Genomic DNA, 114,344 nt, shown 5'->3' with positions numbered 1-114,344 from the left:
GCCGCTGGAGCTGCTGGAGGTTTGAAATGCACACCAGCCCGATCATCGAGGAGTTGCACGCCGTGCGCCGCCGTTACGCCGAGCGGTTTGGGGACGATCTGCATGCGATTTGCGAGGACGCACGGCGCAAGCAGGCCGAGCAAGGCCGACCGGTCGTCCCGCTCGATCCGAAGCGTCTGACGGAACAGGACCTGGAACAGGACCACGAGGCAGCCTGACTCGACAAGCGATACCACCCACGCGAGGCAGCGGCGGTGTTTCGCGACCCACTGGCCCGCATGTTTGTGGACGAGTGGCACTCCGAGGGCGAGGCGCGGGAGATCATTGTCGGGCGCCTGAACAACCAACGGTTGGCGCTTGTCGTATTTCTCGAATCGCCGCCGGATCACATCCGCATCATCAGCGCGCGCTATGCCACCGCCAACGAGCAACGAGACCATGAGCAATTCACTGGCTGACGACCCGCTTCCCGAATACGACCTGGACTACAGCAAGTCCAAACCCAACCGTTTCGCCGCGCAGGCCGAAAACCTGGTGGAACTCGACCCACAAGTTGCGACCTGGCTGCGGGGGCGGGCGACGGTCAAAGGCGTCGAACTCGGCCATCTCGTCAACGAGTTGCTGCGGCGGGACATCGATCTGATTGAGGCGGTCGAGTAACCGCGATGGGGTGGCTTCTGGTGCCGAGGGTCCCCCAAGGCACTGAGGTTCCGGTGAGCTTCGTCCCACGCGAAGGCAGAGGTCACCAACCTGCACCGGCCTGCCGCAGCCAGATCAAACAGCAGCAGCGCCGGGCTGGCGTCCCGGTAGGCCGCGCTGAACAGGAAGTTTGCGTCCGGAAACAGGCGCACCCATCAGTCGTCCCGCCGGAGCACCGCACGGGACCTGCCCGTGAATCTCATCGGGGACTGCGTTCTCACGCTCGAATTCCGCAAGACGCTGTTCGGAGTAGATTTCGATCGGATAGACATCTGCCGGTTGCAGGACGATGGCAGCGTCGGGGGTCGTGTCGACCAGCAGCGGGGCATCGCCGGTCAGGCCGACCGAGCCGCCGGCCCGTGAACCCCCGCGCTGCCGGCAGCTCCCGCATTCACGGTACCATTGCCGGGCAATGCCAGCCTCCGACCCAGCGCCGAGCCCCACGCCATGCCGTTAGCCGCCCGCGACCTGCGCCATGCGCCGGCGTCGCCGTTCGACGGCGTGCTCGGGCGGCTCGCGGCGCTCGGGCTCGCGGCGCGGGCGCTGCTCGACTGCCTGGGGCTGTACCTGGACATCCTGCTCGGCCGCGACCGGCTGGACCTGCCGGCGCTGGCGGCGGCGCTGCGCCAGGCGGGGCTGTCGATCCTGCCGGCGGTGACGCTGGTGACGGCGGCGCTCGGCGTCATCCTCGGGCGCCAGGCCGCCTCGGTGCTGGAGGACTTCAACTTTCCGGGCGCGCTGCTCTTCACCATCACCTATGCGGTGGTGATGGAGCTGGTGCCGCTCTTGGTGGGCGTGATGGTGGCGGGGCGCGGCGGCGTCGCGCTGGCGGTGCGCCACGCGACGCTGGTGGCGACGGGCGAGATGGACGGGCTCTTGGTCAGCGGCATCAACCCGTTTCGCTTCATCACGGGCCCGGCACTGCTCGCACTGCTGGCGATGTCCTTTGCGTTTCTGGTCTGGGGCAGCCTGGTGACGGTCGGCAGCGCCTTCCTGTGGCTCTTTTTCTTCTCGGAGGTGCCGCCCTACCAGCTCATCGATGCGGTGCGCAACACCTTGGGGCCGTTCGAGGTGCGCGAGGCGGTGGCCAAGCCGCTGGTGTTCGCGGTGGTGGTCGCGCTGATCGCGACGGTGAACGGCACCGTCGCCGGGCGCGATCCGGACGCCATCGGCGAGGCGGCGACACGCACGATGATCGGCGCGGTGACCAGCATCCTGCTGATCGATCTCCTGTTCGTGCTGTGGCCGGACTGACGCGCCGCGATGCAGCAGGCCGCAAGCCAAGTCGAGCCGGAGGCCGCCGCAGCGCCGGCCCTGGAGCTCGACAACGTCTTCCAGCACGTGGCCGGGCATGCGGTGCTGAACGGCGTGTCGCTGACCGTGCGCCCGGGCGAGGGCCTGCTCCTCATCGGCCAGAACGGCGCCGGCAAGAGCCTGCTGGTCCGCCTGGTGCTCGGGCTGGACCTGCCGTCCGCGGGGCGGGTGCGGCTGTTCGGCCAGGCGCTCGCGGAGCTGCGCGGCCGGCGCGCGCAGGCCCTGCGGGCGCGGGTGGGCGCGGTGCTGCAGCGGGGCTCGCTGCTGGACGGGCTCTCGGTGCTGGAGAACCTGCTGCTGCCGTTGCGCCCGACGCGCATGTCCCGGGCGGACATGGCCCGCGCGGCGCGGCTCGTCATCACGCAGTTGCAGCTCGATGGCATGGAGAACCACCGCCCGCGGGCGCTGTCCGTCGGCCAGCGCCGGCGTGTGGAGCTGGCCCGGGCGCTGATCCATCGCCCGGACCTGCTGATCTGGGACGGGCTCACGGACGGACTCGACCTGCCCGCCGTGCGCGAGATCCTGGGCGTGCTGCGCAGCCAGATCGAGCAGCGCGGGCTGACCGTCATCGGCACGGACAATACGATCCTCAAGGCCGTGCGCGACGAGGAGCGCGTGGTGGTGCTGGATCGGGGTCGGATCCTGTTCGACGGCACCCGCGGCGCGCTGGAGGCCGCGGTGCCTGAGCGGCTGGAGCTGAGGTATCTATTGGAAGGACGCTGGTAAGGGCCGAGGGCCGAGGGCCGAGGGCCGAGGGCCGAGGGCCGAGGAACATCCAAACGCGCCGACATCGCACTCCGCATTTCAAACTTCAAACTTCAAACTTCAAACTTCAAACTTTGGAACGCCTCTACCAACCCCCCGAGATCGGCGCCCCCGGCATCCGCCGCGGCCGTCGCCAGCGCCGCGATCTGGTGCTCGCGGGGCTGTTCGTGCTCGCGATGGCGGCGGTGGTCGTCGGCGTGGTGCTGCTGAACGTGCCGGCACTGTTCGGCGGCTATCCGCTGCGGGCCTACTTTCCGGAGGCGACGGGGCTCGACCGCGGCATCAACGTGGTGCAAGAGGGCTTCGTCGTCGGCCATGTCGGCGGCGTGGAGCCGGTGTTCGCGGCTGATCCGGACCGGGCGCTGTGCCCGGACACCGATGAGCCGCGCTCCGCCGAGCTGCCCTGCTTTCGCGCGAGCCTGCGCCTGCAGGGCAACTGGCCGGTGCCGACAGACAGCCGGGCGCAGTTGGTGCCGGCGGGCTTCCTCGGCGGCAACCAGATCCGCATCCTGCCCGGTCTCGCCGACGATGTGCTCGCCGCCGGCGCGGCCATCGCGACACTGCCGCGCCAGCCGGACCTGGCGACCCAGGCGGCACAGGCGCTGACGCAGCTCCAGCAGGCCGTTGACGGCACCATTCGCCCGGCGCTGGTGCAGTTGCAGGAGCGCATCCAGGGCCTGATCGGCGCGCTCGGCGAGGGCGAGGACGGCGCGCCGGGTACCGGGGCGGCGGTGGGCGAGGGCGTCGCCGAGGTGTTCGGCAACCTGCGCAAGCTCAGCGCCGATATCGAGCAAAGCGTGAATCCGGAGCGGATCGAATCCATTCTGGCCTCCGTGGACGCGCTGACCGCGAACCTGGCGGAGGTCTCCGCGGGCCTCGACACCCGAAGCGACGACGTGGGCGCCGCGATCCGCCGCTACACCGATCTCGGCGCCGATCTGCAGCGTGTCGTCAACCAGGCCGAGCCGCCCATCACCGATACGCTGAACGACGTGCAGTACCTGCTGCAGGAGATCTCGGCGTCGCTCGCACCCATCATCGCGAACATCGAGACCGCCTCGCGCAACCTCGCCGCCCTCACCGGCGACCTGCGCGAGGACCCGAAATCCTTGTTGTTCGAGCAGAAGCAAAAGGCGCCTTCGCCATGGCTGGAACGCTGACCCCCACCGCAATGAGCGGCCGCCCGCAGCGCCTGCGCCCGGCCTGGCCCCTGGCCGCCCTCATCGCCTGTGCGCTGCTCGCCGGCTGCGGCGGCGGCGAGCGCACCCGGGATCTCTTTTTCAGCCTGCAAGCCGACGTGGCACCGACGCCAAGCGCGCAGCCGATTCCGGGCACGCTGCGCGTCACGCCCATCGCCGCGCGCGGTTTCGTCGCCGGCAGCCGCATTGTCTACCGCACCGCGGAGGCGCCGCTGGAGGCGCAGCGTTATGCAGAGCTCCTGTGGGAAGAGGTGCCGGCGCGCGCCATCGCGAACGACTTGGCCACGGCGCTGCGTGCCGCGGGCGTGTTCGAGCACGTCATCACCGCGGGCGACCCGGCCCGCGCGGACTATCTGCTCACCGGCGAGCTGCAGCGCTTCGAGCACCGCCCGACCGACAACCCGCCCGTGGTGCTCGCCGAGCTCTGGCTGACTTTGGTGCGCGGCCGAGGGCGCGAGGTGCTGGTGGCGCGCAGCTACACCGATACGGTGCCCGTTGCCGTCAGCACGGACGGCCGCATGACCCCGCAGGCCATCGCCGATGCCTTCAACCACCTGAGCGGGCGCATCATCGGCCAGGTGATCGCGGACGCACACGGTTTGGGGCGGAAGCTCAGATGACCACTCACACTGCATGCGATGCGGCCAGCGTGCGGCCGCGGGGACCCAGCGTTGGTTGAGCGTTGCGGCGGCGCTGCCCGACCGGACCCGTTTGCGGACCTGCTGCCGACGGCGGCCTGGCGCATGCCCGTAGCCTGGCAGCAGATGGCGGTGCCGGGGCCGCCGCCCGGCTTCGCGCTCACGCACGCGGAGATGAACGCCGCGGCGCCCCTCGCCCGCTTTCACCGCCGCACCATCGCGCTGCTCGACTGCGCCGGCGGCAACGGCGACCGGCTCGCGCTGGTGGACAAGGCCATCCCGCACGCCAAGCTCGACCTGATGCTGAGCGAGGCCTCGGCACGGGACAAGCCTGGCCCCTGCGACGTCGCGCCGGTGACGGGCCGCGTGTTGTGGCGCACGGGCCTGGAGCTCGTGCGTTTCGTCTCGGACCCGGAGGTCATGGCCCGCTTCGGCCTCGCCGGCGGACTCCTGCACCTGGCGCTGAACTGCGACCCGAACACCCGCGACCGCGAGAGCGTGCAGGCGGCCAAGCAGTTTCACCTGCACCTGCTGTACTGGACCGCGGCGGAGCTCGCCCCGCTCGCCGCGGCACGCAGCGGCCCGCGGGCGGCGGACCATGATGTCCGCACCCGCCGGCAGTTGCTGGACCCGCTGACCTTCGCCGGCGCCCGGCTGGTGGCGGCGCTGCTCAAGGATGTCGACCTCGGCGTGGCCGGCGCCGAGCTGCTCGACTGCGATGATGCGGCGGTCGCGGCCGGCACCCGCCCCACCGGCGCCGTGATCCGGCTGCCGGGCTGGCACGTGCTCGGCGACGCCGCCTTCGAGGATCTGATCCGCCGCCTGCACCGGCGCCTGGACGCCGCCGCCGGCGTGCTGCGCGAGGTCTTCACCGGCAGCGCCGCGGTGCCTGCGCCCTGGCAGCGCCTGCCGCTGCGCGCGCGGGCCGACACCATGGCCGCCATTGCCGGGCTCGACCTGCCGGCGCCGGTGCAGGACGCCCTCGGGCGCCTCGCCGCCGCGCTGCGCGACCTGCCGGCGCCGGTGCTCGCGCGGCTGCGCGCCGGCCCGGCGGAGCCGCGCAAGCACCTGATGACGCTGAACGCACCGAGCTACAGCCTGAACCTGCACGCGCCCATCCGGAACACCGCCGCCACGCCCGTTGCCGCCGCGCGCGAGGTGTTTCTGAGCATCCAGCCCAAGCTCTTCTCCGGCACCGGCGGGGCCGGACTCCTTTGGTTGGACGGCGTGCCGAGCGTGCGCATCCGCCGCGGCGTCGGCGCCTTCTCGCACGACGACTGGCGAGCGCGCACCGACTGGCAACGCGCCTTCGCGCTGCACAACGCCGCGGCACTCGAGGCGCTGCTCGGCCCCGGCTGCGAGCAGGTGCGCCGCTTTGCCGACTGCGACCGCGGCTGGGTCTGACGGACGACGGCCGACTTGATGGATCTCTCTGCGCTCGCGCCCTTTTGGATCGTCTTCTCGCTGCTGTCGGCGTTCTTTCACGCCTCGCGCATCGCGGTCACCAAACACCTGTCGTTCAGCTTCTCGGCGCGGGCGCTGACGCTGTACGTGAACCTCGCGAGCCTGGTGGTAACGGCGCCGCTCGTCATCTGGCATCACGACGTCCCGCTGCATGAGCCCGTCTATATCGCCGTGGTGTTGCTCGGCGGCCTGGTCTCCGGCATCGGCGGCTGGGCACTCAACAGCGCCATCGGGCGCAGCGACGTGTCGCTGGTGGGGCCGGTGATGACGCTGACGCCGGCCTTCGTCGTGGTCATCGAATGGTCGGTCATCGGCGATCTGCCGAGCGGGCTCGGCCTCGTCGGGCTGGCGCTACTCGTGGCCGGCGGCTATGTGCTGAGCGTGGAGCGCGAGCAGACGAGCCCCTTCGCGCCGCTCAAGCGGCTGTTCACGGACCCCGGCAGCGTGCTCACGCTGGTGGCGGCGTTCTGCTTCGCGGCGGCCTCCACACTCGGGCGGGTCGGCATTCAGATGAGCGATCCGCTCTCCTTCGCCGTGGTGGTGGCGGTGGTGAACCCGGTGGTGCTGTTCGTCATGTTCAGCGTGCAGGACCACCGCTTCTATCGCGAGGCCTTCCCGCGGCACCTGCGCCGCGAGATCCGGCCGCTGCTGCTGCTCGGCGTGCTGTTTGCGCTGATGCGCATCGCGGACCAGATCGCGCTCAGCCTCGCGCTCGCGTCCTACGTGATGGCCGTGAAGCGTTCCGCCGGCATGTTCTCGGTGCTGCTCGGACACTGGTATTACGGCGAGGGGCACCTCATCGCACGCCTCGCCGGCAGCGCCGTCATGCTCGCGGGGCTGTTCGTGCTGACCCAGTCCTGATCTCGATCGCCGAGCACGCGGGCCGCCGTCTATAGACAGTCCCGCTACCGCAGTGGCCGAGGGAAGCCATCGATCTGCAAGACCGTTTTGGGTCCTGGCGCCACATCGCTAACCAGCGCGCCAAGGCGCAGGCTCCGCAACACGTTATGGCGACAGAGCCGGATCAGCGCCTTGTGGTCTGTGAACATGTGCTTGCACACACGCAGGGCGCCATATTGTTGGATCGCGAGGCCGAAGCCGAACAGGCCTCCGGCAGGAATCCCGCACGGAAGGCGTCGATCCGCCGCTAGGCGGTTGTCACGGGGCTCGACATCGGCTAGTGTCCTGTCTCTAAGGTCTGCTCGGGAAGTGACGGATGTCCGCGGGGTCGGCAGCAAGGGCTGCAATGACGGCAACAGTTCACTAAATACACTTAATTTCGACGTTGCTCACAATCGCCGTTTGCTCCAATGCTTCAGCGGCAGCAATCGGGGAGTAGCTGATTCCGGGCGTACTATTTGCCGAGTTTAGTAAACTGGCGCCGTCGTTCGACGGATCGGCAGTGCGGTTAATGGAGCAAGAGAATGAGCGACGATCGTCCAAAGTTGGCCGAAGCATTAGCGGCATTCAGAGCGGTTTATGAGGACGCAGGGAAAACAGTTTCCGGCGTTGGGACAGTAATCGGCGGAAATGTGAACCACAACATAAACGTCGTCCCGGTTGGCAGAGGGCGTTTCGAGAACGCCTGCGCAATTAGAATGAGTTACGTCCTCAATGAAACCGGCTTCAAGATACCGTACACCAGCAGACAAACAGTTTCTGGCGCGAAGGGAAATTGGTATTTTTTCAGAGTTACGGCTTTGATCTCCTATCTGCAACAAACCTTCGGAGGGCCAGATCACACCTTTTCCGACCCCACTCCTGCAATGCTTTCCTCTCATAAGGGGATTTTAGTTTTCGAAGTCGATACGTGGAACGACGCAACAGGTCACGCGACGCTATGGGATGGAGCAGTCTGTTCAGATCAGTGCTATTTTCCCCTTTCGAAGAAGGCATACCTGTGGAAATTAACAGACTAGGCGTACTGGCCGCCTTTTGCGTCTTCGGCTCAACCATTGCAAGCGCCAACGATTCAAAAGAGCTGGAGTTGTTCAAGAACTTCACCCTATCCGTTTGTGTTGGTTCGGCATACCGCGATCCTGTTGTTCTGCAGGATGCAAACAATGCAGCCAATGCATACATGCAACAAGGAAACCTGGATCTTGATGTCTATGAAAAGACAAGGACATTGGTGGACACCTGGCTGGCCCGGCAGTATCGCAGCAAACATGGTGGTTCGCTTCAGCTCATGAAATGCATTGATTTGGTGAAATCAAATGAGCTTGAGCTCTTGTTCTCGGCGCAGTCGCCGTGCAATAGCCGTGAAGGCTGGCGGAACGAAGAGCATTTTCAGGAGTTCTGTTCTCCCAGAACTTCCACCGATGAAAAGAAAGGCGCTCGCGGCTCGTTAGGCGGGATTCGCACCCGCTAGAACACGCTACCTTACCAGTCCACGCTGTCCCTGGTTTCATCTGGTTTCCTGCAATGAACGACGGACGCCTGGTCGCATACGGAGAGCATCAGATGGTATTGACGCACTGGGGCCTCCTCGGCCCTGAATCCCTGCCAAGCTCGCGGCGCACGCGAACCCTTGGGCTCGGGGCCGCGGTGCGCGCCTTCAACAACCTGGCGGTTCCCGGTCTCGGCGGGATCTGGTACGCCAAACAGCCGATCCTCGCGCTGCTCGGCGTTCGGGTGGGAGAGCTGGCCAGGGCGAAGGGCGGCACGGCAGCCAACATCCAGGTCGCCAATGCCATCGAGGCCCTGGCCTGTCGGCTCGCCTTCCAGCAAAACGGCTGGTCCCAGGATGCACGTCTGCGCGGGCGGCAGAAACTGCGGGAGCGCACCGACTTCAGATTCAGGTCAGCCCGCAGCCCCAGCTTCTATGTCAGCCAGCCGATGCGCACGGCGAGCGTGCAGACCCTGCCAGCCTTGGGCCTGGTCGACGCCACCACCACCCGCTTCAACGGCTTCCGATGCACCGAGGCCGGGCAAGCCCTTCTGGACGCGGCGTTGCGCGGCAGCACTCCCTACAAGCGGTCGCTGGTCGATCACCTGGCATTGTGGGTACTCGGTCAGGACGACCGGGTGAACACCGACGCCCTGGCGCAGGGACTGTCTCCCCTCCGCGCGCTCCCCGCGCCGGCCCGGGAGTTGCTGCGGGACCGTCTCCTGCGCATTGGCCACGGAGAGACCTCAGATGATCGTGACCGGCGCCGGGATGCGCTCGACTGGGTGGAGTCGCGACGCAGCGATCCATCCTCCCCAGCTTCTTGGGAGACCAGACCCGACGCCATTCGCGTTGATGAGCATTGGTTGGATCTGCGTGCCGGCGCCCGGTTCTTTCTCGCCCGGGAGGCTGCTTTGACGGTGCTCGATGCCGTCGAGGCGCGGGTTCCCGAGCAGCGAGGCAGACCGCTGGATGCGAGCCTGCTCGCCGAGGTGGCGGGGCACATGGAGACATTGCGAACGGCGGCGCAGGCATTCCTGGACAACGGGCATCCGAACGCAATGGCCCGGACCTTCTGCCAGGAGTGCGTGACACCCGAGTCCGGGGCGCTGTTGACCAGCCTTATCGCGCGCGACGGGCGCGTGCTGCGTCTGCTGGGTGGGCTGGTGTGCCCGGGGCCGGCCTTCGTCGGCGTTGACGAGGCCGGGCAGGACGGCGCAGCGGAGACGGACGAAGTCGATACCCCCGTCGAGGGCGAGGCATGGCCCGACGGCGTCTCTCAGCGCATCCCCAATTTGTTTCTGCTGAACCTGGACTTGGACGACGCCCTCGGCGCCTGGCTGGACAGGGAAGATGGGGAGGCCGACCAATGAGCGATAGCTTTCCGTCCCTGGCCCAACACTTCGAGGCCCCCGCGGACTACCGGGCCGGGTTCGCCTGGCTCTGCGGCTACTCCGCCGACGCGGCCTTTCTCGACGACGCGCTGGAGCGCTTCACCAGGCTTACCTCGGCGCAAAGGGCTTACGAAGGGCGCATCTGGCTCGCCTTGATGCTCGACCACCGCCACCCGCCGATCGGCTTCGTGGACGCCCCTGGGGTCGTCCACTTGCCGATTCAGGACCCCGAGATTCGGGGCTTCCGGTTATTGCACGCCAAGGTCGCGCTGCTCGGCTTCCGCCACGACGAGGACCCGGAGCGCTGGTGGCTGCGCCTGATCGTCGCCACGGGCAATTGGACACGCCAGACCCTGGAGCAGAGCCTCGACCTCGCCTGGCGCATCGACCTGGAGAGCACCGACCTGGCCGCCGGCGGCCCGGCAGTGGAACTGGGCTGCGCGGACCTTGCCGCGGCCTGGAACCTGCTGAAATGGACCGGCAGGCACTTCGATCAAAGGCTTCTCGACGCCCAAGGTGACGGTCACCCGGCACGGCTGGCCAGGCGGGAACTGGAGCACTGGCTCGCCCAGTGCGAGAAGACCGCCGGGACGCGGGTGCCTCGCTTCCTCGACAACCGAACGTCATCGCTGTTCGATCGATTGGTCGGGCAGGTCCAGGCCCACGCCGGCGGCGTCCGCCGCAACTATCTGGCCATGGGCTCCGGCTTCTACGAGGCCCCGAGCGCAGACGGCAGCCCACCGGTCGTCCCCACCGCCATCCGCGATGGCCTGAGCAAGGCCGGTCTCCTGACCGCTAGCGCCGAGGTCGACCTGTTCGTCAATCCACTCGGCTGCCAGGGGATCGCCGCGGCCATCGCGCACGTCCGAGAGGCCGGTATCACGGTGCGCCCGGCCCGGGCCCCGGTTGGCCTCTACGGGGAGAATGCCGCGCGGTCACTCCATGCCAAGTTCCTGTTCAGCGCCAACTATCGGGAAGCATCCGAGAACTGTATCAGCCCCTGGGCCTACCTGGGATCGGGAAACCTGACCAACGCCGGCTTCATGCAGCGGGCCAGCCTGGCAGCCGGCAACCTCGAGGCCGGGGTGGTCTTCGCCCCGTCCGCGATGCCCTGGCAGGCCGGGACCAGCGAGCCGAGTCGCCCGGCCGTCGATACCCTGCTGCCGGCGCAATGGACGGACGAGTGCAAGGACGCGGGCGACGCGGCCGCCGGCGAGGGTCCGCCGGAGCGCGATGAAGAATACGTGGCGGGGCCCATCGCCTGGGTGACCTGGCAGGCGTGTGACGAAGGTGGGGTGCTGATCCCCAACGAGCCGGTCGCCGATGGGGGCGACGTCGTGGCACCGGACGGTGAACCTTGTACGCGGAAGGGCGAGGCCTTTCTGTGGTCCGACCCGCGCCCCCGCCAGGTCACGCTGCGCTGGCAGTCGGCGGACGGGGGCACCCGGCAGGGCCAGATCCCGGTCCTTGACGAGCTGGGGAGGGTCTGGGGAACCGCGCTGCCGGCCTTGGGCCTGGAAGGCGCGCGTGCCCAGTTGGCCAGTTTTCCACTCGCCCCGGACGTGGAGGCGGAGGACGAAGACGGATCGCCGCCAGACGACGACAACAACAGCGGCAGGAACGCTCGCGGTGTAGGGGACCAACCACAGGTCGGCACTTATCCCATCCGACAGATGATGGCCCTGATCGAGGACATCGCCGCACGGCAGGCCGTCACCCCCGCCCACGACTGGATCGCCTGGTGCGCACGGTTGGAGCAGACCCTGCAACAGACCGCCGGCGCGCCGGAGATTCAGGCATTCCTGGCCTTGGGCCTCAATCCCTTGAGCCCGTTGCGCGCCAGGCCCTTCCGGCCCAGTTTTGCGGAAACCGCGGACGAAGAGCCCGGGCGACTCTACGAGGCCCTGCTTGACCGGATCGAGCTGGCCTGGGGGGTCAAGGGTCTGGAATCCATTGGGGTGGAAGCATGAACTGGAACAAGGTAGCGACACGTCTTGACGATCTGGCTGCGATGGAGGACGCGGGCCGCGCCCCGGCGCTGTCGGCGACCTGGTGTCTCAACGACGGCCAGAAAGCCAGCCTCAGGGCCATCGCCGAGCGCCTGCCGGGCAACGGGGTGGTGATCGCCGACGAGGTGGGCATGGGCAAGACCCGCATCGCGGTGGCCGTGGCCCGCTCGGTGATCGACTGTGGCGGACGGGTGGCCGTGGTCGTGCCGCCGGGGCTTGGCTACCAGTGGCACGACGAGCTGCGGTGCGGTGGCGTCGAGGCCCCGCCGATCGTGCGCAGCCTCTGGCAATACCTGGCCGCCTGGGAGTCCGACGATCCGCTGGAGCACAGGCCCTGGGCCAGGGAGGCGGTGGTTCTGATTTCTCATGCTTTCACGAACTGGCGCCTGGGAGAGGCCAGTCAGGCTTGGCGCTGGGCCTTGCTGCCAGTGGTTTATGCCCATTGGCGCAGGGCACAGTCCGGTCGGTTCCCGCGTGGCTATTGGGACAATGACAATCAGGACTACCTGGACGATCCCTGGGTCCAACAGGCCGCCGAGAGTATCGTGGCAGCCGCCTGCGGCGACCTGGTTGACGCGGATTTACGGCAACGCCTCGATGAACTGGTCTTGGAGACACCCTGGCCTACCGCGCTGGATGCGGGGCAGTATGCTGCGAACGAGAACCTGCGCCCGTGGCTGGAACGGGCCGTCGGGCTCGGCCTCGGGCTCTTCGATCTGGTCATCATCGACGAGGCCCACAAGAGTCGCGGCGATGACAGCGGCCTGAGCCGACTGCTGGGCCAGGTGGTCCAGACCCGTCCCAGGGCGCGCCGTCTGGCGCTGACCGCCACCCCGGTGGAGTTGGACGCGGGCCAATGGGAGGGCACCCTGGAGCGCATCGGCGCCGGCGGGGATGGCCTGCGCGCGATCGTGGAGGGTTTCGCCGAGGCCGTTCGCCGCGTTCGTCGCAGCCCAACCGACGCCGAGGCCCGGCTGACCTATGCCGCGGCGGCGCGCACCTTCGAGCAGAGGCTCCGCCCCTGTCTGCTGCGTCGCGACAAGCGTGAGGACGCCGATGTCCAGCGATTCCAGCGCCACAGCGGGTTGCCCCTGAACGCCTATCGTGACCTGAGCCTCGAGATCGCCGTGGACCCGGCAGGGTTGAGCGGCCCATGGAAGCAATGCGTCTGCGCCGCGGAGGCCCTGTCCCTGGTGGCCAGCGACCGGGAGGACCCCGGGGCCAAGCGCCTGCGCCTGACGCTCGGCAACGGTCACGGGATTGCCGCGCTGATCGACGAGGTCACCCGGGACGCGGTGCGCGATGCGGAACAGGATCGCCACGACGGGATCGACCCTGCGCCGGAGGCAGAGCAGCACATCGGGGCCGGAGACAAGCGCACGGAGCGCGCCCGGTGGTGGCAGCAGGTCCTGGTGAACGCGGTTGGCGGCAGCGCGGCGCCCCTGTTCGACCACCCCGCGATCCTGGCGGCCGTCGACTCCATCGAGGAGGCCAATCGTCAGGGCGAGAAGGTTCTGGTCTTCGGGCGCTTCACGCGCCCGATGGAGGCCCTGGTAGACCTGCTCAATGCCCGTGAAATGCTGCGCTGTCTCGAACAGGGACGCCTGTGGTCGCAGTCCAAGGTTGCGGACGACGAGTGGCCGGCGGTGCAAGCCGCTCAGCGCCAGTTGGGGGCTGAGCAGGATAGGGACCGCGCCGCCCTTGATGCCCGCCTGGCCGAGCAGTACGCCGAGCTCGAGAGGCTTCGCGAGCGGCTGCGCGGCAACCTGATGGAACAGCTTCATCGGGGACTAAGCGGCCGTCCGGACGAGGACCGTCTGGCGCGATTGTTTGCCGCCTTCCGCCATTCGGAAGAGTCCGCCGGGAACAGCGCGTCGGAGCACGGGACGCTGGCCCAGGTGGTGCGGGCCATGCTGGAGATCCTGCCGGCGTCGCCGGAGCCCCATACCCCCACGCAACTGGCGGAGGCCTTTGGCGACCTCGTGGGCGCGCTGTGCGACCGTAACGAGGGGGACGCCAACGGGGACGAGGAGCTGGACCCGGATGAGGCCTCGGCACTCTGGGTACTCCTGGAGGAACGGCTGGCGGGGGAGTACGGACGCACCCGGGGGCGGTTCGCACGGCTGATGAACGGGGGCACCGCCGCGCACACGCGGCGCATGTTGCAGCTTGCCTTTAACCGCGTGCAAAGCTTTCCCCGGGTTCTGGTCGCCCAGTCCCTGGTCGGGCGCGAAGGGCTCAACCTGCATCAGGCCTGCCGTATCGTCGTGCTGCTGCACCCCGAGTGGAATCCGGGCGTGGTCGAGCAGCAGATCGGTCGGGTCGATCGGGTCGGCAGCCATTGGGCGCTCAGCCTGCGCAAGGCCATCGACGACGGTTGCGAGCCAGGGGCATTGCCGCGGATCGAGGTCCGCCCGGTGATCTTTCGCGGGACCTACGACGAGCAGAACTGGGCCGTGCTGCGCCGGCGTTGGGACGACCTGCGAGCCCAGCTCCACGGTGTGATCATCCCACCCGAGGAGGCGGCGACCTACGCCGGCCTGGGCGATCTGATCGCGCAGATCGAGGCTGCGGCCCCGAGCTTCTCGCCCCCCTAAGGCACCGCGATCTTGATCCGTCGCTCTCGTCAACGGGGTCGCGAGCACGCACGCGAGACCGAAGCAGATCTGGCTCGTTGTCGTTGTCGACGTTGCGGATCATCGATGACGACGACGATTACGATAACCAGCACGACTACGAACCGCGAGCCGCCCGCGTGCAGAAGCTGGTACCCTTCCCGCACGCTTGGTGAATCTTATCGGGCCGCGAGAGCAAGGCCCTGGAGCACTGCCATGGGCCGCGCGTGCCCCTTTCACGTCGAGCTCATCAAGCCATCCCATTACGACGACGACGGCTATGTGATCCAGTGGCTCAAGGCCTGGATACCGTCCAATTCGCTGGCGTCGCTGTACGGCCTGACGCTGGAGGCAGCGGAGCAGCAGGCGCTCGGCGCCGACGTGGACATCCGCGTGCAGGCCTACGACGAGACCAACACCGTCATCCCGGTCAAGCGCATCATCAAGCGCATGCAGAAGGCCGGCGGCGAGGGGCTGGTGTGCCTGGTGGGTGTGCAGTCGAACCAGTTTCCGCGCGCCATGGACATGGCGCGGGTCTTCCGCGCCGCCGGCCTGCAGGTGGCCATCGGCGGCTTCCACGTCAGCGGCTGTCTCGCGATGCTGCCCGCGCTGCCGGCGGACCTGCAAGAGGCGCTGGATCTGGGCATCACGCTCTTCGCCGGCGAGTCCGAAGGCCGCTTCATGGAGCTGCTGCGCGCGGCAAAGGAGCGGCGCATGGAGCCGCTCTACAACTACATGGACGACCTGCCGGACATGGCGGGCCAGCGCATGCCCTACCTGCCGCCCGAGGTGGCGCGGCGCTATGCGCCGATGCCGGGCACCTTCGATGCCGGCCGCGGCTGCCCGTTCCTGTGCAGCTTCTGCACCATCATCAATGTGCAGGGGCGGAAATCCCGCTACCGCAGCCCGGACGATATCGAACAGTTGCTCCGGGCCAACCTCGCTCACGGCATCCGGCACTACTTCATCACCGACGACAACTTCGCGCGCAACCGCAATTGGGAGCCCATTTTCGATCGCATCGCCGCGGTGCGCGAGGAGCTCGGCGTCAAGCTCAACTTCACCATCCAGGTGGACACCATGTGCCACACCCTGCCGGGCTTCGTGGACAAGGCGCGCAAGGCCGGCGTGTCGCGGGTGTTCATCGGGCTGGAGAACGTGAACCCGGACAACCTCAAGGCGGCCAACAAGAAGCAGAACAAGATCGCCAACTATCGCGACATGCTGATCGCCTGGCAGCAGAAGCGCGTGACGACCTATTGCGGCTACATCCTGGGCTTTCCGGGCGACACGCCGGAATCCATTGCCGCCGACATCGAGACCATCAAGCGCGAGTTGCCGCTCGACATCCTGGAGCTGTTCTGTCTGACCCCATTGCCGGGCTCGGCGGACCACAAGGCGCTGGTGGAGCAAGGCGTGCCGCTGGACCCGGACATGAACATCTATGACCTCGAGCACGTCTGCACCGCACACCCGAAGATGAGTAAAGAGCAGTGGCTCGGCGCTTATCGAGCCGCCTGGGACAGCTATTACTCGATGCAGCATCTGGAGACGCTCATGCGCCGGGCAGCGGCGTTCGGCCGCAACCCCAAGCGCGTCATGGAGATCGCGCTGGAGTTCTACGGCTGCCTCAAGTTCGAGCGCGTGCACCCGCTCCAGGGCGGCTTCGTGCGTCGCAAGATCCGCACCCAGCGCCGGCCCGGCTTGCCCATCGAGCACCCGCTGGTCTTCCACCCGCGCCGCGCCCGGGAGATTGCGAGCACCTACTCTCGGCTCTTCGTGTACGCGCTGCGCGTCTGGATGCTCTACAAGCGCATCCGCAAAGAGACGCAGAACGGTGCCGGCCTCGACTACCTGGACGACGCCATCCGCCCGAGCGCGCCCGAGGCGGCCAACGATGCCGAGCCGTTGGACCTCACCGGCGAGGCGGCGACGCCGATGCGCGCGGCGGCCGGGGGCTGACGCCGCCGTCGGCATGCCGAGGCCCGCGCGACCTCAGGGTGTGGGCCGACGGCGGGAGGACGCCCCTGCATCGGTCGGGAGCGGTGGCGTCGGGGGTAGGAGCGGTCGGGGCCCTTTTTCGCGAATACGCGAATGTTGCCGGTGCGGCTACCCGCCGCGCTTCTCCCGCCGCTGGAGCCACACCTCCAGCCCCTGCGCGTTGAGCTCCAGGTCCACGGCGAGTAGGTCCTGCATCTGCGCGTCCGTCAGCGCGCAACCGTGGGCGCGGGCGTCCGCGAGCAGGTGCGCGGTGACGGCCTGCTTGATGCGGTCCTTGCGCGCCGCGGCGGGCGCATCGGCGTGCGCCAGCGCGATGTCGGCGAGGTCTGTGATGCTCTGCCGGAGCTTGTCTGCGTGCGCCGCCGGGTCATCGATGCGGCAATAGTGGGTCAGGAAGGCGGCGCGGGGCGCATAGGCCAGCATGCGGTCCAGGCTCTGCTGCCAGGCGTCGGGGTCGAAGGCGACGGGCGTGGTGGGCGCGAACAGCCAGGGGCCGGCGGCGGTGTCGAAGTCGCGATAAGAAATCCCAAAGGTGTCGCCGGTGAAGAGCCCGCCCGAGCCCGCGTCGAAGATCGAGCCGTGGTGGTTCGCGTGGCCCGGCGTGTCGATGAAGGTGAGCGTGCGGCCGGCGAGGTCGAAGGTCTGGCCGTCCGCCGCCGCGACGACGCGCGACTCCGGCACCGGGGTGAGCGCGCCGAAATCCCGCGCGAAGGCCGCCTCGCCATAGACCGCCGTGGCACCGGCGGTGAGCTTGGCCGGGTCGATGAGATGCGGCGCGCCCTTGGGATGGGCGATCAGCATCGCATTGGCGCAGGCGGCCATCAACGCGCCGGCGCCGCCCGCGTGGTCGAGATGGACATGGGTCGGGATGACATAGTCCACGTGCGCCGGCGTCAGCCCCAGGGTATCGATCACGCCGAGCAGGCCCGGCACGGTGTTGGTGGTGCCGGTGTCGACGAAGGCGAGCCGGTCCTGCGCGCGGATCAGGTAGCAGGCGGCGAGGCCGTCGCGATAAAGGCCGGTCTCGATGCAGTAGACGCCGTCGGCGACGGTATGGAAGTGGGCGGTGGGCATGGGAACTGGAGTGGGCTGTCCGGGGGCTTGTGCCGTGCGCCGCGGGGCGCTCGAAGGCCGAGAGCCTAGCACTGTCCCCTCCTCGGTGCGCCGTCGCGGTGATGCGCCCGACAAGCGAGCGCCACGCCGGCTGGGGTTGCCGACGCGGCGCACACGGACCATGGGGCCGGGCGACGCCGCCCGGCCCGCGCCCGAGCTCAAACCCGGGCGGCAGCCCCGCGCAGCCGCGCCGCCAACAGCGGCAGGCCGGCCACGACGAGGAGCAGCGAGCCCGGCACCGGCACCATCGCGTCCCGCATCACGCCGAACACGGCGCTGTTCTCGATGTAGCGGCCGTCGTTGAAGCCGAGCACCGAGGCCAGATAGGGATCGAAGCCGAGTACGTGGTCATAGAACAGGTCGGAGCCTGCACCCTTGGCGAAGAACAGCGTGTTCTCGTTGGTGTGGGTACCGTAGTGCCATTGCACGCCGGGGAGGTTGCCCTGGCCGTTGTTCTGGATCGCCTGGAAGGGGTAGTCGTCGGAGTCAGGCCCCATCGGCATGGCGTTGCCGTGGTCGGTCAGCACGATCAAGAGCGTCTCCATCCAGTTGCTGTTGTCCTCGACCCAGTCGGTGGCGGCCTTCACCGCGGCATTGAAGTCCATCTGCTCTTCGATGATGCCCGCGGTGTCTCTGCCATGCGCGGCCCAGTCCACGGCGCCGCCCTCGATCATCACGAAAAGGCCGTCCGGGTCCTGCCCCAGGTAGTTGAGCGCCCCGCGGGTCATGGTCTCCAGGGTCGGTACGTTCGGATTGAACGCGACGCGACTCGGGGTGCTGAGGTCCGAACCCTGCACCGCCTCAGTCCGGCCGTACTGCAGGGTGCCGGAGACCTTCGGCACGCCAATGAACGGCTGACCGGTCAGCGCCAGGGTGCCGTCGGCCAGCGCATCGAAGTCGGCCTTGTCCTGAACGAACTGCCAGCCGGCGCTGCCGTCCGTCAACGAATCCCAGACGCTCTTGGCGATGTAGCCGCCGCCGGTGCCGGTCTCGTTGGCGTAGGCGGGCGTCGTGCGGGCGATGCCGTCGCCGTCGTAGAGCGGATTGCCGCCGCCCATGATCAGGTCCAGATCACCGCCGTTGACCATCTGCCGGCTGATCTCGCCGTAATGATTGCGACTGCTGTTCTGCGCACCGAAGGTGGCCGGCGTCGCGTGCGAGAAGGGCACACTGCTGACCGCACCCGTGCTCTTGCCCAGATCCTTCGCGATCTGCGAGATGAACTCCAGCGGCTGGCCGAAGTTGTCGAAGTTGATCGCGTTGTTGTAGGTCTTCTGCCCGGTCGCGAGCGCGGTGCCGGCGGCGGCGGAGTCCGTGTAGTCCTTCTTGAGGTACGTGTAGCCGGCGAAGTGGTCGCCGCCGCCGGTCGGCGTGTCGTCCCAGGCCTGGTACGGGTCGTAGTCCACCTGCGGCGTAGCATTGAAGGTCGGGGAGCTAGAGGTGTTTAGCGGCGTGGTGGTCATGCCGAGCTTGACCGGGAAACTGTCGTAGGGCTGCCTGCCGAGCTCGCCGTACTCGTAGTAGCTCGCCATGTCCCAGGTGCCCCAGGAGGCACCGTCGGTGATCATCAGAATGACGTTCTTGGCCGGACCGGCCTCGGCGGACAGCGCCGCAAAGAGCAGCGCGGACGCACAGGCCGTGGCCCAGCCCCGGTGAAAGGTGGTGGACTGCATGGAAGACTCCAGGAGAGCATGGTTGGAAACAACGGCGCGGCCCGGAGGTTCGGCCGCGAGGCGCCTAGAACGGCGACCGCCGACATTCTGGAATGCGCAGGTTTCGGTCCGATGAATCCCTTATGAATACTGCGTGAATAAACCAACCGAGACGCGAGGATACTGAGCTTCCCCCCGGCGGCTCCCGGCCTCTGTCAACGCAAAGGCTTGGCTTGCGGCGGCGCAGACCGAACGTCGTCGACGTAACACTGGACAAAGGCGTGTCCGAACCCGTTGGACACGTTTTAGGCTGTTTCGCCGACCGGCCCAACCAGCCGACAGCAAGCCCCACATGGCCGACATCAACACCAGGCTCGTCGACATCATCGCGCTCGAATGGCTCGTCGTCGCCGCCGCGCTCCTGGGCTTCGGCAGCGTGCTCGGCGTGCGCGCGCGCCGGCGCCGACGGCGCCCGCCACCGCACGCGCCGGACGCCACCGTCACGCACTGGCACAGCCTCGACACCGACAAGGCGCTGCAACGGCTGGACGCAGGCCCCACTGGGCTGAGCCAAGGGGAGGCCCGCGCCCGCCTCGCCGAGCACGGTCCGAACCGCCTGCCGGAGGCCGAGCAGCGCGGCGCGCTGATGCGCTTCCTGGCGCAGTTCCACAACGTGCTGATCTACGTGCTGCTGGCGGCGGGGCTCGTGACGGCGCTGTTGCAGCATTGGCTCGACGCCGGCGTGATCCTCGGCGTGGTGCTGATCAACGCCGCCATCGGCTTCGTGCAGGAGGGCAAGGCGGAGGACGCGCTGCGCGCCATTCGCGCCATGCTGTCGCCGCAGGCCATGGCATGGCGCGACGGGCGGCTCGTCACCGTGGACGCCGCGGAGCTGGTGCCGGGCGATGTCGTCACGCTGCAGTCCGGCGACAAGGTGCCCGCGGATCTGCGCCTGTTGCGCGGCAAGGGGCTGCAGATCGACGAGGCGCCACTCACCGGCGAGTCCCTGCCCGTGGACAAGGGCGCGGCGGCGCAGGCCGCCGACACGCCGCTCGCGGATCGCCGGTCCATGGCCTACTCCGGCACGCTGGTGACCCATGGCCAGGGCACCGGGCTCGTGGTGGCCACCGGCGCCGACACCGAGATCGGGCGCATCAGCGCGCTGGTCGCCAACGTCGAGCAATTGACGACGCCGCTGCTGCGGCAGATGGCGCAGTTCGGCCGCTGGCTCACGGCCGCGATCCTGCTGCTCGCCGCTGCCGGCTTCGCGTTCGGCATGCTGGTGCGGGGCTACAACGCGAGCGACATGTTCCTCGCCGCCGTCGGCCTCGCCGTGGCCGCCATCCCCGAGGGGCTGCCGGCCATCATGAACAGCGCCGGCATCCGCGTGAAGATGATCACCGGCGACGATGCCGCTTGGGGAGCACGGGGCCAAGCAAAGGGCCGAGGGCCAAGGGCCAAGGCGCCCTCCTCGGCCCTCGGCCCTCGGCCCTCGGCTCCGATCCACCGAGCATGAGCCAGCACGGCGATGAAACCACGCCATATCTTGTCCGTAGACCAAGGCACCACCGGCACCACGGTGCTGGTGTTCGACCACGCGGGCCAGGTGCGGGGCCGCGCCTACTCGGAGTTCACGCAGCACTATCCGCGCCCGGGCTGGGTGGAGCACGATGCCGAGGAGATCCTGCTCGTGTCGCTCAAGGCCATGGCCGACGCGCTGCGCGACGCGGCCGTGCGCCCGGACGACCTCGCCGCCATCGGCATCACCAACCAGCGCGAGACCGTCGTGGTCTGGGAGCGCGCGAGCGGCAAGCCCGTCGGCCGCGCCATCGTCTGGCAGGACCGGCGCACGGCGCGCTATTGCGACGAGCTGCGCGCCGCGGGCCTGGAGGACATGATCCGCGCCAAGACCGGGCTCGTCATCGACCCCTACTTTTCCGCCACCAAGCTGAAATGGCTGTTGGACAACACACCGGGGCTGCGCGAGCGTGCGGCGCGCGGGGAGGTCTGCTTCGGCACCATCGACGCCTGGCTCCTGTTCCGGCTCACCGGCGGCAAGGCGCACGTCACGGACTACTCCAACGCGTCGCGCACCCTGCTCTACGACATCCGCGCGCTGGCCTGGGACCGGGAGCTGCTGCGGCTGTTCGACGTGCCGGCGGCGATGCTGCCCGAGGTGCGGCCGTCGTCCGCCATCTACGGCGAGACCGATCCGCAGCTCTTCTTCGGCACCCGGCCGATCCCGCTGGCCGGCATCGCCGGCGACCAGCAGGCGGCGCTGTTCGGCCAGGCCTGCCACGGCCCGGGCATGGCGAAGAACACCTACGGCACCGGCTCCTTCGTGCTGATGAACACGGGCACGGAGGCCGTCGCGAGCAACGAAAAGCTGCTCACCACCATCGCCTGGGGGCTCGGCGAAGAGCCCGTGCAATACGCGCTGGAGGGGGCGATCTTCGTCACCGGCGCGGCGGTGCAATGGCTGCGCGATGGGCTCGGCATCATCGCTCACGCGGCGGAGACGGGCGAGCTCGCCGGCAGCGTCGCACACAACGAGGGCGTCTACTTCGTGCCCGCGCTGACCGGGCTCGGCGCACCCCACTGGGACCCGTACGCCCGCGGGCTCCTCATCGGCCTCACCCGCGGCACCGGCAAGGGCCACATCGCCAGGGCGGCGCTGGAGAGCATGGCCTACCAGACCCGCGACGTCATCGAGGCGATGCAGCGCGACTCCGGCATCACGCTCGCGGAGCTGCGCTGCGACGGCGGCGCGTCGGTGAACCCGGTGCTGATGCAGTTCCAGGCTGACATCCTGGGCAGCAGCGTGGTGGTGCCGAGCATCGTCGAGACCACGGCCCTCGGCGCCGCCTATCTCGCGGGGCTCGCGGTGGGCTTCTGGGAGGGCACCGCGGAGATCGCGGACAAGTGGGCGCTCGACAACCGCTACCGCGCCCACATGGATGCACCGGAGCGGGAACGGCTGTTCCGCCGCTGGCAGAAGGCCGTGGAGCTGGCGAAGGGCTGGGCGCTGGATGATGATTAGGGTTTAGCCCCTAGCCCCTAGCCCCTAGCCCCTGAAAATGCGTATTCACGTCCTGCAGCACGTCCCCTTCGAGGGTCCGGCCGCCATCGCGGATTGGGCCGAGCGCCGCGGTCATCCGGTCGCCGTGAGTCATCTCTACCTCGGCGATGCACTGCCGGCCACGCCGGACTTCGACCGGCTCGTGGTCATGGGCGGACCCATGAGCGTCGGCGATACCGAGGAGCACCCCTGGCTCGCGGCGGAGCAGGCCTGCATCGCGGCGGCCGTCGCCGCCGGCAAGTCCGTCGTCGGCGTCTGCCTGGGCGCGCAGCTCATCGCCGCCGCCCTGGGTGCCCGGGTGTATCGCAACGCGCAGAAGGAGATCGGCTGGTTTCCGATCGAGCTGACCGCGCCCGCGCAGACGCTCGATATCTGCGACGGCCTGCCGGCCACGCAGACGGTCTTCCACTGGCACGGCGACACCTTCGACCTGCCGACAGGTGCCGTGCACCTTGCCGCAAGCGCGGCCTGCGCGCACCAGGCCTTCCTGCTGGATGGCCGGGTGCTGGGCCTGCAATTCCACCTGGAGTCCACGCCCGCCAGCGTCGCGGCCATCTGCGAGGCCTGTGCCGACGACATCGTGCCGGCCGCTTGGGTGCAGACCGCGGCCGAGATGCGCGCCGCCGCCCCCGCGCTCTACGCCGGCCTCCGCCGCACGCTGGACGTGCTGCTCGACCGCCTGCCCGCCGGGCGCCCCGCGGCATGACCAGGAAGCCTGGAGCTGATGCTTCGCCCCCGAAGCTCGCGCCGCCTGCGCGCCCGACAAGCTTGTCCGCGCATGACACGACGAAACACGCAAAAAGCGCGAAAGGGCCGAAGCCGGTCGACAATCCCTCCCTTTTCGCGTGTTTCGTGTATTTCGAAGTCCAAGCATTCTTTGATTGCTCCCGCTTCGCCTTGCCGGTCAAGCACCGCACCGCTACGCTTTGGAAACACGCGCACCGATAGAGCCAACCCATGCAAGCCTCCGCCCCGCAGGCCCCGCAGCGCCATCCGATCACCGTGCAGGAGTTTTTCCGCATGGGCGAGACCGGCGTGCTCGCCCCGGATGCCCGCATCGAGCTCATCGAAGGAGAGCTGATCGACATGCCGCCCATCGGACCGCCCCACGCCAGCCGGATCGCGCAACTCAATGAACTGTTGGTCGAGGCGACACGCGGCCGTGCCGCTGTGTGGCCGCAAAACCCGATCCTGCTCGGTGATCTCAGCGCCCCGCAGCCCGATATCGCCTTGCTCAAGCGCCGGGATGACTTCTACGCGCACGGGCATCCCCAGCCTGAAGACGTGCTACTGCTGGGGGAAGTCGCCGACTCCAGCCTCGCCTTCGACCGTGACCGCAAGCTCCCCCTCTACGCGCGCTTCGGCATCCCCGAGGTCTGGCTCGTGAACATCCCCGGCCGCACCGTGATCGTCCACCGCAACCCGCGGCCGGAACAGGGCAGCTACGCGACGCAATTTCCGCTGGAGCCACCCGGCCTGATCCGGCCAGTGCTGCTGCCGGACATCGAGCTGGACCTGTCGCCGCTGCTCTGAGCCGAGGCGCACCGACCCCGCCGCGGACAGGGGCGGCACCAGGCACCGTCGAGCACCGATCAGCTTGCCGACGCAACGGCGAGGCGTTAGCCTCCACCGAAACACGCATCCGCCGGACCGAAACCGATGCAAGCTACCGCCCCCCTGCTCCCCCAACGTCACGCGATCACCGTGGAAGAGTTCTTCCGCATGGGCGAGATCGGCGTGTTCGAGCCCGAGGCACGGATCGAGCTGATCGACGGAGAACTGATCGACATGCCCCCCATCGGACCACCCCACGCCAGCCGTACCAAACGCGTCAGCAAGCTCCTCCATCGCGGTGTCGGCGACAGTGCCATTGTTTCCACCCAAGATCCGATTATCCTCGGCGACCTGAACGCCCCGCAGCCGGACATCGCCCTGCTCAAGCCCAGGGACGACTTCTACGAGACCCGGCACCCGCACCCGGACGACATCCTCCTCCTGGTGGAGGTCGCCGACACCAGCCTCGCCCACGACCGCGACCGCAAGCTCCCCCTCTACGCCCGCTTCGCCGTCCCCGAGGTCTGGCTCATCGACATCGCCGGCCGCTCGGTAACCATCCACCGCGATCCGCAACCGCAACAGGGCAGCTACGCAACAAGTTTCCCGCTGAAAGCACCCGGTCTGATCCGGCCGGTGCTGCTGCCGGACGTGGAGCTGGACCTGGCGCCGCTGCTCTAAGACTCACTGCGCGCAGGCCTCATCGCGCCAGCCGGCGACTGTGCTCACCAACGGCGGCAACGACCCGGAGCGACCCTGACCCGATCGGGGCGCCGGGAAATCTGCCGGACAGCATCGAGGACGACGTGCTCGTGACACCGCTCTGCGGTGTCACACATCGCTTGGCGCTCCGCGCCTTGAGGGCGGTCAGCGCGCCGGGCCGCGCGATTCGCGGCGATCCCGAGGTCGACCGGGTGACATTGCCGGAGCGGTGTCGCTGCAAATTCGAGAGCGACCATGCCGGTCTCTACTCCGGCGAGTCAGCCATCCTCGCCGGCAAAGACCTCATCCAGGGTGCGGGCGTCGAGCACACGCTGCCCCCAGGCGACGAGCTGATCGGCATCGGCCTGATCCAGGCGATCGAGGATGGGTTCAGGCAGCGGGCCGAAGCGCTGCTCCAGTAGTCCGCGCACCACCAGGCCGGCACCCGCGACCTTGCCGCGGGCCTCGCCGCGGCGTTCGACAAAGCTCATGTAAGGCATTTTCAAGCCCTCCTCGATCTGGAAGATCGCATCGGTGTAGCGCAGCTCCAGGTCCGCCGGCAGCGCCAGCGCCCAATCGATGAAGCGGTACAGGTCGATGATGCGCTGCTTGGTCAGGCCGCGCTCGTAGAGCTTGCGCGTCAGCGCCAGCTTGCGAGCATAGCGCCCCTGGGCATCGCCGCGCGTCGCCTGCGCCGCAAGGTGGGCGAGCACGACCGTCGCAAAGGGGTTGGTGTCGGCCTCGAGCGCCGCCTCCCGGCCGGCATAGTCCAACAGCTTCACGCTCGGAAAGCTCAAGCCCAGCCGGCTGCCCCAGCGGCCCACCTCGAAACCGCGCGGGCGCCAGCCCGGCGCGGCGTCGGCCAGCACCGCCAGGCTCGCGATGTCGCGCGCATAGCGGTCGAAGAGCCGATAGGCGTAGACGAACATGCGCCGCTCGAAGCCCGCCTCTTGCGAGCCCTGCACCTCGATGTGCACCAGCACCCACTCCTCGCTGCCGTCGATCAGGTAGACCTTCAGCAGCTTGTCGGCGAAGCGCCGCCCCAGCTCCGCGTCCTGCACCACCTGCGCCAGCTCCTTGTCCAGCGTCTCGAAGCCGCGCGACCAGTCGATCTCGGCGGCGGCACCCGGGAAGAAGAAGACCATGAAGTCCGGGAAGTAGCCGTCCAGGATGTCCTTCCAGGGGCTGTCGAAGTCGTCGGGCATGGCGGAGCCTGCGGTTGTTGGCGCTGTTCGACCCTAGGCGGCGAGGAACGCGCGGTCAAGCGTCCAGTACCGCCAAGCCGCGGCGATACGGAGCCAGGTCGGCCGCTTGCCCGGGGCCGACGACGGCGCGCCGCGGCCCTTCGAGCGCGTCATCGAGTTGCGCGGCGCCTCCCACAGCGGCAAGACTTACCTGCTGCAAGCGGCGGCCCTGGCCGCGGCCGACCAGGGCCATGCCCTGGTCCACGCCGTGCTCGACACCGACGCCACCAACCCGGACGGCGTCGCCTTGGGCGCCTACGCCGACAAGCTGCTGACCCAGCTCCGCCAGGATCGCACCCCGCGCCAGCAGCGCCGGGCGCGGCTCTTGGAGTCCCCGCTGGCGGACGCCGTGGTCAACGTCCAGCTCCAGCCCACCGGCTGGGACACCGGGAGGAGGCGCTGGCCGATCTGGAGAAGGCGCTGTCCATCTTTCGCGCGGCCTTGCCGCCAGGCCATCCCCGGATCGCAGAGGCGGAAGCGAACCTGCAAAACGCGCGCGGGGACAGCGGCCCACGGCCGGACGCCGATTCTTGATCGTCACGGCGCCCCCAAAGAGGAACTATGAAACAGGCGAAAAGCGCGAACAGGCCGGAAACCATCGCAGTTGCGTCCGCTTTTCGCGTGTTTCGTGTGTTTCGTAGTCCAAAAATCACTGGCGCTCGGCCAAGTCGTCGCGCAACGCCATGGCCTGCTCGTGGCGCTCGCCGGCGTCCGCATCGACGCTGTAGATCAGGATGTTGGTGTCGATGCTGAAGCGATCCGGCATCGGCATCAGCGCTCGTGGAGCTCGTCGCGGTTGGCGCGCAGGCCACCGAGCGCGTAGCCGCGTTGGATGCGCGCGCGCAGCCGCTCGCGGGCGGCGCGCTGGGCGTCCGACAGCTCGGTGGTTGCGGCGATGGGCGACAGCCGGGCGATGGGCTTGCCGCGGCGGGTGATGACGACTTCGGCGCCGGCTTCGACGCGCTCCAGATAGCGGGAGAGGTGCTGGTTGGCCTCGCGGACGGAAACAACGTCTTGCATGGCTGAGAGTTTGTGAAAAAATCCTTTTCTCGCCGGCATCTCAGAAAATTGCCATTTATAAAGCAGGGACTTACGGAGACGGATTCTTTCGGCTGCCGGTTTTTTCACAGCCTCTGAGCCCTTGCGGGATGTTCTACATGCGCCGAGGCTAGTGCACCGCCGTCGGATCGGCAACGCAGCGGCCCGTATCTGCGATACGTCGCCAGCCTTGAACCTGTCCAGCCGACCGGCGCGGCCGTTCAGAGCCGGATACTATGGACCCGGACAACAGCGACGACACGGACAGAGCACCGGCATGCGAAGCCCCCTCCACCCCGCGGTGACTGCCGCATGAGCACCGAGCCCGCCCGCTGCCCTTGGTGCGGCACCGACCCGCTCTATGTCGCCTACCACGACACGGAGTGGGGCGTGCCGCTGCACGACGAGCGCGCACTGTTCGAGCTGCTGATCCTGGAGGGCGCCCAGGCGGGCCTGAGCTGGCTGACGGTGCTGCGCCGGCGCGAGGGCTATCGGAGCGCCTTCCACGGCTTCGACGCAGAGCGCATCGCGGCCTATGGCGATGCGGACAAGGCCCGGTTGCTCGCCGACCCCGGCATCATCCGCAACCGCGCCAAGGTGGATGCGGCCATCGGCAATGCGCAGGCGCTGCTGCGGCTGTGGGACGCCGGCACGACGCTCGCGGACACGCTCTGGCGCCACGTCGATGGCGTGCCGCGCCGCAACGCCTTTGGTCGCCTGGAGGACGTGCCCGCCGAAACGCCGGCATCGCAGGCCATGAGCCGGGAGCTGAGGCGGCTCGGGTTTAGGTTCGTCGGCCCCACCATCTGTTACGCGCTGATGCAGTCGGCGGGCCTGGTCGATGACCATCTGACCGGCTGCTTTCGGCACGGCGCCGCGGCTGGATAGCACGCGCCGCGACGCAGCGTCGGTCGCGACGCCCGGCCGGGGTTGCGGAACATGGCGCTTCCCCGGCAGCCTAACCCGGCACCGAACGCGACCGCGCAGCGCGGCCGCCGCCGGCGCCTGATTTCGGTTACGCCGATGCCGAAAGCGGCAACAATGACAACGATTTGACAACGACAGCTTTCGCTCGACGCCCCGCCACTGCAACAGCCGACCCATCCCATGCAGCCACGCACCCGACTGATCATCACCTACGCCGCCACCTTCCTCGCCGGTCTGCTGACCGGCGCCACGGTGCTCTCCGACGTGCTCCGCCCCCCGCCCGAGTCGCCGCCCGCGCCCGCACCGACCGCCGCGGTGCCGGCCGAGCCGCCGCTCAACATCGCGAGCGTCGAGACCGCGCCGCCGGCGCCGGCCGAGCCGCCCGCACCCGAGCCGACGCCGGTCGCGCCGCCGCCGGCCACCCCGGCCGTGTCACCGGAGGTCACAGACGAGCTCGCCGAGCGGATCTCAGAGCTGAGCAACGGCTGGGGCCGCATGCAGGCGGAGCTGGCGGAGCTGCGCCACCGCGTCGCACTGGTGGAGCAGCGCGAGCCCGCGGGGGACAGCACAGCGGCAACGGAGCCGCGGCGCCGCGGCCCGGCGACGCCCGCCGAGCAGCGCGACGCCCTGCTCCGCGCCGGCGTGACGCCGGAGCTGGCCGACGACCTGCTGTGGCGGCGCTCACAGGTCGCGCTGGCGCGGCTCGAGCTGCGCGACGAGGCCGCCCGCGAGGGCTGGCTCGGCACCGCGCGCTATCGCGAGGAGATCGGGCGGCTGAACGAGGAGCAGGTGTCCATCGAGGACGAGGTCGGCAGCGACGCCTACGACCGTTACCTGTTCGCCACCGGCCAGCCGAACCGCGTCGCCGTGGACTCGGTGCTGCCCGGCTCCGCCGGCGAGGAGAGCGGGCTCATGACCGGCGACGTCATCGAGCGCTACGGCGATACGCCGGTGCTCGACTTCGAGGACCTGCGCGCCGCCACCAGCACGGGCGTCCGCGGCGAGCTGGTGCCCGTCAGCGTGGTCCGCGCCGGGCAGCGGATGGAGGTCTGGCTGCCCCGCGGCCCCATTGGCATCGGCCTGGACGCGACGCGGCTCGACCCGAACGGCTGAGCCTCTTTGAGACATCCCGAAACCGCCCGCGGACGCCCGGCGAGCCGCCCGCCGGGCGCCACCAATTTCCGGGTTGAATGCTAGGTTTTCGCCTGCACATGACCGGTTAGCAGTTGTCATGGCAGCAGCCACGGCCAAACCACTCGCCCCTTACCCTCAGGTCAACGCCGATGTCGGAGCTCACCGTCGAAGAACGCCAAGCCATGACCCGCCAGGTCATGAGCATGCTGGAAAGCTGGAACCTCTCCGCCGGGGACATGATCCGGCTCCTGCAACTGCCTGACAGCGTGAAGGCGCGCAACATCTCGCGCTTCCGTGAAGAGGAGGCCTTTCCGGCCGACACGACGGTGGACCGGCGGGTCGCCTACCTGCTGCGCATCGAAGAGGCGCTGCATACCTACTTTCCGCGCAATCCCGAGATGCGACACCTCTGGGTCAAGCGCGGCAACAAGCAGTTCGGCCGGCGCGCCCCCGTCGCCGTGATGGTCGAAGACGGCGAGAGCGGGCTGATCTCCGTGCTGTCCCACCTGGACTGCACCTTCGCCTGGGACCTCACCGGCTCCAAGAGCGAGTACAGCATGGCGCAATGACCGCAGCGCGCGGCTGCACGGCTGACTGGGGGGCTCCTGTATCATCCACGGGCCAATACCCCGCGGAGTCCTGCCATGTTTGATGCCATGTCTTCCCGGCCTCGGGGCGTCCTGCCCCCGGCCAGCCTTGTTGTTGCAGGCTGTCTCTGCCTGCTTGTCGCGGGCTGCAGCGCCCCGACCGACAGCACCGTGCTCGACGCCGACCCCGGTCGCGCCGCCTTCGAGCACATCCCGCCACCCATAGGCACCACCGTCGGTGCCGACCCGCTGGCGCTGGCCCAGGCGCTCTACGGCATCAGCGAGCCGGTGGAGGGCAACTACTCCGAGCAGGTCGAGCTGCTGTCGGAAACCGCCACGCAGCAGATCGTGCTGTTCACCCAGATCGGCCTGCCGGACGACTCCGTCCGCAGCCAGCGCCATCGGCTGGAGTTCGAGCCGCAGGGCTCGGACTGGGAGCTGACCTGGGTCGGCCAGCAGGTGCAGTGCTGGCCCGGCCGCGGCCACGAGGACTGGGGCACCGATCCCTGCTCCTGACGGGCCCGGGCACCCGCAGCCCGGGCCTAAGCAGGGCGGCCCCGGTGACACGGCGAAGGTGCGGGCTTAGCATCGGCATGACGGGGCTGCACCACACGCGCCCGCCATGCCGAAGGCGATGCCATGAAGCGCTTCAAGAACATCCTCTACGTGGTCGGCAACGACGCGGACGACGACTGCGCCTTGGCCCGCGCGTTCGATCTCGCGCGCTCGAATCAGGCGCACCTCACCATCGCCGCCGTCGTCGAGCAACTGCCGGCCGAGCTGAGCCTGGAGGGGCTCGACGTCACCGGCGAGGGCCTGCAGCGGGCGCTCGTGGACAAGGCCAAGGCGCGCCTTGATGCGCTGATCGCCGACCGAGCCGAGGACCTCGACGCCGAGCGGCTGGTGCTGACGGGCGAGCTGTTCCTTGCCGTCATCCGCGACGTGCTGGGCCACGGTCGCGATCTGGTCATCAAGTGCGCGGGCGACACCGGCATGCTGGATCGCCTGCTCGGCAGCGACGACATGCATCTGCTGCGCAAGTGTCCCTGCCCGGTCTGGCTCCTGCGGCCGACGCCGCAGCCGCGGTTCCACCGCGTGCTCGCCGCCGTCGACGTCGAGCAGCTCTACCCCGAGGCCGAGCTCGGCACGCGCCGGGAGCTGAGCCTGAGCATCCTTGAGATCGCCGCCTCGCTGGCCGTGGCCGAGTTTGCGGAGCTGCATGTCGTGCACGCTTGGGACAGCGTCGCCGAGTCCGTGATGCGCCTCGGCGCGCTGTCGCTGCCGGACGACCAGATCCAGGCCCACGTCGCCGCGGAGCGCCGCCGCCACGGGAGCGCGCTGGAGGCAGCGCTGCACGCCCTCGGCGATCGCATCGGGCCGGAGGCGCTGAGCTGGCTGAAGCCCGTGCTCCATCTGCCGAAAGGGCCGCCGCACCGGGTCCTGCCGGCGGTGGCCGCGGATGTTGAGGCGGACGTCGTCGTGCTTGGCACCGTGGGTCGCTCCGGTCTCGCGGGGCTGCTCATCGGTAATACCGCGGAGAACGTCCTGCAACGGCTCGACTGCTCCGTGCTGGCGCTGAAGCCGCGCGGATTCGCGAGCCCGGTGGGCCTTTAGTCAAGGGCCAAGGGCCAAGGGCCGAGGAGGGCTCCCTTCACTCTTCACTCTTCACTCTTCACTCTTCACTCTTCACCCTTCACCCTTCACCCTTCACCCTTCACCCTTCACCCTTCACCCTTCACCCTTCACCCTTCACCCTTCACCCTTCACCGTCGGCTGCATCGACGCCCGGATGTTCTCGGCCGCAAAGTCCGCGGCATCGCGGAACGGATAGAGGATGACCGGTGCCCCGGCATGCCAGAGCGCGTTGGCTTGGCCCTCGTCGCGGGCTGCAACGGCGATCTCACCGCGGAAGCCACGCGCGAACAGGGCGTGCAGCACCGCCTGGTTGGCCCCCGCATCCGGTAGGGTGCTGACGACCCAGCGCGCCTGGTCCAACGGCAGCTCATCCAGAAAGTCCGGGTCCTGCCCATCCCCGAAGCGCACCGGCAGCGCATCGGTACCGAGCCGCCGGATCAGGTCCGGGTCGCAATCGACGCCGAGCACCCGCAGCCCGGCGGCATCGAGCCGCTTGGCCAGCCGCAGCCCGTAGCGGCCAAGCCCGAGCACGACGATCTCGGGCGCCGCCAACGAGTTGTCGTCTGGCGAGGCGTTCAGCTCCCGAAACGCCGTGCGCCGCTCGAAGACCCCGAGCACGGGCGCCAGCAGCCGGTAGAGCTGCTGCGAGTACAGGATCATGTACGTGGACAGCGTGATGGTGATGAGCCCCACCAAGGTCGTCAGCCCGAGCGCCGCAACCCCCACGTGCCCGAGGGTGATGCCCATGGCCACGAACACAATGGAGAACTCGCTGATCTGCGCCACCGTGAGCCCGGCCAAGAAGCCGGTGCGCTTGCGATAGCCCATGAAGCCCATGATGGCCATGACGATGAGCGGATTGCCGATGAGCACGAACAGCGACAGGATCACGGCCGCCCAGACCTCCGCACCCAGCGTGGAGAGCTCCAGCTTGGCGCCGAGGTCGATGAAGAAGAACAGCAGCAGAAAGTCCCGGATGCCCGTCAGCCGCGCGCTGATGGCCTCCCGGTAGGCCGTCGAGGCGAGCGAGAAGCCGGCAAGAAAGGCCCCCGCCTCCTGCGAGAAGCCGGCCCACTCGCCGAGCGCGGCGAGCCCGGTGCCCCAGGCGATGGCAAAGATCAGCAGCAGCTCCTGCGAGCGCGCGATCCAGTGCACCAGCCGGGGCAGCACCCAGCGCATGAGCACGAATAGGAGCAGAGCGGCGGCGCCGACGCGCAGCAGCAGCAGGCCGGCCACGTCGAGCGCCGAGGCGCCGGCCTCGCCGCCGAGCGTGCTCATCGCCATCATCGCCAGCACCACGGCGATGTCCTGCACGATCAGGAAGCCCACCGCGATGCGCCCGTGCAGGGCGTCCAGCTCGCGCTTGTCGGACAGCAGCTTGACGATGATGATGGTGCTGGAAAACGTCAGCGCGACGGCGACGTAGAACGCCTCCACCCAGCCCTTGCCCAGCGCGAGGATGAGCAGAAAGCCGAACACGATGGTGAAGGCGAGCTGCCCAAGCCCCGTGGCGAGCGCCACCGGGCCGATGTCGCGCACCCGGGTGAGATCAAGCTTGAGCCCGACCACGAACAGCAGCACCGCGACGCCGATCTGCGCCAGCACATCGATTTGGTCGTGCGCCTGCACCAGCCCGAAGCCGGCCGGACCGACGCCGATGCCGATCACGATGTAGGCGATCAGCACGGGCTGGCGCAGCCCCACCGCGACGACGCCGGCAAAGGCGGCGAGGATCAACAGCAGCGACAGCTCCGCGAAGGGCTCCATGGGGATGCGGGGCTGCGATGCGGGGCTGCGGGGCTGCGCGGGATGCGGCCCGGACGGGCGCTGCGTCCCGTGCGGGGCCGCGGCTCAGCCGTCAGTCGTCGGCGGCCCGCTGGTAGGCGTCCGCGAGCTGCTTCTGGATGTTGGCCGGCACCGGCTGGTAGTGGCTGAGCTCGATGGTGTAGGTGCCCTCGCCGCCGGTGATGGACTTGAGCCTGGACTCGTAGCTCGTGAGCTCCGCGAGCGGCACCTCGCCCTCGATGACGATGCGCCCGTGGCTCTTCGACTCGCTGCCGCTGATGCGCCCGCGCCGCCCGGACAGGTCGCCGGTGAGGTCGCCCATGTGACTGTCCTGCGCGCTGATGCGGATCTTGACAATGGGCTCCAGGACCGCCGGCTTGGCCTTGTCGATGGCTTCGAGGAAGGCCTTCTTGCCCGCGGTGACGAAGGCGATGTCCTTCGAGTCCACGGGGTGGAACTTGCCGTCGTACACCGTGACGCGGACGTCCTGGAGCGGATAGCCCGCCACGGCGCCCTCGCTCAGCGCCATCCGCACGCCCTTCTCGATGGAGGGCAGGAACTGGCCCGGAATCGAGCCGCCGACGGTGGCATCGACAAACTCGAAGCCGCCCTCGTAGGGCAGCGGCTCCACCCGCAGGAAGACCTCGCCGAACTGCCCGGCACCCCCGGTCTGCTTCTTGTGCCGGTGATGCCCCTCGGCGGGGGCGGTGATGGTCTCGCGGTACGGGATGCTCGGCGGATGGGTCTCGATGTCGACGTGGAACTGCTCCGACAGGCGCCGCATCAGCACCTTGAGGTGCAGCTCGCCCATGCCGCGCATCACGGTCTCGTTCGCGGATGCGTTGTGCTCGACGTGGAAACAGGGGTCTTCGGACTCCAGCTTGTGCAGCGCGTCGGTGAGCTTCTGCTCGTCGCCGCGCTTGGCGACGTTGACGGCGAGGCCGAACAGCGGCACCGGGCACTCGATACTGGAGAGATGGAAATGGTCCTCGTCGTGGCTATCGTGCAGCACGGCGTCGAAATGGATGTCGTCGACCCGCGCGACGGCGAGGATGTCGCCGGGCACGCCCTCGTTCACCTCGTTCAGCTCCGAACCGTGCACGCGGAACAGATGATTCACCTTGAATGGCTTGCGGGCATTGCCGATGAAGAGCTGGCTGTTGGTGGTGATGCGCCCCTGATGGATGCGAAAGATGCCGATCTTGCCCCGGAATGGGTCATTGACCACCTTAAACACGTGCCCGATGGCGTGCTTGGTCGGGTCCGGCGCCACGGTCACGGGGGTGACGTTCGCGCCATCGCCCTTCATGAAGGGGGGCGGGTTGCCCTCGGCCGGGTTCGGCATCAGCCGGGTCAGGATCTGCAGCAGCTCCGGGATGCCGGCGCCGGTGGTGGCGGAGCAGAAGCAGATGGGCACCAGGTGCGCCTCGCGCAGGGCCGCCTCGAAGGCGTCGTGCAACTGCTCGGGTTTCAGCGCCTGGCCCTGCTCCAGGTAGACCTCCATCAGCGCCTCATCGACCTCGACGACCTGGTCGATGATCTGGCTATGGGCCTCTTCGATGCTGGAGAAATCCGCGCCCTCGCCTGCCGGGTTGAAGAAGACGTCGATGACGCGCTTGCCGCCATCAGCCGGCAGGTTGATGGGCAGACACTCGGCGCCGAAGGTCTGGCGGATCTGCGCGGTGAGCTCGCCCAAGTCCACGCCGTCCGCGTCGATGCGGTTGACGATGAACATGCGGCACAGGTTGCGCCGGTCGGCCGCCTTCCACATGCGCTGCGTTTGCATCTCGATGCCGTTCTCGGCATTGATGACGATGGCGCAGGTTTCCACGGCGCTCAGCGCCGACAGGGCCCGCCCGAGGAAGTCCGCATAGCCGGGCGCGTCCAGCAGGTTGATATGCTTGCCGTGGGTCGTGAAGCCCGTGATGCCCACGTCAAGCGAGTGCTTGAGCTCCTTCTCCATGTCGTCCCAGTCGCAGACCGCGGTGCCCTTGTCCACGCTGCCGGGCGCCGGAATGGCCCCGGCGGCGGCGAGCACGGCCTCCACGAGCGTGGTCTTGCCGGCGCCGGCTTGGCCGACGAGAGCGACGTTGCGGACGTCCTCCGCGTTGTATTCGGACATGGATTGCCCCTTGATCGTTGAGCGTTTTCGGCAGTGGTGATGCACGATCTCCGCAACTGGAGCGCGCGTGCGCCGAGTATATCGTAACGATCCGGTCACGCACCCCGGCGCCCCCGCGTAATCGGCACAGGCCGTGCATTGCGTTGCTTTGCGTCAAGTCGGCCGCGCCTTCGGGAAGGGCCGAGGGCCGAGGGCCAAGGGAGCGCTCATCGGCCCTCGGCCCTCGGCCCTTGTCCGGATCGGTTCGATTTCGATTTGGATTTCGATTTCGATAGCGACGAGCACGACTCGTCGGTCTGAGGCTCTGCCTCGCTAGTGCTTATCCGCTGAGGAGCTTCCCCGTCGATGTACGACGCCATCACCTGGATCGCCATTGCCTTCGCCGCCGGCCTGATCGCCAAGCAGCAGGGGCTGCCGCCGCTCGTGGGGTATCTCCTGGCCGGCTTCGTGCTGCACGGCCTGGGTGCCGAGGAGGGCCCAGTCATCGAGGCACTGTCGGAGCTCGGCGTCACGCTGCTGCTCTTCACCATCGGGCTCAAGCTGAAACTGAAGAGCCTGGCGGCGCCGCAGGTGTGGGGCGTCGCCTCGCTGCACATGGTCGCGGTGGCGGCGCTGTTCGTGCCGCTGCTGCTTGCCGAGGCCCAGCTCGGCCTGCCCTACCTGGCGGACATCGACCTCGGCGCGGCGCTGGTGCTGGCCTTCGCGCTCAGCTTCTCAAGCACTGTGTTCGCCGTGAAGGTGCTGGAGGAAAAGGGTGAGATGACCTCGCTCTACGGCACCATCGCCATCGGCATCCTGATCATGCAGGACCTGGCGGCGGTGCTGTTCCTGGCCTTCTCGGCGGGCAAGGTGCCGTCGCCCTGGGCGCTGCTGCTGCTCGCGCTCCTGTTCGCGCGGCCGGTGCTGAACTGGCTCTTCGAGCGCGCCGGGCACGGCGAGCTGCTGCTGTTGTTCGGCCTGACGCTGGGCCTTGGCGGGGCGGAGCTGTTCAAGCTCGTGGACGTGAAGGGCGACCTGGGTGCGCTGCTGCTCGGGGTCATGCTGGCCTCGCACCCGAAGTCCGGCGAGCTATCGAAGGCCCTGCTCGGGCTCAAGGACCTGTTCCTGGTGGGCTTCTTCCTCAGCATCGGCCTGACGGCGATGCCGAGCCTGGACATGGCGCCCGTGGTGCTGGTGCTGCTCGTGCTCCTGCTGCTGAAGGGCTTCCTGTACGAGCAACTGCTGCTGGCCTTTCGGCTGCGCGCACGCACGGCGCTGCTCGGTGCGCTGGCGCTGTTCAACTACAGCGAGTTCGGGCTCATCGTCGCGGCCGTGGCCACGCGCAACGGCTGGCTCACGGCGGACTGGCTCGCCATTGCCGCCATCACTGTGGCGCTGTCCTTCGTCATCGCCTCGCCGCTCAATGACCGCTCCCACGTCATCTACGAGCTGTTCAGCAACCGCCTCAGGCGCCAGGAGCGGCGCCGGCGCATCGACGCCGAGCTGGAGATCGACCCCGGCGATGCGGACGTGATGATCGTCGGCATGGGCCGCGTCGGTATCGGCGCCTATGACTTTTTGCAGCGCGACCGGGGGCTCAACCCCGTCGGCATCGACGCCGACCCGGACAACGTGGACCGGCAGCAGCAAGCGGGACGCAACGTCGTGCTCGGGTCGGCCACCGACGCCGACTTCTGGCACCGCCTGCATCTGGACGACGGCCACATCAAGCTGGTGCTGCTCGCGATGCCGCAAGCGGAGGAAAACGTCTTCGCCGCCGAGCATCTGCTAAAGGAGGGCTTCACGGGCAGCATCGGCGCCATCGCGAAGTTCCCGGACGACGAAGCGGCGCTGCGCGCCGTCGGCGTGCATCAGGTCTTCAACCTGTACGCCGAGGCCGGCGCCGGCTTGGCGCAGCACGTGTGTGCCGAGCTCTCGCACGATACACTGCTGCCAGACGAGCCCACCGCCCGGGCGTCCTCGTCCTCGGCATGACGCTGTCGGCGCGTCGGCGGGGTCGGCGGGGTTGACCGACACGGGCCGCGCGGCGGTCGCCCGGGCCGAGATTGCTTGACGGCGCCAGATGCTTGCAGATGAGTCGAGTTTCGACGGGGCGTCGGTTTCGAGAGCGAATGGGCACGACTCGTCGGTCTAAGGCGAAGCCACGACACTGCGTTTGCCAACCAACCACCGCATGAAGCTAGAACCGCAAGTGACAGGAAACATCGGCATAGACTACGCATGCTATATGCTGTCGCGGATGGGCTGGAACGTTATGCCAACAGCACGGAACGCTAGGGGCATTGATATCATTGCCTACAACAAGACACGACTGGCTCTCTCTGGTGACACCGCTGCCGCGGTGTCACCGCCTCCCGGCGCTCCGCGCCCACACGCCGCGATCGCTGTCCCACGGCCGCTGCCGACCTCGTCGCCCCGTCACACCCCGCGGGGCGCAGAGCGCGAAGAGCGCGTGACACCGCAGGAGCGGTGTCACGAGCAGAACCTAGGGTCATCGCGGCCGGTACGATGATCAAGGCCGACATTCCAGAGTTCAAGGAGGCTTGGCACAGGATCGGTGTCGGTCATGGGTCATAATTAGCCAACACACTTCCTGCGCGGGCGGATATTGCCGAAGCTATGCCAAGATTTCAATGGAGCGCCCTGAACAAGCAGCAACTTGGAGCGTTTGCTGAGTACTTTGTATAAATCGAGCTCACGATGTATGGATTTCAGGTTTACGACACAGAATTTGATGACCGCGGAATTGATTTCGTGGCGAGGCATGAGTCAACGCGCGACTGAGGGACGGAACACGCTTTGCCGCGTATTGCCGAAACGCCTCGATGGAGAGATTAATTTGGTCCATCCCGGCCCTGGTTGGCGCGATTCTAGTTGCCGCGATTCTAGTTGGCGCGATTCTAGTTTCCGCGATTCTAGTTGCCTCGATTCTAGTTGCCTCAATTCTAGTTGCCTCAATTCTATGCGCTCTCGCCGCAGTCCGCCCAGCGGCGCGGGCGCTGAGCGACGCACGACGGCAGCGTGACCACCATCGAACGGTTGCCCCGGCGACGGGCGTGGACTACCGTTAGCCGTCCCTTCGCCTAACTTGCCCCCCCCGGCCAAACCTCCCCCGGAGCAGCAACCGCATGACGCACGCATTCGATCCAGAGATGGTCCTGATCGACCTGGACGGCACGCTGGTGGACAGCGTCCCGGACCTCACCCGCAGCGTCGATGCGATGATGGCGGCACTGGACCGCCCGCCGCGCGGCGAGGCGGCGGTGCGCGACTGGGTCGGCAACGGCGTCGAGCGGCTGGTGAAGCGCGCGCTGATCGGCGCGCTCGACGGCGAGCCGGAGCCGGCCGACTACGAGCGCGCCTATCCGATCTTTCTGGCGCTGTATGCGGCGCACAACGGTGAGCGCTCGCGGCTCTATCCGGGCGTGCGCGAGGGGCTCGATGCGCTGGCCGCCCGCGGGCTCAAGCTCGGTTGCGTGACGAACAAGGCCGCGTGCTTCACGGAGCCGCTGCTCGCGGCGCTGGGCGTCGCGGACCGGTTCGGCGTCATCATCAGCGGCGACACGCTGCCGGAGAAGAAGCCGAGTCCGCTGCCGCTGCTGCATGCTGCCGAGCACTTCGGCGTGGCGCCGGCGGCGGCGCTGATGGTCGGCGACTCCATCAGCGACGTGAAGGCGGCGCGCGCCGCGGGCTTTCCGGTGGTCTGCGTCAGCTATGGCTACAACCATGGACAGGACATCCGCGAGGCCGCGCCGGACGCGGTCATCGACGCCCTTGCGGAGCTCGACGGGCTGCTCGTGGCAAACGCGGCTTAACTGCGGGTTTCGCGCAAGTGCGCACGACGCTACGATGGCGCCCGCGCGGGGCAGCGCCGCCCCGCACCAGCGCGGATGAGCTCAGCATGCAGCAGATGACGCACTCCAAGCGAGCGATGCAACCCGGGAAGCGATGGCGGGGCTGACGCTCTCAGCCTGCGTTCGTACCCGCGGATCTGCACCCTTTGGAGTGCCTGTCATGACCCCTGAGAACTTCGCCGCCCTGGTGCGCCAGGGCCACAACCGCATCCCCTTCGTCTGCGAGGTCTTGGCCGACCTCGACACCCCCCTTAGCTGCTATCTGAAGCTCGCCGCCGGGCGCTATTCCTATCTCTTCGAGTCCGTGCAGGGCGGCGAGAAGTGGGGCCGCTATTCCATCATCGGCCTGCCGGCGCGCACGGTGCTCAAGGTGTACGGGCAGCGCGTGGTCATCGAGCGCGACGGTGCCGTCGTGGAGGAGGCCGAAACCGACGACCCGCTCGCCTGGATCGAGCAGTTCCAGGCCCGCTACCGCGTCGCCGAGCACCCGGACATGCCGCGCTTCGCGGGTGGGCTGGTGGGCTATTTCGGCTACGACACGGTGCGCTACATCGAGCCCAAGCTCGCGCACTGCCCGAACCCGGACCAGATGGGCGCGCCGGACATCCTATTGATGCTGTCCGAAGAGGTCGTCGTCTTCGACAACCTGCGCGGGCGCATCTACATGATCGTCCACCTGGACCCGGAGGCCGGCGACAGTACCGCCACGGGCCAGGCGCGCATCGACGCGCTGGTGGCGAAGATGCAGCGCGGTGCGCCACGGGACCCGCTCGCGGGCGGGCGCTCGGTGCGGGAGACGGACTTCGTGTCCGGGTTCAGCCAAGCCGGCTTCGAGGCCGCCGTCCGCCGCATCAAGGACTACATTCTCGCCGGCGACTGCATGCAGGTGGTGCTGTCGCAGCGGCTCAGCATCCCGTTCCAGGCCCGTCCGCTGGACCTGTACCGGGCGCTGCGCGGGCTGAACCCGTCGCCGTACATGTACTTTCTGGACCTGGACGGGTTTCAGATCGTCGGCTCCTCGCCGGAGATCCTGACCCGGCTCGAAGACGGCGTGGTCACGGTGCGCCCCATCGCCGGCACCCGCCGGCGCGGCTACACGGAAGACGAGGACAAGGCGCTGGAGGCGGAGCTGCTCGCGGACCCGAAGGAGCTGGCCGAGCACTTGATGCTCATTGATCTCGGCCGCAACGACTGCGGGCGCGTCGCCAAGACCGGCAGCGTCTCCGTCACGGACCGGATGATCGTGGAGCGCTACTCGCACGTGATGCACATCGTGAGCAACGTCGTCGGCGAGCTCGCACCCGGCATGAGCGCCATCGACGTACTCAAGGCCACCTTCCCGGCCGGCACCGTGTCGGGCGCGCCGAAGATCCGCGCCATGGAGATCATCGACGAGCTGGAGCCCGTCAAGCGCGGCATCTACTCCGGCGCCGTCGGTTATCTGGCCTTCAACGGCAACATGGACACGGCGATTGCGATCCGCACCGCGGTCATCCAGAACGGCACGCTGCACATCCAGGCGGGGGCCGGCGTCGTTGCCGACTCGGTGCCGGAGCTGGAATGGCAGGAGACCATGAACAAGGGCCGCGCCGTGTTCCGCGCCGTGGCCATGGCCGAGGCGGGCATCGAGCGCTATCCCTGCGTTGGCGAGGACTGAAGGCTGGAGGGTCGCCGCGGGGAGTCGCAGTGGTGATGTGCGCTTGGGCGTGACGCGGTTAGGGGCGGGGTTTCGATTTCGATCCCGATTTCGATCCCGATCCCGACGAAGCGGGGGCTGAACGTGAGCGTGGGGGACGGGAGGGGTATCAGTTTGTTCTTGACCGATTCCTGATGCCGTTACAGCCGTCGTGCCTTCAGCTCAGATCGGATGAGCCGTCCACGATCGAAACCGGCGGCGGCTCGGCCGATGACGGACCGGACTCGATCGCGTCGAAGCCGGCGAGGTCCCCGTCGTCGGCCCGCAGCGCATCGAGCGCCCGCGCGTTGGCGAGCGCGATACCGAACTGGGCCGCCAGGTCCGCAATCAGCTCGATGTCCGCGTCGGCGTAGCGCGTCGGCGCGCTTGGGCTGTCAACGTACAGGACCGCATCGGCAGCCGCCGGGCCAAGCGGCACCGCGCACGCCACATGCACGCCGAGGGCGACATCGAGGGGTTCGTGGACTCGGACCTCCGGTCGCCCCTGCGCAATGCTCGCGGCCACGAGCGCCGGATCATGGAACACAGCGCCATCGCCCCCGGCATCGCCGACCCGCGATCGGACCGCCAATACGCGCACTGGCGGCGTCGCCTGGGTTGCACCGGCCGGCCCCTGTTCAAGCACCGCGGCCTGGTCCACGTCCAGGAACTGCATCACCAGATCCAGTGCCTTGCCCATGCGGACCGCCACACCGGAAGGCTCCGCCAGGCGATTTGCCGCCTCCAGCAGGAGCTTGAGCCGCAGCAGGCGCCGATCGCCGGTCCAGCTCGCGGGCTCTCGCAACAGCGACTCCGGCGCGGCGCTGCCGGCTGACATGCTTGCCGCCGGCGCCTTGGACTCGGCGCCATCCAGCGGGGCGGCACGGGCGCGTTCCCGCACCGAGCTGACCGCGGCAACCGACGCGACGGCATCGCCGGCGCTCTCGCGCCGAGCAGCGCTGGAATCCGGATTGTCCTCCGCCTGGAAGCGCAGCCTGACGCTGCTGAAGCGCACTTCGTCGCCGTCCGCGAGCTCAACGAGCTTGACCTTGCGGTCGTTCACGTAACAGTGATTGCTGCTGCCAAGATCCTTCAGCAGGACCCGCTCGGGCGTCACGGCGATCTCGGCGTGGCGGCGCGACACGTCGGCCCGGTTCAGCCACACCTGGTTGTCGCGGTTGCGCCCGACGCTGTTCAGGCCGATGCCGAGCTCGAAGCGTCGCTCATGGGGAGTACCGGGCCTGTAGATCAGCGAGGGCATCCCAGTGCATCCCGGCTCAGGCCAACGCCGCCGCGCCTCGGTCATGCGCCTGCTTGCCCGGGGCGCACCGCGTCACAGCCGCGCCGCCTCGAAGCTGTTGCAGCCCTGCATGCTGCCGCTTTGCAATCCGCGCCGAAACCAGCGCACGCGCTGCTCGCTGCTGCCGTGGGTGAAGCTGTCCGGCACCACGAAGCCGGCGGAACGGCGCTGCATGCGGTCGTCGCCGATCTGCGCCGCCGCGTTCAGGCCCTCTTCGATGTCGCCCTGCTCCAGGATGCTCCGGTCCCGGTCCGCGTGGTGCGCCCAAACCCCGGCGAAACAGTCCGCCTGCAACTCCAGCATCACGGACAGGCGGTTCGACTCTGCGCGGCCAGCGGCGCGCTGGGCGCGGCTGACCTCCGGCGAGATGCCGAGCAGGTTCTGCACATGATGGCCCACCTCGTGCGCGATGACATAGGCCTGAGCGAAGTCGCCCGGGGCCTTGAAACGGTGCTTCAGGTCGTCGTAGAAGGACAAGTCGATGTAGACCTTCTCGTCCCCCGGACAATAGAAGGGGCCGACGGCGGCCTCGGCGAAACCGCAGGCGGATCGCACCTGGCCCGAGAACAGCACCAACCTGGGCTCGCGATAGCGCGCGCCGCCCGCCGCGAACAGCTCGCGCCAGGTGTCCTCGGTGTCGGCGAGCACCACGGAGACGAAGTCCGCGAGCTCATCCTGGCGCGCGGCGGTCAGACCGGCGTAGCCGGCCGGGACCTCGCGGCGCGTGTCCGGCTCCTGCATCGAGCCCGTGAGACCGACCAGCAGCGCCGGGTCGACACCGAAGAGCAGCCCCAGGACGAGCAAGAGCAGCAGGCCGAGCCCGCCACCCGCGGCCGTGCGCCGCCCCACCGGCGACCGCACGCCACCTCCGGCGCCCGCCCGAACGCCGCGCCGGTCTTCGATGTTGTCGCTGCGTCGGCCCGTTCTCCAGCGCATGTCGATGGTCCAAACGATGCGGAGACATTGAACCGGGATCTTAGCATCCGCGTCATTGCGCGCCAGGCTCCGGATCGGCGCAACCCTGCGCAACTGCATGGCCGCTTGGACGCCAACGGCTGACATTGCAGCGGGCGTGACCGGGTATTTGGCGTAGCGGCGCCTGTGCTGCCCAGCGGCGAGCCCATCGGCATCCGTGCCCCGGACATCGGAACATCCGCGCGCACCAGCGCATCCAAGCCTAAGACTGTGAACAGGTTCAGCAACGAGACTCCGCGCCGACGCCCATGCCCCGCCACGGCCGCGACCCGGCGCCCGGCGTGTTGCTCCGACCCAGAAGAGCACCGGTGCATATGGACGTTTTCCTTAGCACTACCCATGCGTTACGCTAAGCCAACGGCTTTCGCCAAGCGCCGGACGAAGCCGCAGAAGCACCATTTGTCGGACAACCACGTAGCGGCGCGCGAAAAGCGTTGCGCGCGGCCAGGCTTTGATTACCATGAATCGAAGTCGGAAATGTCCAGCTCTTGTCGCAGGAACTTTCCGTTCAAAAGCTGCTCGAAAACCCGGTGAGCAATGTTGTCAAAGCCGCTCTGGCTTGTTAGCATAATTTCAGAGCTTTTCACTCAGGTATAGACGCCATGACCGACGCCACCACCACCGACATCGCCAACATCGGCTCGCTGTCAACCGGCACGATCGACGCCTACATCGCGAGCGCGTACCAGATCCCCGTGCTGACCCAGGAAGAGGAGCGCACTCTGGCCCTGCGCCTGCGCGACCACGGCGACATGACCGCGGCCCGCCGTCTGGTGCTGTCGCACCTGCGCTTCGTGATCCGCATCGCCCGCGGCTATCTGGGTTACGGGTTGCCGCTGCCCGACCTCATCCAGGAGGGCACCGTGGGCCTGATGAAGGCCGTGCGCCGCTTCGAGCCCGATGTGGGCGTGCGCCTGGTGTCCTTCGCCGTGCACTGGATTCGCGCCGAAATCCACGAATACATCCTGCGTAACTGGCGCATCGTGAAGGTCGCCACCACCAAGGCCCAGCGCAAGCTGTTCTTCAACCTGCGCAGCGCCAAGAAGCGCCTCGGCTGGTTCACGAAGCAGGAGGTCGAAGACGTCGCCGCGGACTTGGGCGTGAAACCCGAGACCGTGCTCGAAATGGAGTCACGCCTCGCCAGCCATGACATGGCCTTCGACGGCCACGACGACGACGACGACGAGGGCCCGTCCGCCCCGTCCACTTACCTGCCCGACATGCGCATGGAGCCCGCCACACAGCTCGAGCGCGAGGACACCGACGCCCACCAGCGCAAGCGGCTGTTCGCGGCGCTGGAAGGCCTCGATGAGCGCAGCAAGACCATCCTGCGCGAGCGCTGGCTGAGCGAGAAAAAGCAGACCCTGCACGAGCTCGCCCAGCAGTTCGGCGTGTCGGCGGAGCGCATCCGCCAGATCGAAAAGAACGCCATGAACAAGCTCCGGGTTCAGCTCGAGATGTAGCTTTCGACGCAGCTTGATGCGCCGTTTGCACCGGCCCGCCGCAAGGCGGGCTTTTTTTGCGCCGCGCAGCGCCGCGGCCGACCGCAGCCTGTTGCCGCGGGCCGCTTTGCCCGGCGCTCGCGTCTACCGATTTGAGGATGGCAGGCGCACTATCCGCCTCTGGCAGTCGCGAGCCTGCAACCCGAATATGCCATCATCGCCGGCGACGTGAGCCCCGGTGACCGGCTCGTGGTCTCCGACCTGTTCCCGGCCGTCGACGGCAGCGCGCTCCAGGGCGAGCCCGACCCCGACCTGCGCCACGGCCGCTCGCGGCTGCCGCAGGTGCAGCCCCGCCGGCAGCGCGGCCCTGAGCCCGCCCGGACGGCGCCGAGCCGCGGCCGAACGGCCGCCACGCAACCCGAATTGAACGCGACCCTATCGATCCCGAGCACTCAAGGACCCAAGCCTGACGCCATGCAAAGCACACTGAGACCAGCCCTCGTCGGCCTAGCCCTCTGCTCCGCCATCACCTTCGTGCCCGCCGCGGCCCAGGCCGCGATCCCGGCGGCACCGGTGATGACGCTGTACAAGTTCAACGGCCCGCTCACGGTGCCGACCTATCGCATCGGCCCGAACGGTCCCGGTGCCCAGTCCGGCACGCTGACCCAGGGCAGTGTCGTCATCCCCTGCCTCGTGGTCCAGAACGGCCGCGCACTGACGGACGCAAGCGGCACGCCCTTCGTCGGCTTCGAGCTGGTCGTGGATGCCTCCAAGGCGTCCGATCAGTCCGCAACCCGCGCCTTCGAGCGGGCGCTCGCGGAACAGAAGGCGAAGCAGGTCAAGAACCACCACTGCGGCCCGGGCGTGAACCGCGTCGTCAACGTGCGTGATCTCTATGCCCTGGAGAAGTCGCCCTTCTTCGACCCGCCCGGTCGCGGCGATCAGCAGGCCGCGGAGCGCGCGGGCCAGAGCACGCTGGACAAGATCGTGCGCAGCTTCCACAACTCGCCCCAGTGCGCGAGCGTGAACACCCGCATGACGGGCCGGCGCAACCGGCTCGCCTCGGCCTGGGACGACTTCACCGCCCGCAACGGCGGCAAGTGGGACAAGGAGACCCTCGCGCGCGCCAAACACCTCGACTACAGCATGCGCACGGCCATCTACGAGGGCCATCTCGACCGCGGCTGCTCCGCCTACGGCGCCTGCGAGCGCAGCACCGTGGTGCTCTCGGTGCGCAACCGCGCCGTCGGCCAGTGCCTTGGCCGGCAGGGCTGCCGCTTCCCGGGGGACTTCCAGGGCGTGTCGTCGGACGTGTCGCAATACAACATCTGGGATGAGTACCTGACCATGATCTCGGGGCTCACCGCCTGCTACCTGCGCACGGATCTGGCGAACAAGGACTTCTACGATCGCGTCCAGGCCATGTACACGCAGAGCGTCGGAGACGCCGAACGCATTCTGTATGGCGGTGACGGTGCACTGCTGGAGCTGTTCCCGGGCAATTCCCTGTCCGACCTCACGGCGATGCGCCACTACTACCACCCGCCGGCCATGGGCAAGTGCTTCCCGCAGCAGGATCGCATCGAGTACATGTCCGGCGCGGTGGCGACCAACGGCGGCGACCATGCGCTGATCGCGAACGCCCGCATCAAGGTGGGCGAGCGCGTCGGCGGCGGCTATCGCTTCCGCGAATTCCGCTTCGACCAAGAGGACTGGGGCGACGCCATCCGCATCGAGGACAACTATCCGGGCTTCATCGTCGACGGTCGCAAGGTGCGCCTGGGCGGCGGCGGCGGCTGCACGGCCTACGGCGTATCGCCCGGCTGCCGCTTCAACAAGGTGGGCCGCTGGCGCAAGACGCCGAGCTGGCTCAGCGCCGGCAAGCCCATCGCGCTCAACTGCCGCATCCAGGACTTAGGCGAGTCCTGCCGCGGCGGTGGGCGCAGCGTGAGCGTCGCCGTCGGTGGCGCCTGCGATGTCGATATGATGCCCGTCACCGGCGTGCATTGATCGAAGATTCACCGACCTAGATTGCTTGACGGCTCCGAGTGTTTGCAGATGAGTCAAGTTTCACGAGGCAAAAGGGCCGAGGGCCGAGGGCCAAGGGAGCCCTCCTCGGCCCTCGGCCCTTGACCCTTGGTTCAATGCGTCGACGAGCGCGCTGCGCAAGACAACGCTCCGTGCTCTGGTCGGTCTGAGGCTCTGCCTCGCTAGGGCTGCCTCCGCAATTTTGCTGAGCCAGCGCAACGTGCACGGCGCGGCGGCGGGTTAGCCTTGCGTTTCCGCAATCACCACTCGGAAACCTAGGGAATCAGCCACAATGACAGCCATTCCGTTCCGCTGCCCCACCGGCGCAGTCATCGCTTCCGCCCTCTTGCTCGGCGCCGTCGCCGCTCAGGCCGACGACGCCGCGCTTCGCGACAAGGCCAAGGGCGTCGGCCTCGAGCCCGTGCCCTATGGTCTGCAAGCGGTCACCGACAACCCCGTCACGCGCGAGAAGATCGAGCTCGGCAAGATGCTCTTCTTCGATCCGCGCCTGTCGGCGTCCGGGGTCATCTCCTGCAACACCTGTCACAACCTCGGCACCGGCGGCGACGACAACATGCCGACCTCCGTCGGCCACGGCTGGCAGACGGGTCCGCGCAACTCACCAACGGTGCTGAACGCCGTGTTCAACGCCGCCCAGTTCTGGGACGGCCGCGCCGAAGACCTCAAGGCCCAGGCCAAGGGCCCGATACAGGCCGGCGTCGAGATGGCAAACAAGCCCGAGAACGTTGTCATCACGCTGAAGAGCATGCCGGAATACGTGGACCACTTCACCCGCGCCTTCCCGGGCGAAGCTGACCCGGTCACCTTCGACAACATGGCCAAGGCCATCGAGGCCTTCGAGGTCACGCTGGTGACGCCCAACGCGCCCTTCGACCAGTTCCTGGAGGGCGCCGACGGTGCGCTGACGGATGCGCAGAAGGCGGGCCTCAACACCTTCATTGACAAGGGCTGCGCCGCCTGCCACAGCGGCATCAACTTGGGCGGCCAGAACTACTATCCGTTCGGCTTGATTGAGCGCCCCGGCGCCGACATCCTGCCGCCGGACGACAAGGGCCGCTACCAGGTCACCGAAACGGTCTCCGACGAGTACGTGTTCCGCGCCGCACCGCTGCGCAACATCGCCATCACCGCGCCGTACTTCCATTCCGGCAAGGTCTGGGGGCTGGAACAGGCCGTCGCCGTCATGGGCACCGCGCAGCTCGGCGCCAAGCTCACCAATGACGAGGTCACCAGCATCGCGACCTTCCTCGAGACCCTCACGGGCGAGCAACCGAAGGTGGAGTACCCGATCCTGCCGGTGGAGACGGCGGAGACGCCGCGGCCGCAGCTTTAGGGAAGGGGCGAGGGCCAAGGGCGAGGGCCGAGGACAGAGCTCCCCGGCCATCTAGCCCAAGGCGCCGCCGTTAAGCAATAACCAAAGGCCGAGGGCCAAGGGCCGAGGAGGGCTCCCTCGGCCCTCGGCCCTCGGCCCTCGGCCCTTTTGCCTGCAAGCGCCGTGTCGTTGTGAAACTTGACTCATCTGCAAACAGGCGCCGTCAAGCAATCTAGCCCCAGCCGCAGCAGCACCCCGTTTAGCCATGTCCGACACCGCAGCAAGCGCCTGCCGCCGGCGCACCGACAGCACGCCCGTCCCCGCCCGCAAGCGGCCGTCCGCGGCCGACCGCTGGCGCCTTCTCGCTTTGCTGCTGCTCGCCATCCGGGTCAGCGGCGCGTCTGCGACCGAGCCCGCCCGCGTCGATGTCGGCATCACGGCGCCCGCCGACATGGCGAGCATCGCCGACCACGCCCTTGAGGTCCGGCTCTACGCCATCGAGCCGCTGCTCGCGGACGCGCCCGCGAGCCTCGTGGATATCCGCGAGCAGCCCTTCCGCCACGCCACCGGCAGCCCGACCCGGGTCGCCGTCCGCCTCGGCGAGGCGGCACCGCTGGAGCCGCAGTTGCGCTACTACGTCACCGTCTTCGTGCTCCGCGACGGTGCGCGCACGCACATCGGCGAGCGCGACGGCAGGCCCGGTCTGATCCACGTGCTCACCGACGGTCATCCGGCCGCGCTCCAAGCCGTTCTGCGTCCCGTACGCTGAGACCCGCGGCGCAGCAGACCTGCGCGTGGACTGTCGGCTGCCCGCCAGCCCCAATGCTGCCTGTCGTATGTCCGACAATGACCGTCCGTTTACTCGCGCACCGCACGCACTTGTTCCATAAGGATTTATCGACGACGCCAAACACTGGCGCGATGTTTGCTTGCCCGACTCTTCATGAGGTTTGTCAATCGGATCGACCCCGGCCTGCACCAAGCGCCGAGGGCATCCGGCACCCGCCAGCAACCGGAGTCGAGCCATGTGGGACTATTCGGACACCGTCAAAGAGCACTTCTTCAGCCCCCGCAACGCCGGCGCCGTGGCGGATGCAAACGCCGTCGGTGACGTCGGCTCCCTGTCCTGCGGCGATGCCCTGCGGCTCACGCTGAAGGTGGACCCGGCCACCGAGACCATCCTGGAGGCGGGCTTCCAGACCTTCGGCTGCGGCTCGGCCATTGCGTCGAGCTCCGCGCTCACCGAGATCATCAAGGGCATGACCTTGGACGACGCGCTCAAGGTCACCAACCAGGACATCGCCGACTATCTGGACGGCCTGCCGCCCGAAAAGATGCACTGCTCCGTGATGGGCCGCGAGGCGCTGCAGGCCGCCATCGCGAACTACCGCGGCGAGGTCTGGAAGGACGACCACGAGGAAGGCGCCCTGATCTGCAAGTGCTTCGCCGTCGACACCGTGCTCATCGAAGACACCATCCGCGCCAATGCGCTCAGCACGGTCGAGGAGGTCACCAACTACACCAAGGCCGGCGGCGGCTGCTCCGCCTGCCATGAGGGCATCGAGGAGATCCTCACCCGCGTCCTCGCCGAGCAGGGCAAGACCTTCGACCCGACCGCCGCGCCGCCCCCGCCCGCCGGCCAACCGAAGCTCGGCACGCTCGCGCGCATCCGCCGCATCGAGACCGCCATCGAGGCCATCCGCCCGAACCTGCAGCGCGACCACGGCGACGTGGAGCTGGTGGACGTCGACGGCAAAAACGTCTACGTGAACATGACCGGCGCCTGCGCCGGCTGCCAGATGGCGTCCACGACGCTGGAAGGCATCCAGCAGCGCATCGTCGAAGACTTGGGCGAGTTCGTGCGCGTATTGCCTGCGGGGAAGGGCCAAGGGCCGAGGGCCGAGGGCCGAGGCGCCCCAGCCTGAGCGCGACGCCGCGCCGGCGCCCGCCCTGCTTCCGAAGTACGGAGTAGGAAGTACGGAGTAGGAAGTACGGAGTAGGAAGTACGAAGTACGGAGTCCGAAGTACGAAATATCGGCTCCGTACTCCGTACTCCGTACTCCGTACTATCCCCCAGTCCTTGGCCCTCGGCCCTGCCGGCGCCGCAACGCCCCCGACATCGCCGCCCAACAAGCCAAGCAAGAGAGACCAGCCATGAGCTCAGAAGCCAACGCGCCGGCCCCAGGCATCTATCTGGACAACAACGCCACGACGATGGTCGACCCCGTGGTGGTCGAGGCCATGCTGCCCTACTTCACGCAGCAGTTCGGCAATCCGTCGTCGCTGCACCAGTTCGGCGACCGCGTCGGTCGCGCCATCAAGACCGCCCGCCAGCAGGTGCAGGCGCTGCTCGGCGCCGAGCTGGACTCCGAGATCGTCTTCACCTCCTGCGGCACCGAGTCCGACTCCACCGCCATCCTGTCCGCGCTCAAGGCGCAGCCGGAGCGCAAGGAGATCATCACCACCGTCGTCGAGCACCCGGCCATCCTGTCGCTGTGCGAGCACTTGGAAAAGGACGGCTACAAGGTCCATTACCTCAAGGTGGACAAGAAGGGCCGCCTCGATATGCAGCAGTACATGGACCTGCTGTCGGAGAAGGTCGCCATCGTCTCGGTGATGTGGGCGAACAACGAGACCGGCACGCTGTTCCCGGTGGAGGAGATGGCCGAGCTCGCGCGCTCCGCCGGCGTCATGTTCCACACCGACGCAGTGCAGGCCGTCGGCAAGGTGCCCATCGACCTCAAGCACACCGCCATCGACATGCTGTCGCTGTCCGGGCACAAGCTGCATGCGCCGAAGGGCGTCGGCGTGCTCTACCTGCGTCGCGGCACGCGCTTCCGCCCGCTGCTGCGCGGCGGCCACCAAGAGCGCGGCCGGCGCGCCGGCACCGAGAACAGCGCCTCCATCGTCGCGCTGGGCAAGGCCTGCGAGCTGGCGCTGGCGCACATCGATGAAGAAAAGACGCAGGTCCGCATGCTGCGAGACCGGCTGGAGAAGGGCATCCTCGCCACGGTGCCGAGCTGCTTTGTCACCGGCGACCCCACCAACCGGCTGCCGAACACCTGCAACATCGCGTTTGAATACATCGAGGGCGAGGCCATCCTGCTGCTGCTGAACAAGCTCGGCATCGCGGCCTCCAGCGGCTCCGCCTGCACGTCTGGCTCCCTGGAGCCGAGCCACGTCATGCGCGCCATGGACATCCCCTTCACCGCCGCCCACGGCACCACGCGCTTCTCGCTGTCGCGCTACAACACGGCCGAGGAGATCGACCGCGTCATCGCGGCCGTGCCGCCCATCGTCGCCCAGCTCCGCAAGCTCTCGCCCTACTGGGACGCCGCCGCCAATGCGCCGGTCACGGAGCCCGAGCTGGCCTTCCAGCCCGCCTACGCCTGAGCACCCGAGCACCCCCGGGTGCGCCGACTTTAGTCGGCCGCATCCGGCGCGGGCTCAATGCCCGCGCCGGATGTCCCGTGAAGATTCACAAGAGAGCGGTACACTCGTCAACCGGGTCAGCGTAGCGCTACCCGACGTTGGGCGATCGCAGCCGGGAGAAAGATATCTCGCGCAGAGACGCAAAGGCGCAGAGAAGAGAAGAGAAGAGAGATAGAGATTTGAGAAACGCATTCAGAATCCGCGACTAAGGCACATTATGTTGGTTGAATCGACCAATTCTGCGTCTGCCCTTTGCGTCTATGAAATTACCGGTACTCAATCGCTATCGAAATCGAAATCGGGATCGCTATCGGGATCGCTATCGGGATCGCTATCGGGATCGCTATCGGGATCGGCACGACATGACACCGGGCCACGAGAAGCACGCACCTGCCGTCTTTTCGATCGGTTGATCAGAGCATCTATCGCGGTTAGAGGCGCGATTTCGATACCGATTTCGATTTCGATGAAGACGGCAAGGAGCCCTACCCTAGGCGAGACCGCCGACTGTACCGCGTGTTTCTGAAGCGTTCCTAAGCGACATCGCACGAGCCAAGGAGTGCATCCGACACTCCCGACCTCCCGCCACCTGCAATGCACCGACAACGGGCAAAACCTACCCAAACGGTCGGTACATGCACCCCAGGCGCGCAACCAGATCGTCGACCACTGCGATGATGCGCTCGGGCGCTGACCGAAAATACTCGTCGTCACAAGACCTTAACCTGCACGCCAGCGACTGACCCAGCCGCACCGCCGCCCCCTGGCACGCCCTTCGCAATACCGTTAACAAGCCTTCCGGCCAACAGCGGTCCATCCAAGCGGAGACAATGACCATGCGCGAGAGCGACTATGCGAACCTCGACCCCGCCGGCTACGCGGACTGCGTGCGGACTCCGGCGACGACTACGAACCCTACGGCTTCGCCCCGACGGCGCTGCAACTGGCACAGATGACTGGCACGCACCGCAACCCAGCCTTCGACCGCGTCATCGAGGCCCAGATCCTCGCCCAAAGCTGTATCGTGGGGTGCTGAGCATGAGCAGACGCCGCATCCATCAGCATCGTCGCCCCGCCGCCATCGCGTTGCGCGCCGAGCCATCCCACGGCGCCGCCCCGCGCACCGTCGCCCTGCTGGCCCTGCTCACCGCCGCAAGCCTCTGGCTGCTTGCTCTCTGACCCGAGCCCGGTCCGGCTCCCGGCCACGGGAGCCGGCGCGGTCGCCACTCAGCCGGTCACGCAATCGCAATCCACTCGCGACACCGCTCCAGCGGCGTCGCGCCTCGAAGGGCGCTCTGCCCCTAGGGCGATGAGGAATGGGCACGGCGGGAAGTACACCCATTCTGAGCGGCGCCGAGGATCCCACTCCGCAGCGTATTCCGCCCGACGGCTCTGCCACCAGTGCAGGGCGCCGGGCGGCAGAGCCGCGAAGACACGTGCCGAGGCAGAGCCTCGGCACGAGAGACGCCCTCCAGCACCTTCGCGACTTCTACGCCGAGGAGATCGTTGACGGGCATCGGTGTTCTACCTCTCGCGACGCAGGCCGAGACTACGCGTATTGTATTTGCAAAGGGAAGCTACTGCGGAAGCTATACCGGCGACTTCTCCGGAGGCAAACGCTTCGTTTTGGGGTTAGGCCGAGATCAAACCTTCATCTCACGTAACACGGGAAACAGTCGGCAGTTTGACGTTTATGTGACCGGCCCGACGGGAAAGATTCCGGGTCAAAACGTAGCCGCCAACGAGATTCACTATCGCACTACCGCGAGGGGTGATTACGAGATCATGGTTCTCTCGGAGTCGGCGTTTTCTTCGGTGGAATTCTGCGCCTACTAACCCGTATCGCTAGAATGACGTGCGAACCCCAACATCCCCTGGTCTAGCCGGGTGCGGCCTCGAAATGATGTCGAAACCCGTTGCGATGCGGCAAGAAAAGGCTCGCGCAGAAGGAGAACAAGAAGAAACTCGCGCAGAGACGCAGAGACGCAAAGGAAGAAAGAGCATTTCTCGATGTTCCCACTGCGCTGCTCTTCTCATTCTCTTCTTCTCTGCGCCTTTGCGTCTCTGCGCGACATATCTTTTTCTTGTGTCGTCTGCGCGACATAGCACCATCTGATGGACATGATGCGGAGGCCGCACCCGTCTAGCCCGCCGGAGCGTTACACGGTCAGGTACTGCCTCACCAGCTCGTCGGTCAGCTCCGGCATCGGCCCAGAGGCCATGAGCCGGCCGCGGTCGAGGATGACGAAGCGGTCGGCGACACGCCGCGCGAAGGGGAGCTTCTGCTCAACCAAGAGCACGGTGAGGCCGAGATCGTCGATGAGGTGGCGGATGATGTCGCCGATCTCATGGACAATGTTGGGCTGGATGCCCTCGGTGGGCTCGTCGAGGATCAGGAGCTTGGGGTCGAGCACCAGCGCGCGCCCGATGGCGAGCTGCTGCTGCTGGCCGCCGGACAGGTCGCCGCCGCGGCGGCCGAGCATGTCCTTTAGCACCGGGAACAGCGCGAAGATGAAGTCCGGGACTTGATCCTTGCCGTTGTGGCGCTTGCCGGCGCGCCGCGCGGGCAGGCCGATTTCGAGGTTCTCCTGCACCGTGAGCAACGGGAAGATCTGCCGGCCCTGGGGCACGTAGCCGATACCGAGCTCGGCACGGCGCTCCGCCGACAGCCGGGCGATCTCGGCGCCATCGAAGCGCATGTCGCCGCCACGCAGCGGCAACAGCCCCATGATGCATTGCATCAGCGTCGTCTTGCCGACGCCGTTGCGGCCCATGACGCAAGTGCACTGGCCAGCGGGCACCTCGATATCCAGGTCCCAAAGGGTATGGCTTTCGCCATAGAACTGATTGAGTCGGGAGATGGTCAGCACGTTGGCGGAGCTCCATCGAAATCGAAATCGGGATCGGAATCGCAATCGGGATCGCGATCGGTTTGATTCCAAGCTAACCTCGGCATACCCGGAAAGCGCCCCGCAACGCCAAGCGCGTTGCGCTATCCCGGTGCAGCATCCGGCCAGTGATCCCCGAGGATCTCAGCAACCGACCATGGGCAGGTCGCCGGAAAGGCAACGTAATCGAGTGGCGTCTCGGCCACCGCCAGATCTAGACCGTCCGCATAGGCCCGCTCAATGACCTGGGGCAGACCGGCGCGCAGGCTGGGATTCTCATCGAGCAACTGTGCAAGCAAGCGCCGCTGGGCGTTGATGGTCGCGCGCCACGACTTGCGGTTCACGTACTCGGGCTGATAACACCATTTGAGCAGGTGCCCGAGCAGGACGCCCAACCGACTCTGCAAGGCCCGCCGCTCCCGCTTGCCCAAGTCCTCTATCTCCTCGGCGACGTGCTCGATATCGAGCTGGCTGAAGCGTCCGGCCCGAAGCAGCCCGGCCTGTTCCTGTGCCCAAGCGTGAAAATCGGTGTCGTAGTCGGTGCTCATTGGCGTCGGCCCTCGGCGGCAAGGTGCGCCGCAACTCTACTCGCCGAGATAAACCTCCACCACCCGCGGGTCGTTCTGCACCTGCTCCATGCTGCCCTCGGCGAGCACACTGCCCTGGTGCAGCACCGTGACGCGATTCGCGATGGAGCGGACGAAATCCATATCGTGCTCGACGACGACCACCGAGTGCTTGCCCTGCAACGACAACAACAGCTCCGCGGTGCGGTCCATCTCCTGGTGGGTCATGCCCGCAACGGGCTCGTCCACCAGCAGCAGGAGCGGGTCCTGCATCAGCAGCATGCCGATCTCGAGCCATTGCTTCTGGCCATGGGATAGGCTGCCGGCGTCGCGATGAGCATGCTCGCGGAGGCCGATGATGCCGAGCACCTCGTCGATGCGGTCGCGCTGCGGGCCGTTGAGCTTGGCGAACAGTGTCCGAAACACGCGCTTGTCGCCGGCCATGGCCAGCTCCAGGTTCTCGAACACGCTGTGGTGCTCAAACACCGTCGGCTTCTGGAACTTGCGGCCGATGCCGATCTCGGCGATCTCGGGCTCGCTGAGCTTGAGCAGGTCGATCTGCTGGCCGAAAAAGACCGAGCCGGAGTCCGGCCGCGTTTTGCCGGTGATGATGTCCATCATCGTCGTCTTGCCGGCACCGTTGGCGCCGATGACGCAGCGCAGCTCCCCGGCGTCGACATAGAAGTTCAGATTATTGATGGCCTTAAAGCCGTCGAAGCTGACGTTCAGATCCTCAATGTAGAGGATCGGGCCGTGGCTCACGTCGAGCTTCAGGTCCTTTACGTTGACCATGAAGTCGAAGGTTCGATCGCGGCGCATGGACTCCTTGAACTGGAGCCACGCTTGCTGCTGGCCGCTGAAATCGAAGGCGCGACCGCGCTGCAACAGATCGCGCACGCCTTTGTCTCCACCCGCGCTCAAGCTCAATCCTCCTGCTTCCGGCCCTTGGCCTTCACCACAAACGCGAACTGACGGTCGCGGCGAATGGCGTCCCTGAACTGGGGCCAAGACTGACGCCTAAACCTGAAATCAAACGCGCGGTTGCGGCGCAGCAGATCCCGCGCCTCATCATTGCCGTTGCTCATGCTGTCACCCCCTTTACCAGATGGTTGGTCTTCAATCTAGACTCCAATGCGCGGTCCCGGGGCGCGGGCCATGCGGGGCGGCGCTCATGCCGTCACGCCCGCCGCCGCCGCGCCGTTGCGCCGGCGCCGCAACTGCCGGAACAGCCCGGCGATGCCCTGCGGCAGGAACAGCGTCACGAAGACGAAGAGCCCGCCAAGGGCGAACAGCCAAGCCTCCGGGAAGGCACCGCTGAAGTAGCTCTTGCCGTAGTTGACGACGATGGCCCCGATGACCGCGCCATAGAGCGTTGCACGCCCGCCGACGGCGACCCAAATCACCAGCTCAATGCTATTGAGCGGCGAAAACTCGCCCGGGTTGATGATGCCCACCTGCGGCACATAGAGTGCGCCCGCGATGCCGGCCAGCACGGCCGAGAAGGTCCAGATGGCGACCTTCACACGATCGACGCGGTAGCCGATGAAGCGCGTGCGGGCCTCCGCATCGCGGATGGCGACGGCCACCCGACCAAGCCGCGAGCCGACGATCCAGCGGCAGGCCAGGTAGGCGAGCGCCAGCGCCAGCGCTGAGGCCAGAAAGAGCCCGATGCGGGTGGCGTCCGACTGTAGGCTGAAGCCCAGGATGTCCTTGAAGTCCGTGAGCCCATTGTTGCCGCCGAAGCCCATCTCGTTGCGGAAGAAGGCAAGCATCAGCGCATAGGTGAGCGCCTGCGTGATGATGGACAGATAGACGCCGGTAACACGGGAACGGAACGCAAGCCAGCCGAACACGAAGGCCAACACGCCCGGCACCAGCACGACCATCAGCGACGCGTACCAGAATTGGTCGAAGCCCTGCCAGAACCAGGGCAGCTCCGGCCAGTTCAGGAACACCATGAAGTCCGGCAGGATCGGGTCGCCATAGACGCCGCGATCGCCGATCTGGCGCATCAGGTACATGCCCATCGCATAGCCGCCAAGCGCAAAGAAGGCCCCATGGCCAAGGCTCAATATCCCGAGATAGCCCCAGACCAGGTCCACGGCCACCGCGAGCAGCGCATAGGTCAGGTACTTGCCCAGCAGCGTCACGGTGTAGGTGCTGACGTGCAGCGGATTGCCATCGGGCACCGCCAGGTTCAGCACCGGCACGACAATGGCGACGAGCAGCAGCACGCCGAGCATGACCTGCCCGCCGGTATCGCCTCGCAATGGCTTCAAAAGACCCATCTGGCTCGCTTCCTAAAGGTTGTCGATGCGGTGCCGCGTCAGCTCGACAAGGCGCACCAATCGAAACTGCTATCGAAACTGCTATCGAAATTGCTATCGAAATCGCTATCGAAATCGCAAGCAAACGATTCACGACGACACGGCGCTTGCGGGCAAAAGGGCCGAGGGCCAAGGGCCAAGGGAGCCCTCCGCCTCGCTCCCACGCTACAGCGTGGTAGCCAGTCGCCGATCCCGATCCCGACTCATAACACCGCAGAGCGGTGTCACGAGCCCATGACTGTGGGCCGGTCGCCTCTAGCCCCTAGCACCTAACCCCCAGCACCTAGCCCCTGTCTCCAGCCCCTAGCCCCTTATCCATCAGCAGCCCGCCCCCGCTGCGGAAACAACCCGCGCGGTCGGCGCTGGATGAACAGGATGATGAACACCAGCACCAGGATCTTGGCCAGGACGGCGCCGGTCCAGGGTTCCATGAGCTTGTTCGCGACGCCGAGCGTGAGCCCCGCCACCAGCGTGCCCCAGAGGTTGCCGACGCCGCCGAACACGACCACCATGAAGGAGTCGATGATGTAGGCTTGACCCATGTTCGGGCCGACATTGGTGAGCTGCGACAGCGCCACGCCGGCCACGCCCGCAATACCGGCGCCGAGCCCGAAGGTCAGCGCATCCACCCGCGCCGAGCGCACGCCCATGGCCCGCGCCATGGCCCGGTTCTGCGACACCGCGCGCACCTGCAGTCCGAGCGCCGTGCGCTTTAAGATCATCAGCAGCGCGAAGAACACCAAGAGCGCGAACACCAGGATGTAGAGCCGATTGAAGGTCAGCGACAGCGCTGGGTTGATCTGCAGCGAGCCGCTCATCCAGCTCGGGTTCTCGACAATGACGTTCTGCGCCGAGATGGTCGTGCGCACGAGCTGCTGCAGAATCAGACTGATGCCGAAGGTCGCGAGCAGCGTCTCCAGTGGGCGGCCGTACAGAAACCGGATCACGCCCCGCTCGATGGCGACGCCGAACAGCCCGGCCACCAGAAAAGCCGCCGGAATGGCCACGAACAGCGACCAGTCGATGGCGTTCGGCATCGCGAGCTGCACCAGATAGGTGGTATAGGCGCCGATCATAATCAGCTCGCCGTGGGCCATGTTGATGACGCCCATGACGCCGAAGGTAATCGCAAGCCCGATCGCCGCGAGCACCAGCACGGAGCCCAGGCTCAACCCGAAGAACAGCGTCTCGATGCGACGGTTGTTCTGCAGGCGCCGCTCGATGTCGGCGCGGGACGCCCGGGCCGCGGCAAGCACGGCTTCGTCCTGCTCGCTGCCGATCAGCGTATCGAGCGCGTTGCGCGCCTGCGGGTACAGGCTGCCGCCGAGCGCCTCGACGGCCGCCACGCGATCCGCGGCTGCCTCGGCGCGCAGGCCAGCGATGGCGAGCGCGAGCCCGATGGCGTCTTTGACTTCTGCATCGTCTTCCTGCGCAAGCTGGGCTTGAAGCGCGGCCAAGGCGTCCGGGTCCGCGGTGCCGACCATCTCGCGGGCCGCGGACAGGCGCACCGCTGGGTCCGGGCTCGCCAGGGTGAGCGCCGCGATGGCGGTGCGCACCGCCCCGCGCATGCGGTTGTTGATGGTGATCTTGGTGGCGTCGCGGCGGCCGACCTCGCCGAGGGCGTCGCCCGACAGCGCATCGGTGAGCGCGAAGCCGTCGCCCGCGCGCTCGGCGAAGACGATGCGGTCGTCGTCCTTTTTGACGTACAGCTCGCCCGCGAGCAGTGCCTTCAGCAGCTCCGCGGCGCGCGGGTCACCGCTCGCGGCCATGTCCGCCACGGCTTGTTCCTTCACCTTGAAGGAGCGGTCCGCGAGCGCGGCGACGGCGGCATCGAGGCTCGGGCGGGCAGCCGCGGGCTCGGGCGCGGTGTCGGCGACCGGCGGTGCTGCGTCGGCGGCCTCGGGCGCCGCGGCCGGCTCGGCGGCCATCGCGGGCTCGGCAGGCTCGGCGAGCTCAGCATCAGCCGCAGTGTCCGCCTCCGGAACCGTGATGTCCGCCTCCGGCTCGGGGGCGGCTTCGGCCGCTGCGGACACGGGCACCGCCGGCAGCTCGACGGCGACCGGCTCGTCCACGCCCGCGGTCTCCGCGGCGAGCGGGCCGCCGATGACCAGAGCACCGACCGCGAGTGCGAGCGCCGCGAACAGCGACCCGCGGCGGGGCGCGCCACGGCGCGGGGCTTCGAGCTTCAACTGCCGCATCGGGAAATGGGTCCTGGCTTACAGGCGCGACCGGCGCGCGCTGTCAAGAGCGGGGACGGGCCGGCGTCGGCTCGTCGCAGGAAATCTGTCGTACCCATGCGGAGCGCCGCCGCCGGCGGCGCACCACAGGGGCACGGGCTGTCGCGATGTCTACTCCGCGGCGACGGCGCCCAGGCACTCCTTGGTCTTGGTGTTGTAGTTGCCGCAGTTGATCGGGTCGGTCCAGTCACCGACCAGGTCCTTGGAGCCTTCCAGGTAATCGGACCAGGCGTCGCCGGGGACCTCTTCCTCGGTCTGCCAGACGACGGCGAACTGGCCGTCCTCCTGGATCTCGCCGATCAGCACCGGCTTGGTGATGTGATGGTTCGGCAGCATCTTGGCCGTGCCGCCGGTGAGGTTGCCGGTCTCAAGCCCGACGATGGCGTCGATGACCTTGTCCGGGTCCGTGCTGCCGGCCTTCTCGACCGCCTTGACCCACAGGTCGAAGCCAATCTTGTGGGCCTCCATCGGGTCGTTGGTCACGCGCTGGTCGCTCTTGATGAAGTCCTGCCAGGTCTCGATGAAGGTCTCGTTCTCGGGCGCGTCGACGCTCATGAAGTAGTTCCAGGCCGCCAGGTGGCCCACCAGCGGCTTGGTGTCGATACCCGAGAGCTCTTCCTCGCCCACCGAGAAGGCCACCACGGGGATGTCTTCGGCGGAGATGCCCTGGTTGCCAAGCTCCTTGTAGAAGGGCACGTTGGCGTCGCCGTTGATGGTGGACACCACCGCGGTCTTCTTGCCCTCGGAGCCGAACTTCTTGATGTCGGCGACGATGGACTGCCAGTCGGAATGACCGAAGGGCGTGTAGTTGATCATGATGTCCTCTTCGGCAACCCCGTTCTGCTTGAGATAGGCCTCAAGGATCTTGTTCGTCGTGCGCGGATAGACGTAGTCGGTGCCAGCGAGCACCCAGCGCTCGACGCCGAGCTCGTCTTTCAGGTAGTCCACCGCCGGGATGGCCTGCTGATTCGGCGCCGCGCCGGTGTAGAAGACGTTGCGCGAGGACTCCTCGCCCTCGTACTGCACCGGATAGAACAGCAGCCCATTCAGCTCCTCGAACACCGGCAGCACGGACTTGCGCGACACCGAGGTCCAGCAGCCGAACACCGCGGCCACCTTCTCCTTTTCCAGCAGCTCGCGCGCCTTTTCGGCGAACAGCGGCCAGTCCGACGCCGGGTCCACCACCACGGCTTCGAGCTGCTTGCCGAGCAGACCGCCCTTCTCGTTCTGCTGCTCGATCAGCATCAGCATGGTGTCCTTCAGCGTCGTCTCGCTGATGGCCATGGTGCCGGACAGGGAATGCAGCACGCCGACCTTGATGGCGTCCTCGCCGGACGCCGCCGCCTCTTCCTGGGCCGACAGGTGGCCGGCGCCAAGGCCAAGGGCCAGTGCCCCGGACAGGGCGAGTGTCTTCAGCAGAGATGCGACGGGTGCTGTCTTCCGCATAGGTTCGATGCTCCGAGTAGGTTGATCAGGCGTCGGCGGCACGGGCATGCCGCCATCGGCCCAGAAGCCAAGCAAAGACCGAGCCAAGCGGGCAAGCTACTCAAGCGAAAGGGAAGCATCCGACGATAAAGCTCGGAAGCGCCCATACGCCCAGACGCGCGCACCACAATCGCGCATCCGGCGCACCGTCGCGACTTGGCACGACCCGTGATGGTGCATCGCTGGAGACGCGTCCGTTTTCGATCGTCGGTCCTCGCCGGATCCGCCAGCGCCTGCTTCACCAGCACCAAATCGTCGCGGATCATGTTCGGATGCAACCGGCCTCAAGCGTCCCCCATGATTCGATCACTGAGGCTCACGCTCACGCCCTCCCTCAGCAGCGGCGAGATCTCGTCCAGCACCCGCTTCGCGATTCGGACACGCTTGAGCCCCAGCGTCAAGCAGCCCGTCCGTCCGGCGCGCCGCCGGCGCGGGTGCAGGGTTAGACTCGCAGGCTGTTCCCGAAGGCGTCGGAGGCACCATGTCCGCCCGCAAGAAGCTCCCCATCGGCATCCAGACCTTCCGCGAGATCCGCGAGGGCGGCTACTACTACGTGGACAAGACGGGGTTTGCGCTGCGGCTCATCGACGAGGGTACGCACTACTTCCTGTCGCGGCCGCGGCGCTTCGGCAAGTCGCTGTTCCTGGATACGCTGGCGGAGCTGTTCGCCGGGAGCGAGGCACTGTTCGCGGGGCTGGAGGCGCAGGCGCGCTGGGACTGGTCGCGGCGCTATCCGGTGGTTCGGCTCAGTTTCGGCGGCGGCGTGGTGCAGAGTGCAGAGGAGCTGGACGCGAAGATCAGTGATCTGTTGACCGACAACGAGCGCGATCTCGGCAGTGCCGACGAGGCAGCGACGCTGTCCGGGCGTTTTCGGCACCTGCTCCGTCAGGCCCATGAACAATCCGGCGAGCGCGTCGTGGTGCTGGTGGACGAGTACGACAAGCCGATCTTGGACAACATCACGCGCCCGGAGGCCGCCCGCGAGATCCGCGACGGGCTCAGGAACCTCTATTCGGTCATCTAAGGACAGCGATGCGCACATTCGGTTTGCGTTTCTGACCGGCGTGTCCAAGTTCAGCAAGGTGAGCCTTTTCTCCGGGCTCAACAATCTCAAGGACATCACCGTAGACGCGCGCTATTCGGCCATTTGCGGCTATACCGAAGCGGACCTCGACACGGTATTCGCGCCCGAGCTGCCGGGGCTGGACCGCGCGCAGATTCGCGCTTGGTACAACGGCTACAACTGGACCGGCGAGGCGGTCTACAACCCCTTCGACGTGCTGCTCCTGTTCGATGCTCGCCAGTTCCGCCCCTGGTGGTTCGAGACGGCGACGCCGAAGTTTCTGGTGGATCTGCTCATCGAGCGCGAGGTCTTCGTGCCGGACCTGGGCCGCATGCTCACGAGCGACGCGCTGCTCTCATCCTTCGACGTGGACCACATCGCCACCGAGGCACTGCTGTTTCAGGCCGGCTATCTCACCATCGACGCGGTGCGCCAGCTCGGCGCGCTGATCGAGTACCGGCTGCGCTGGCCGAACCTGGAGGTGCAGGCGAGCCTGACCGGGGCGCTGCTGGACCAGATCGCGCCGAGCACGCACCGGCCCGGCAGCCGGGTGAGCCGGCTCTACGAGCTGCTGCTCGCGAATGACTTCGCCGGCCTGGAGCGCTTCTTCACGGCGCTCTACGACGCCATCCCGCCGGATTGGTACCGCAAGAACAAGATCAGCCGCTACGAGGGCCACTCAGCCGGCGTCTTCTACGCCGTATTCGCGGCGCTGGGCCTGGATGTGACCCCGGAGGAAGCGAGCAACGCGGGAAGGCTGGACCTGGCGCTGCGCTTCAACGGCCAGATCTATCTGTTCGAATTCAAGGTGGTGGAGCTGACCCCCGACGGGCGCGCGCTGCAACAGCTCAAGGACAAGGACTATGCCGCGCGCTACCGCGGCGAGGACCGACCCATCCACCTGATCGGCGTCGAATTCAGCCGCGAGCGGCGCACGGTGGTGGGGTTTGAGGTGGAGCAGGTCCCAGCACCGGGTCGCTGACGAGGTGCCGGATCTTGACCCGCAGTGCTCTGGCTATCTCTCCGGTGCCGCGATGTTCTCAAGCCCTGAGCTGAGCTGCTCGCTGCCGTTGGCGCAAACCCGTCCGCCACGGCCGGCGGCGCCGGCCGAACCTGGCAGCGCTGTCCGGTCGCGCGTTCACGCCTTGGCGCGGAGCGCCGACACACGGGTGACACCGCGGGAGCGGTGTCACCAGATACCGATGCTCTTCCCGCTGCGGTCGCTACGGCACGCCTTCGAATCATCGGCGAACGAGCGGAGCCTCTGACGCTCCGCCATGGACAGGTGAGCCTTCTCGGGTAGTGCTGCCTAGCCCGTCAGCTAGGCACGCTCCACCGGAAAGGCCAGCACCGCGTCGATGTGGTCGGCGCCCAAGACGCACACCAGCAGCCGGTCGAGCCCGAGGGCGACGCCGGCGCAGGCGGGCAGGCCGTACGCCAGCGCGGCGAGCAGGTGCTCGTCCGCCGGCAGTGCGTCCTGACCGCGCGCGGCGCGGACGGCGAGGTCCTGCCGGAAGCGGCGGCGCTGCTCGGCGGCGTCCGCCAGCTCGTCGAAGCCGTTGGCGAGCTCCAGGCCCCGCCAATAGAGCTCGAAACGCCGCGCCACCGGCCGCTCGCCGGGCATGACGCGCGCGAGCGCGGCCTGGCTCGGCGGATAGTCGTAGACGAAGGTCAGGCCGGCGCAGCCCAGCTCCGGCTCCAGGCAGCAGCAGAGCAGCAGATCGAGCCAGCCGTCGCGGTCGAGATCCAGCTCCCCGGCGCCGGCGATGCCCCGCGCCTCGGCGACCGCCCGCAGCGCCGCGGGCGAGGTGCGCCAGGGGTCCACGCCGAGGCCGTCGTAGAACAGGTCTCGGTAGCGGATGCGCGCGACTGGTAGCGGGTCGGTCGGGGCGAGCCGGCGCAGCAGCAGCGCCACTTCGTCCATCAGCTCGTCGAGCGAAAAGCCCGGCCGGTACCACTCCAGCATGGTGAACTCGGGGTGGTGGCGACGGCCGCGCTCGTCCAGGCGGAAGACCTTGCAGACCTGGTAGATGGGCCCGCTGCCGGCGGCCAGCAGGCGCTTCATCGGGAATTCCGGCGAAGTCTGGAGATACCGGCGCCGGGGGCCGTCGCCGGTGAGGGCCGCGTCCAGGTGCAGCGGCTCGATGGCCGGGTCCGGATTGGCGGCGGCGGACAGGATCGGCGTCTCCACCTCCAGCACGCCGCGCTCGGCGAAGAAGGCGCGCAGCTCGGCGAGCAGCCGGGCGCGTGCCCGCAGCGCCGGCAGGTCGGCGCAGGGGCGCCAGGGGTCGGTCACCTCAGGCATGCGTGCGGGCGTCGGAGCGGACGTGCGTCAACGCGAGATCGGGATCAGGCTGGATTTCGCGCTCGGGACCGAGCGCGACCGCCGCGTCGACCGCCGCGTCGACCTCGGGGTCTGAGCCCTGACGGCTTGCCCGATTTCGGGGGCCACGCGTTCCCTGGACTACGAGTCGTCCTTGGCGCGGGACAGGTACTGGCCGGTGCGGGTGTCCACGCGGATCAGCTCGCCTTCCTCCAGGAACAGCGGCACGTTGACGACGGCACCGGTTTCGAGCGTGGCGGGCTTGGTGCCGCCGGTGGCGGTGTCGCCGCGGATGCCGGGGTCGGTCTGGGTGACGGTGAGCACGACGAAGTTCGGCGGCTCAACGGACAGTGGCGCGCCGTTGTAAAGCGTCACGCGGCACATGTCCTGCTCCTTCAGCCACTTCGCCGAGTCGCCGACGGCGGCGGGGTCGGCGGTCAGTTGCTCGAAGCTGTCGGTGTCCATGAAGTGCCAGCCGTCGCCGTCGTTGTAGAGATACTGCAGGTCTGTCTCCATCACGTCCGCGGCCTCCACGGAATCGCCGGACCTGAAGGTGCGCTCAACGACCCGCCCGGTCTTCAGGTTACGCACCTTGACCCGGTTGAAGGCCTGCCCTTTGCCGGGCTTGACGAACTCGTTCTCGACGATCGTGTATGGATCGCCGTCCAGCATGATCTTGAGTCCGCCCTTGAATTCGTTGGTCTTGTAGCTCGCCATTCCTCGTGACTCCAGGGGTAAAAAAACAATCGGCGATGATACCGCGGAAGCCCACCCTGCGCGGCCGCGACACGAGCTCGAAACGCCCGGGGGTGGCGGCTCCGCCGGATGAATCCGGCGTAGTTAGGGGAGCCGGATGAATCCGGCGTACCCAGGGGAGCCGGATGAATCCGGCGTACCCAGGGGAGCCGGATGAATCCGGCGTACCCAGGGGAGCCGGATGAATCCGGCGTAGCCAGGGGAGCCGGATGAATCCGGCGTACCCAGGGGGCTAAGCCGACTCGGCGCCGTCGCGGTTCAGCGCCCGGAGCGCCAGCGCGAAGCCGAGCAGCAAGAGCCCGGCCGCGAGCACCGAGCCCGGCGCCGCACCGAGGCGCTCGAACCACTGCGTGAGGAAGTGGATGGCGCCGAAGACGGCGCAGAGGTTGACGAGCCAGCGGCGCCCTGCGCGCCAGGCCCAGAGGCCGGCGCCGAGCAGCACGAGTGCCCAGGCGACGGCGAAGGCGACCGGCGGGATGCCGATGTGCGCGCCGCCGAACGTCATCTCGTCGCCGAACAGCGAGCCGATCCAGAGCGCGAAGTTGACGACAAAGACGCCGGTGCGCGCGGCCGTGAGCGCGAGCCCGGCGAAGTCCGCCGGCAGGCGCCGGCTGACCACGAAGCTGATCAGCGCGAACAGCGCAAACAACAGCGCCGTTGCGAGCGGCGCCTGCACGCCGAGGAAGTAGGTCGCATCGAAGTAGCCGCTTTCGGCCCCGAGCGCCGAGGCCAGCGCCAGCACCGCGAGCACCGTGAGCAGGTGGCTCCGCGCCGCGACGCCGAGCCCGCCGAGCAGCAGCGCGGCGCCGACATAGGCCAGCGCCGACCCGTCCGCCGCGAGCACTAGTCCACCCGCGGCGAGCAGGCCGCCGATGACGGCCCAGAGCCCGGCGAGGAAGTGCCAGCGCGGCCCTGCCGCGAGCCGCAGCACGAGCCCGCCGCCGGCAACGGCGAGCCCGAGCAGCAGCGCCGTCAGCGCCGAGGGCAAGAGCGCGATGGTCGCCAGCGCCACCGCGACGACGCCGAAGCCGGCGATGAGCCCATACCCCAGCGTCGCCGTCTCGCGGGCGGCGAGGCGTTGCAGCCGCGCGTGCTGCCCCGGCGTGATCTCGCCGTCGGCGAGCAGGCGGTCCAGGTCGAGCAGTGCCTTCATCGCGGACTCGCGCCGGGGCGCGCGGCAGCTAGCGCGTCAGACCCGCGCGAGGCGGTAGACGTTCAGGTCCGCCGCAAAGACGAGCGGCGTGCCCGCAACGGACTCCGGGCTGCCGCCGTTCAGCGCCCGCGTGAACACGTCCTTGAGCTCGGCGTTGGCCGCGAGCACCTCGCCCGTGAAGTAGCCGTGGGCGTTGCCGACGCCGCGGGCGTTGGTCACGTCGATATAGAAGGCGTTGCGGGCGATGAGGTTCTTGATGTAGTGGCCGAGCCTCGGCATCTGCTCCTCGCCGGGCTTGCGGCGCGACCACTTGAGTGCGAAGTCGTCCTCGTTGATGAAGATGTAGACGCGGTTGCGCACGTCGAGATCCTGCACCCAAGTCTCGTGGGCGGCGTTGTTGGTGTCCGCGGCCACCAGGCAGACGTTGTCGAACAAGAGCGCCCGCGCCCCGCCGAGCCCGGGCTGCAACGCGTACTTGAGCACGTAGTTGCCCATGCTGTGGCAGACCAGGCTCAGCTTGGTGTCGCAGCAGTCGTTGAAAAGCCGCACGTAGAGGGCCTGGGCGCGCTCTGGGTTGTTCGGATGGCGCGCGCCGGCCTCCTGCTTCAGCCGGTTGCGGGTGCCCTCCGTCAGTTTCTCGTGGAAGAACTGCACCTTCTCGAAGAAGCGGTTCAGCGCGTCCATCGACGCACGCGCATCCTTCTTGTCCCGCAGGTAGGCGCTGGTGCCGGAGATGACGCCGCCGCCGTTCGCGGGCCAACTGAAAACGAGACAGATGACGCCGTGGTCGCGCTCAATCTGCTCCGCCGTCGTCACCACGTCCCGCATGTCGTTGTTGTAGCCGTGCAGGTAGACGGCGAGGTTGCGCCCCTGGGTCTGCGCCTGCTCGTAGAGCTCGCAGGCCACCTTGAGGCTCGCATGCCGGATCTGGGTGGGGTCGATGTCGAGATGCCAGGTGACGCTCAGCGCGCGTGCCTCGGCGATAGGGATCTCGTCCTTTAGCGTCTCCGCGGTCCAATCGTTGCCGTTGCGCTCAACGCGCACGATGCGGAGCTCGTTCGGCCCCTTGCGATTCGGCTGCTTGCCGAAGATGCCAAGCTCGCCCGGCTGGCCCGGCTTGGTTTCGCGCACTTGGCGGTTGGTCACGACGTACATGATTTCGTTTCTCTCCGGACCGTTGCGGACGCCAGGGGATTAGGGCCAAGGGCCGAGGAGGGCGCCCTTGGCCCTCGGCCCTTGGCCCTTCCCTATCGCTATCGCTATCGAAATCGAACCGAGCAACCGATCCCGACGCACCCGACCAGCCGACGCCCCCAAGAATCTAGGGCCGAGGGCCGAGGGCCGAGGAAGGTGCCCTCGGCCCTTGCCTCAGGCCCCTCAGTGACCGTAGCCCAAACTTTCGATGCGCTTGATGCGCCCGTCGTCGATGGTGATGCGCTGCACGAAGCGCTGCGGGCCGAAGTTGTAGGTCCAGATCTCGACGGGCACGCTGTCGTAGGCGGTCACGTAGCGGCCGTAGACGTAATCGTAGACCTGGTAGGGCACCTGTCGCTCGGTGCGCTCAAGCAGCGTCGGCTCGCCGCAGGTAGTGAGCAGCTCGTAGGTGCTGTCGCCCTCGCTCACGACGCCGGCGCCGCAGCGCAGCGCGAGCGCCGGTGCGGCAAGACACAAACCGACGAGCAGGAGCACCGCGCGGGCCATGATCAGCCCGCCCGAGGCCCGGGACCGAGGCGGCGTGGCCGGACGGTTGTGGATGCGGCGCACCGGACCGGGCCTTACTCGTAGCGGACCGCGAGGATCTCAAACTCGCGCTTGCCGCCCGGGGCGTCCACCAGCGCGACATCGCCTTCGCCCTTGGCGATGAGGCCGCGGGCGATGGGCGAGCTGATGCTGATCTTGCCCTGCTTGATGTCGGCCTCGTCGTCGCCGACGATCATGAAGGTGTGCTCCTCGTCCTTGTCGACGTCCAGCACATCCACGGTGACGCCGAAGACGACCTTGCCGGTGCGCGGCAGCGTGCTGACGTCGATGATCTGCGCGTGGGAGAGCTTGCCCTCGATGTCCTTGATGCGCCCTTCGACAAAGCCCTGCTGCTCGCGAGCGGCATGGTATTCGGCGTTTTCCTTCAAATCGCCATGGGCGCGGGCCTCGGCGATGGCCTCGATGATGCGCGGACGCTCGATCCGCTTCAGGTGATCGAGCTCAGCGCGCAATTGCTCAGCGCCTCTGGCGGTCAGAGGTACCTGGGTCATGTGTGAAGTCCTCTTCGGAGCCGGGTCGCGGCAACCGCGCGCCCGGATGATGTCTTGAGGGCTCGGGCGGTCGCCACTGCCCCGGGGCGCCGCTGCGGATCAACGCCTGTGGCGGCGACCCGACGGCGGAGAAACAGACTGGGAGAGCCTAACCCCGTCGCCGGGGCGCCGTAAAGAGACGCGGCGGAATCCGGCGATGCCGGAGGCTGCGCCGAGGACTGTTGTCCGCCTGCACCGGGGAGACGATTGCGGGCGGTGGAGCCGAGGAAGAGCCGACTGAGGTCGGCGAACCCGGGCGAGGAGCCGACTGAGGTCGGCGTACCCGGGCGCGACAAGCGAGCTCAGTAGAGGTCCTGCAGCCGAGTCACCTTCTGTAGATCGCCCTGGCGCACCGCCATACAGGTGGCCTCGGCACCGGCGATGGTGGTGGTGTAGCTCACCTTGTGCTGCAACGCCGCGCGGCGGATCTCGGCGGAATCGGCGATGGCCTGCGCGCCTTCGGTGGTGTTGACGATGAAGCTGATCTCACCGTTCTTGATCATATCCACAATGTGCGGACGGCCTTCCTTCACCTTGTTGACGCCGACGCAGTCCATGCCCGCCTCGCGCACCGCACGCGCCGTGCCGTGGGTACCGTAGAGCGTGAAGCCGAGCTCCACGAGCTGCCGCGCCACCGCCACGCAGCGATCGCGATCCGCGGCACGCACGCTGAGCATGGCCTTGCCGCGCTTGGGCAGCGCCACGCCGGCGCCCTCGACGGCCTTGCCGAAGGCCTCGGCGAAGCTGTCGCCGATGCCCATGACCTCGCCGGTGGACTTCATCTCCGGCCCGAGCACCGTGTCCACGCCCGGGAACTTGACGAACGGGAACACGGCCTCTTTGACGAAATAGCGCGGCGGGCGGACCTCCGCGGTCAGGCCCTGCTCCGCGAGCGTGCGCCCGGCCATGCAGCGCGCGCCGACCTTGGCCAGCGGCACGCCGATGGACTTGGACACGAAGGGCACGGTGCGCGAGGCGCGCGGGTTCACCTCGAGGATGTAGACCGCGTCGTCCTGGATCGCGAACTGCGCGTTCATGAGCCCGCGCACGCCGAGCGCAAGGCCGAGCTGGGTCATCTGCTCGCGCAGCCGCCGCTGCACGTCGTCGGACAGCGTGTAGGGCGGCAGCGAGCAGGCGGAATCGCCGGAGTGCACGCCGGCCTGCTCGATGTGCTCCATGACGCCGCCGATGACCACGCGCTCGCCGTCGCAGACGGCGTCCACGTCCACCTCGATGGCGTTGTCCAGGAAGCGGTCGAGCAGCACCGGCGAGTCGTTGGACACGCTGACGGCGTTGCGGATGTAGCGGGCCAGCTCCAGGTCGTCGTAGACCAGCTCCATGGCGCGCCCGCCGAGCACGTACGAAGGCCGCACCACCAGCGGATAGCCGATGGCGGCGGCCTGTTCGAGTGCCTCGCTCTCGCTGCGGGCGGTGGCATTGGGCGGCTGCTTGAGGCCGAGCTCGTTGACCAGGCGCTGGAAGCGCTCGCGGTCCTCGGCGCGGTCGATGGAGTCCGGCGAGGTGCCGATGATGGGCACGCCGGCGGCTTCTAGATCCCGTGCGAGCTTGAGCGGCGTCTGCCCGCCGTATTGCACGATGACGCCTTGGGGCTGCTCCAGGTGCACGATTTCCAGCACGTCCTCCAGCGTCACGGGCTCGAAGTAGAGCCGGTCGGAGGTGTCGTAGTCGGTGGAGACGGTCTCGGGGTTGCAGTTGACCATGATGGTCTCGAAGCCGTCTTCGCGCAGCGCCAGCGCCGCGTGCACGCAGCAGTAGTCGAATTCGATGCCCTGGCCGATGCGGTTCGGCCCGCCGCCGAGGACCATGATCTTCTTGCGCGCCGACGGCGCCGCCTCGCACTCTTCCTCGTAGGTCGAGTACATGTACGCGGTGCTGGAGGCGAACTCCGCGGCGCAGGTGTCCACGCGCTTGAACACGGGTCGGATGCCGTGTGCATGGCGCAGCCCGCGGAGGTCCGCCTCCTTGCGGCCCACGAGCTTGGCCAGGCGCTTGTCCGAGAAGCCCTTGCGCTTGAGATAGCGGAGCCGCGCGGCGTCGAGGGCGCCGAAACCGGCCGCCTTCACCTGCGTCTCCAGCGCGATGAGCTCTTCCATCTGCGACAGGAACCAGGGATCGATGCCGCAGAGCTCGTGCAGCGTCTCCAGGCTCCAGCCGATGCGCATCGCGTCGGCGACGTAGAAGATACGGTCCGCACCGGGCTGGCGGATCTCGCGACGCAGCAGGTCCTCGGCGTTGGGGTCGTTCGGCGGCAGGATCTTGTTCAGCCCGTCGCGGTCCGTCTCCAGCCCGCGCAGCGCCTTCTGCAAGGACTCCTGGAAGGTGCGCCCGATGGCCATGACCTCGCCGACGGACTTCATCTGCGTGGTGAGGCGCGAATCTGCGGCGGGAAACTTCTCGAACGCGAAGCGCGGCACCTTGGTCACGACATAGTCGATGCTGGGCTCGAAGGACGCGGGCGTGGCACCGCCGGTGATCTCGTTGCGCAGCTCGTCCAGCGTGTAGCCGACGGCGAGCTTCGCCGCGACCTTGGCGATGGGGAAGCCCGTGGCCTTGGACGCGAGCGCGGAGCTGCGCGACACGCGCGGGTTCATCTCGATGATGATCATGCGCCCGTCGGCGGGGTTGATCGCGAACTGCACGTTGGAGCCGCCGGTGTCGACGCCGATCTCGCGCAGCACCGCCAGCGAGGCGTCGCGCATGATCTGGTATTCCTTGTCGGTCAGAGTCTGCGCCGGCGCGACGGTGATGCTGTCGCCGGTGTGCACGCCCATCGGGTCGAAGTTCTCGATGGAGCAGATGATGATGCAGTTGTCCGCGTGGTCGCGGACCACCTCCATCTCGTACTCCTTCCAGCCGAGGGCGGACTCCTCGATGAGCAGCTCGCTGGTGGGCGAAAGATCCAACCCGCGCCGGCAGATCTCTTCGAACTCCTCGGCGTTGTAGGCGATGCCGCCGCCGCTGCCGCCCATGGTGAACGACGGGCGGATGATGGTCGGGAAGCCCACCTGCGCCTGCACCTGGATGGCCTCTTCCAGACTGTGGGCAATAGCGGAGCGCGGCATGTCGAGGCCGATGCGGCGCATGGCCTGGCGGAACAGGTCGCGGTCCTCGGCCTTGTCGATGGCCTCGCGCGTGGCGCCGATCATCTCGACGCCGAAGCGCTCCAGCACGCCCTCGCGGGCGAGGTCCAGCGCGCAGTTGAGCGCCGTCTGCCCGCCCATGGTGGGCAGCAGCGCGTCGGGTCGCTCGCGCTCGATGATGCGCTCCAGGACGCGCCAGTTGATGGGCTCGATGTAGGTGGCATCGGCCATCTCCGGGTCCGTCATGATGGTGGCCGGATTGCTGTTCACGAGGATGACCCGGAAGCCTTCCTCTTTCAGCGCCTTGCAGGCCTGCGCGCCGGAATAGTCGAACTCGCACGCCTGCCCGATCACGATGGGACCGGCGCCGATGATGAGCACGCTGTGAATGTCGGTGCGCTTTGGCATGGCCGCTGTCGTTTGTCTCGTCGTTCGTGCCGCCGCGCGCTCGCGCCGGCGGCGGCGGGCAGTGCCCGGATACTGTGATGAAGCCCGCCGCCCGCGCGGCGGGCAGCCGGCGTCAGGCGCGCTCGGCCATGGCCGCGATGAAGTCGTCGAACAATGGGGCCACATCGTGCGGCCCGGGGCTCGCCTCGGGATGGCCCTGGAAGCTGAAGGCCGGCCGCTCGCGGTGGCGGATGCCCTGCAAGGAGCCATCGAACAGCGAGCGATGGGTCGCGATGACCGCCGCCGGCAAGCTCGCCTCGTCCACCGCAAAGCCGTGGTTCTGGCTCGAGATCATGACCCGGCCCGTGGCGAGGTCCTGCACCGGATGATTCGCGCCATGGTGGCCGAACTTCATCTTGACGGTGCGCGCGCCGCAGGCGAGCCCTAGCAACTGATGTCCCAGACAGATGCCGAACTGCGGAATTCCCGCGTCCAGCAGGCTGCGAATCGCGCTGATGGCGTAGTCGCAAGGCTCGGGGTCCCCCGGGCCGTTGCTCAGGAATACGCCGTCGGGGCCGAGCGCGAGCACCTCCGCGGCCGGCGTCTTGGCCGGCACCACGGTGATGCGGCAGCCGCGATGCACCAGCATGCGCAGGATGTTCTGCTTCACGCCGTAGTCGTAGGCGACGACGTGAAAGCGCAGCGCCGGGTCGTCCGTCGCCAGGGACATGCCCTGTCCCCGCTCCAGCGACCAGAGGCCAGCGGTCCAGGTGTAGGCCTGCTGCGTCGTCACCTCCTTCGCGAGGTCCATGCCAGCGAGCCCCGGGAAGGCGCGCGCTGCGGCCAGGGCCGCGGCCTCGTCGAGGCCGTCGCCCGCCATCAGGCAGCCGTTCTGCGCCCCCTTCTCGCGCAGGATGCGGGTCAGGCGGCGGGTGTCGATGTCCGCGATACCGGGCACGCCCTCTGCGCGCAGGTAATCGCCGAGGTCCTGCTCGCGGCGCCAGTTGCTCGCGCGCCGCGGCACGTCGCGGACGATGAGCCCGGCGGCGTGGATGGCGGCGGACTCCGTGTCCTCGTCCGTGACACCGGTGTTGCCGATGTGCGGATAGGTGAGCGTCACCAACTGGCGACTGTAGGAGGGGTCCGTTAGGATCTCCTGATAGCCGGTCATGGCCGTATTGAACACGACTTCGCCGACGCTCTGGCCCGCGGCGCCGATGGATAGGCCGCGAAAGATCGAGCCATCCTCCAAGGTCAAGATGGCGGGCTGTTGCAAGGCAACCTCCAAGGCAGGGGGTTACGCGATGCAGGCCGTCCTGCCTGTCACCGTGTCGAACCGCGTGGGCTCGGGAGCGAATTACGAGGAGTCCCGGCGCATATCCAGCCGTTGCGGGGACGCCGGGGAAACATTGCCGGGAGTCTAAAGGATGCCCCGCAGCCTGTCCATGCGCGTGCGGCGGCTAGGAGCTAGGAGCTAGGAGCTAGGAGCTAGGAATGAATCCGGCGCACCCGGGGCGGGTGCGCTCAGCCGGCCTTGTCGGGGTCGGGCGCTGCCTGCGCGGGCTTGGCGGCGGCCTGCTCCTCGGCCACGAGGTAATCGATCACCTCGAACATCCGCGCGATGCTCCCGGCCTGCGTGGCGCTGGTCACGTACTTGCCGTCTACCACCATCGCCGGCACGCCGTCGATGGCGTAGCGGCGCACCAGCTCCGCGGATTTGCGCACCTGCGTGTCCACCGGAAAGGAATTGTAGGCGGCGCGAAACTTGGCCTCGTCGATGCCTTGCTCGGCGGCGAAGGCGATGACCTGCTCATCCGTCAGCACCGGGCGACGCTCGTCGTGCAGCGCCTTGAACAGCGGCTTGTGGAGCTGATCCAGCACGCCGAGCTGCTCGGCGGCGAAATAGGCCTTCGCGTGCGGCACCCAGCGCGGCGAGGCCGCCGCGGGCAGGCGGCGGAAGGTCACGCCCGCGGGCTTGGTCTTGAGCCATTTCTCGATGTGCGGCTCCAACTGGTAGCAGTGGGGGCAGCCATACCAGAAGAGCTCCAGCACCTCCACATCGTCGCCAGCCTCGGCGCGGGCGGGCTCGGCGACGCGGCGGTAGTCGATGCCCTCGTCGAGCTCCTGCGCTAGCGCCGCCCCGCCAAGCAGCGCAAGCACGGCGAACAGCAGCGCGGGCAGGGTCAGCGCGCGGGCGCGCGGGCGAAGCGGCAGAGTCATGGTGTGTTCTCCTTAAGAAGGGCAGAGCGAGTTGCCCGGGCACCGTCGCGATGGCGAGTCATGTTAGGGCGCCGGGCACTGGATTTCGAGGGCCGGACCGAAGGGGCCAGAGCCCGGCCGCTCAGGCCGCCGCCGCGGGGTGCACCAGGTAGTCCAGCACCAGCCCGACGAAGATGACCATGCCGAAGTAGTTGTTGTTCAGAAAGGCGACGAAGCAGGCCTTCGGGTCCTGGTCGCGGGTCAGCCATTGCTGGTACAAGGCGAGCCCCGCCGCCACGGCGAGCCCGCCGAAGTAGACCCAGCCGCGCCCGGCGGTAGCCCCGATCCACACCAGCATCGCCAGCATCAGCACCTGCAAGAGCCCGACGATGAGCCGGTCGTAGCGCCCGAACAGGATCGCCGTGGACTTGATGCCGATCTTAAGATCGTCGTCGCGGTCCACCATCGCGTACTGGGTGTCGTAGATCAGCGCCCAGAGCACCGTCGCCGCGAACAGCACCCAGGCATAGAGCGGGATCGCCTCGCCGATGGCCATGAAGGCCATGGGGATGGCCCAGCCGAAGGCCGCGCCGAGGAACAACTGCGGGAAGTGCGTCCAGCGCTTCATGAACGGGTAGATGGCCGCGAGCGACACCGCCACTACGGACAGCGCCACCGTCTGCCAGTTGAGCATCAGCACCAGCCCGAAGGCGACCAGCGACAGCACCACGAACACCCCCACAGCCTCCGCTGGCGAGATGATGCCCCGCGCGAGCGGGCGCGCGTTGGTCCGCGCCACGTGACCGTCGAAGTCCCGGTCCGCGTAGTCGTTGATCGCGCAGCCCGCCGAGCGCATCAGCACCACCCCGGCGACGAAGATCAGCACCACCTGCCACGGCGGATGCCCGTCCCCCGCCAGCCACAGCGCCCAAAGCGCCGGCCACATCAACAGAAAGATGCCGATGGGCTTGTTCAGCCGCACCAGGCGCACGTAGGCATCCAGCCGCTCGCGCCAGGACGGCGCGCGCGGCGTACCGAGCTTGATCTCCGGGAGGTTCATCTGGACGTGTCCGGGCTGGGCTTTGCGGGTGTCGGCGAGGGTTGCGGCGTCGCCGCTCCGCGCCCCGGCAGACTTGGGCTCACGCCGCGGCGGTCCACGGCGCCGACGAAAGGGCCGGGATTATTGCACAGGGCTGCGGTTGGGGCCGCTGGCGAGGCCGCCCGCGAGTGGTTGCGACGCATCAAGCGAGCGGCGCTGAACCAGCGGTTGACCGCAGATGGTCACCACGCGGTGCGTTGGCCCGATGCGGAAGGGCCAAGGGCCGAGGCCCAAGGACCGAGGGAGCCCGCCTCGGCCCTTGGCCCTCGGCGGTGCCCTAAAGGGTCGCCGTCACCCGATTGCTCATGTGATCCAGCGCCTGTTTGGCGCGGTGCTCCTCGTCGTGGTCGCGGGCGTGAACCACCACGGACCAGCGCCCCTTGCGCGCGGCGCGCTCCACCCGCGCGATCATCGGATCATGGTCGGGCCGCAACGAGAGCAGCCCACCCAAGAGCATGCCGAAGATGCCGCCGAAGAAGACGAACACCAGCAAGGTGTAGAAGGGGCTGGACGCGGCGGCCGCGACCCCGCTCAGCACCAGCACGGCGGCCAGGATCAGGCCCAGGCCCGCGCCCGCGGCGCCGAGCACCGCGTGGGTTCTGACCAAGGTCACCGCGATGCCGCGGGACTCCGGCTCCAGCTTGCGGCTGATGCGCCGATCATGGGGCTTAACCACCTCGACCTGCGCCTGGTTCAGCCCCAAGCCGCTCACCAGCTCGTCCGCCGCCCGGCGCGCCTGCTCGGCGTCGGCGAACACGGCACTGACCTTGGAGAGCGAGCGCTCTCCGAAAAGCGTTTCGACTGCCATTGCCTAACCTCCTCGGTGCTTGTTGTTTCGGTGCTTGTTGGTTCGGTGCTTGTTGGTTCGGTGCTTGTTGGTTCGGTGTTTGTTGGTTCGGTGTTTGTTGGTCATGACGACAGGTCATGAAGACTGCAAAGCACCTTTGCGCGTGCGTTGCTTGGACCGACAATCAACAGCGAAGCAAGAACAGGGCCGGCGCTGGGCATCACCGAGGCCCCCCGGCGACCTCTGGGCATGCGCGGGCGCGGCTGAGGCCGGCGGAGCGGAAGGGGAGCGGGATGGAAGGCTGACGGCGGTCAACTCTTCGGCAAAACCGAATCGTCGGCGGACTTTCCGATGCACCGCCGAGCCTTGAACCGCGCGACCCGCCGGTATGCTCTGACCTTGCCCACCAGCGGCACACCGGCAGAGCACCCGCCGCGCCGGCTTCCGAGCGCCCACCGGCGCATCCCCACCAGGCGGTTCCGGCCCTACCCGGCCGACCCACCGCCGTCGCCTGGAGCCGTATCACGATGACTACTTCCCCGCCCCGGCTACTTGACCTGCCGCTGCCCGTCGAGGCCATCGACCTGTTGACCAGTGCGCCCAGCGTGACCGTTGCTGAGTCCCACGCGGCGCTGCTCGAGCTCGCCGTCCGCGACGCCACCGACGGCGTGCAGGAGGTCGCCTACGAGGTTCCCGGCATGGGCCGGGTGCTGGAGGCCACCGTCTGCCGCAGCAAGAACGGCATCGTGGCGAACTACGCAGAGCCCTACATGCGCCGGCGCGACCCGGACTGCATGGTCATCGGCGACGACCGCCCGACGGACAAGCCCACCTATGGCGAGCGCTTCGGCGAGTCCTTCGACGACGTGCGCGCGGCGACCTTCGCATGGCTGCGCACGCAGCCGCTCGCGGTGTTCCCGTTCTACGCCGGACTGCCCAGCACCGGCACCCAGGCGCTCGTCATCGCACCGGACAACGCGGGCTTCTTCGCGCTCGGGCTCGCGCTGCTCCAGGGCATCGTGGCCGGCGCCGAGCTGCCGGACGACTTCTGCCCGAAGGCCGTCATCTACGTCGCGCCGCCCTTCCGCCATACCCACTTCGGCGGCAAGCAGGTGGTGGTGCACAACCGCCGCGACGGCCTGCACGAGCTGTTCAGCTACAACCTCTACCCCGGGCCAAGCGCCAAGAAGGGCGTCTACGGCATGTTGCTCAACATCGGCGAAGAAGAGCGCTGGGTCACCATGCACTGCTCCACCGTGCAGGTGGTGACGCCCTACGAGAACAAGGTCGTCATCTCCCACGAGGGCGCGAGCGGCGGCGGCAAGAGCGAAATGCTGGAGTACGTGCACCGCCAGCCGGACGGCACGCTGCTGATCGGCCGCAACCTCGTCAACGGCGAGACCCGCAGCCTGACGCTGCCCAAGGGCTGCGAGCTGCGCCCGGTCACCGACGACATGGCGCTGTGTCACCCGTCGCTGGAGCGGGGCAACGGCAAGCTGAGTCTGATGGACGCGGAAGAGGGCTGGTTTGTCCGCTGCAACCACATCGAGCGCTATGGCACCGACCCGCACATCGAGGCGCTGACCGTACATCCGCCGATGCCGCTGCTGTTCCTGAACATCGAGGGTCAGCCGGGCGCGACGACGCTGCTCTGGGAGCACATCCAGGACGCCCCCGGCCAGCCCTGCCCGAACCCGCGCGTCATCATCCCGCGCAGCATCATCCCGGGGGTCGTCCGCGGCGCCGTCGAGGTGGATGTGCGCAGCATGGGCGTGCGCACGCCGCCGTGCACCGCGGAGCGGCCGAGCTACGGCATCGTCGGCCTCTTCCACCTGCTGCCGCCGGCGCTCGCGTGGGTGTGGCGGCTGGTGGCCCCGCGCGGGCACGCCAACCCGAGCATCGTGGAAACCGAGGGCATGAGCGCCGAGGGCGTCGGCTCCTACTGGCCCTTCGCCACCGGGCGCATGGTGGACCACGCGAACCTGCTCCTGAACCAGATCCTCGAGACGCCGGAGGTCCGCTATGTGCTGATCCCGAACCAGCACATCGGCGCCTGGGAGGTCGGCTTCATGCCGCAGTGGATCACGCGCGAGTACCTGGCCCGCCGCGGCGGCGCCCGCTTCGCCGGCAACCGGCTGCGGCCGAGCCGCTGCCCGCTCCTGGGCTACACGCCCGGCAGCATCATGATGGAGGGCAGCACCATCGGGCACTGGTTCTTCGAGGTGGACAACCAGCCGGAGGTCGGCCGGGAGGCCTACGACCAGGGTGCAAAGCTACTGACGGACTTCTTCCGCAAGGAGCTTGCCGCCTTCCTGGTGCCGGACCTGCTGCCCACCGGGCGGCGCATCATCGAATGCTGCATGGAAGGCGGCGGGGTCGCGGACTACGGGCGGCTCCTTGACCTGCCCTTCCTGGAGCCGGACGACTAAGGGCTGCGGGCGTTGGAGCGCTTCGACGGCAGCCTGCACCTGTACCGGCATCGCCCGTTCGATGCCGTGCCCGCCGGCCTGCGGCGGCGGGTCTTCGGCGTCGATTACCTGCAGCTCCGCGGCCGCCAGTCCGGCGACCTGTACATCACGCGCCATGGCTGGCCGGCGCTTGAGTCCATTGTGCCGTCGCAGTGGTTCACCGGGGACCGGCTGAGCAAGGTCGGCCGCCAGCTCGCCGGCGCCACCGGCGCCGTGTACAGGGTGCCGGTGCCACACCGCGTCTGTCCGCGCTTCGCGCTGGTGGCCAAGTTCAGCCGCTTCGCACAGGACGCGCTGGTCGCGATGGGGCCGGACGCCGTCGCCGATTACGGCGAACGCGATCGCGTCGCCGCGCTCGAATTCCTCTCGCCCTTCGCCGAGGTCGCCCACCTGGAGCGGCTGCGGGCCGCGGCCGGCGCCCGCATACCCACCAAGGCCCCGCTCGCGATCTACTCGCCGGCCACCCGCTACCTGGACTGGGAGCTCGGCCGCAACGGCCACAGCCGCTGGCGCTACGACCGCGAGCTCGCCGGCGACCAGGCCACCCAGCCGGAAGGCGCGCGGGTGCGCTACGACTGGGAGCGGCTCTACATCCTGCTCTACCGCTGGATGGACGGCATGGACGCGGAGGCCGCGGAACAGCAGGGCTATGTGACGGAGGCGGAGCTCGCGGCCCTCACGCACGGCGCGCGGGACAACCTGCGCGCGCTCGGCTGGGACGTGCTCGACCACAAGCCCCGCCACATCATCGTGCGCGCCGCCGCCGAGCCGGGCCGGCTCGTGCACCGCGCCGGGCGGGTGCTCTGGGGGTTGGTGGACTATGAGCTGCTGGTGCCTTATGCGGAGACGGGCCGAGGGCCGAGGGCCGAGGGTGGCGCCCTCGGCCCTCGGCCCTTGGCGCTTCGTTGAGCTGCGGCCAACCAGCGCAGCCGTCTGCACGCCCCGACCCAGCAAACAGGCCGCGGCCGGTATCATCTGCACACCAACGGCAGCCGGAAGCAGGATGGCATGGAATTCTTCGCGACTACCAAACGCGCAACCACCGAGGCGGACCTTCAGCAGCGCCTCAGCATTGACACGCTCGCGGCGCATTGCGCATCGATCGATCGGGTACTGCACGCAGACGGCGACGACGGCGAGATCTGGTGCCTGTGGGGCCAGTTCCGGGTGCGGCGGGAGCCAATCCGCGGCGGCGTGCGCTTCACGCTGCCCGGCTGTCCCAACGCCCTGGCCTGGACGGTGACGGCGGGCACCGCGGCGCCCGCGCCGGTGGTGGTGCACTGCACCATCAACCGGGAGGAGCATGACCCGGACTTCATCGAGTCCATTCGCATGTTCGTAGACGATTGGCGGGAAGGCCTGGAGCGCACCACCGAAGCGACCCGCACTCCGGTGGAGACGCCGGTGCAGGCCTGATCCGGCGCCGGGCCAAGCGGCAAGCCCGGCTCTGCGCGCAGCCCTTGGCCCGGCGCTCGCGCCTGCGCTGACCGCCGCCGCGAACTGGCCGGGCGTCCGGCGCCCCCGGCCGGTGCGCCGTCAGCCATGCCTAGCGGACTCCCGTCCTTCCAGCTCCCGGCGCGCGGCCTCGCCGGCGGCTGTTGCCACCTGCTCCACCCGCTCGCGGGTGTCGCGCGCCTGCTCGCGCACGCCACCGTGGCCCCGGGCGCCGTGCTCGGCGCCACGGATGGTCTCGGCGGCCTTCTCGCCGGCATGGCGGGCGCGTTCCTTGATCTCATCAGGGTGCAGGCCCTGGCGATGCGCCTCGTCCGACGCGGCCGCTGCGGCCGCCTGCGCCGAGCGCGTGGCGGTGTCCGCGGCCGCGTGCGCCTTCTGCTTGGCACCGCGCATGAAGTCGTCGCTGACCTGCCCCAGCCACTTGTCCTCGAAGCGCGTGGAGGGCGCCCCGGCACCGAGCGCGGCACCAGCGGCGACGCCGAGTGCCACCAGCGACAGCGGATAGCGGTCGACAAACTCGCTCGTTTGCCGCACGGCCTCCCTGGCACCCTGCACCGCGACCCGCTTGGCCTGGTAGGCGCGGCGGCGGGCGTTGTCGCGGGCGCGGGCGACGCGCATGCGCGCCTCCTCGGTGGCGTCGTTCATGCGCTGGCGGGTGCGCTCGATGCGCGACTTGGCCTCGCCGCCGCCGGCGCGGGCCTGCTCGCGGAAGCGCTCGCCGACGTCGCCCTGGGTGTGGCGGGTGCCGGCACCCTCCGGCTGCATCGAATCGCTGCCCATCCAGGCCGCCGCCGCGGCGGGGCCGAGGTCATCGTAGAGTAGGCATTCCACCTCATCGTCGTAGAAGGGGTATTCCCGACGCAGGCAGAAGGCGTAGAGGTCGCTGATGGAGGTGTCGTCCGGCACCGGCGACTCATAGCCGCGCGCCGTCTCGTCGCCCGACTCCGACGCCGCGCCGGACGCCGCCCGCACACGGGCGCCGTCGTTGCTGCCGAGCATCAGCCAGCCCAGGCCCACGCCCACCAGCGCCAGCGGCAGCGGGTTGTGCTTGGCCGCACGGCCCAGGCTGTTGAAGTAGCTGCCGGGGCCGCCCTTGAGCTGCGCCATAAGGTGGTCCGCAATGTCCTGCAACGAGAACTTCTGCTCCAGCGCGGACAGGGTGCGGTCGATCTCCTGGCGATGGCGCTCGATGTCGTCGTGCAGCGCATCCGGGGCTTGCGACCAGCGCTCGCCGCCGTTGCCGCGCCGGGTCCCGTATCCACGCGCCGTCTCGGAGTCGCGCCGCGTGTCGTAGGTGTCGGTGTGCTCGCTGGACGTTCTCATGTGAGTCTCTCCTTCAGCATCTGGCGGTCGCGGCGGGTCTCGGCGATGGTCTCATCCGGCTTCATGGCGCTGCCGCTCAGCTTGCTGCGCCCGGCGGCGAGCAGCACGCCGCCGATGGCCAGCACGATGAGGCCGATGATCAGCGGCGAGAGCCAGAGCGGCGAGTCGTCCAGGACCGTGTAGAGCGCGAGCACGAAGGCATCGAGCAGGATGACCAGGCCCGCGATGAGCACGATGGCGCCGCCGACGATGGACATGATCCCGGTCTTGAGGCCGGCGATGTTGTCGGTGACCTCGCCCTTGGCGAGGGCCACCTCATCGCGCAGCAGCGCGGTGACCTCGTTGACGAAATGGCGCATCAGGCCGGGGATGGAGCGGTCGGTGTCCGGCCGCTCGACGGTGGTCGTAGGGTTGTTCATTCAGGTCCTCCGGTTCAGGCGTGGGCGCGATCGGTGGCCGCGCTGCCGGCGGGCCTGCTGGCCGCACCGGGGGCCGGCGCGCCGGGCCAGGCGGTGCCAAGGCCGGTGCCAAGGCCGGTGTCGCGATAGGGCTCGTGCTCCGTGCGGTGCTCATAGCCGCGCTCGTAGTCGCGCGCGGGCTCCTGCCGCTGCCAGCTCTCCTCGGGCGCCGAGCTCCTCAGAAAGCGCGCGAGCATGAAGCCCGCGAGCATGGCGCCGCTGAAGCCGAGCGTCGGCTCCTCGCGCACGTAGTCCTCGGCATCGCGCCAGGCCTCGTGCAGCGGCTTGTCGCGGACGCGGTCCGCGAGGCGGCCGGCGCCATCGGCGGCGGTGCGCCACCAGCTCGCCATGTCGCGATGGCCGTCGGATTCCAGCGCCTCGACCCCCGCGCGCAGCGCAGCGGCGACGGCGTCGATGTACTCGGCGGCGTTGAAGCGCTGCTGCCGGAGCTGGGCGTCGGCCTCCTGCTGCAGGGACTCCGCGCCCTTCTTGGCCTCGCCGCGGAGGTCCTCGCCGAGCCGCTTGGCCTCCTCCTTCGCGGACTGAGCGGCCTCGCGCGCGGCCTCGCGCGCGGCCTCGCGCGCGGCCTCGCGGACATCCTCGCGCAGCCGCTCGGTGCTGCTCTCGCCCGTGTTGGCTTGTGGATCGGCCCCGCTGTAGGGGCCCTTGGTGGGTTCCGTGGGGTTTGGCATCTGCTGTCTCCGCTCGTGACTGGACCGATCTGGTCCCCCTTCGCGAACCAAGAAGCGTGCCGGATCCTGGCGCACGCGGCTGAGCGGCCCGGGCGGCGGGTGGGCGGGAGCGGCTGCGCGCGGGAGCGGCGCACGCGCGGCGCGGGGCTTGCGGAGGCTGCCCTAGCGAACGCCGCGGCGCTTGCCGCGTCGGCCATCGGCAGGGTCAGTTCGTCGGCGAATACGCCGGTGGTGCCGTCCGTGGCCGTGCCATTACCACCAACCGCGGGGCATACGGCCGTCAGGATGTGCGCAGCCAAGGTGGAGCCCGATGCCATCGGTCCGACGGCGCGCACGATACGAGTGCAATCAAGAAATCTCCGCTCGCCCGTTTCCGATCTTGATCATGGAGCCATCGGAAAACGTCCAGGTGGGCGTAGCCTCCCCAGGGTCGAAGCGGTCGTCGGGCCGTTCGTAGGTCTCCCCTTTTTGCATCTGCGGATCGAAGTCGCTCCCCCAAGCGTCGTTGCAAATCACATCAAGGGCGTCACTGTCGATCATGTAATCCACCATGAGGAACTCCATGGCCGCGCTCTTCTCGAACTCCGGCTCACCCCAGGGGCCGGTGACACGGATCTCCGAAGGGCTGATGTGAATCTCGGAGAAATCGTCGTAAAACTTCCAGACCTCGGTATCGCCGACGGTTGTTGTCTCGCCGTTGTCCGGTCCGTCCCGCAGTCGGTCTCTTCTGATAGCCTTGAGCGCCAGGGCTTGGGCTTTGGTCATTGCGCATCTCCGCTGATGCCGCAGGCAAGATGCCTCGGCTCGCGCGGGAATGCGGTCAAGGCCAACCTTTCCAACCGCTCGCCTGGAAAATGCGACTAATTGTCGGTATTTCACCGACCCGCGAGGGCCGACTGCAGCCCAGCCGGCCTACCCAGAAGAGGGTGGCGCCGCCCGAGTACCCCGGATTCATCCGGCCCCGCGGCAGGGCGACCTCAGTCGCCCGTCTTCATTCGCCCGTCTTCGGTATGGGTCGCCCGACATCGGCAATCGCCGCCCCCCCGAGCTCACACCCGACCGTAATCCTCCCGGCCCCCCAGCCAGCGGTGGATCAGCGCCGTGATGCGCGCGGTGCCGGCGGGGGAGACGTCCTGCAGCATCCGGTCCGCGCCCCGCTGGGCGGCGAGCACCAGGTCCTTGTCCCGCAGCGGGTCCGCGAGCCGGAACGCCGCCATGCCGGCCTGGCGGGTGCCGAGCACCTCGCCGGCGCCGCGCATGCGCAGGTCCGCATCGGCGATGGCGAAGCCGCTGGTCTCGCGGCGCAGGATGTCGAGCCGCTCGCGGGCGGCGGCGGTGAGCGGTGCGTGGTACAGCAGCACGCAGTAGCTCTCCACCGAGCCGCGGCCGACCCGCCCGCGTAGCTGGTGGAGCTGTGCCAGCCCTAAGCGCTCCGGGTTCTCGATGATCATCAGGCTCGCGTTCGGCACGTCCACGCCCACCTCGATGACCGTGGTGGCCACCAGCAGGTCCAGCTCCCCGGCGGCAAAGGCGGCCATCACGGGCTCGCGCTCGGCGGCCTTGACGCGCCCGTGCACCAGACCGATGCGCAAGCCCTGGAGGCGCTCGCGCAGGTCTGCGGCCGTGTCGTCCGCGGCCTGCGCCTGCAGGGCCTCCGACTCTTCCACCAGGGTGCAGACCCAGTAGGCCTGGCGACCCGCGGCGCAGGCGCGGCGCACCCGCTCGATGACCTCGTCCCGGCGGCTGTCCGGCACCGCGACGGTGGTAATGGGCGTGCGTCCCGGCGGCAGCTCGTCGATCACGGACAGGTCCAGGTCCGCATAGACGGCCATGGCCAGCGAGCGCGGGATGGGTGTGGCGGTCATGATGAGCTGGTGCGGCAGCCGGCCCTCACCGGCGCCCTTCTCGCGCAGCGCCATGCGCTGGTGCACGCCGAAGCGGTGCTGCTCGTCGATGATGACCAACCCTAGACCCGCAAAGACCACGTCCTGCTGAAACAGCGCATGCGTGCCGACGATGACCGGCGCCGCGCCCGATGCCAGCCGCGCCAGCACCGCCGCGCGCTCGGCGCCCTTGTGACGGCCGGACAGCCAGGCGACCTCGATGCCGAGCGGCGCGAGCCAGCCGGACAGGCTCTTGCGGTGCTGCTCGGCGAGCAGCTCCGTCGGCGCCATCAGCGCCACCTGCCGGCCGCACTCCACGGCCTGCAAGGCCGCGAGCGCCCCGACCACGGTCTTGCCGGAGCCGACGTCGCCCTGCAGCAGTCGCATCATCGGCCGCGGGCGGCCGATGTCGCGCGCAATCTCGTCCACCACTCGCGCCTGGGCGCCCGTGAGCGCGAAGGGCAGGCTCGCGAGCAGCCGCCTGCGCAACGACGCATCGCCCGCTAAGGGCACGGCCGCCAGGTGCCGGCGCTGGTTGCGCAGCCGCCGCAGCGCGAGCTGGTGCGCGAGCATCTCGTCGAAGGCGAGGCGCAGGCACGCCGGGTGCGTGCGCTCCACCAGCGCCGTCACCGGCGCCTCCGCCGGCGGGCGGTGCACGGTGCGGATGGCCTCATGCAGCGGCGGCAGGCCCAGCGGCGCGGCGACGGCGGCCGGCACCAGGTCCGCGAGCGCGGCAGGATGGGCCGTCAGCAACGCCAGTGCCTGGTCCGTGAGCCCGCGCCAGGTGATCTGCTGCATGCCCTCCGTGGACGGGTAGATGGGCGTCAGCGGCGCATCCACGGCGACACCCTGCCCAATCGCCCCGGGCTCGTCCGCGATCTGGTACTGCACCTCCGGGTGAATCATCTCCAGCGTCTGCGGGCCCTGGCGCACCTCGCCGAAGCAGCGCAGGCGCTGGCCCACGCGCATGCCCTCCATCTGCGCCCGCGAGAAGTGAAAGAACCGCAGCATCAGCCCGCCGCCCGTGTCGTCCTGAAGCCAGACCTTGAGCGAGCGGCGCCGGCCTTGGGCGATGGCGGCATCGGTGACGACGCCCTCCACCAGCGCCTCGTCGCCGTCGCGCAGCTCGCGCAGCGGGCGCAGCCGGGAGCGGTCCTGGTAGCGGGCGGGCAGGTGGAAGAGCAGGTCCGCGACGCTCGCGATGCCGAGCTTGTCGAGCCGTTCGGCGAGCTTAGGTCCGACCCGCTTGAGGCCGGTGATGGGGATCTGATCCAATCCAGGCTCATCCGCCGCCGGCGCGCCTGTCGCAGCAGGTGCGCCATCGCCGGCGTGCTTATCGGAGGGCGACGGGGTCATGCAGACGATTCAACGGGAGCTCGCGATCACGACGCGGGGCCGCGGCACGATGAACATTACGGCGCAGGTGGATGAAGCAGTCCGCACCAGCGGCATTCGCACCGGACTCTGCCATGTCTTCGTGCAGCACACCAGCGCCTCGCTGATGCTGTGCGAGAACGCGGACCCGACGGTGCGCCGCGATGTCGAGGCCTTCCTCGCGCGGCTGGTGCCGGACGGCGACCCGCTGTTTCGGCACACCGCAGAGGGGCCGGACGACATGCCCTCGCACATCCGCGCCATCCTGACCAAGATGGACCTGTCGCTGCCCATCAGCGCCGGGCGGCTCGCGCTCGGCACCTGGCAGGGCGTGTTCCTGTACGAGCATCGCACCGACGGCCAGCGCCGCCGCGTGGTGGTGACGATTCAGGGCAAGACGTAGCGTTGAAGAAGGGGCGAGGGCCGAGGGCCGAGGGCCGAGGGGCGCTCCTTGGCCCTTGGCCCTCGGCCGATCTGCGCGCATTTGGCGCCGTCAAGGCGTTTAGGCTGCCCGGCCGCCCCCGCGGCGCGCCCGCAGCGCCTCGGCGAGCTGGTGCACGGTCATCGCGTAGTAGGTGCTGTTGTTGTACTTCGTGATGGTCTGGAAGTTGTCGAAGCCGAACCAGTACTCGTAGCCGCCCGCGGCGTCGAGCTGCAGCAGGCTGACCCGCTTGTCGGCGGACAACGACACGGGCGCGCGATAGCCCATGGCCTGGAGCCGGCTCACCGGATAGCTGCTGCGAAAGCCCGTCTCCAGCGCGCCCGGCGAGGCGGAGCTGACGCGCGTTGTCACGGGCTCGCCGGTCTTCCAGCCGTGCTGCTTGAAGTAATGCGCGACGCTGCCGATGGCGTCCACGCGGTTCCAGAGGTCGCGACGACCGTTGCCGTCGAAGTCCACCGCGTAGGCGAGATAGCTCGACGGCATGAACTGCCCGTAGCCCATGGCGCCGGCGAAGGAGCCGACAGGCTGGAAGGGGTCCATGCCCTCCTGCCGGGCCATGATGAGGTAGTTCTGCAGCTCGCCAGTAAAGTATTCGGCCCGGCGGGGATAGTCGAAGGCGAGGGTCGCCAGCGCATCGATGATGCGGTGCTTGCCCATGTAGCCGCCCCACTTGGTCTCGATGCCGATGATGGCGACGATGTACTCGGGCGGCACGCCGTATTGCTTCGAGGCCCGCTCCAGCTCCGCCGCGTGCTGGTTCCAGAAGGCCGTGCCCTTGGCCAGCATGTCCGATGTAATGTGACGGGCGCGGTAGCGCGTCCAGGCGCCATTGGGGCCGGAGGACGGGCGCCACTGGCGATTCATGTACTCGATGATCCAGTCATCCGGCCGCACGCGGGAGAACACGCTCACCAGCTCCGCGCGCGTGTAGCCCTTGGCTTGCATGTGGTCGATGAAGGTCTCTACGTCGGCCCGCCCGGCATAGGGGCCGGTCGTGAGCCGTGGCGTGGTGGAAAACTTGACGGGTTTGAGCGCCGAGGCGGAGGCGCTGGCAAGCGTCGCCTCCGGCGCGTGCTTGGCGGGATTCGAGCCGCAGCCGGCGAGCGGCAGCAGCAGAACTAGGGCGGCGACGGCGAGCGGCGGACGGCGCATTGAAAACTCCCTCAAGTTTAGAGCTTATGTCGTTGACCCCGCGCGATGTTAGCCCGATTACGCGGCGCTGTCCCGGGGGCTTGGGGGGCGCCGGCTGACAGTGCGGCCGTTGGGCAGCCCAACGTGGGCCAGACTCGACGAGGCTCCAGACTGGCCAGGCGCGTCGAAATCGAAATCGGGATCGAAAGCGAAATCGAACCGAGTACCAACCGATCCCGATCCCGATCCCGATCCCGATCCCGATCCCGATCCCGATCCCGATCCCGATCCCGATCCCGATAGCGTTAGCGTTAGCGATCCCGATAGCGTTAGCGATCCCGATAGCGATTTCGATAGCGATGAGCACGACTCGTCGGTCTGAGGCGAAGCCTCGTTAGATGGCTTGACGGCGCCACCTGAACGAAGGCCCAAGGCCGGGGGCCAAGGGCCAAGGGAGCCCTCCTCGGTCTTCGGCACTCGGCCCTTTGCTTCAGACGCTTCTGCTGCAGACGCTTCTGCTTCAGACGCTTCGTGCCCTGGTCGGTCCTGGGCTCTTGGAGTCCCCAGTCGGCCGCGGCCAGTCGTCGCTGGCACCGGCGAAGCGCTCGGCGCTATAGCGGCTGATGCGGTTGTAGGTTTCGACCAGCAGCGGCACCAGCTCGCTTGCCCGCCGCAGCGCACCGGCAAACTCCTCCGGGTCGCGCATATACTCGTGCACGAGCCGGTTGCGCAGGTTCCGCGCCTCCACCCAGTCCGCCACCGAGCAGAGGAGTCCGAGCTTTTCCATGCGGTTCAGGTTGTCGAGCGCGGCGCCGGGCCGCTCCAGCAACTGCCGGCGGAGCTCGGGGATTAGCTTGTCGCCGAGGTTGTCCTGCAGCCGGCCGAAGCGCGCGACGAAGGCATCCACGCGCTCGGCGAGCTCGGGGGTCGCATCGAGCGCCCGCACCCACTCTGCGTCGACCTCGTCGCGAAAGAGCCGCTCCGTCGTGCCGAGCAGGTGCAGCGCCTCGCGCCTCGCCGTATCCACCAAGAACTTAAGCCGGGTTGGGTCGAGCGGCGCATTCACAGCAACAGGCCCTCGGCCCTGGCCCGCGCATGGATCGGCTGCGGTGCGCTGGTCGGGTCCACCAGCACCACGTCGATGCGCTGGTCGCCGAGCCGGATCTGGCACAGGGCCGCGAGCCGGCTCGCCGTGGCGGCGCGATTCTCAAGCGGCCGGTCTGCCTCCACAAACAGGTCGATGTCGCCGCCGCGCGCCCTGTCGTCGGTGCGCGACCCGAACAGCCGCACCTGCGCGGACGGCCCGAGCTCCGCGCGGACGATGTCGCGGATCACGGCGGCCTGCTCGGCGGAGAGGCGCATCGGCGTTGTGCTCCGGCGCCCGCCGCGTTCAGCCGCCGAGCACCATCACCGCGTCCATCTCCACCTGCGCGCCCTTCGGCAGGCTTGCGACGCCGACGGCGGCGCGGGCCGGATAGGGCTCGCTGAAGTACTCGGCCATGAGCTGGTTCACGAGCGGAAAGTGCGCGAGGTCAGTCAGGAAGATGTTGAGCTTGGCGACATCGGCCAGCTCGCCGCCAGCGGCGCGAGCGACAGCCCGGAGATTATCGAACACGCGGCGGATCTGGTGCTCCATGTCGCCCTCGACCATGTCCATGGTCGCCGGGTCCAGCGGGATCTGGCCGGACAGGTACACCGTGTCGCCGACGCGCACCGCCTGCGAATAGGTGCCGATGGCCTCCGGCGCCTGATCCGTGTGGATGATCTGCTTGGTCATGCTTGGTTGTCTCCCGTTGGATTGCTTGACGGCGCCAAACGCTTGCAGATGAGTCAAGTTTCACCACGACTCCGTGCATGCGTGGAAAAGGGCCGAGGGCCGAGGGCGCCATCCTTTGGCCTTGGCCCTTGGCCCTTGGCCCTTGGCCCTTTGCCCTTTGGTTCACTTGCGCCAACGAGCGGGCGGCGCAAGACGACGCTCCGTGCCCTTGTTGGTCTGAGGCCTCGCCTCGCTAGTGTTGATCCGCGGCGGACAATAGGCAGTCCACCCGCGGCGGTCAACGCCGCTTGCGGCGCGTCAGCCGAACAGCCGCCGCCACCAGCGCCGCCGCCCCTTCGGCGCCGGCTGCGCCGCGGGCAGGTCCACGGGCCTTAGCTTGCTCATGATCCAGCCCGGCAGCGGCGGGCTATCGCTGAAGCCGCAGACGACGCCTAAGTTGTTCGGGTCGTAGATCTTCACGAAGCCGGGCGCCGCGCGATCATCGGCGTAGACGATGCCGCAGTAGTCCTCATCGTGCTCGCGGCGGAGCAGCGCGTCGATCTCCTCGATGAATCGCTCCACCTGCTCGCCGCTCGCCGGCTCCGCCGGTGGCGGCTCGCCGACGGCGTAGAGGTACCAGCCGCCGTTGGCGTCGGCCCGCAGCACCTCCCACAGCGCATCCAGGTGATGCCAGCGCAGCGCCGACGTGAAGCTGCCGCGGAAGGCGTGCAAAAAGTCGTCCGCGGCACTCGCGCCCGTGGCCTCGACTGCCGGGGCTGCCGGCTTCAACGTTGGCGACATGATCGGATCTCCATACGAAGGCATTGCGCGACGAAGGCATTGTGCGGGCCGACACGGGCGGGCAGCGCCGCGGCGCGCTGCTATAGTCGCAAGTGTCCCGGGCCGCGGGCAATTCGGCGCGCCGCGCCTGCCCTTACCAGACACCGCTAGCAGGCACCGCCGGTTGCCCCGCGCTCGCCGCTTCCCCCCACCTTCTGCACAGGACACGGCTTACAACCATGACCGCCGAGCGTATGGCCCTCTTTCAGTCGGACTTGAAGCACCTACCGCTCATCAACCGCGGCAAGGTGCGCGACATCTACGGCATCGACGATGCGCACATGCTCATCGTCACCACCGACCGGCTCTCCGCCTTCGACGTGGTGCTACCGCAGGCGATCCCGGGCAAGGGCGAGGTGCTGACCCGGGTGTCCAACTTCTGGTTTGCGCGCACGGCGGGTCTGGTGCCAAACCACCTGGCCGACCTCCCGCTCGCCGAGGTCGTGCCGGACACGGACGAGCGCCGTGCCCTCGGCGAGCGCGCCATCGTGGTGCGCAAGATGCGGCCGCTGCCGGTGGAGGCCATCGTGCGCGGCTACCTCATCGGCTCCGGCTGGAAGGACTACCAGCGCACCGGCGCCGTCTGCGACATCCCGCTGCCGGCCGGGCTGCGCCAGGCGGATCGGCTGCCGGAGCCCATCTACACCCCATCCACCAAGGCCGCCGTCGGCGAGCATGACGAGAACGTGAGCTTCCGCCACACCGCCGACCTCATCGGCAAGGATCTCGCGGGGCAGATCCGGGACGTGACCCTCGGCATCTACCGCGACGCCGCCGCCTACGCCCTGACCCGCGGCATCATCATCGCCGACACCAAGCTTGAGTTCGGCCTCGACGACGCCGGGCGCCTCATCCTCATCGACGAGGTCCTGACGCCGGACTCGTCGCGCTTCTGGCCCGCCGACCAATACCAGCCTGGCACCAGCCCGCCCAGCTTCGACAAGCAATTCGTCCGCGACTACCTGGAAACGCTCGACTGGGACAAGACCGCACCCGGCCCGAAGCTGCCGCCCGAGATCATCGCCAAGACGGCGGAAAAATACGCCGAGGCAGAGCGGCGGTTGGTGGGCGGCGGCGTGGCAGGTAGCAGCATCGACGACCCGGCACGGAGAACGCACCCGTGAGCGAGCCAAAGAGTCTCTCCGGCAAGATTGCCCACCTGAAGCATCTTCTGGTGAGCGCCGAAACGCTGTCCGATCCGATGGACTATTTCTTCGACGTCGTGTCGGCGGACCCGGGCTTCACGGCCAAGGGCAAGCCGCTGAAAGACAAGAATATCGAGCTGCGGTTCCGCAGTGTCATCGAGATCCTGCAGCGGCAAATCGCGCCGGAATCGACACTCCAGCCGCAGCGCCTCGCCTCCGTGTGGCTCAAACAGTTCGCCTTCGCCCATGGCGGCTTCGCGGTCGGCAACCGCTTGGGCGCGGCCTTCTATTTCCGGGATCTCGACATGGGCCTCTGCGCCCTGGCGCCGCTGACCGGCTCGACGGAAGTCATGTTCGCACGCTTCTCGGTCTATGCGGATGTCGACCCCTCCAAGAGCTTCCATATCGACCGCAGCCGCCGCCGGCATTGAGCTTGCGGGCAAGCTGGCTGTGATCATCACAGGGACCATTCCCTCGCTTCCCCTGCTGGCCTAAGGAGACACCAATTGATTGGGCACCTGATTGGGCATCCTGCCCAAGCATCGCACGGAGCCGGAAGACGCGGTCTCCCGGCCCCTGCATTATCAGTGCCTTAACGGCAGTGATCATGGCCGGGCAGGATGCCCGGCGGCGTTGTTGCGCGCTCTGTCTTCCCACGCGGCGCGTGGAAACGTGCGCAGATCAAGAACAAGCGGCCTTACTGACCATCGCGATAGCGTTCCGCCTCCGCCACGGGGGCACGGCGGCACGGCGGCACGGCGGCACGGGGGCACGGCGGCACGGTCCGAGTCTTCGGCCACCTCGACCAGCTCGGCGAACCAAGCCTGCGCAGCGTCGTCATCACCGGCCGCCTCGGCGGCACGCGCGGCGCCGAGCAGCGTATTGAAGCGGCCCGGCCACACCTGGTCCGACGCCTCGTACGCCGCGAGCGCCTTGGCCGGCCGGCCCAGTTCCAGCAGCAGATCGCCCAGGGCCTCGCAGGGCGGCAGCAACGGGCCCGGCGTCACCGGGTGCTTCTCGACGCTGTCCTCGACCTCGGCCGCCTCGCGGATGAGCGCGACCGCGCCATCGGTCCGCTCCCGCGCCTGCGCGATCCAGCCGGCGAGGATCAGCCGATCGATCTCGATGTAGGTCGCAAAGGCGTCCTCCCCGGCCGCCTTCGCATCGGCGCGCAACGCCACGAGCCGCGCTTCCGCCTCCTGCGCGCCCTCGAGGTCGTGGGTGTGCATCGCCCCAGGCCGCGCGCGAGCCAGGTCAGGCCCTCGGCCCACTGCGCCCGCCAAGTAGGCCTTCCTTCCGGGCGTTAGTTCGGACAGCAAAGCACCGGTCATGCCGACCCTGCCGGGCGCGTGCCCTGCCCCAGCGCGCATGACGACAGCGGCAAATGAGCCGGGTCCGGCGCATATCGCCCTTGGGCTCAAATCGAGGCGCAGCGTGAGTGTGACCGGAGCGCCTGTTTACTCGCCGTCATCGCCACTCGACGTCTGCGCTGCGACGGCCGGTCAGCGGGAGCCGCAGACCGACGAGGGCAGCGTGGGCACGGTTGCGCAACTCGCGACGCTATTCGCCTGGTACGCCGTCTGCAGGCCCTTGATGCATTCGCAGCAGAACGCCTGCGCAGGGGCAGCAACGAATTTCCGGAGAGATCTCATGCACATTCGCAGAACCGATCCCGTCCGCGCCCTAGTCCGCACCCTATTCGTCCTGGTGTCCGCCGCGACGGCCCTTGTCGCAGCAGCGCCTTGGCCGGCACTGGCAGACGATGGCAAGGCCTTCACCCACACGCCTGACTCGACCGACCTCGAATGGACCCCATGCCCGGCATTTATGCCTGAGAACTGCGGGATTGCGGTTCTCCAGGGTGACCCGACGAAACACAACGCCGACGTCCTGTTCCGCCTGCCGAGCAACACCACGGCGCCTCACCATTGGCATACCAGTGCCGAACGCATGGTGCTCATCAGCGGCAAGATGCAGGTCGACTACGACGGCCAGGAACCGGTCGTGCTCCAGCCTGGCACCTACGCCTACGGGCCGGCCCGGCTGCCGCACACGAGCCTCTGCCTATCGGACGAGGACTGCATCCTGTTCATTGCCTTTGAAGAGCCCGTCGACGCTTACGCCGCCGAGGGTTCCTAGCCCGCGTGGCGCGAGCAGGTGAAGCGCATCCCGCCGAGGGTCGGTCGTGAGACTCCGGCCAGTGGTGCGCCTGCGTCCGCCGTCCAAGCGCCTTGCTCTCGCTGCCGAACCAATTGCCGCTCACCCTCCGTCCGCACCTTCGGCCATCCGCCGCCCGAATGACCCCAGCGCCCGCCCCGCCAATTGCTCTCCCAGCTCGATCATCTCTTGCGCGCGATGGAACTCGTGCGCCTGGCAGGCGTCGCGGGGAATGTTGATGATGACGTCCGGGGCGTAGGCGGCGAGCTTCACGGCGGCGACGGCATTCTGCATGGTCTCCAGCGAGCGGCTCATGAGCTCGAACATGTCGAGGTCATCATCGCCGTCACCGGTGGACTTGAAGCTGCGGCCGACCTCATCGAGAAAGGTGCGGATGCGCCCGCGGAGGTCGTTGCCTTGGACGCCGTCCGCGACGGGCGGCGCCTCGGCGGGCGCCGGCTCGGGCAGCTTCGGCGGGGCCTGTCGCGGCCAGGGCATGCCGGCCGCCGTGCCGTTGAGGTTGACAGCGATGGTCAGCTCGGTGAGGTCACGGAAAGTCGGCGTAATGGGCACGGGGTTCAGCAGACCTCCGTCCACGAGCCGAAGCCCGAGGTACCGGTGCGGCGTGAACACCGTCGGCACGGCGATGGACGCGCGGATGGCGTCGAACAGCGGCCCGCGGGCGAGCCAGACCTCGCGCTGGCGGTCGATGTCCGTCGCGACGGCGGTGAAGTCCACGGGCAGGTCCTCGATGAGGTGCTCGCCCACCAGCTCCCGCAGCGTATCCATGATGCGGTCGCCCTTGAGGAGTCCGCTCGACCGCCAGGCGATGTCCAGGAAGCGCAGCACATCGGTGCGCTGCAGCGCGCAGACCCAGTCGCGATAGGCCGGCAGCTCGCCGGCGGCGTAGATGCCGCCCACCAGCGCCCCCATGGAGCTGCCGGCGATGGACTGGATGCGAAAACCGTGGGCATCCAGCCATTGGATGATGCCGATATGCGCCAGGCCGCGAGCACCGCCGCTGCCGAGCACGAGGGAGATACTTGTTGCGCCTGCATGCGAGCCGGTCGCGGCGCCGGCAGCAGGGCCTGAAGTCGAGCGGAAATCGGACATGGGCGAGGGTTCCGTTGCTGTCGCTGGGCGGGTCAGCATAGCGATACGAAGTCGGGAGCTGGGCGCCAGGTGGGAGGCCAGGTGCGTCGCGCCCCCTAGCCCCTAGCCCCTCTCTCGGGAATGCCCGCGACGCAACGCTGTCCATCGGAGTCCGAACCCCGCACTTTCGAGCTCCGCCATGCTGCCCGATGTCCGTCCCGACCTCCGCCCCGATCGGCCCGGCGCCGACCGCCGGCGACTGCCGACCCTGTTGCGCGCCGCGCTCTGCATCACGGCGCTCACCGCCGCGGCAGCGCTGCTCTTGCCGTCCGCCGTGCCGCCACCGGCTGCGGCGGACAGCGCACCCTGGTACGAGACGCGCGCGCCGACCCCGGACGGCATCGGCAAGGTCTACATGGGCCGCGAGATCTCGCAGGTGATGGGTCACCTCGGCGCCCGTTGGCTGGAGCGCGTCAGCCGGCTGCGTGAAGAACTGCCGGAGCGCGTCGTCACGGCCATGGACCTAGCCCCGGATGCAGCGGTGGCCGACATCGGCGCCGGCACCGGCTACTTTGCGTTCCGCCTCGCCGAGCAGGTGCCGGAAGGTCGCGTGTATGCCGTGGACATCCAGCCGGAAATGCTCGCCATGATGCGCACGCGGCTGGCCGAGCGCGGCATCGGCAATGTGGAGCTGGTGCTCGGCACCGAGACAGACCCGAAGCTGCCCCCCGCCGGCATCGATGCGGCACTGATGGTGGACGCCTACCACGAGTTTGCCTATCCGCGGGAGATGATGGATGCCATCGTTGCGGCACTGCGCCCGGGCGGGCGGGTGTTCCTGGTGGAATACCGCGGCGAGGACCCGCGCGTGCCCATCAAGCCACTGCACAAGATGACCGAGGCGCAGGCGCGCCGGGAGATGGCCGCGGTGGGCCTTGAGCATGTGGAGACGCAGGGCTTCTTGCCCTCGCAGCACTTCATGGTGTTTCAGAAGCCAGGCTCGCCGGCGGACGACTGAAGTCGCGCTGTGGCCGCGCTAATCCCACCCCGGCAGCCGCCGCAGCGGCCCGAAGCGCGCGTCCAACTGCGACCAGGGGCGGATGATCCAGGACTGGAGCCTGGCCTCGCCGGTGGCGGCGAGCACGTCGCAGCCGTCGTTCGGCAGCAGCAGCGAGACCTCCGGCGGCGCCGCGAGCGCCGCCGGCACCAGCCCCGGCATCGGCGCCGCCGCCGGGCCGTCACCCTTGGCGCGTCGGCGCAGCAGCACCAGCGTGGCGAGCAGGCCGAGCAAGGCCGCCGTCGCCTGCAGCAGACCCTGCGCCGCCGTGCTCGGCAAGAGATAGTGCACCGCGCCGTCGCCGCTCAGGTTGGAGCGCTCGTAGCGGTTCGCGCCGGCCAGGGTCCAGCCCAGGCGCAGCGCCGAGGTGACGGCGAGCCACGCGGCGCCCGCCCGCCGAGCCACGCGGCGAGCAGCCCCACGCCGAAGTCGGGCACGCAGGCCATCGGGTGCAGCACCAAGAGCAGCGCACCCAGGAACCAGCCGCACACAGGTCCAGCGCGCGGCGCGTCCGGCGCCGTCAGCTCCGCCAGCGGTGCGCGCGTGCTCATGGAATGCCGATCAGCTTGTGCGTCTGCAGGCTCAGGCGCCAGCGCGGATGCGAATCCCTTGTCACGGTAAAGCGGCAGCTTGCTCAGCGCGTCGCTCGATACGACGACCTCGGTCATTAGATCGGGCACGGCCTTGTCCCTGTCGGTGCAGTAGGACTCATCCGGCTCGCCCGCGGCCACCCCGGGCTGCTTCAACGTGAAGCCGCGGCGGTAGCAACGGACCCGCTCGCGGCGCACCGTTACCCAAGCGGGATTCGAAGCCGCTGGAACAAGCGGCACTATCCGCCGCGCTGGTTCCAATGCGCTGTCTCTGGTCGACAAGCGGCGCAAATCGGCCTGACGCGGTCTCGGAGCTCATGGCTTGAGCCCCTGGGGACGTATAAGCTAAACCCTTATGACGCCCGATGGGTCAGCGGGGCGGCCGTTGGCCGTGGACCGGGCGAGCAAGGGACTAGGGCTATCACGATGCGCAACTTCGACTTCTCGATCCTGGCCGCGATCACGGACAACCTGCGGAACCGCTACGAAGACGGGTTCCCGGTGCTCAAGGAATTGATCCAGAACGCCGACGACGCCGGGGCGCGGCGACTGTTGTTTGGCTGGCATCCGGGGTTCGGCGCCGGCGCGGTGGACCATCCGTTGTTGGCCGGACCGGCGCTGTGGTTCCTGAACGACGGCACGATCAAACCCGGCGACCTGGCAAGCCTGTGCGCCTTCGGCATCAACAGCAAGGCCGCCGATGCCGCCACCATCGGCAAGTTCGGGCTCGGCATGAAGAGCGTCTTTCATCTGTGCGAGGCGTTCTTCTTCGTGGCTTGGGATGGCCAGGCGCAGCACCATGAGTGCCTGTCGCCCTGGAATCCGACGATTCATCCGGACTGGGAGCAGGAGACGGCCCGCGACTGGGCCGCACTTGCGGCGGAGGCGCAAGCGCACATCGGGGCGGCCGGCGCCGACGACGGCGCGCATTGGTTCCTGCTGTGGTTGCCACTGCGCCAGAAACGCCATCTGCGCAAGCTCGATGGCGACTTCACCGACCCAATCACCCAGCGTTTCCCCGGTGACCGCCCCGACCAGGAGCTCGCCTTCCTGCGCGAATCGGACCTGGCGTTGCACCTCGCCGAGATCATGCCCCTGCTGCACCATCTGACCAGGATCGAGGCGGTCAGCGCTGGTGCTGACCTGATTCCAACCTTTGCCGCGACCCACAGGCCACCAACGCTGAGCTACAGACCCGACTGAGCGAGTTGATCGATCTAGCTGCCGCCGGGGAGGAGGTGCGCATCACCCGGCAGGGGCGGCCCTTCCTGCGTTTTTGTGCCGAGACCCTTGTCTACGGGGAACCGCCGCGCGCCGTTCTCCAACAAACCGCGCTATGATCAAACGTCGCCAAAGTTGTGTGAATGCGCGAGGATCAGGCGGACAGATCAGGCGGAGAGCATGAAGAAAAGCGCCTACATCGAGACGTCGATTCCAAGCTACCTGACCGCGAAGCCCAGCCGCGATATCCGGGCCGCCGCCTGGCAGCAGATCACCGTTACGTGGTGGGACGAGGCACGCGCGGGGTTTGACCTTTTCACGTCCGAGTTGGTCATTGTGGAGGCGTCGGCCGGGAACCCGGACGCGGCCGCGCGGCGATTGGAGGCACTGCACGGGATTGCGAAGCTTGCCATCGACGAAGATGCCCAGGCGCTTGCCGGCGAGTTGCTCGCGGGCGGCGGCCTTCCCGCGTCCGCGGAGGCCGACGCGCTGCATATCGCAGTGGCGGCGGTGCACCGCATTGATTTCCTGCTGACCTGGAATTGCCGACACATCGACAACGCAACCCGGAAACCGATCATTCGCTCCATCTGCGCCAGCCTGGGCTATTCCTGTCCGGAAATCTGCACGCCGCTGGAGCTTTTCGCGGAGGGTGAGAACAATGTACCAGGATGACATCATCGCCGAGGTCTGGCGCAATCGCGATGCCTATGCCGCCCGGCACCACCACAGCCTGGCTGAGATGGTGGCCGATCTGCGTGCCAGACAGAACCAGACGGGTCGCAATCTGGTGGATCGCCGGGGCGAGAGGAAACCGTCCGGACCGGTTCGGTCCTCCAAGGACGACGCCCAATAGACACAAGTGCGCGCGCCCGATCAAGACGAAAACTCGTTGTGAGCTTTCACCTCCGCCGCATCCAATCTTACGGCGAGGGTAGTCGACGGCGGCGGTCGCCAAACGAACGGTATCGATTTGCCAGGCCTGATCGGCGCAGCCCATCAATGACCGGCGCCTCGGCCAAGAGATGTCCATTTCGGACCAGGTACGCGCCTGTCCACGAGTCTCAGGCGGCAATCAAACAAGATGTTCGTAGAAAACCAACAAGTCCAGCACCCCGGCTTCGGTACCGGCACCGTGCTGCTCGATCAGGGCTCGACGGTGGTCGTGCGCTTCGGGGATCGGTTGGAGGCCTGTTTCGCCAGTGACCTCACCCGTCGGCTCACGGTCGGCGAGGCGCTGGCGGCCGGGCAGTGGTCGCCGTCGCTGCCGGTGCGGCTCAAGGCCCAGGCGGCGGCGATCCGCTCGCTGAACGATGCCTGGGGTGTGTTCTCGCGCTCGCGCATCGACCTGCTGCCGCATCAGCTTTGGGTCTGCCATCGGGCGCTGCAACAGCCCTGGCCGATCCGGCTCTTGATCGCCGATGACGTGGGTCTCGGCAAGACCGTGGAGGCCGGGCTGATCCTGTGGCCGCTGATCGCGAGCAAGAAGGTCCAGCGTCTGTTGATCTTGACCCCGGCGGCGCTGGTGCGGCAATGGCAGGCGCGGCTGAAGGCGCTGTTCGATATTCGTCTCTCGATCTACGAGCCGCGGATCGACACGCCAAAATCCGACTACTGGGCCATTCACAACCAGGTCATCGCCTCCTTGCCGACCCTGCGCAGTGACCGAGCCGCGCGGCATGCGCGCATCTTGGAGGCCGAGCCTTGGGTCCGGCGTGCTTGCGAGGGGCTCGGGCCGCACCTCGATGCTCGGCGCAGCCTAGACGTTCGGCCGAACGTTTACGAGCTCGCTCGCGGCGTGACGCCGCGCGTTGGCCCGCGCTAATCCCACCCCGGCAGCCGCCGCAGCGGCCCGAAGCGCGCGTCCAACTGCGACCAGGGGCGGATGATCCAGGACTGGAGCCTGGCCTCGCCGGTGGCGGCGAGCACGTCGCAGCCGTCGTTCGGCAGCAGCAGCGAGACCTCCGGTGCCGCGGGAGCCCGCGGCCGAAACGCAAGCGCGTTCACGCCCACGGGCCACTCGTCGAGGATGCGCATCCAGCGCCATTGCAGCGACGGCGGCGCCTGGTCGGTGCGGACGATACAGGGGCTCTCGGCCTCCGCGACGATGCGGCCCAGCTCATTGGTGGCCAGCCACCAGGCGGCGGACTTGGCGGTGAGCAGGATCAGCACCACCGCCGCCGGCGCGGCGAGCCACAGCGCCGGCAGCCGCGCCGACAAGCCCGCCCCGCCCGCCGAGGCGGCCCGCGCCGACAGCACCCGCGCGCCAAGCGCCGCCAGCGTCATCAGCCCAAGCCCGAGCACGAAGCTCAGCGCCGCCTTCAGCTTGATGCCGTGTCCGAGCAGGATCTCGCCGCCCACCCACAGCGCCAGCGCCACCAGCGCCGCCGCGAGCGCCGCCGGCATCAGCCCCAGCATCGGCGCCACCGTGCGGTCGCCAACCTCCGCGCGCCGCCGCAGCAAAACGAGCGTCGCGATCACCGCGAGCAGCGTTGCAGCCGCCAGCAGCAAGCCCTGCGCCGCTGTGCTCGGCAGGAGATAGTGCACCGCGCCGTCGCCGCTCAGGTTGGAGCGCTCGTAGCGGTTCGCGCCCGTCAGCGTCCAGCCGAAGCGCAGCGCGGACGTGACGACGAGCCACGCCGAGAGCTCCAGCCAGGCCCAGCGCAGCGCCGGCGCACGCTCCGTCCGAGCTTGCATCGAGGCCCAGCGCGGCGCCCGCCAGCCGAGCCAGGCGGCGAGCAGCGCCAAGCCGAAGCCGGGCACGAAGGCCATCGGGTGCAGCACCAAAAGGAGCGCACCCAGGAACCAGCCGTAGAGGCGCACCGACCGCGCGAGGGGCCACAGCGCGGCGGCCAGCACGAAGGGCCAGGCCAGATGCGCCGCCGTCAGCAGCTCCGACACGGACGAGAAATTGATCTGGTGCACCGCGAGCCACAGCAGCGGGAACAGCAAGAGCACCGGCGCCACGCGGCGCACGATAAGCCAGCAAGCCGCAAGCGACAGGACCGGCAGCGCCACGTAGCCGAGCGAGAAGGCGTGGCGCAGCAGCAACGGGTCATCGCTGAGGCGCGCGGCGACGATGCCCGGCAGTTGCGGCAGCAGCGCGCCGACACGCAGGTTCGGCACGACGAACTGCTCGTCGCCCGCGATCTTGAGCCAGTAGTAAGCGCCGTCGCCGTAGAGCGGCAGCCCGACCAGCGCCGCCACCCCGTAGCCGACGGCGATGGCCATCACCCACAGGTCCAGCACGCGGCGCGCGTCCGGCGCCGCCAGCTCCGCCAGCGGTGCGCGCGTGCTCATGGAATGCCGATCAGCTTGTGCGTCTGCAAGCTCAGCCGCCAGCGCGGATGGGCGCGACAGTAGGCCACGGCCGACTCGGTGTGCGCGGCGCGTTCGGGGCCGTCCATCGGTTGCAAAAAGAAGTGCCGAAAGTCCAGCCCCGCGAAGTGCTCCGGCGGTGCCTGCGGCTGCGGATAGACGAGCTTGAGCTCGTCGCCGGCGCGCTGCACCAGCGGCGCGTCGGCCTTCGGGCTGACGCAGATCCAGTCCACGCCCGCCGGCACCGGCAGCGTGCCGTTGGTCTCCACCGCGATCTCAAAGCGCTCCGCGTGCAGCGCGTCGATGAGCGCGGCATCGAGCTGCAGCAGCGGCTCACCGCCGGTGCAGACCACATAGCGGCGCTCGCGCGCCTGCGCAGCGCCGGCCGTGACGGCGTCCCAGCAGGCGGCGACATGGCCCGCGAGCCGCGCGGCCGTCCCGAAGCGCCCGCCGCCCGGGCCGTCGGTGCCGCGAAAGTCCGTGTCGCAGAAGTCGCAGACGGCCTCGGCACGGTCCTGCTCGCGCCCGGACCACAGGTTGCAGCCGGCGAAGCGCAGGAACACCGCGGCGCGGCCCGTGCGTGCGCCCTCACCCTGGAGGGTGAGGAAGCACTCTTTGACTTGGTACGGCATCGGTTCGGCGGCGCTCTCGGTGCCCTCAAGCGGGCAACGCCGGCCCCAGCTCGCCCCAGCACAGCACGGCGCCGCAGCCCGGCGTCTGCTGCACGTCGACGCGCTCCAACCACGGCAGGTCGGCCGCCGCCCGCGCGCGCATCCAGCGCGCGAGCCCGGCCGGGTCGGCGCCCGGGGGGCCGGCGAGCTGATCCAAGCGGTGATGATCGAGCCGCTCGTAGACGGGCTTGAACAGCGCCTTCACGTCGCCGTAGTCCACGGTCCAGCCGAGCACCGCATCCAGCGGCGCGCTCAGGTGCAGTCGCAACAGATAGCTGTGCCCGTGCAGCCGGCGACGCCGGTCGCCCGCCGGTGCCTGCTCCAGGCAGAGCGCGGATTCAAAGCGCAGCTCCTTCCAGATGCGATAGTGCGTGCCGTCGAAGTGGCAGCCCGCGGTGGCCGTCTCGTACACCGACACCCAGGACAGCGCCGGCACCGCGGGCTTGAGCCGCGCCCAGAGCCAGTGGCACAACAGCTCGCTGGTGGGGTTGTCGAGGCCGGGGATGTCGTTCAGGCAGGCGTGGTCCAGCTCCGCATGCAGCGGCGCCCACCAGGCGGCGATGTGGTCGAAGTCCACCCCCATGTCCGCGCCGCCCGCGTCCGCGCCCAGGTCCTGATCCAGGTGCAGCAACACCTCGAAGCCGTGCCCGTGCATGCGCCCGCAGGGGTGGCCCGGCGGCACCTGCGGCAGCCGGTGCGCGGCCTCGAAGCGGAAGCGGTGCCAGAGGTGCGCATGCCCGTCCGGCGCCAGGTCCGCACCGGTGTCCGCGGTGCTGCGAATGCCCACGCTGGCGATGCCCGGTACGCCGGCCTCGTGCAATCGCCGGTGCACGAAGCGGGCGAGGTTCTCGTCCGTCGGCGTCGGCAGCAGCCGGTTCAGGTCCGCGTAGTCGAGCGGTGCCACGGCCTCCGCCAGCGCCGCGCACAGCGCATCCGTCTCGCCGCCGACGAAGCCACCGCCGTCCGCCGCCCAGCCCGCCGGCAGCGCCGCCCGCACCCGCGCCCGGTAGCTGTGCCCGTGCAGGCGCGCGGCACGGTGCTCGGCCGGCAGCACCGGCACGCGCAGCGCGGCCTCAAAGGGGGCGGCGGCGATGTGGAAGAGCTGGTCGGCCATTTGGGGGGAAGGTGTTAGGGGCTAGGGGCTAGGGGCTAGGAGTGCTTGGCCTCGGACCGCCGAGCCGTGCTCATCGAAATCGCTATCGAAATCGCTATCGAAATCGAAATCGAACCAAGCGGCAACCGATCCCGATCCCGACCAAGGGCCAAGAATGTCTCCCTCGGCCCTCGGCCCTCGGCCCTCGGCCCTTATCGACTGGAGTGTTGACCTCCAGGTCAACACGGCGACAGCGCGCGACTGCGGAGCCGACCGGGAGGTCGGCTCTCCGGCCCGGCCCGGCTCCAGCCCGGCTCCGGGCGGGCAAGTGGTTCGCTGCCAAGTCTTCGCCACTCGCGCGCCTCACCGACCCGGGGCGCAAAGCGCCCTTAGACGCGCGACACCGCCGGAGCGGTGTCGCGAGCGGAATTTGTCGGACCGGGGAGGCCTGCTCCTTGGCCCTCGGCCCTCGGCCCCCAGCCCTCGGCCCTCGGCCCTCGGCCCTCGGCCCTTATCGACTGGAGTGTTGACCTCCAGGTCAACACGGCGACAGCGCGCGACTGCGGAGCCGACCGGGAGGTCGGCTCTCCGGCCCGGCCCGGCTCCAGCCCGGCTCCGAGCGGGCAAGTGGTTCGCTGCCAAGTCTTCGCCACTCGCGCGCCTCACCGACCCGGGGCGCAAAGCGCCCTTAGACGCGCGACACCGCCGGAGCGGTGTCGCGAGCGGAATTTGTCGGACCGGGGAGGCCTGCTCCTCGGCCCTCGGCCCTCGGCCCTCGGCCCCCAGCCGCAGCATCCAAAACATGACGCCACTCCGCACACTTTGCCCCATCAAGCCATCAAGCCGCATCCATCAGCTCGCGCAGCAGCCGGAACAGCTTGCGCGGCGCATCCGGGCGGTCCCGCGCCGCGTCGCGCTGGGCGGCGCGCACGAGGGTGCGAAGCTCCTGCCGATCCGCGCTCGGGTAGGCATCCAGAAACTCCGTCAGCGCGCCGTCGCCCTCTTCGATGAGCCGCGCGCGCCAGCGTTCCACCAGGTGATGCCGCGCCGCCGCCTGGCGCGCGTTCTCTTCCCGCGCACCGAGCAGTGCCTGCAACGGCTCCGTGTTCTCCCGCGCGAGGCAGTTCGCGACCCGCTTGATGTGGCGGCGCATCGCCCGGCGGTCCTTGATGCGGGCCGTCTCGTCGATGGCCACCCAGGTGTCGGGGCTCAAGTCGAGCCGCATCAGCTCCGCGCGCGGCAGGCCGAGCATCTCCTCGGCGAGATCCTGCAACGCAAACCGCTCGCGCTTGCGGGCGCTCTTGCTCGGTTCGGCGGGGACATCGTCAAAGTCGTCGGCACGGTCGCCGTCGTCCTGCCCGTCCGGCCAGTCTTTGTCTAAGTCATCGTCATGCATGCAGGGATTGTCGCCGATTCCGGCGCTCGCGACGATGCGCTTTGCGCGCCGCGGCTGGAGCCCGGCACGGCGCGTCGGCTATGCTCGCGCCCGGCGAGCGGCCGCCGGGCCAGCGCGCACACCCGCCACCACAGAACGCCGCGGACCGCGGCCCACGCACCAGAGGCCCCCATGGCGCACCGCATCTTCACCGCCGCCGCACTGCTCGCCACCCTAGCCGGCTGCAGCGGCACCCTAATCGCCCCGGAAAGCCCTGGCAGCAACGACTTTCTCAACCAAGTCGCCTCCGCCTGCGGCAAGTACAGCATCGGCAAGCAGCCCATCAACTACCTGCTGGACGTGAGCAACGACGACGTCACCTTCCTCGACGAAACCGCCAAGCTCAGCGCCGGCACCCTCACCCCCGCCGCCTACCGCGACGCCATCAACAGCTTCTACCCCAGCGGCAACAACGACGCGGCCATCGACTGCGTGATCGCGCAGCTCGACTAAGCGCCGCGAGAGCGCCGTTCACACCGCACCCACCCGCGGCCTGTTCACGCCGGGGGTTCCCGCGCTTCATAGCGACATCGCCTGGAGCAAGGGAAACACAAGATTAATTCGGCGTTTCCCCCGTTTCAGGATGACCAATCAATCGGTGTCGCCTATAAGGGCCGCGCCCTCGCAGGCTTCGCCGAGCTGAAGGAGATCGGCGCCGAGCACCAGCGAGGTTGAGCCTCGCCAAAGGTAGAGTGAGCCCTGTTGCGCAAACCGCTCCAATATGCGCGTGGAAAGAGTCCCCAACGCAGCCGAACGCCACCGTGACGACCCCGAGCCGAACCAAAGCGAACGCACCCGCGCCGTTGCGCGTCATCCCCATCATGCTCGCGGGCTCCACGCTCTGGGGCCTGTACTGGCTGCCGTTGCGGTGGCTGGAGCAGGCCGGGCTGGGCGGGCTGTGGGCGCTGGCGGTGATCTACGTCGGCGCGACGGCGACGCTCGGGGTGCTGGCGCGGCGGCACTGGCGCGACGCGCTGGCGGCGCGCGGGCGGCTCGCGGGCATTGCGCTGTCGGCGGCGGTGTCGGGCATCGCCTTCGGCTTGGGGATGATCCACGGCGAGGTGGCGCGGGTGCTGATCCTGTTCTACCTGTCGCCGGTGTGGGCGGTGCTGCTCGGGCGGGTCCTGCTCGGGGAGCGCATCTTGCGCGTGACGGTGCCGGCGCTGGTGCTGGCGCTATGCGGCGCGGTGCTGATGCTGTTTGCAGATGCCTGGCGTGCCGGCGACGGGCGCGGGCTAGACGCCCTGCTGCCGGCGGACCTGCTGGGCTTGGTCGCCGGGCTGGCCTTTGCGCTCACCAACGTGCAACTGCGCGCGGGTCGCGGACTGCCGGAGCCGCTGCGCAACCTGGCGACGGCGGTGCTGGCGGCGCCGTTGGCGGCTGCCGCCGCGCTGGCGCTGGGCTCGCCGCTGTCCGCGTCACCGACCGCGCTGGGCGTGGCGCTGCTCGTGGGCCTTGTGTGGATGAGCGGCATGATCTCCGCGACCCAATACGGCATCGCCCGGCTGCCGTTGCAGCGCTCGTCGGTGCTGCTGTTGTTCGAGCTGATCGTCGGCGCCGTCTCGGCGGCGCTGCTGGCGGGCGAGGCGCTCGGCCCACTGGAGCTCGCAGGCGGCGCCTGCATTGTGCTCGCGGGGCTGGCGGTCGTGTGGGGGCGAGGCCGCAACGCTTAGCGCCGGCTCCGGCTGCTGCCGCGCTGAGGGAAGGGCGCCGTCATGGCCAGGGGCAGGCAGGATGCCGGCGGCCCCCGCAGTGTCAGAGCCCCATCTTCTCGAAGAAGCTTTTCACGCCGTCGAGCCAGCCGGTGGCGTTGGGGTTGTGGTGCTTGCCGCCGGAGGTCAGGGAATCGTCCAGCTCGCGCAGCAGCTCCTTCTGACGCTCGGTGAGGTTGACCGGGGTCTCGACGACGACGCGGCAAATGAGGTCGCCGACGGGACCGCCGCGCACCGGCTTCACGCCCTTGCCGCGCATGCGGAACATCTTGCCGGTCTGGGTGCCGGGCGGCACCTTGAGCACGACCTTGCCGGTGAGCGTCGGGACCTGGAGCTCGCCGCCTAGGGCCGCGGTGCCGAAGCTGATGGGCACCTCGCAGAAGAGGTGGCTCTCCTCGCGCGTGAAAATCGGGTGGTCCTGCACCACGACCTGGACATAGAGGTCGCCGGCGGGGCCGCCGTGCTCGCCGTGCTCGCCTTCGCCGGCGAGGCGAATCCGATCGCCGGTGTCCACACCCGGCGGCACCTTGACGGCGAGGGTCTTTTCTTCGCGCAGCCGGCCGACGCCGCGGCAGTGGCGGCAGGGCTCCTCGATGACGGTGCCCTTGCCGCGGCACGCGGGGCAGGCCTGCTGGATCGAGAAAAAGCCTTGCTGCATGCGCACCTGACCGTGGCCGTGGCAGGTGGGGCACTCCTTGGGCTTGGTGCCGGGCTTGGCACCGCTGCCGCCGCAGTGGTGGCATTCGACGGTGGTGGGGATCTTGATGCTGACTTCTTTGCCGGCGACGGCCTCCTCCAACGTCAGCGACAGCTCGTAGCGCAGGTCCGTGCCGCGGTGCGTGCGCCGGCCGCCGGCACGGCCGCCGAAGATGTCGCCGAACACGTCGCCGAAGATGTCTGAGAAGGCGCCGTTGCCAAAGTCGCCGGCGCCACCGAAGCCGCCCTGCCCGCTGACGCCGGCATGGCCGAACTGGTCGTAGGCGGAGCGCTTGCGGGGGTCACTCAGCACGTCGTGCGCTTCCTTGGCCTCCTTGAACTTGGCCAGTGCGTCGACATCGTCCGGGTTGCGGTCGGGATGGAACTTCATCGCCAACCGGCGAAAGGCCTTCTTGATGTCCTGCTCGCTGGCGTTGCGGCTCAGGCCCAGGACTTCGTAGTAATCACGTTGCGACATCGTTTCGGGTCAGCAGCCGGCGGCTGATGGGGCAAGCCGGGAGAAAATCGGTCAGGTCGCGCCGCCGGACGACGGCGCGCGCCTGGGAGTGTGGGCTCGGCGGGCAGCGGTTGCAGCCGCCCGGCCGGCGCCGTCGGTCACTTCTTGTCGTCCTTGACCTCTTCGAACTCGGCATCCACCACATCGTCCGCGGTGCCGCCGGAGCTGCTTGCGCCACTGTCGGCGCCGCCGCCGGCACCTGCCCCGGCGCCGGCACCGGCACCGGCCTGCGCGTAGAGGCGCTCGGCCATCTTCGCGGAGGCGTCACCCAAGGACTTGGTCAGGGACTCGATGCGGCCCTTGTCCTCGGTCTTCATGGCGTCTTCCAACTCCTTGATGGCGGTCTCGATGCGGTCGCGCTCGCCGGGCTCCAGCTTGTCGTCGCCGAGCTGCTCCAGCGACTTGCGGGTCGCGTGGATCATGGTGTCCGCCTGGTTGCGGGCGCCCACCAGCTCGTGGAACTTGCGGTCGTCCTCGGCATGCGCCTCGGCGTCCTTGACCATGCGGTCGATCTCATCGTCCGACAGGCCGGAGCTGGCCTTGATGACGATGGACTGCTCCTTGCCGGTGGCCTTGTCCTTGGCGGACACGTTCAGGATGCCGTTGGCGTCGATGTCGAACTTGACCTCGATCTGCGGCACGCCGCGCGGTGCCAGCGGGATGTCCGCCAGATCGAAGCGCCCCAGGGACTTGTTATCCACGGCGCGCTCACGCTCGCCTTGCAGCACGTGCACGGTCACCGCGGTCTGGTTGTCGTCGGCGGTGGAGAACACCTGCTGGGCGCTGGTCGGGATGGTGGTGTTCTTGTCGATGAGCTTGGTCATGATGCCGCCCAGGGTCTCGATACCGAGCGACAATGGGGTCACGTCCAGCAGCAGCACGTCCTTGACGCCACCGCCGAGCACGCCGCCCTGGATAGCGGCACCGACGGCGACCGCCTCATCCGGGTTCACGTCCTTGCGCGGCGCCTTGCCGAAGAACTCCTCGACCTTCTCCTGTACCTTGGGCATGCGCGTCTGGCCGCCAACGAGGATGACCTCGTTGATCTCGCCGGCGCCGAGGCCGGCGTCCTTGAGCGCGGTGCGGCAGGGGCCGATGGTGCGGTCGATCAGGTCCTCCACCAGCGACTCCAGCTTGGCCCGGGTCAGCTTGACGTTGAGGTGCTTCGGCCCGTTCTGGTCGGCCGTAATGTAGGGCAGGTTGATGTCGGTCTGCTGGCTGGCGGACAGCTCGATCTTGGCCTTCTCGGCGGCCTCCTTCAGGCGCTGCAGTGCGAGCGGGTCGTTGCGCAGATCGAAGCCCTGCTCCTTTTTGAACACCTCGACCAGGTGGTCGATGATGCGCATGTCGAAGTCCTCGCCACCGAGGAAGGTGTCGCCGTTGGTGGACAGCACCTCGAACTGGTGCTCGCCCTCGATCTCCGCGATCTCGATGATGGAGATGTCGAAGGTGCCGCCGCCGAGGTCATACACGGCGATCTTCTGATCCCCGCGCCGCTTGTCCATGCCGTAGGCGAGCGCCGCCGCGGTGGGCTCGTTGATGATGCGCTTGACCTCCAGGCCGGCGATGCGACCGGCGTCCTTGGTCGCCTGGCGCTGGGAGTCGTTGAAGTAGGCCGGCACGGTGATGACGGCCTCGGTGACGGGCTCGCCCAGGTAGTCCTCGGCGGTCTTGCGCATCTTCTGCAGCACCTTCGCCGACACCTCCGGCGGGGCCATCTTCTTGCCGTTGACGTCGACCCAGGCGTCGCCGTTGTCGGCCCTGACGATCTTGTACGGGACCATCTCCTTGTCCTTGGAGACCACGTGGTCCTCGAAGCGACGCCCGATCAGGCGCTTGATGGCGAACAGCGTGTTGCTCGGGTTGGTGACCGCCTGGCGCTTGGCGGACTGGCCCACCAGCACCTCGCCGTCGCCGCTGAAGGCGACGATGCTGGGCGTGGTGCGATCACCCTCGGCGTTCTCGATCACCTTCGGCTTGTCGCCCTCCATGACGGCGACGCAGGAGTTGGTGGTGCCGAGGTCGATGCCGATGATCTTTCCCATGGTGTTTCTCCGGTCTGAAATCGTTGTCAATCTGCTCTTGGCCCCGCCCCGCGGCGACCATCGGCGCTGCGGCCGAAACTGCCGGGGAGGTTGGGCAAAACCTTGGAATTCTCAAGACTACTGCGCAGCTTAGCGCCGCGGACGTGACCGCCCTGTCAGGTCCGGATCGCAGCGGCCCCGCACGCGCCCGGTCGGGCCGGGCGCAGCACCGGGGCGAGACGCTTGCCGAGGCGTGGTCATGCCTGCGCCGACACCATCACCAGGGCCGGGCGCACCAGCCTGCCGTTCAGCACGTAGCCGCTCTGGATCACGGTGGTGACCGTGTTCGGCGGCAGGTCGGCCCGCGGCTGCATGGACATGGCCTGGTGGTAGTCGGGGTTGAACGGCTCGCCCTCCGGGTCTATGCGCTCGACGCCGAACTTGGTCATCACGTCGCCGAGGAGCTTGAGCGTCAGCGCGGTGCCCTCGCGCAGCTTGACGACATCGGCGTCCGGCGCCGCGGCGGCGGCATGGCCGAGCTCCAGGCTGTCGCGCACCTGCAAAAGCTCTTTGACGAAGCCCTCCAGCGCGTATTTGTGGGCATTTTCCAGCTCCTTCGCCTGCCGGCGGCTCATGTTCTCCATCTCGGCCCGGGTGCGCAGCAACTGGTCGTGGGCCTGGTCGGCGCGGGCGCGGGCGTCCTCGAGCAGCAGCGTCAGCGCCGCCGGGTCCGGATCGGGCTCCGCCGCCGCGGCGGCTTCGCCCGTCTCCATGCCAGGCTCCGGCTCGGCGCGCTCGGCTTGCTCGGCGGGCTGCGCGGCCGCGGCGTCGGGCTCGTTGTGGTGTTGGCGATCTGGCTCCGAATTCATGTCTCGACTCTCCAAATGCTGATTGGGCCGTGCCTCAGACCGACAAGGGCAAGCAGCCGTCTTGCCTGACTCGCGTGTGCGGCGAGCGCCCGGAACTCGGCCTTCGGTCATGACGCATGGTGCGGCAACGGGTCAGGGCTGACGCAATGCCGCGGCCAATAACTTGGCGGTCACATCGACGATCGGGATGACCCGCTGGTAATCCATGCGCGTCGGCCCGATGACGCCGAGTACGCCCAGGATCCGATCCTCGACGCGGTAGGTGGTGGTCACCAGGCTGCAATCGTCGAGCAGCTCGAAACCGGACTCCTGGCCGATGAAGATCTGCACCCCGTCCGCCTCAATGCAACGGTCGAGCAGATCCAGGATCTGGCGCTTTTCGGTGAAGGCCTGAAACAGCGGCTTCAAGCGCTCCATGTTCGCGAGCTCGGCGAACTCCAGCAGGTTGGTCTGGCCCGCGATCATGACGTCGTCACGGGGCTCGGCGGCCGCCACCAGGCTCTGCGCCATCGCCATGGCGCGCATCATCAGCTCGTCCATGCGCCGGTGGGTCTGCTTCAGGTCCTCCAGCAGGCGCTTGCGGACCTCGCGCATGTCGAGGCCTGAGAACAGCTCCGTCAGGTAGTTCGACGCCTGCTGGAGCTGCGACGGCGAGTACTCGTGCTCCGTGTGGATGATGCGGTTGTGGACCTCGCCGTCGGCCGTGACCAGGATGGTCAACACCCGCGTGCCGGAGAGCTTCAGGAATTCGATCTGGTGGAACATCTCGCGCTCGTGCCGGGGCACCATGACAACGCCGGCCAGGTGCGTGACGCCGGACAAGAGCCTTGATGCCGACTCGATGAGCGCCTTGGACTCCGCCCCGGGCGCGAAGCCGGAGCGCATCTCCGTCAGCAACGCATCATCCATCGGCGAGACGGTGAGCAGGGTGTCGACGAAGAGCCGGTAGCCGGACACGGTCGGCACCCGCCCGGCGGAGGTGTGCGGCGAGGACACCAGCCCAAGATCCTCCAGGTCCGACATCACGTTGCGGACGGTCGCCGGGCTCAGGTCCAGACCTGCATCGCGGGCGAGGGTGCGCGAGCCCACCGGCTGACCGTCGCGGATATGCCGCTCGATGAGCGCTTTCAGAAAATGCAGCGCGCGCTCGCTGATCTGCCCGCCGCTGGACAGCGAGATCTGCGGATCGCCGGAGCGCGGAGGGCTGCTGGGCATGGGACTGTAATTGTCCGTGTACGTCGGGTTGGCAAGACTTGTTCGCGAAGGCTCGGGCGCGCGGCTGGGGCGCCGGCGCCGGCCCGGTGTTAGCACTCTGATAGCCCGAGTGCTAAGGGCCGCCAATCTAGGGCTCGGCACCCCGGGTGTCAACTGTTGGGTAGGAAGTGCGAAGTACGGGGGAAGTGCGAAGTACGGGGGAAGTGCGAAGTGCGAAGTGCGCAGTGCACAGTGCGGGGTGCGGGATTGGTGCGGTCGCGGTTGTTGGCGCGGTTGCGGGCGCGTGCTACCGTCGGCACGCGCCGTCGGGGCTTCAGTGCCCGGTCGCGGCGCCGCTTCGGCACAGGCCCCGCTGGGACATGCACCGTTTTCAACGCGCCGGCATCATCGGCAAGCAGCACGCGGACCCGCAGGTCGGGGCGACCATCGCTCGCCTCGCGGCGCATCTGCGCGCGCGCGATGTCGCGCTGCACCTGGAGCCCATCGCCGCCGGCGCGCTGCTGCACGCGGACACTGACGGCGGCACCGACCCGGCCGCCGCCGCGCCCCTGGCCATCGACGAGCTGGGTCGCACCTGCGATCTGATCATCGTGGTGGGCGGCGACGGCACGCTGCTGCACGCCGCGCGCGAGCTGGCCGACGCCGGCGTGCCGCTGCTCGGCATCAACTTGGGCCGGCTCGGCTTCCTGGTGGACATCTCGCCGGACCAGTTGGAGCAGCACCTGGATGCGATCCTCGCCGGCGAATACCATGTGGACGATCGCGCGTTGCTCGATGTGAGCACCGACGGCGTCGCCGGCCGCGCCGTGAACGACATCGTGGTGCACAAATGGAACAGCGTGCGGATGATCGAGCTGGAGACCTGGATCGACGGCCAGTTCGTCAACGCCCAGCGCTCCGACGGCGTCATCGTCTCCACGCCGACGGGCTCGACGGCCTATGCGCTGTCCGGCGGCGGGCCGCTGGTGCACCCGGCGCTGGACGCGCTGCTCATCGTGCCCATTTGCCCGCATACGCTGAGCAACCGCCCGCTGGTGGTGGGCGGCGACAGCATCATTGAGCTGCGCATCCGCGACTTCGAGCACGAGCAGGTGCGCCTCACCTGCGACGGGCAGATCAACCTGCCGCTGGCCGAGGGGCGCGCGATCGTCATTCGCCGCAGCCAGCACCGGCTCAAGCTGCTGCACCCGCACGGCCACGACCATTACAGCATCCTGCGCGCGAAGCTCGGCTGGGGCGGCCCGGGGCGCGGCGATGGCGCCTGCTGAACCGCACAGCCGAGTGGTAACCGCATGCTGACGCACATCGCCATCCGGGACTTGGTCATCGTGAGCGCGCTGGAGCTGGACCTCACCGCCGGCATGACCGCGCTCACCGGCGAGACCGGCGCCGGCAAGTCCATCCTCATCGATGCGCTGGGCCTCGCGCTCGGCGAAAAGGCTGACGCCGGCATGATCCGCAGCGGCTGCGAGCGCGCGGAGGTGACGGCGGGCTTCGATCTCGCGCGCTGCCCGGCGGCGCGGGCCTGGCTCGCCGAGCAGGCCCTCGACGACGGCGAGGACTGCATCATCCGGCGCGTGCTGGTGCGCGAGGGCCGCGCGCGCGCCTTCATCAACGGCAGCGCCGCGAGCAGCGCGCAGTTGAAGGCGCTCGGCGACCTGCTCGTGGACATCCACGGTCAGCACGCGCATCAGTCGCTGCTGCGCCCGGCGGCGCAGCGCGCGCTGCTCGATGCCTACGGCGGCCAGCTCGCCGAGGCCGCCGCGGTGGCCGACCTGCACCGGCGCTGGCGCGAGCTGGACACCCGCTGGCGCACGCTGACCGCCGCTCGCGACCAGCGCGCCGAGCGCATGGATCTCCTGCGCTTTCAGGTGCAGGAGCTGACCGACCTCAACCTTGCCGACGGCGAGCTGGACGCACTCGACGCCGAGCAGCGCCGGCTTGCGAACCTAGGCGAGCTCCAGGGCACCGCCGCGGCGCTGGTGGAGCTGCTCTACGACGGCGACGGCGCGCTGCGCGACCAGCTCGGGCACGCCGGCTCCGAGCTGGCCGGGCTCGCCGCCATCGACCCCAAGCTCGCCGACACGGCCGAGCTCATCGACGCCGCCGCGGTGCAGGTGGCCGAGGCCGCGAGCAACCTGCGCCAGTACCTCGACGACCTGGACATGGACCCCGGCCGGCTCGCCGAGGTCGAGGCGAGACTCACGCGCATCCACGACCTCGCGCGCAAATACCGCATCCTGCCGGCGCAGCTCGCCGACACCCTCGCCGAGCGCCAAACGGAGCTCGACACCTTGGCGCAGGACGACCAGGCCCTGGGCACGCTGGAAGCGGACCGTGCCGCCGCGCAGCGGGCGCTGCTCGCGGCGGCCACCGCGCTGAGCGCGGCCCGCCGCGCCGCCGCCGCGCGCCTGGGCGAGGCGGTGACGGGCTTCATGCAGGAGCTGGGCATGGGCGGCGGGCAGTTCGCCGTCGCCGTCGAGACGGGCGACGACGCCGGCGTCGGCGCGCACGGCCTGGACAGCATCGCCTTCCAGGTGAGCGCGAACCCGGGCCAGCCGCTGCAGCCGCTCGCGAAGGTCGCCTCCGGCGGCGAGCTGTCGCGCATCAGCCTCGCGATCCAGGTCGCCACGGCGGAGCTGGGCAGCATCCCGACCCTGGTGTTCGACGAGGTGGACGTGGGCATCGGCGGCGGCGTCGCCGAGATCGTCGGCCGCCTGCTGCGCCGCCTGGGCGACGCCCGCCAGGCGCTCTGCGTGACCCACCTGCCGCAGGTGGCCGCGCAGGCGCATAGGCAGCTCAAGGTGCACAAGCGCGCCGTCGACGGCCAGACCTACACCGAGATCGCACCGCTGGCGGACGCCGCGCGCATCGACGAGATCGCGCGTATGCTCGGCGGCACCGAGATCACCGCCACGACCCGCGCCCATGCGGCAGAGATGCTGCGCGGGGCGGGGTAAGAGCAGCCACACGAGAGCAGCCACACGAGAGCAGCCACACGAGAGCAACCACACGAGAGCAACCACACGAGAGCAACCACAATACTCGGAGAATCACAGAACATGAACGATTCGCGCAGCATCATCGCCGCCTTCGTGCTCGGCGCCTTCCTCTGCGTCGGCCTCATCGGCTTGGGCTACTGGGCGACGCAGGGGGCGCTGAGGGTCAAGGGCATGGAGCGCAGCGTCACCGTCAAGGGCCTCGCGGAGCGCGAGGCGCCGGCGGACATCGCCATCTGGCCCATCACGTTCACGGACGTCGACAACGACGTCGCGAATCTCTACGCCACCGTGGAGCGCAACAACGCTCGGATCATGGACTTTCTGGCCAAGCAGGGCTTCGCGGCGGAGGCGATCAGCACCTCGCCGCCCGCCATCCTGGACCGCCAGGCGCAGGGCTACAGCAGCAACGACTCGCCGTTCCGCTACACGGCGACGTCCACGATTACCGTCTACACCAACGACGTGGAGCGCGTACGCGAGGCCTCGACACAGCTCGCGGAATTGGGCAAGCAGGGCATTACCCTCGGCGGCTCCGGCATGGGCGCCACGGCGCAGTTCCTGTTCACGGGCCTGAACGACCTGAAGCCCGAGATGATCGAGGCCGCGACGCAGAACGCCCGCGAGGTCGCGACCAAGTTCGCGGCGGACTCCGACAGCAAGCTCGGCAAGATCCGGCGCGCGAGCCAGGGACTATTCAGCATCGAAGACCGCGACAGCAACACCCCTTACATCAAGAAGGTCCGGGTGGTGTCGACGGTGGAATATTACCTCTCGGACTAGAGAGGCAAACGCCTCAGACCGACGAGCCCTGCCCATCGCTATCGAAATCGCTATCGAAATCGAACCGAGCGCCAACCGATCCCGATCCCGATTTCGATCCCGACGCGCCTGGCCGGTCCGACGCCCGTCGAAACTTGACGCATCTGCAAGCCTTTGGCGTCGTCAAGC

The 114,344-nt window shown here is 68.4% G+C and carries 101 protein-coding genes and 3 pseudogenes (1 of these 104 running past the window's edge); 57 read left to right on the top strand and 47 right to left on the bottom strand.

Annotated elements, in window-relative coordinates:
• From ML01_RS31040 to ML01_RS10565, 17 genes and pseudogenes are all read left to right on the top strand, one after another.
• On the top strand, positions 1–25 hold the final stretch of the coding sequence (locus ML01_RS31040; protein ID WP_162267997.1) for a type II toxin-antitoxin system VapC family toxin. The gene continues 110 nt to the left of window position 1, outside the view; only the last 25 of its 135 coding nucleotides appear in the window; its start codon lies beyond the left edge, outside the window; its stop codon occupies positions 23–25.
• A 1-nt stretch (position 26) separates the two neighbouring features.
• Complete coding sequence (locus ML01_RS28595; RefSeq protein WP_156427649.1) at positions 27–218, top strand: hypothetical protein; 192 nt, start codon at positions 27–29, stop codon at positions 216–218.
• A gap of 33 nt (positions 219–251) precedes the next feature.
• Positions 252–458: pseudogene (locus ML01_RS28590) on the top strand (BrnT family toxin); the annotation flags it as partial.
• A complete protein-coding gene (locus tag ML01_RS10615) occupies positions 439–660 on the top strand; it encodes a hypothetical protein (protein ID WP_058555368.1) in 222 nt (73 codons plus the stop codon). The pseudogene ML01_RS28590 and the gene ML01_RS10615, both read left to right, overlap by 20 nt.
• 231 nt (positions 661–891) lie before the next feature.
• Positions 892–1,062: a hypothetical protein gene (locus ML01_RS28585; RefSeq protein ID WP_156427648.1), complete on the top strand. Its 171-nt coding sequence runs from the start codon at positions 892–894 to the stop codon at positions 1,060–1,062.
• A gap of 84 nt (positions 1,063–1,146) precedes the next feature.
• Entirely contained in the window at positions 1,147–1,953 is an 807-nt protein-coding gene (locus tag ML01_RS10610) for an ABC transporter permease (protein WP_058555367.1), read from the top strand.
• A gap of 9 nt (positions 1,954–1,962) precedes the next feature.
• A complete protein-coding gene (locus tag ML01_RS10605) occupies positions 1,963–2,739 on the top strand; it encodes an ATP-binding cassette domain-containing protein (protein WP_058555366.1) in 777 nt (258 codons plus the stop codon).
• A 113-nt stretch (positions 2,740–2,852) separates the two neighbouring features.
• A complete protein-coding gene (locus ML01_RS10600) occupies positions 2,853–3,938 on the top strand; it encodes an MlaD family protein (RefSeq protein ID WP_058555365.1) in 1,086 nt (361 codons plus the stop codon).
• Between the two features lie 11 nt (positions 3,939–3,949).
• Positions 3,950–4,597 (top strand): ABC-type transport auxiliary lipoprotein family protein, encoded by a 648-nt coding sequence (locus tag ML01_RS10595; protein ID WP_058555364.1) that lies wholly within the window; start codon positions 3,950–3,952, stop codon positions 4,595–4,597.
• Positions 4,598–4,648: 51 nt separating this feature from the next.
• Positions 4,649–6,019: a hypothetical protein gene (locus ML01_RS10590; protein WP_254045211.1), complete on the top strand. Its 1,371-nt coding sequence runs from the start codon at positions 4,649–4,651 to the stop codon at positions 6,017–6,019.
• 18 nt (positions 6,020–6,037) lie between these two features.
• The gene (locus ML01_RS10585; protein ID WP_058555363.1) at positions 6,038–6,940 is read left to right on the top strand and encodes an EamA family transporter; all 903 of its coding nucleotides are present in this window, start codon (positions 6,038–6,040) and stop codon (positions 6,938–6,940) included.
• Positions 6,941–7,503: 563 nt separating this feature from the next.
• Positions 7,504–7,998, top strand: coding sequence for a type VI secretion system amidase effector protein Tae4 (locus ML01_RS27130; protein WP_082674149.1), 495 nt, complete (start codon positions 7,504–7,506; stop codon positions 7,996–7,998).
• On the top strand, positions 7,980–8,450 hold the full coding sequence (locus ML01_RS27125; RefSeq protein ID WP_162267996.1) for a T6SS amidase immunity protein Tai4 family protein: 471 nt from the start codon (positions 7,980–7,982) through the stop codon (positions 8,448–8,450). The genes ML01_RS27130 and ML01_RS27125 overlap by 19 nt, the downstream gene beginning before the upstream one ends.
• 53 nt (positions 8,451–8,503) lie before the next feature.
• On the top strand, positions 8,504–9,841 hold the full coding sequence (locus ML01_RS10580) for a hypothetical protein (protein WP_162267995.1): 1,338 nt from the start codon (positions 8,504–8,506) through the stop codon (positions 9,839–9,841).
• On the top strand, positions 9,838–11,832 hold the full coding sequence (locus tag ML01_RS10575; RefSeq protein ID WP_058555361.1) for a hypothetical protein: 1,995 nt from the start codon (positions 9,838–9,840) through the stop codon (positions 11,830–11,832). Before ML01_RS10580 ends, ML01_RS10575 begins: the two co-directional genes overlap by 4 nt.
• Complete coding sequence (locus ML01_RS30155; RefSeq protein ID WP_156427646.1) at positions 11,829–14,468, top strand: helicase-related protein; 2,640 nt, start codon at positions 11,829–11,831, stop codon at positions 14,466–14,468. The genes ML01_RS10575 and ML01_RS30155 overlap by 4 nt, the downstream gene beginning before the upstream one ends.
• A 234-nt stretch (positions 14,469–14,702) precedes the next feature.
• Positions 14,703–16,448: a radical SAM protein gene (locus ML01_RS10565; RefSeq protein WP_082674147.1), complete on the top strand. Its 1,746-nt coding sequence runs from the start codon at positions 14,703–14,705 to the stop codon at positions 16,446–16,448.
• A 147-nt stretch (positions 16,449–16,595) separates the two neighbouring features.
• Here the strand turns inward: ML01_RS10565 and ML01_RS10560 are convergent, their stop codons facing one another.
• Both ML01_RS10560 and ML01_RS10555 read right to left on the bottom strand, forming a co-directional pair.
• Positions 16,596–17,561, bottom strand: a complete 966-nt coding sequence (locus ML01_RS10560) for an MBL fold metallo-hydrolase (RefSeq protein WP_058555360.1) — start codon at positions 17,559–17,561, stop codon at positions 16,596–16,598.
• A 197-nt stretch (positions 17,562–17,758) separates the two neighbouring features.
• Positions 17,759–19,273, bottom strand: a complete 1,515-nt coding sequence (locus ML01_RS10555) for an alkaline phosphatase (RefSeq protein WP_058555359.1) — start codon at positions 19,271–19,273, stop codon at positions 17,759–17,761.
• 331 nt (positions 19,274–19,604) lie between these two features.
• Here ML01_RS10555 and ML01_RS10550 point away from each other — a divergent pair.
• The 5 genes and pseudogenes from ML01_RS10550 to ML01_RS10530 form a co-directional block, all read left to right on the top strand.
• Positions 19,605–20,621, top strand: a pseudogene (locus ML01_RS10550) (HAD-IC family P-type ATPase); the annotation flags it as partial.
• A 159-nt stretch (positions 20,622–20,780) separates the two neighbouring features.
• Entirely contained in the window at positions 20,781–22,292 is a 1,512-nt protein-coding gene (glpK, locus tag ML01_RS10545; protein ID WP_058555358.1) for a glycerol kinase GlpK, read from the top strand.
• Between the two features lie 37 nt (positions 22,293–22,329).
• Positions 22,330–23,037 (top strand): type 1 glutamine amidotransferase, encoded by a 708-nt coding sequence (locus tag ML01_RS10540; protein ID WP_058555357.1) that lies wholly within the window; start codon positions 22,330–22,332, stop codon positions 23,035–23,037.
• Between the two features lie 251 nt (positions 23,038–23,288).
• Complete coding sequence (locus tag ML01_RS10535; RefSeq protein WP_058555356.1) at positions 23,289–23,864, top strand: Uma2 family endonuclease; 576 nt, start codon at positions 23,289–23,291, stop codon at positions 23,862–23,864.
• A 126-nt stretch (positions 23,865–23,990) separates the two neighbouring features.
• Positions 23,991–24,566, top strand: coding sequence for a Uma2 family endonuclease (locus ML01_RS10530; RefSeq protein ID WP_058555355.1), 576 nt, complete (start codon positions 23,991–23,993; stop codon positions 24,564–24,566).
• 299 nt (positions 24,567–24,865) lie between these two features.
• Here the strand turns inward: ML01_RS10530 and ML01_RS10525 are convergent, their stop codons facing one another.
• Positions 24,866–25,792, bottom strand: coding sequence for a hypothetical protein (locus ML01_RS10525; protein WP_058555354.1), 927 nt, complete (start codon positions 25,790–25,792; stop codon positions 24,866–24,868).
• Between the two features lie 106 nt (positions 25,793–25,898).
• On the opposite strand from ML01_RS10525, the gene ML01_RS10520 reads away from it, so the two are divergent.
• A complete protein-coding gene (locus ML01_RS10520; protein ID WP_058555353.1) occupies positions 25,899–26,396 on the top strand; it encodes a hypothetical protein in 498 nt (165 codons plus the stop codon).
• A gap of 206 nt (positions 26,397–26,602) precedes the next feature.
• Here the strand turns inward: ML01_RS10520 and ML01_RS10515 are convergent, their stop codons facing one another.
• Complete coding sequence (locus ML01_RS10515; protein ID WP_058555352.1) at positions 26,603–26,851, bottom strand: type II toxin-antitoxin system Phd/YefM family antitoxin; 249 nt, start codon at positions 26,849–26,851, stop codon at positions 26,603–26,605.
• A gap of 330 nt (positions 26,852–27,181) precedes the next feature.
• Here ML01_RS10515 and ML01_RS10510 point away from each other — a divergent pair, with 330 nt between their 5' ends.
• From ML01_RS10510 to ML01_RS10490, 5 genes are all read left to right on the top strand, one after another.
• Positions 27,182–27,757: a DNA-3-methyladenine glycosylase I gene (locus ML01_RS10510; RefSeq protein WP_058555351.1), complete on the top strand. Its 576-nt coding sequence runs from the start codon at positions 27,182–27,184 to the stop codon at positions 27,755–27,757.
• Between the two features lie 219 nt (positions 27,758–27,976).
• Positions 27,977–28,909, top strand: a complete 933-nt coding sequence (locus tag ML01_RS10505) for a PDZ domain-containing protein (RefSeq protein WP_058555350.1) — start codon at positions 27,977–27,979, stop codon at positions 28,907–28,909.
• Between the two features lie 170 nt (positions 28,910–29,079).
• Entirely contained in the window at positions 29,080–29,499 is a 420-nt protein-coding gene (locus ML01_RS10500) for a hypothetical protein (RefSeq protein WP_058555349.1), read from the top strand.
• A gap of 189 nt (positions 29,500–29,688) precedes the next feature.
• Positions 29,689–30,033 (top strand): hypothetical protein, encoded by a 345-nt coding sequence (locus tag ML01_RS10495; protein WP_058555348.1) that lies wholly within the window; start codon positions 29,689–29,691, stop codon positions 30,031–30,033.
• Positions 30,034–30,156: 123 nt separating this feature from the next.
• Entirely contained in the window at positions 30,157–31,131 is a 975-nt protein-coding gene (locus ML01_RS10490) for a universal stress protein (RefSeq protein WP_058555347.1), read from the top strand.
• A 135-nt stretch (positions 31,132–31,266) separates the two neighbouring features.
• Here the strand turns inward: ML01_RS10490 and ML01_RS10485 are convergent, their stop codons facing one another.
• Both ML01_RS10485 and fusA read right to left on the bottom strand, forming a co-directional pair.
• Positions 31,267–32,919 (bottom strand): cation:proton antiporter, encoded by a 1,653-nt coding sequence (locus ML01_RS10485; RefSeq protein WP_058555346.1) that lies wholly within the window; start codon positions 32,917–32,919, stop codon positions 31,267–31,269.
• Between the two features lie 91 nt (positions 32,920–33,010).
• Positions 33,011–35,059 carry an elongation factor G gene (gene fusA, locus ML01_RS10480; protein WP_058555345.1) on the bottom strand — a complete coding sequence of 683 codons (2,049 nt, stop codon included), beginning with the start codon at positions 35,057–35,059 and terminating at the stop codon, positions 33,011–33,013.
• A gap of 345 nt (positions 35,060–35,404) precedes the next feature.
• Here fusA and ML01_RS10475 point away from each other — a divergent pair, with 345 nt between their 5' ends.
• From ML01_RS10475 to trpE, 3 genes are all read left to right on the top strand, one after another.
• Complete coding sequence (locus ML01_RS10475) at positions 35,405–37,033, top strand: cation:proton antiporter family protein (RefSeq protein ID WP_058555344.1); 1,629 nt, start codon at positions 35,405–35,407, stop codon at positions 37,031–37,033.
• Between the two features lie 1,154 nt (positions 37,034–38,187).
• Positions 38,188–38,874 (top strand): phosphoglycolate phosphatase, encoded by a 687-nt coding sequence (locus tag ML01_RS10470; RefSeq protein ID WP_058555343.1) that lies wholly within the window; start codon positions 38,188–38,190, stop codon positions 38,872–38,874.
• A gap of 199 nt (positions 38,875–39,073) precedes the next feature.
• A complete protein-coding gene (gene trpE / locus ML01_RS10465) occupies positions 39,074–40,570 on the top strand; it encodes an anthranilate synthase component I (protein WP_058555342.1) in 1,497 nt (498 codons plus the stop codon).
• Positions 40,571–40,766: 196 nt separating this feature from the next.
• Here trpE and ML01_RS10460 read toward each other — a convergent pair whose 3' ends face one another.
• Both ML01_RS10460 and ML01_RS10455 read right to left on the bottom strand, forming a co-directional pair.
• Positions 40,767–41,849, bottom strand: coding sequence for an FHA domain-containing protein (locus tag ML01_RS10460; protein WP_058555341.1), 1,083 nt, complete (start codon positions 41,847–41,849; stop codon positions 40,767–40,769).
• Positions 41,850–41,921: 72 nt separating this feature from the next.
• The gene (locus ML01_RS10455) at positions 41,922–42,824 is read right to left on the bottom strand and encodes a neutral zinc metallopeptidase (protein WP_058555403.1); all 903 of its coding nucleotides are present in this window, start codon (positions 42,822–42,824) and stop codon (positions 41,922–41,924) included.
• Positions 42,825–43,465: 641 nt separating this feature from the next.
• Here ML01_RS10455 and rpoH point away from each other — a divergent pair.
• The 7 genes from rpoH to ML01_RS28575 all read left to right on the top strand — a co-directional run bounded on the left by rpoH (position 43,466) and on the right by ML01_RS28575 (position 52,277).
• Positions 43,466–44,326, top strand: coding sequence for an RNA polymerase sigma factor RpoH (rpoH, locus tag ML01_RS10450; RefSeq protein ID WP_058555340.1), 861 nt, complete (start codon positions 43,466–43,468; stop codon positions 44,324–44,326).
• Between the two features lie 207 nt (positions 44,327–44,533).
• The gene (locus tag ML01_RS10445) at positions 44,534–46,315 is read left to right on the top strand and encodes a hypothetical protein (RefSeq protein WP_254045210.1); all 1,782 of its coding nucleotides are present in this window, start codon (positions 44,534–44,536) and stop codon (positions 46,313–46,315) included.
• A 310-nt stretch (positions 46,316–46,625) separates the two neighbouring features.
• Positions 46,626–47,687 carry a cytochrome-c peroxidase gene (locus ML01_RS10440; protein WP_058555339.1) on the top strand — a complete coding sequence of 354 codons (1,062 nt, stop codon included), beginning with the start codon at positions 46,626–46,628 and terminating at the stop codon, positions 47,685–47,687.
• 244 nt (positions 47,688–47,931) lie between these two features.
• Positions 47,932–48,435: a hypothetical protein gene (locus ML01_RS10435; RefSeq protein ID WP_058555338.1), complete on the top strand. Its 504-nt coding sequence runs from the start codon at positions 47,932–47,934 to the stop codon at positions 48,433–48,435.
• A 256-nt stretch (positions 48,436–48,691) separates the two neighbouring features.
• Positions 48,692–49,591, top strand: coding sequence for a Fe-S cluster assembly protein NifU (gene nifU, locus ML01_RS10430; protein ID WP_058555337.1), 900 nt, complete (start codon positions 48,692–48,694; stop codon positions 49,589–49,591).
• Positions 49,592–49,820: 229 nt separating this feature from the next.
• Positions 49,821–51,059 carry a cysteine desulfurase NifS gene (nifS, locus tag ML01_RS10425; protein WP_058555336.1) on the top strand — a complete coding sequence of 413 codons (1,239 nt, stop codon included), beginning with the start codon at positions 49,821–49,823 and terminating at the stop codon, positions 51,057–51,059.
• A 1,077-nt stretch (positions 51,060–52,136) separates the two neighbouring features.
• Positions 52,137–52,277, top strand: coding sequence for a hypothetical protein (locus tag ML01_RS28575; protein ID WP_156427645.1), 141 nt, complete (start codon positions 52,137–52,139; stop codon positions 52,275–52,277).
• A gap of 980 nt (positions 52,278–53,257) precedes the next feature.
• On the opposite strand, the gene urtE is transcribed toward ML01_RS28575, so the two are convergent.
• From urtE to urtA, 7 genes are all read right to left on the bottom strand, one after another.
• Positions 53,258–53,968, bottom strand: coding sequence for an urea ABC transporter ATP-binding subunit UrtE (gene urtE / locus ML01_RS10420; RefSeq protein ID WP_058555335.1), 711 nt, complete (start codon positions 53,966–53,968; stop codon positions 53,258–53,260).
• A gap of 122 nt (positions 53,969–54,090) precedes the next feature.
• Positions 54,091–54,534, bottom strand: a complete 444-nt coding sequence (locus tag ML01_RS10415; protein WP_058555334.1) for a DUF29 domain-containing protein — start codon at positions 54,532–54,534, stop codon at positions 54,091–54,093.
• A gap of 36 nt (positions 54,535–54,570) precedes the next feature.
• Positions 54,571–55,371, bottom strand: coding sequence for an urea ABC transporter ATP-binding protein UrtD (gene urtD / locus ML01_RS10410; RefSeq protein WP_058555401.1), 801 nt, complete (start codon positions 55,369–55,371; stop codon positions 54,571–54,573).
• Between the two features lie 104 nt (positions 55,372–55,475).
• A complete protein-coding gene (locus ML01_RS28570; RefSeq protein WP_156427644.1) occupies positions 55,476–55,637 on the bottom strand; it encodes a hypothetical protein in 162 nt (53 codons plus the stop codon).
• Between the two features lie 84 nt (positions 55,638–55,721).
• The gene (gene urtC / locus ML01_RS10405) at positions 55,722–56,840 is read right to left on the bottom strand and encodes an urea ABC transporter permease subunit UrtC (RefSeq protein WP_058555333.1); all 1,119 of its coding nucleotides are present in this window, start codon (positions 56,838–56,840) and stop codon (positions 55,722–55,724) included.
• A gap of 350 nt (positions 56,841–57,190) precedes the next feature.
• Positions 57,191–59,077, bottom strand: a complete 1,887-nt coding sequence (gene urtB, locus ML01_RS10400; RefSeq protein WP_254045209.1) for an urea ABC transporter permease subunit UrtB — start codon at positions 59,075–59,077, stop codon at positions 57,191–57,193.
• A 150-nt stretch (positions 59,078–59,227) separates the two neighbouring features.
• Positions 59,228–60,562 (bottom strand): urea ABC transporter substrate-binding protein, encoded by a 1,335-nt coding sequence (gene urtA / locus ML01_RS10395; protein ID WP_058555332.1) that lies wholly within the window; start codon positions 60,560–60,562, stop codon positions 59,228–59,230.
• Between the two features lie 520 nt (positions 60,563–61,082).
• On the opposite strand from urtA, the pseudogene ML01_RS10390 reads away from it, so the two are divergent.
• Positions 61,083–62,646: pseudogene (locus ML01_RS10390) on the top strand (AAA family ATPase).
• A 339-nt stretch (positions 62,647–62,985) separates the two neighbouring features.
• Here ML01_RS10390 and epmA read toward each other — a convergent pair.
• From epmA to ML01_RS10335, 11 genes are all read right to left on the bottom strand, one after another.
• Positions 62,986–63,969 (bottom strand): EF-P lysine aminoacylase EpmA, encoded by a 984-nt coding sequence (epmA, locus tag ML01_RS10385; protein WP_058555331.1) that lies wholly within the window; start codon positions 63,967–63,969, stop codon positions 62,986–62,988.
• 159 nt (positions 63,970–64,128) lie between these two features.
• Positions 64,129–64,704 (bottom strand): elongation factor P, encoded by a 576-nt coding sequence (efp, locus tag ML01_RS10380; protein ID WP_058555330.1) that lies wholly within the window; start codon positions 64,702–64,704, stop codon positions 64,129–64,131.
• A 271-nt stretch (positions 64,705–64,975) separates the two neighbouring features.
• Positions 64,976–65,896 carry a hypothetical protein gene (locus tag ML01_RS10375; protein ID WP_058555329.1) on the bottom strand — a complete coding sequence of 307 codons (921 nt, stop codon included), beginning with the start codon at positions 65,894–65,896 and terminating at the stop codon, positions 64,976–64,978.
• 36 nt (positions 65,897–65,932) lie between these two features.
• Positions 65,933–67,051, bottom strand: coding sequence for an alpha/beta hydrolase (locus ML01_RS10370; RefSeq protein ID WP_058555328.1), 1,119 nt, complete (start codon positions 67,049–67,051; stop codon positions 65,933–65,935).
• Positions 67,052–67,273: 222 nt separating this feature from the next.
• A complete protein-coding gene (locus ML01_RS10365) occupies positions 67,274–67,597 on the bottom strand; it encodes a DUF2845 domain-containing protein (protein ID WP_058555327.1) in 324 nt (107 codons plus the stop codon).
• 74 nt (positions 67,598–67,671) lie between these two features.
• Positions 67,672–68,148 (bottom strand): transcription elongation factor GreA, encoded by a 477-nt coding sequence (gene greA / locus ML01_RS10360; RefSeq protein ID WP_058555326.1) that lies wholly within the window; start codon positions 68,146–68,148, stop codon positions 67,672–67,674.
• 341 nt (positions 68,149–68,489) lie between these two features.
• Positions 68,490–71,696, bottom strand: coding sequence for a carbamoyl-phosphate synthase large subunit (carB, locus tag ML01_RS10355; RefSeq protein WP_058555325.1), 3,207 nt, complete (start codon positions 71,694–71,696; stop codon positions 68,490–68,492).
• Between the two features lie 112 nt (positions 71,697–71,808).
• Entirely contained in the window at positions 71,809–72,951 is a 1,143-nt protein-coding gene (carA, locus tag ML01_RS10350) for a glutamine-hydrolyzing carbamoyl-phosphate synthase small subunit (protein WP_058555399.1), read from the bottom strand.
• A 248-nt stretch (positions 72,952–73,199) separates the two neighbouring features.
• Positions 73,200–73,895, bottom strand: a complete 696-nt coding sequence (locus ML01_RS10345; protein WP_058555324.1) for a thiol:disulfide interchange protein DsbA/DsbL — start codon at positions 73,893–73,895, stop codon at positions 73,200–73,202.
• 121 nt (positions 73,896–74,016) lie between these two features.
• Positions 74,017–74,934 (bottom strand): 4-hydroxybenzoate octaprenyltransferase, encoded by a 918-nt coding sequence (gene ubiA, locus ML01_RS10340; protein WP_058555323.1) that lies wholly within the window; start codon positions 74,932–74,934, stop codon positions 74,017–74,019.
• Between the two features lie 316 nt (positions 74,935–75,250).
• Positions 75,251–75,781, bottom strand: a complete 531-nt coding sequence (locus ML01_RS10335; protein WP_058555322.1) for a hypothetical protein — start codon at positions 75,779–75,781, stop codon at positions 75,251–75,253.
• Positions 75,782–76,287: 506 nt separating this feature from the next.
• On the opposite strand from ML01_RS10335, the gene ML01_RS10330 reads away from it, so the two are divergent.
• The 3 genes from ML01_RS10330 (at position 76,288) to ML01_RS10320 (ending at position 79,644) form a co-directional block, all read left to right on the top strand.
• Entirely contained in the window at positions 76,288–78,189 is a 1,902-nt protein-coding gene (locus ML01_RS10330; protein WP_058555321.1) for a DUF4914 family protein, read from the top strand.
• 12 nt (positions 78,190–78,201) lie between these two features.
• The gene (locus ML01_RS10325) at positions 78,202–79,137 is read left to right on the top strand and encodes a hypothetical protein (RefSeq protein ID WP_058555320.1); all 936 of its coding nucleotides are present in this window, start codon (positions 78,202–78,204) and stop codon (positions 79,135–79,137) included.
• Positions 79,138–79,236: 99 nt separating this feature from the next.
• On the top strand, positions 79,237–79,644 hold the full coding sequence (locus ML01_RS10320; protein WP_058555319.1) for a hypothetical protein: 408 nt from the start codon (positions 79,237–79,239) through the stop codon (positions 79,642–79,644).
• Between the two features lie 120 nt (positions 79,645–79,764).
• Here ML01_RS10320 and ML01_RS10315 read toward each other — a convergent pair whose 3' ends face one another.
• From ML01_RS10315 to recG, 5 genes are all read right to left on the bottom strand, one after another.
• Positions 79,765–81,006, bottom strand: a complete 1,242-nt coding sequence (locus ML01_RS10315; RefSeq protein WP_058555318.1) for a DUF3618 domain-containing protein — start codon at positions 81,004–81,006, stop codon at positions 79,765–79,767.
• Positions 81,003–81,425: a phage holin family protein gene (locus tag ML01_RS10310; RefSeq protein WP_058555317.1), complete on the bottom strand. Its 423-nt coding sequence runs from the start codon at positions 81,423–81,425 to the stop codon at positions 81,003–81,005. Before ML01_RS10310 ends, ML01_RS10315 begins: the two co-directional genes overlap by 4 nt.
• A gap of 14 nt (positions 81,426–81,439) precedes the next feature.
• Positions 81,440–82,156 carry a hypothetical protein gene (locus tag ML01_RS10305; protein WP_058555316.1) on the bottom strand — a complete coding sequence of 239 codons (717 nt, stop codon included), beginning with the start codon at positions 82,154–82,156 and terminating at the stop codon, positions 81,440–81,442.
• Positions 82,157–82,504: 348 nt separating this feature from the next.
• Complete coding sequence (locus ML01_RS10300; protein WP_058555315.1) at positions 82,505–82,921, bottom strand: hypothetical protein; 417 nt, start codon at positions 82,919–82,921, stop codon at positions 82,505–82,507.
• Positions 82,922–83,205: 284 nt separating this feature from the next.
• Complete coding sequence (gene recG, locus ML01_RS10295) at positions 83,206–85,395, bottom strand: ATP-dependent DNA helicase RecG (RefSeq protein ID WP_082674143.1); 2,190 nt, start codon at positions 85,393–85,395, stop codon at positions 83,206–83,208.
• On the opposite strand from recG, the gene ML01_RS10290 reads away from it, so the two are divergent.
• Positions 85,394–85,816 (top strand): secondary thiamine-phosphate synthase enzyme YjbQ, encoded by a 423-nt coding sequence (locus ML01_RS10290; protein ID WP_058555313.1) that lies wholly within the window; start codon positions 85,394–85,396, stop codon positions 85,814–85,816. The genes recG and ML01_RS10290 overlap by 2 nt on opposite strands.
• Positions 85,817–85,915: 99 nt before the next feature.
• Here ML01_RS10290 and mltB read toward each other — a convergent pair whose 3' ends face one another.
• Positions 85,916–87,007 (bottom strand): lytic murein transglycosylase B, encoded by a 1,092-nt coding sequence (gene mltB, locus ML01_RS10285; protein WP_058555312.1) that lies wholly within the window; start codon positions 87,005–87,007, stop codon positions 85,916–85,918.
• 109 nt (positions 87,008–87,116) lie between these two features.
• On the opposite strand from mltB, the gene ML01_RS29915 reads away from it, so the two are divergent.
• The gene (locus ML01_RS29915; protein ID WP_173865165.1) at positions 87,117–87,368 is read left to right on the top strand and encodes a hypothetical protein; all 252 of its coding nucleotides are present in this window, start codon (positions 87,117–87,119) and stop codon (positions 87,366–87,368) included.
• A gap of 138 nt (positions 87,369–87,506) precedes the next feature.
• Here ML01_RS29915 and ML01_RS10280 read toward each other — a convergent pair whose 3' ends face one another.
• The 4 genes from ML01_RS10280 to ML01_RS10265 all read right to left on the bottom strand — a co-directional run bounded on the left by ML01_RS10280 (position 87,507) and on the right by ML01_RS10265 (position 89,543).
• Positions 87,507–88,052, bottom strand: coding sequence for a hypothetical protein (locus ML01_RS10280; protein WP_254045208.1), 546 nt, complete (start codon positions 88,050–88,052; stop codon positions 87,507–87,509).
• Positions 88,049–88,348: a nucleotidyltransferase domain-containing protein gene (locus tag ML01_RS10275; RefSeq protein WP_058555311.1), complete on the bottom strand. Its 300-nt coding sequence runs from the start codon at positions 88,346–88,348 to the stop codon at positions 88,049–88,051. The genes ML01_RS10280 and ML01_RS10275 overlap by 4 nt, the downstream gene beginning before the upstream one ends.
• A 28-nt stretch (positions 88,349–88,376) precedes the next feature.
• Complete coding sequence (locus ML01_RS10270) at positions 88,377–88,763, bottom strand: RidA family protein (protein WP_058555310.1); 387 nt, start codon at positions 88,761–88,763, stop codon at positions 88,377–88,379.
• 297 nt (positions 88,764–89,060) lie between these two features.
• Entirely contained in the window at positions 89,061–89,543 is a 483-nt protein-coding gene (locus tag ML01_RS10265; RefSeq protein WP_254045207.1) for a hypothetical protein, read from the bottom strand.
• A gap of 218 nt (positions 89,544–89,761) precedes the next feature.
• Between ML01_RS10265 and ML01_RS10260 the strand changes: the two genes are divergently transcribed.
• Complete coding sequence (locus ML01_RS10260) at positions 89,762–90,706, top strand: phosphoribosylaminoimidazolesuccinocarboxamide synthase (RefSeq protein ID WP_058555309.1); 945 nt, start codon at positions 89,762–89,764, stop codon at positions 90,704–90,706.
• Positions 90,703–91,158, top strand: a complete 456-nt coding sequence (locus ML01_RS10255) for a hypothetical protein (RefSeq protein ID WP_058555308.1) — start codon at positions 90,703–90,705, stop codon at positions 91,156–91,158. The genes ML01_RS10260 and ML01_RS10255 overlap by 4 nt, the downstream gene beginning before the upstream one ends.
• A gap of 174 nt (positions 91,159–91,332) precedes the next feature.
• On the opposite strand, the gene ML01_RS10250 is transcribed toward ML01_RS10255, so the two are convergent.
• Positions 91,333–91,956, bottom strand: coding sequence for a tetratricopeptide repeat protein (locus tag ML01_RS10250; RefSeq protein ID WP_058555307.1), 624 nt, complete (start codon positions 91,954–91,956; stop codon positions 91,333–91,335).
• A gap of 421 nt (positions 91,957–92,377) precedes the next feature.
• On the opposite strand from ML01_RS10250, the gene ML01_RS10245 reads away from it, so the two are divergent.
• Positions 92,378–92,866, top strand: a complete 489-nt coding sequence (locus ML01_RS10245) for a cupin domain-containing protein (protein ID WP_058555397.1) — start codon at positions 92,378–92,380, stop codon at positions 92,864–92,866.
• A gap of 120 nt (positions 92,867–92,986) precedes the next feature.
• Here the strand turns inward: ML01_RS10245 and ML01_RS10240 are convergent, their stop codons facing one another.
• Positions 92,987–93,997: a patatin-like phospholipase family protein gene (locus ML01_RS10240; protein ID WP_082674141.1), complete on the bottom strand. Its 1,011-nt coding sequence runs from the start codon at positions 93,995–93,997 to the stop codon at positions 92,987–92,989.
• Between the two features lie 178 nt (positions 93,998–94,175).
• Here ML01_RS10240 and ML01_RS10235 point away from each other — a divergent pair, with 178 nt between their 5' ends.
• Positions 94,176–94,994, top strand: coding sequence for a class I SAM-dependent methyltransferase (locus ML01_RS10235; RefSeq protein ID WP_082674140.1), 819 nt, complete (start codon positions 94,176–94,178; stop codon positions 94,992–94,994).
• Between the two features lie 18 nt (positions 94,995–95,012).
• Here ML01_RS10235 and ML01_RS10230 read toward each other — a convergent pair whose 3' ends face one another.
• On the bottom strand, positions 95,013–95,438 hold the full coding sequence (locus ML01_RS10230; protein WP_058555306.1) for a hypothetical protein: 426 nt from the start codon (positions 95,436–95,438) through the stop codon (positions 95,013–95,015).
• Positions 95,439–96,049: 611 nt separating this feature from the next.
• On the opposite strand from ML01_RS10230, the gene ML01_RS10225 reads away from it, so the two are divergent.
• The 4 genes from ML01_RS10225 (at position 96,050) to ML01_RS10210 (ending at position 98,669) form a co-directional block, all read left to right on the top strand.
• A complete protein-coding gene (locus tag ML01_RS10225; RefSeq protein WP_058555305.1) occupies positions 96,050–96,826 on the top strand; it encodes a sacsin N-terminal ATP-binding-like domain-containing protein in 777 nt (258 codons plus the stop codon).
• 198 nt (positions 96,827–97,024) lie between these two features.
• Positions 97,025–97,519 carry a type II toxin-antitoxin system VapC family toxin gene (locus ML01_RS10220; protein WP_058555304.1) on the top strand — a complete coding sequence of 165 codons (495 nt, stop codon included), beginning with the start codon at positions 97,025–97,027 and terminating at the stop codon, positions 97,517–97,519.
• On the top strand, positions 97,506–97,700 hold the full coding sequence (locus tag ML01_RS10215) for a hypothetical protein (protein ID WP_058555303.1): 195 nt from the start codon (positions 97,506–97,508) through the stop codon (positions 97,698–97,700). The genes ML01_RS10220 and ML01_RS10215 overlap by 14 nt, the downstream gene beginning before the upstream one ends.
• A gap of 228 nt (positions 97,701–97,928) precedes the next feature.
• Entirely contained in the window at positions 97,929–98,669 is a 741-nt protein-coding gene (locus ML01_RS10210) for an SNF2-related protein (RefSeq protein ID WP_058555302.1), read from the top strand.
• On the opposite strand, the gene ML01_RS10205 is transcribed toward ML01_RS10210, so the two are convergent.
• The 4 genes from ML01_RS10205 to yjgA all read right to left on the bottom strand — a co-directional run bounded on the left by ML01_RS10205 (position 98,666) and on the right by yjgA (position 103,322).
• On the bottom strand, positions 98,666–100,144 hold the full coding sequence (locus ML01_RS10205; RefSeq protein ID WP_058555301.1) for a hypothetical protein: 1,479 nt from the start codon (positions 100,142–100,144) through the stop codon (positions 98,666–98,668). The two genes, ML01_RS10210 and ML01_RS10205, sit on opposite strands and share 4 nt — an antisense overlap.
• Entirely contained in the window at positions 100,141–100,794 is a 654-nt protein-coding gene (gene queE, locus ML01_RS10200; RefSeq protein WP_058555300.1) for a 7-carboxy-7-deazaguanine synthase, read from the bottom strand. The genes ML01_RS10205 and queE overlap by 4 nt, the downstream gene beginning before the upstream one ends.
• Positions 100,795–100,819: 25 nt before the next feature.
• The gene (locus ML01_RS10195; protein WP_058555299.1) at positions 100,820–101,947 is read right to left on the bottom strand and encodes a 6-carboxytetrahydropterin synthase; all 1,128 of its coding nucleotides are present in this window, start codon (positions 101,945–101,947) and stop codon (positions 100,820–100,822) included.
• An 817-nt stretch (positions 101,948–102,764) separates the two neighbouring features.
• Positions 102,765–103,322, bottom strand: a complete 558-nt coding sequence (gene yjgA / locus ML01_RS10190) for a ribosome biogenesis factor YjgA (protein WP_058555298.1) — start codon at positions 103,320–103,322, stop codon at positions 102,765–102,767.
• 171 nt (positions 103,323–103,493) lie between these two features.
• Here yjgA and ML01_RS10185 point away from each other — a divergent pair, with 171 nt between their 5' ends.
• The gene (locus tag ML01_RS10185; protein WP_058555297.1) at positions 103,494–103,814 is read left to right on the top strand and encodes a hypothetical protein; all 321 of its coding nucleotides are present in this window, start codon (positions 103,494–103,496) and stop codon (positions 103,812–103,814) included.
• 350 nt (positions 103,815–104,164) lie between these two features.
• Complete coding sequence (locus ML01_RS10180; protein WP_058555296.1) at positions 104,165–105,034, top strand: DMT family transporter; 870 nt, start codon at positions 104,165–104,167, stop codon at positions 105,032–105,034.
• Between the two features lie 82 nt (positions 105,035–105,116).
• Here the strand turns inward: ML01_RS10180 and dnaJ are convergent, their stop codons facing one another.
• From dnaJ to hrcA, 4 genes are all read right to left on the bottom strand, one after another.
• Complete coding sequence (gene dnaJ, locus ML01_RS10175; protein ID WP_058555295.1) at positions 105,117–106,247, bottom strand: molecular chaperone DnaJ; 1,131 nt, start codon at positions 106,245–106,247, stop codon at positions 105,117–105,119.
• A gap of 137 nt (positions 106,248–106,384) precedes the next feature.
• Positions 106,385–108,331 (bottom strand): molecular chaperone DnaK, encoded by a 1,947-nt coding sequence (dnaK, locus tag ML01_RS10170; RefSeq protein WP_058555294.1) that lies wholly within the window; start codon positions 108,329–108,331, stop codon positions 106,385–106,387.
• A gap of 236 nt (positions 108,332–108,567) precedes the next feature.
• Positions 108,568–109,179, bottom strand: a complete 612-nt coding sequence (grpE, locus tag ML01_RS10165) for a nucleotide exchange factor GrpE (protein ID WP_058555293.1) — start codon at positions 109,177–109,179, stop codon at positions 108,568–108,570.
• 132 nt (positions 109,180–109,311) lie between these two features.
• Positions 109,312–110,394 carry a heat-inducible transcriptional repressor HrcA gene (hrcA, locus tag ML01_RS10160; RefSeq protein WP_058555292.1) on the bottom strand — a complete coding sequence of 361 codons (1,083 nt, stop codon included), beginning with the start codon at positions 110,392–110,394 and terminating at the stop codon, positions 109,312–109,314.
• Between the two features lie 359 nt (positions 110,395–110,753).
• On the opposite strand from hrcA, the gene ML01_RS10155 reads away from it, so the two are divergent.
• From ML01_RS10155 to ML01_RS10145, 3 genes are all read left to right on the top strand, one after another.
• Entirely contained in the window at positions 110,754–111,662 is a 909-nt protein-coding gene (locus ML01_RS10155; protein WP_058555291.1) for an NAD(+) kinase, read from the top strand.
• Between the two features lie 24 nt (positions 111,663–111,686).
• Positions 111,687–113,354, top strand: a complete 1,668-nt coding sequence (gene recN, locus ML01_RS10150; RefSeq protein ID WP_058555290.1) for a DNA repair protein RecN — start codon at positions 111,687–111,689, stop codon at positions 113,352–113,354.
• Positions 113,355–113,456: 102 nt separating this feature from the next.
• The gene (locus ML01_RS10145) at positions 113,457–114,176 is read left to right on the top strand and encodes an SIMPL domain-containing protein (RefSeq protein ID WP_058555289.1); all 720 of its coding nucleotides are present in this window, start codon (positions 113,457–113,459) and stop codon (positions 114,174–114,176) included.
• Positions 114,177–114,344 lie beyond the last annotated feature (168 nt).

It is taken from the genome of Thiohalocapsa sp. ML1 (assembly GCF_001469165.1).
Lineage (GTDB): Bacteria > Pseudomonadota > Gammaproteobacteria > Chromatiales > Chromatiaceae > Thiohalocapsa.
Note: the sequence above shows the minus strand (reverse complement) of the source record. Positions and strands in the feature narration are given on the sequence as shown.

Bases quoted from the DNA above. Each gene is read 5' to 3' on its own strand.
- ML01_RS28595 (WP_156427649.1), top strand. From the start codon at position 27: ATGCACACCAGCCCGATCATCGAGGAGTTGCACGCCGTGCGCCGCCGT.
- ML01_RS10615 (WP_058555368.1), top strand. From the start codon at position 439: ATGAGCAATTCACTGGCTGACGACCCGCTTCCCGAATACGACCTGGAC.
- ML01_RS10610 (WP_058555367.1), top strand. From the start codon at position 1,147: ATGCCGTTAGCCGCCCGCGACCTGCGCCATGCGCCGGCGTCGCCGTTC.
- ML01_RS10605 (WP_058555366.1), top strand. From the start codon at position 1,963: ATGCAGCAGGCCGCAAGCCAAGTCGAGCCGGAGGCCGCCGCAGCGCCG.
- ML01_RS10595 (WP_058555364.1), top strand. From the start codon at position 3,950: ATGAGCGGCCGCCCGCAGCGCCTGCGCCCGGCCTGGCCCCTGGCCGCC.
- ML01_RS10585 (WP_058555363.1), top strand. From the start codon at position 6,038: ATGGATCTCTCTGCGCTCGCGCCCTTTTGGATCGTCTTCTCGCTGCTG.
- ML01_RS27130 (WP_082674149.1), top strand. From the start codon at position 7,504: ATGAGCGACGATCGTCCAAAGTTGGCCGAAGCATTAGCGGCATTCAGA.
- ML01_RS10580 (WP_162267995.1), top strand. From the start codon at position 8,504: ATGAACGACGGACGCCTGGTCGCATACGGAGAGCATCAGATGGTATTG.
- ML01_RS10575 (WP_058555361.1), top strand. From the start codon at position 9,838: ATGAGCGATAGCTTTCCGTCCCTGGCCCAACACTTCGAGGCCCCCGCG.
- ML01_RS30155 (WP_156427646.1), top strand. From the start codon at position 11,829: ATGAACTGGAACAAGGTAGCGACACGTCTTGACGATCTGGCTGCGATG.
- ML01_RS10565 (WP_082674147.1), top strand. From the start codon at position 14,703: ATGGGCCGCGCGTGCCCCTTTCACGTCGAGCTCATCAAGCCATCCCAT.
- ML01_RS10560 (WP_058555360.1), bottom strand. From the start codon at position 17,561: ATGCCCACCGCCCACTTCCATACCGTCGCCGACGGCGTCTACTGCATC.
- ML01_RS10555 (WP_058555359.1), bottom strand. From the start codon at position 19,273: ATGCAGTCCACCACCTTTCACCGGGGCTGGGCCACGGCCTGTGCGTCC.
- glpK (WP_058555358.1), top strand. From the start codon at position 20,781: ATGAAACCACGCCATATCTTGTCCGTAGACCAAGGCACCACCGGCACC.
- ML01_RS10540 (WP_058555357.1), top strand. From the start codon at position 22,330: ATGCGTATTCACGTCCTGCAGCACGTCCCCTTCGAGGGTCCGGCCGCC.
- ML01_RS10535 (WP_058555356.1), top strand. From the start codon at position 23,289: ATGCAAGCCTCCGCCCCGCAGGCCCCGCAGCGCCATCCGATCACCGTG.
- ML01_RS10530 (WP_058555355.1), top strand. From the start codon at position 23,991: ATGCAAGCTACCGCCCCCCTGCTCCCCCAACGTCACGCGATCACCGTG.
- ML01_RS10525 (WP_058555354.1), bottom strand. From the start codon at position 25,792: ATGCCCGACGACTTCGACAGCCCCTGGAAGGACATCCTGGACGGCTAC.
- ML01_RS10515 (WP_058555352.1), bottom strand. From the start codon at position 26,851: ATGCAAGACGTTGTTTCCGTCCGCGAGGCCAACCAGCACCTCTCCCGC.
- ML01_RS10510 (WP_058555351.1), top strand. From the start codon at position 27,182: ATGAGCACCGAGCCCGCCCGCTGCCCTTGGTGCGGCACCGACCCGCTC.
- ML01_RS10505 (WP_058555350.1), top strand. From the start codon at position 27,977: ATGCAGCCACGCACCCGACTGATCATCACCTACGCCGCCACCTTCCTC.
- ML01_RS10500 (WP_058555349.1), top strand. From the start codon at position 29,080: ATGTCGGAGCTCACCGTCGAAGAACGCCAAGCCATGACCCGCCAGGTC.
- ML01_RS10490 (WP_058555347.1), top strand. From the start codon at position 30,157: ATGAAGCGCTTCAAGAACATCCTCTACGTGGTCGGCAACGACGCGGAC.
- ML01_RS10485 (WP_058555346.1), bottom strand. From the start codon at position 32,919: ATGGAGCCCTTCGCGGAGCTGTCGCTGCTGTTGATCCTCGCCGCCTTT.
- fusA (WP_058555345.1), bottom strand. From the start codon at position 35,059: ATGTCCGAATACAACGCGGAGGACGTCCGCAACGTCGCTCTCGTCGGC.
- ML01_RS10475 (WP_058555344.1), top strand. From the start codon at position 35,405: ATGTACGACGCCATCACCTGGATCGCCATTGCCTTCGCCGCCGGCCTG.
- ML01_RS10470 (WP_058555343.1), top strand. From the start codon at position 38,188: ATGACGCACGCATTCGATCCAGAGATGGTCCTGATCGACCTGGACGGC.
- trpE (WP_058555342.1), top strand. From the start codon at position 39,074: ATGACCCCTGAGAACTTCGCCGCCCTGGTGCGCCAGGGCCACAACCGC.
- ML01_RS10460 (WP_058555341.1), bottom strand. From the start codon at position 41,849: ATGCCCTCGCTGATCTACAGGCCCGGTACTCCCCATGAGCGACGCTTC.
- ML01_RS10455 (WP_058555403.1), bottom strand. From the start codon at position 42,824: ATGCGCTGGAGAACGGGCCGACGCAGCGACAACATCGAAGACCGGCGC.
- rpoH (WP_058555340.1), top strand. From the start codon at position 43,466: ATGACCGACGCCACCACCACCGACATCGCCAACATCGGCTCGCTGTCA.
- ML01_RS10440 (WP_058555339.1), top strand. From the start codon at position 46,626: ATGACAGCCATTCCGTTCCGCTGCCCCACCGGCGCAGTCATCGCTTCC.
- ML01_RS10435 (WP_058555338.1), top strand. From the start codon at position 47,932: ATGTCCGACACCGCAGCAAGCGCCTGCCGCCGGCGCACCGACAGCACG.
- nifU (WP_058555337.1), top strand. From the start codon at position 48,692: ATGTGGGACTATTCGGACACCGTCAAAGAGCACTTCTTCAGCCCCCGC.
- nifS (WP_058555336.1), top strand. From the start codon at position 49,821: ATGAGCTCAGAAGCCAACGCGCCGGCCCCAGGCATCTATCTGGACAAC.
- ML01_RS28575 (WP_156427645.1), top strand. From the start codon at position 52,137: ATGAGCAGACGCCGCATCCATCAGCATCGTCGCCCCGCCGCCATCGCG.
- ML01_RS10415 (WP_058555334.1), bottom strand. From the start codon at position 54,534: ATGAGCACCGACTACGACACCGATTTTCACGCTTGGGCACAGGAACAG.
- urtD (WP_058555401.1), bottom strand. From the start codon at position 55,371: ATGCGCCGCGATCGAACCTTCGACTTCATGGTCAACGTAAAGGACCTG.
- ML01_RS28570 (WP_156427644.1), bottom strand. From the start codon at position 55,637: ATGAGCAACGGCAATGATGAGGCGCGGGATCTGCTGCGCCGCAACCGC.
- urtC (WP_058555333.1), bottom strand. From the start codon at position 56,840: ATGGGTCTTTTGAAGCCATTGCGAGGCGATACCGGCGGGCAGGTCATG.
- urtB (WP_254045209.1), bottom strand. From the start codon at position 59,077: ATGCGGCAGTTGAAGCTCGAAGCCCCGCGCCGTGGCGCGCCCCGCCGC.
- urtA (WP_058555332.1), bottom strand. From the start codon at position 60,562: ATGCGGAAGACAGCACCCGTCGCATCTCTGCTGAAGACACTCGCCCTG.
- epmA (WP_058555331.1), bottom strand. From the start codon at position 63,969: ATGCCTGAGGTGACCGACCCCTGGCGCCCCTGCGCCGACCTGCCGGCG.
- efp (WP_058555330.1), bottom strand. From the start codon at position 64,704: ATGGCGAGCTACAAGACCAACGAATTCAAGGGCGGACTCAAGATCATG.
- ML01_RS10375 (WP_058555329.1), bottom strand. From the start codon at position 65,896: ATGAAGGCACTGCTCGACCTGGACCGCCTGCTCGCCGACGGCGAGATC.
- ML01_RS10370 (WP_058555328.1), bottom strand. From the start codon at position 67,051: ATGTACGTCGTGACCAACCGCCAAGTGCGCGAAACCAAGCCGGGCCAG.
- ML01_RS10365 (WP_058555327.1), bottom strand. From the start codon at position 67,597: ATGGCCCGCGCGGTGCTCCTGCTCGTCGGTTTGTGTCTTGCCGCACCG.
- greA (WP_058555326.1), bottom strand. From the start codon at position 68,148: ATGACCCAGGTACCTCTGACCGCCAGAGGCGCTGAGCAATTGCGCGCT.
- carB (WP_058555325.1), bottom strand. From the start codon at position 71,696: ATGCCAAAGCGCACCGACATTCACAGCGTGCTCATCATCGGCGCCGGT.
- ML01_RS10345 (WP_058555324.1), bottom strand. From the start codon at position 73,895: ATGACTCTGCCGCTTCGCCCGCGCGCCCGCGCGCTGACCCTGCCCGCG.
- ubiA (WP_058555323.1), bottom strand. From the start codon at position 74,934: ATGAACCTCCCGGAGATCAAGCTCGGTACGCCGCGCGCGCCGTCCTGG.
- ML01_RS10335 (WP_058555322.1), bottom strand. From the start codon at position 75,781: ATGGCAGTCGAAACGCTTTTCGGAGAGCGCTCGCTCTCCAAGGTCAGT.
- ML01_RS10330 (WP_058555321.1), top strand. From the start codon at position 76,288: ATGACTACTTCCCCGCCCCGGCTACTTGACCTGCCGCTGCCCGTCGAG.
- ML01_RS10320 (WP_058555319.1), top strand. From the start codon at position 79,237: ATGGAATTCTTCGCGACTACCAAACGCGCAACCACCGAGGCGGACCTT.
- ML01_RS10315 (WP_058555318.1), bottom strand. From the start codon at position 81,006: ATGAGAACGTCCAGCGAGCACACCGACACCTACGACACGCGGCGCGAC.
- ML01_RS10310 (WP_058555317.1), bottom strand. From the start codon at position 81,425: ATGAACAACCCTACGACCACCGTCGAGCGGCCGGACACCGACCGCTCC.
- ML01_RS10305 (WP_058555316.1), bottom strand. From the start codon at position 82,156: ATGCCAAACCCCACGGAACCCACCAAGGGCCCCTACAGCGGGGCCGAT.
- ML01_RS10300 (WP_058555315.1), bottom strand. From the start codon at position 82,921: ATGACCAAAGCCCAAGCCCTGGCGCTCAAGGCTATCAGAAGAGACCGA.
- ML01_RS10290 (WP_058555313.1), top strand. From the start codon at position 85,394: ATGCAGACGATTCAACGGGAGCTCGCGATCACGACGCGGGGCCGCGGC.
- recG (WP_082674143.1), bottom strand. From the start codon at position 85,395: ATGACCCCGTCGCCCTCCGATAAGCACGCCGGCGATGGCGCACCTGCT.
- mltB (WP_058555312.1), bottom strand. From the start codon at position 87,007: ATGCGCCGTCCGCCGCTCGCCGTCGCCGCCCTAGTTCTGCTGCTGCCG.
- ML01_RS10275 (WP_058555311.1), bottom strand. From the start codon at position 88,348: ATGCGCCTCTCCGCCGAGCAGGCCGCCGTGATCCGCGACATCGTCCGC.
- ML01_RS10270 (WP_058555310.1), bottom strand. From the start codon at position 88,763: ATGACCAAGCAGATCATCCACACGGATCAGGCGCCGGAGGCCATCGGC.
- ML01_RS10265 (WP_254045207.1), bottom strand. From the start codon at position 89,543: ATGTCGCCAACGTTGAAGCCGGCAGCCCCGGCAGTCGAGGCCACGGGC.
- ML01_RS10260 (WP_058555309.1), top strand. From the start codon at position 89,762: ATGACCGCCGAGCGTATGGCCCTCTTTCAGTCGGACTTGAAGCACCTA.
- ML01_RS10250 (WP_058555307.1), bottom strand. From the start codon at position 91,956: ATGCACACCCACGACCTCGAGGGCGCGCAGGAGGCGGAAGCGCGGCTC.
- ML01_RS10245 (WP_058555397.1), top strand. From the start codon at position 92,378: ATGCACATTCGCAGAACCGATCCCGTCCGCGCCCTAGTCCGCACCCTA.
- ML01_RS10240 (WP_082674141.1), bottom strand. From the start codon at position 93,997: ATGTCCGATTTCCGCTCGACTTCAGGCCCTGCTGCCGGCGCCGCGACC.
- ML01_RS10235 (WP_082674140.1), top strand. From the start codon at position 94,176: ATGCTGCCCGATGTCCGTCCCGACCTCCGCCCCGATCGGCCCGGCGCC.
- ML01_RS10225 (WP_058555305.1), top strand. From the start codon at position 96,050: ATGCGCAACTTCGACTTCTCGATCCTGGCCGCGATCACGGACAACCTG.
- ML01_RS10220 (WP_058555304.1), top strand. From the start codon at position 97,025: ATGAAGAAAAGCGCCTACATCGAGACGTCGATTCCAAGCTACCTGACC.
- ML01_RS10215 (WP_058555303.1), top strand. From the start codon at position 97,506: ATGTACCAGGATGACATCATCGCCGAGGTCTGGCGCAATCGCGATGCC.
- ML01_RS10210 (WP_058555302.1), top strand. From the start codon at position 97,929: ATGTTCGTAGAAAACCAACAAGTCCAGCACCCCGGCTTCGGTACCGGC.
- ML01_RS10205 (WP_058555301.1), bottom strand. From the start codon at position 100,144: ATGAGCACGCGCGCACCGCTGGCGGAGCTGGCGGCGCCGGACGCGCGC.
- queE (WP_058555300.1), bottom strand. From the start codon at position 100,794: ATGCCGTACCAAGTCAAAGAGTGCTTCCTCACCCTCCAGGGTGAGGGC.
- ML01_RS10195 (WP_058555299.1), bottom strand. From the start codon at position 101,947: ATGGCCGACCAGCTCTTCCACATCGCCGCCGCCCCCTTTGAGGCCGCG.
- yjgA (WP_058555298.1), bottom strand. From the start codon at position 103,322: ATGCATGACGATGACTTAGACAAAGACTGGCCGGACGGGCAGGACGAC.
- ML01_RS10185 (WP_058555297.1), top strand. From the start codon at position 103,494: ATGGCGCACCGCATCTTCACCGCCGCCGCACTGCTCGCCACCCTAGCC.
- dnaJ (WP_058555295.1), bottom strand. From the start codon at position 106,247: ATGTCGCAACGTGATTACTACGAAGTCCTGGGCCTGAGCCGCAACGCC.
- dnaK (WP_058555294.1), bottom strand. From the start codon at position 108,331: ATGGGAAAGATCATCGGCATCGACCTCGGCACCACCAACTCCTGCGTC.
- grpE (WP_058555293.1), bottom strand. From the start codon at position 109,179: ATGAATTCGGAGCCAGATCGCCAACACCACAACGAGCCCGACGCCGCG.
- hrcA (WP_058555292.1), bottom strand. From the start codon at position 110,394: ATGCCCAGCAGCCCTCCGCGCTCCGGCGATCCGCAGATCTCGCTGTCC.
- ML01_RS10155 (WP_058555291.1), top strand. From the start codon at position 110,754: ATGCACCGTTTTCAACGCGCCGGCATCATCGGCAAGCAGCACGCGGAC.
- recN (WP_058555290.1), top strand. From the start codon at position 111,687: ATGCTGACGCACATCGCCATCCGGGACTTGGTCATCGTGAGCGCGCTG.
- ML01_RS10145 (WP_058555289.1), top strand. From the start codon at position 113,457: ATGAACGATTCGCGCAGCATCATCGCCGCCTTCGTGCTCGGCGCCTTC.